Raw genomic sequence first — 112,141 nt, 5'->3', positions numbered from 1 at the left:
CGCCTTCGACACGGTGGTGCTTGCGAGGCCGAGCTCCTCCGCGGCGTGGCTGAACGAGCCGAGCTCCGCGACCTTGGCGAAGATCGCCCAGGCTTCGAAGTCAGGCATGTGGGGCATATCGGCTATCCTCTTGGTACGTCGGGTCGCGTCGTCTGTCTTGCCCAGTCAGCGATGCCCAGACGTGTCGGCAGGTCCCGCAGGACCTGATCCAGGTCATGCCCTGCCCCGCTCGGGCACCTCCGGCGGTGTGTCGCCACGGTCGTACGGCCGCCAGCGTCGATCCAGCTGATGGTGTAGGTGCCCGTATCCGAGATCGCGACCTCGCATTCGATCGGAGCCGTGGTGCCGCTCGCGGGTCGGAAGGGCGCGAGCTCCCGCACGAGAGCCGCGTAGTCGCGAGGCTTCAGCATCCGCTCGCGGCGTCCGATTACCTGGGTATGCCGCTGGCCGTCGAACACGACCTTACCTTTCGGGTCGATCGTCACGTCGTAGACGGGGCAGAAGCCGAAGCACGGACCCAGAGACACCATTATCCTTTCGGCGGCTGCAGATGGTGCCATCGGGGTTCCAGCTGGACCGTAGGACGAGCACGACGAAACCAGCACGGCCGCAGTTGTCGCGCCCCATCGTGTCAAAGCAGACTTCATCGCCGATCGCTCCTTGTCGCATGCTCAGGCGCCGCGCCTACGACATGCCGAGCAGGCGTTTGATCGCGCGCTTTGGGAAGATCGCTTTCTCCCGGACGGCATCTCCTACTCAACCGGTCGGCCGTCATCGCCTATACCAAGGTCGAGAAGGGCATGCTCGCTCGTCCTGACCTACCCTCTCGTATGATCGCGGCTACCACAGCATGCGATCGTGACGCGTCCCCGTCGGCGCTAGTGATCTGTCGAGGCCGCCCGACGGAGAACGACGCCGCCCGTGGAGATCGCGGCCCTTGAGCGAGGGGCAGGATCATGTTCGACGGTCTGGATGCGGTACTACTTGCGCGAATGCAGTTTGCGTTCACGATCACGATCCACTTCCTCTTCCCCGGCTTCACGATCGGTCTCGCGAGCTTTCTCGCGGTTCTGAACGCGCTGTGGCTGCGCACCGGAAAGATCGAGTACCTCAACCTCTTCAACTACTGGGTGAAGATCTTCGCGCTCGCGTTCGGCATGGGCGTCGTCTCGGGCATTGTCATGTCCTACGAGATCGGCACCAACTGGGCGACCTTCGCCGACAGGGCTGGTACCGTGATCGGCCCGCCTATGGCGTACGAGGTGCTGTCGGCCTTCTTTCTGGAGGCAGGCTTCCTCGGGATCATGCTCTTTGGTCGCGAGCGGGTAGGGCCCACCCTCCACATGGCCGCCTGCGCCGCGGTGGCGATCGGCACCTGCACCTCGGCGTTCTGGATTCTATCGGTGAACAGCTGGATGCAGACGCCGACCGGCTTCACGGTGGAACCCGGTACCGGGCGCTTCATACCGGAAAGCTTCTGGCTCACCGTCTTCAATCCCTCGTTCCCCTACCGCCTGATGCACACCGTTTGTGCCGCCTATCTCGGTACCGGCTTCGTGGTCGGCGGCGTCGGGGCTTGGCATCTTCTAAAGGGACAGCAGGGCTCGCCCGCCGCTACGCGCCGGATGTTCTCCATGGCCATGTGGATGGCCGCCATCGTGGTGCCCATCCAGATCTTCCTGGGGGATCAGCACGGCCTCAACACGCTCGAGCACCAGCCGACGAAGATCATGGCGATGGAGGGCCACTTCCGCGGGCACCCGGACGGAGCGCCCCTGTACCTGTTCGGCGTGCCCAACGAGCGCACCCAGCGTGTCGACTACCCGGTCGCCATACCGAAGCTCGGCAGCCTTCTGCTCAAGCATGATCCCGATGCTCCCATGCCCGGCCTCGACAGCGTTCCCGCAGCGGACCGCCCGCCGGTCGGCATCGTCTTCTGGTCCTTTCGCGTCATGGTCGGCCTGGGTCTGCTGATGCTGGCGCTCGGCATGGCAGGCCTGTGGTGTCGCTGGCGCGGGACCCTCTACTCGAACCGGCTTCTGCTCTGGTCCGCCGTCGCGCTCAGTCCCGCCGGTCTGTCGGCTATCGTCGCCGGGTGGATCACCACGGAAGTGGGCCGACAGCCGTTCACGATCTACGGCGTCCTGAGGACGTCCGAGAGCGTGGCGCCGGTGGCGGCGAGCGCCGTCGGGGCCACGCTGGTCGCCTTCGTCATCGTGTACTTCGCCGTTTTCGGAGCCGGAACGCTCTACATCCTCCGTTTGATGGCGCACGCCCCCTCCGCCGGCGAGTCGAGCCTGGAGGACGCGCCGGGCGCTCCGGTTCGCGCGGCCGGGACGACGCCAGCGCCTGCGATCGAGCCGCACATCATCCCTCAGACTTGACAGGCAGGACGCCACCATGGACCTCACGCTCATCTGGGCCGCCATCATCGCCCTCGCGATCGCCGCCTACGTCGTTCTCGACGGCTTCGATCTCGGGCTCGGCATCCTATTTCCTCTCTTTCCCAGGAAGGCGGATCGCGACGTCATCATGAACAGCGTGGCGCCGGTCTGGGACGGAAACGAGACCTGGCTGGTGCTCGGCGGAGGCGGCCTCTTCGCCGCCTTCCCCCTAGCCTTCGCGATCCTGATGCCGGCTCTGTATCTGCCGATCTTCGCGATGCTGCTGGCACTCATTTTTCGAGGCGTGGCGTTCGAGTTCCGCTGGCGGTCGAATGGCGACCGGAGCCGATGGGACGATTCCTTCATCTGGGGATCGGTCGTCGCCACCTTCTTCCAGGGCGTAGTTCTGGGAGCCGTGCTGCAGGGCGTGGAGGTAGAGGGCCGCAGCTATTCCGGCGGTCCACTCGACTGGTGCACCGCATTCTCGATCCTAACAGGTCTGGCGCTCGTCGCCGGCTATGGCCTTCTCGGCGCCACCTGGCTTGTCATGAGAACGAATGGTTCGCTTCAGGACCATGCCCGTCGCCTCGCATGGCCGCTCGCCGTCGCCACGATCTTCTTCATCGGCGCGCTGAGCCTCGCCACGCCGGCACTAAAGCCCGCCTACTTCGAGCGGTGGCTTTCCATGCCGAACCTTCTGCTGACCGCGCCCGTGCCGCTGGCTGTCGGGCTCATCGCGTTCCTGCTCTTCCGATCGCTGACCGTCCATCGGCACGAGTACCGGCCCTTCGTGCTCGCGCTATCGCTCTTCGGTATCTCCTTCCTCGGGCTCGGCATCAGCGTATATCCTTACGTCGTCCCTGCCCGCATCACGATCTGGCAGGCCGCGACCCCGCACATAAGTCAGTCTTTCCTTCTCGTCGGAACGATGATCCTTCTACCGTGCATCATCGCCTATACCGCCTACGCGTACTGGGTCTTCCGCGGGAAGGTCGACCCTGGCCAGGGCTACCACTCGTGACCCGCGGCGGCTCCTCCGGGCCGACCGCCGTCGGCCGGCTCGGCTGGTTCGTCGGGCTGTGGCTCGCGAGCATCACGAGCCTTGGTCTCGTCGCCGCGGTGATCAGGTCGGTTCTGAAGTCATGACCATGGCTGTGTGGGCGAAGCCGACCTGAAATCGGAGAGGGCAGCACCTCCCGGTCGTCGCCACGGCCGACAACGGTCAAGAGAAGAGCCCACCTATGGTCATGAAGGTGTAAGCATCCCGACGGCATCCGGAAGCGCGCAATAAACACGGTCATCTTTCGTCATTGTAGCCGCAAAGCAGGCAGCCTTGCGATCGGACGACAGGCTGTAAAATCCTTCTGGCGCAGATTGCGCGCCGTGGACGGGGGCATGCGTTCAACAACGGCGACCACGAGAGCGGGTTCGGTTTCCTCGCCTCCTTGGATGTCGTAGATGTCACCGCTCAGCTCGGGTCGGCAGCTGGGGCAATTGCATTCCGCTCAGTCCAGCACCTATGCATCCACGCGGTTGACTAGCGACGTCAGTTCCTAGCCAAAGAGGAGCCTTCCGTGAATTGGCCATCGGTCTCGCTTCTATCACGAGCCCGACCCTTTTTCCGGCGCCACCTTCCCTATTGTGTGCAGCGCAAGGTAGCATCCGGACCTGTCACCTTTGAGGTATTCAGGCATGCGCATCCTCACCACCTTCGTCCGATCTTGCTGTATGGTCCTGGGCGTAACTGCCGCAGATGATGCATTTGGCCGAGAAAGCGTCGACGGCCGCTTCGACGTGGGTGGCCGTGCCGTCCGATTGCAGTGCCGTGGAACAGGCACTCCCGTTGTCGTGATCGACGCGGGGATGGGCACGGCGCCGGTCGAGGATGCCGGCTGGGGCACGATCGCCGACCAGGTCGCGCAGGTCACGCGCGTGTGCCTGCACGATCGGGCGGGCCTCGGGACCAGCGATCCGGCGCCGCCCGGCACTCGATCGAGCGCCGACGCGGCGAGCGATCTGCATGCAGCGCTGTCCGCGGCGCGCGTCTCAGGGCCCTTTCTTCTCGTGGGGCACTCGGTGGGTGGGCTACACGCCCAAGTCTTCGCCGCCCGATATCCCGCCGACACCGCTGGGCTGGTGCTCGTTTCCACGACCCACCCGGATCAGTTCACGACATGGCTGGGGATCCTCCCCAGGCCCGCTCCAGGCGAGGACAAGGTCGTCTCCGACGCGAGAGCCTTCATCGTGACCATGCAGAACGATCCCACGAAGAACGAGGAGCGGCTCGACATGCGGGAGAGCGCCCTGCAGGCGCATCAGCTCAACTCGCTAGGGGCGAAGCCGCTGATCGTGCTGACGCACAGCCCCAGGTTCCGCATGGTGCCGGGGCTCGCGGAGCCCATGGCCGCAAGGCTCGAAAACGCGACGCAGAGCATGCAGCGGGGCTACCTGAAGCTGTCGACGAACTCGCGACAGCTTGTCGCCGAACGTGCGGGACACGGTCTGCCGCATGAAGCACCTTCGTTCGTCGTAGATGGCATACTTCGCGGCGTGACCGCGGTTCGTAAGCAACGCCGCAGGTAGGTCATGTGGCTTCCGCTTGGGCGAGCAGCACGGGGCGAGATCAGAAGTCGTCTCCCTTACGGCGGCAGAAGCGCATCTTTCGCCAAAGCCACATGATTATCCCATTCCGGTGTGATCACGCGCGAGCTCGCCGCGGAGCCAGTCATCGAAACGTTGCTCCGTGGTCCGGCCTTCGGAAGGACAGAGCCGCTCGTTGCCGATCGCCGCGCCCAAGTACGGCGCGTCCACCGATACCTGGATGCTACGTCTATCCTCATTCGCGGTAAGGATGGTGGTGATGAGTTCCGGCAGAGTGTCGACGCAGGGTCAACCCACTTCGATCACGCCGTTCAGTGCATCGGACGTCACCGCCTCGAAGACGACCTGTGCTACGTCCGCGGCGGCAGCGGGACGCATCTCGAAGGGTGGCACGCTGATCACGCAGTCTTCCCCGGTCTCCTCGTCGACGATGCGGTAGAGCGTCTCGTACAACGGTGCAGTCCGCACGATCGTGAAGGGCAGCTTTGAGGTCCGCAGGACGCTCTCCTGGCATAGCTTGGCGAGGAAGAAGTCCGACAGGACCAGTCGGTCGGCGCCGACCGCCGAGAGAATAACGACGTGTCGAACGCCCGCCTCGAGTGCCGCCAGGCACACCTGGCGCATGGATCGCACGTGGAAGCGCAGCGCGTCCGCGTCCCGGGCGCGGGGAGCCGTGACGTCGACGACCACGTCCGCCCCCTCGAGCGCACGTGCGACATGTTCGGCGCACATGACGTCCACGCCCGTGCTCATGGACGCGGAGAGCGCCTCATGCCCGCCTTCTCGAAGCAGTCGCACTAGTTCAGCGCCGATCCTGCCCGTGCCGCCGAATACCGTGATCTTCATTCGTTCGTACCTTTGGCGCCTTCACGCGCGTTGCGAGAACTCGACTTCGTCAGCGCAGGACCAGCGGGGCGGCGCGATCGAGCACGAACCTTGTGCCGGGAGCGAGCTGCTCCCAGCGGTAGGATGCGCCCAGTCGCGTGGCGGTAGCCGCGACCAGCCGGCTACCCAGCCCCGCACCGGACTCGTCGAACGCTCCGATGCCCTTCCCGTCGTCCTCGACGACGAGCTGCCAGCTCCCGTCCGATGCGGCGCTCTGGACGATGCGCACGTCCCCGCCCTCGTCGCTGGCGTAAGCGTGTTTGCAGGCGTTGCTCACAAGCTCTGCCACGAGGATTCCGACTGCCACCGCCTCCTCAGCGGTCATCGCCACCTTCTGCGTTCTCAGCAGCAGGCGGCGCTCTCGTCCAACGCTCTGGCAGACGCCCCGGAGGTCAGGCGCGAGCTCCTCAAGAAAGATCCCGAGGTCGATCAGGTCGGTACGGTCGGAAAGGTGCAGGCGACGGTGCACGCCGGCTATCGCATGAACGCGACGTCGAGCGGCCTCGAGAACCCCGACTGCGACCGGATCCCGCACGTCACGACCATCCAGCTCCATGAGCGTCGCCAGAAGCGCCAGATTGTTGGCGATACGATGGTTCATCTCGGCGGCGACCTGAGGCTCTGACATCAACGCTTCCTCCCCCGCTGCTGGTCATGTCATGCGACTTGCGCTGCCTGGCTCGCGCCGAGCGGCGGAAGCGCATCAGTGATGGTCTGGGACGGTCAGCGGGCCGTCGCTGTCGTCGACGACGAAGATCGCAAGCAGCCTGGCCGGCTTCGTCTTGCTCGCGTTTGCGCTCACGCCGTGCTTGTCGCCGGGACTTTCGGTCCAGTACTCGCCAGCGCGGAAGGTCCGAGGCGCGCCGCCGTTCACGCCGCTCAGGATCGCTCCCTCGAGGACGTAAGCTACGATGAAGGCCGACTTCGCATGTGTATGGGCCGGCGAGCTGTCGCCAGGCGCGTAGGTGACCAGCACCGTCTTCACTGACTTGCCGGGTATGTTCGTGATGACATGCGAGAAGTCAGGCTTGATGGACGAGAGCGTGATCGTCTTGGGCGCTTCCGTCGTCTGCGGACTGGCCGCCGTCGGGGCACCCGCGAGCGCAAGCGCCGCAAGGACTTGAACGTAGCTCATTAGCCTCTTCCTCTATCTTGATATCGAACCTGATCATGCTCCGGAACGCGGGCGTTCTCAGGCGTGGAGGACGGACTTCCGCCGCTCGAGCCATCGCGCAAAGCTGGTAGGCCTCACGTCGACGTCGTCACCCGGAAGAAGCGTGTCGTCCATAAGAGGCGCGCCGAAGTAGGTACCGTCGGGATCCGGCTCGATCCTGACCTGCTGGCCGGAGGCGGCAACGATGCGCGCGGCGAGCTCGTCGATCCGGAAGACGTCCGGCCCGGCGATCTCGTGCACGCCGCCGCGCGGCGCCGCGAGCGCCACTTCCACCAGCACGTCCGCCACGTCGGCGGCCGCGATCGGCTGGAAGCGCACATGCGGAAGCCGGGCGACGCCCTCCTTTTCGCTCATCTGGATCATCATCGGCAGAAGCTCGAAGAACTGGGCGGCACGGACCAGCGTGTACGGTACGCTGCCCTGCTGCACCTGTCGCTCCTGCGCGACCTTGCCCGCGATGTACCCGCTTTGCGTCAGCCGCTCGCTAGCGAGCACCGAGAGAGCGACGTGATGACGCACCCCGGCGGCGATCTCGGCCGCCATGATGTTGCGCGCTGCCGTCTCGAAGAACCCGATGGAGGCGTCCCGGTCCATGGTGATCACGTTGGTGACATCGACCACGACTTCGGCGCCATCGACGGCTTCGTTCAGCCCGTTGCCCGAGATGATGTCCACGCCGGTGTCGGGGGAGGCGGCGAGTGCGGAGTGGCCGCGCTCCTGGAGCCCCGACACCACCTTGGAGCCGATCTGACCGGTGCCTCCAATGACCACGATCCGCATGAGCCGCTTCCTTCGTTCGATTGAGGGCTCATGATATCGCCGGCGCGCGGCGCTCGGCATCACCGCTTGGTCACGACCTGCTCATACGAAGGTCGTGTGATCCTCTTCCTCAAGGGGCATCCGCCGGAAGAGCTGTCGCGCAAGTCGGCACCGCCGTACTCGCCTGTCCGCAGATCGAGCGGCCGCGATCAACCTGTCTAGTCGGGCCCTGGCGTCGCTCGAGCTAGGCGGCGGCCGGCAAAACGATCCTGAACGACGCGCCGCCGCCCTCGACGTTCTCGACCTCTATCTCCCCGTCGAACGACCGAACGATGCTCTCGCAGATGGTCAGACCCAGTCCCATTCCGGTCGACTTGGTCGTGAAGAAACCCTCGAAGAGGCGGCCGATGTGCTCCAGCGGTATTCCGGGACCGGTGTCCTGCACCGTCAGCTGGACACGCCCATCCTCACGCAGCACGGTCGAGACCAGCACCTCGCGTCGTCGGGATCGGCCGTGGTCAATCGCCTGCATCGCGTTGACGACCAGGTTCACCGCCACCTGCTGGAGCTGGACCCGATCACCCATGACGTGCGGCAGGTCCGGATCGAGTGCAGGTCTGATGGCTACGCCCTTCTCCAGAGCGTCGTGACCGACGAAGCGCAGCGAGGTCTCCACGATCTCGTTGATCGACAGCGCGGCGGGTTGCGGTACGTGCTTCGATGCCATGACCCGTATGCGGTTGATGATGTCGGTCGCCTGCGTGGCGCTCTCCATCATGCGCTCGATGAGCATGCGCGCCTTCGGGATGTTCGGGGTCTCGCCGGCGAGCCATCGCAGGCTCGTGCCGCCGTTCATGACGATCGCGCCCAGGGGCTGCTTGATCTCGTGAGCCATCGAGGTCGCAAGCTCGCCCAGCGTCGCGACGCGCGACGCATGCGCGAGATCGGCCTGCAGCCGGCGCAGGTTGGCCTCGGCTGCGAGACGATCAGTGATGTCGAGCATGGCGATGAAGGTCACGTCCATCGGTTCCGGCGACTGCGGAAACGTGACCAGGAAGAGGACGTCGATCGAGCGATCGTCGAAGGAGTCGATTCTCAGTTCCTCGACATGGTTGCGGCGCCCCTCAAAGTGCGCCGTCATGACGCGAATCGCGGCGTCGGGTGTGGCCTGGAAGATGTGACGGACGGAGCGCGGATACTCGGACGCGTCCTCCTCCCCGAGCATCTGCATCGCCGCACGATTGAGCCTGGTGACCATCACGGTGTCGAGCGCGAACTCGACCAGCTGGGGCTCGTTTCGAAGATAGCCCGCAATATCGGTGACTCCGTCGGCCTTCAGTCGTTCGAAGACTGTCGCCGGACTTCTCGCGTCCACCTCCCAGAGAGCTATCGGCATATGCTCCAGAAGCCGGCTGATGCCGCGGCTCTCGGCCGCCGCTTCGGCGATCAGCGGTGCGGCTGACTCGATGTCCATGTCGTCAATCCCACCTGGCCCACGGTAATGACGGAGTCGTAACGGAATACCCTTGCCTGTGCGCCCCGATCCGGTGCGCAGCGCGATGGTACGTGCGGTCGGAGCAATCCGCCAGTCAGCCTCAAATAGCGTCGCGGCCGACGATAAGCTTTCGAACCGTCGACGTCGCTCCCGGGCAGCGGTCATGCGGCGCCAGCGTTTAGGCGTTGTTGGCGGTCCTTCTGCCTCGCGCCTGAGCGCGCACCTGCGGCATGCGGCGCCGCGAGGCTCGACCGGCACGTTCGAGCAGGTAGCATATACCCTGGCGAGCACTCCATGACCTGAGCCGTCCGCTTGCGAGGCGCTCGTCAGCCTTCCGGCCATCTGGAGCGACAACCGGGCGAGCCGAAGCTCGCCCGGAGCCGGGTAGCGGCGAGCCTCGACCCTTCAGCCGAGCTCCGGGGTGAACTGCCCCCGCATGAGCGCCATGTAGGCCTCCTCGCCCTGCTCCCGCCTCGCGGAGACCAGCGGACGGATGTCATCCGTCGCGACCCAGCGAAGCCGATCCGACTCGTCCGTGGTGGCCGCGTAGATCACTTCGGCGACCTCCTCCGACGTGGCTCGGCCGCGGCTTGCACGAAGACCGTCGAACACCTTGGCGGCGCCCGTGAGGAAAGGTGCATAGTCGGGAATCGCGTTCGTCTTGGATGCTTCCGCACCGCTGCGCTCTCCGAAGCGGGTGCTGGTGACACCGCCGGGCTCCACCAGGCGGACATGGATCCCCAAGCCGGCAAGCTCGTAGCTGAGCGACTCCGAGAACCCCTCCACCGCGAACTTGGAGGCCGTATAGAGCGAGATGAGAGGAAGACCGAACACGCCGGCGCCGGAAGTGACGTTCACGATCGTGCCGCTTCGCTGCTCGCGAAAGATCGGCAGGACGGCCCGGGTGACGTCCATGAGGCCGAAGACGTTTACCTCGAACTGCTCGACGACCTTGGCACGCGGCGTCTCCTCGAAGACGCCCGACAAGCCGAAGCCTGCATTGTTGACGAGGGCGTCGATCCGCCCGAAGCGCGCGAGCGACGCTGCGACGGCATCGGCGATGCTGGGCCGGTCCTGCACGTCGAGCCTGACAACCGCGACGTTCGCCCTCGCCGCGAGCCTCTCGCCCGCGGTCACATCCCTCATCGTGGCGACGACATTCCAGCCGCGATCCGCGAAAAGATGAGCGGTGGTTTCCCCGAAGCCGCTCGAGCAACCGGTGATCAGAACCGTTTTCGTCATGACGTTCTCCTTCGATGAACGATCTAGGCTTAGACGTCCCTTTCGATTAGCCGCAGGATCCTGGACTGATTAAACGGTAAGATTGCATGATCCCGGATCTTTCCACGTTCGAGCTGAGAGCCATCCGGGCCGTGGAGGCACATCGCAGCTTCCGCGCCGCCGCCGAGTTCCTCGAGCTGCCGCCTTCTTCGCTCAGCTACGTCGTGCGCAGCATCGAACAGCGACTTGGCATCAGGATCTTCAATCGTACGACGAGGAGCGTCTCGGCGACCGATGCGGGCAGACGCTTCCTCCTGCGCGTCTCGCCGGCGCTGGACGCGATCGACGCAGCCGTCGACGAGGCGCGCGACCTGCGCGATCAGCCCGCGGGGCTCCTCCGGATCAACGCGGCCGAGCCCGGTGCCGAACAGATCATGCCGAGCGTCGTCTCCTACATGGCCGCCTTCCCCGACGTGCAGATCGACATCAGGCTGGATGGCGGCCTCGTCGATATCGTCCGGGATGGCTTCGATGCCGGCATCAGGCTCGCCGAGGCGGTGCCGCAGGACATGGTCGCGGTTCCGATTTCCGGAGACGAGGCGATGATCGTGGTAGCCGCGCCCTGCTACGTCGTAAGGCGCGGCGCGCCAGGATCTCCATCCGATCTTTCCTCGCATACCTGCATCCGAGCCCGCTTCCCGAGCGGCACGCTCATGCGCTGGGAGTTCGAGCGGGATGGCCAGGAGCTGCGGCTCGACGTCGACGGAGGTCTCTCGGTGGGCAGTCCCTGGTTGGCAGCAGTCGCCGCCTCGAACGGAGCGGGGATCGCCTTCGTACATCAGAGAAGCGTTGCGGCCATGATCCGAGCGGGTACGCTGGTGCAGCTTCTTGAAGAGTGGACGCCCCCTTTCCCCGGCCTGTGCCTCTACTACCCTCGCCAGCGGCTCCCGTCCGCCGCGCTCAGGACCTTCATCGATCATGTCCGGGCGAACAGGGCGCCCGCCGGCGGCCAAGCGGATTTCGAAGACGGCCTGCCCGCTGGATCATAGACGGTAGCAGCCTGGCGCAGCGGACCGGAATCCCCCATCAGCGGGCTGCCGGAGCGCTCGTGGAGGAGCGTCGGTTGCAGGTCGACCAGCCGGTCGATCGACCCGACTTCCGCCGCGAAGCCGAGAAGGTCCATCATGACGTCGGCTCCGGGCGCCTGTCGTAGAAGTCGATCTGCAGGGTGACGGGCCCGACCACCTCGACGTGGTGCGGCCGCTCGGGTTCGATCAGCCCCCGACGGTCGGGAGTCAGCAGGATCGCCTCGCCGGACGCCTCCCGGTAGATCAGCTGCCCGTCCAGGACGCGGATCACGGCCCAGACACCGGCCTTGATCCGGTGGTCGCGGCAGAGTGCAAGCGGAAGCGTCGTCTCGTCGAACACCGGCGACGAGCGGTATGGAAGCGGACCGGCTCTTGCTGCCCGACCCCTGACAGGAACGGTGACCTTTTCTGAAGCGCTCTCGTTCATCATCAACGTCCTCCCATCTGGATTGCAGCCGCCGGACGAGCTCTCCCGAGCCGGCGACAAGGAACGACCTGTCGTCGATCCCCTTCAGCTTCTCTCCCGAGGAGAGCCGCCAGCCACGAGCGCCGAGCGCCCGCCGGACTCCAACTAGGGTTTGCAGATGCCCGACGAGGCGGAACTCGATCGCGATCAGCCAGCGGCCGTCGTCGCCGGCGCCACGGGCGCGATCCAGCTCCTCCTCGACGACCATGCAGGTCAGGCCGCCATGAGCTCGTCGGCCGGACCGAAGAACTCGTAGTGGATGCGGCCGGCCGGAACGCCGGCCAGCGCCAGTCCGCTCACGAAGGAGCGCAGGAAGGGCTTGGGTCCGCAGAGATACACGTCGGCGTCGTGCAGCGGCGTGGTCGCGGCAAGCCACTCCACCGACACGTAGCCCTCCCCCTCGTGCGTGACGCCAAGGCAGTCGCCAGCACACGGGTCGCTGTAGAAGGTGGCCACGCGGATGTTGTCCCGGCCCTGCGCCAGCGCACGAACGTGGGCGTCCATGGCATGGGTCTCGCTGCTGGCCGTCCCGTGCACGTAGTGAGCCTCGAGCTCCCGGTGCTCGGCCGCGATGGTCTCCACCATGCTGACCATCGGCGTCAGACCTACGCCTCCGGAGAGAAGGATCACCGGTCGCGAGGGCATGTCCGGCAGGAAGAAGTCGCCTGCGGGCGGCGTCGTCTCCAGCACGTCGCCGACCTCGACCGTATCGTGCAAGAACCGCGATCCGCCCTGACCATCGGCCTCGCGCTTTACGGATATGCGGTAGTACTCGCCGTTGGGGGCGCAGCTGATCGAGTAGTTGCGCTTCAGCTCTGGCCTGCCGGATGGCTGCAGCCGGAAGGTGAGATATTGTCCGGGACGATGGCGCAGGACCGGGCCGCCATCCCTGGGTCGCAGCACGAAGGAGCTGATGAGGCTGCTCTCTCGGTTCTTCTCCGCGACGACGAACTCCCGCCAGCCGTTCCAGCCGCCCTCGGCCGCCATGATGTCGCCCCGCAGGACCACCTCCCGGGCGATGAGGATGTTGGCCAGGAACCAGTAGGCCTCGCCCCAGGCCGCGAGGATCTCGTCCGTGGCGGCGTCGCCGAGTACCTCCTTGATCGCCGCCAGGAGCGCGTTGGCCACGAACGGATAGTGTTCGGGGAGGATGTGGTAGCCCACGTGCTTGTAGGCGATGCGCTCGACGACGGGAGCCAGCGCCGCCAGGTTCTCGATGTTCTGGGCGTAGGCGAGGATGGCCGCGGCGAGGGCATGCACCTGCGCCCCGCTCTCGCCCTGGTTCGCCTGGTTGAAGAGCGCGCGGATGTGCTCGTCCTGGAAGAGGCGAGCGTACATCGCCGTGGTTATGGCGGTTCCATGCTGCGCGAGCGCAGGTACCGTCGCCTTGACCAGGGCGATCGTGGCGGGGCTGAGCGGCTGGTTCATCTCTTGTCTCCTCGTGAAAACGGGCGTCAGGCGGCGACCGGGCGCCGGTAGCGGATGGCAAGCTGGAAGCTCTCGGCAATGCGGGCGGCCTTCGCCTGCATGGCTCGCGCAACATGCGGCGGAACCATCTCGTCCGTGGTGGTGCGCCAGAGCGCGAGCCAGCGCTCGAAGGTCTCGGGCGTGAGAACGTCGGCGAGGCGGAGGTGCAGAGCGAGCGGATTGCCCTTGTAGCGCCCTGAGGTGAGCATCACCGACGACCAGAAGTCCGCCAGCCGCCGGTGGTGGTCTCCCCAGTCTGACACCGCCTCAGCGAAGACCGGGGCGAGCAGCTTGTCGTTGCGCACCCGCTCGTAGAATCGCTCGACGAGAGGGCGGAGGGTGGCTTCCTCGAGATCCGCATCGTCCATTTTCTGCCTCCGAATCGAATGATGCATCCGCCGTGCATCTATTCTGCCGTCTTTTGATGCATTGCAAGAGCATCTTTTAGCTTGCCGCGACGGTCTGAAATGAGCATCAGAGATGCACCTTAAGCGACTCGCCTTACCGACGCGCCGCGCTTCAGGGAGAAAAGAGATGATCGAACACGTACCCGTCGCCATCGAGCACCGCCGCCCCGAGGACCTGGGTGACCGGATCGCCTTGGGGTTCACCAAGACAATGCGCTTCTTCGCGGACACGTTCTTCGGCGAGCGCCACGGACACCGCGCCATCGTCATCGAGACCGTCGCGGCGGTCCCGGGGATGGTGGGAGCGACGCTCACTCACCTGCGCTGTCTCCGTCGCATGTGCGACGACGACGGCTGGATCCGGACCTTGATGGAGGAGGCCGAAAACGAGCGCATGCACCTGATGACCTTCATCAAGGTGGCTCAGCCGAACATGCTCGAGCGATTGCTCATCCTGCTGGTGCAGTGGGGCTTCTACTGTGCATTCTTCGGCCTCTACCTTGTGGCGCGTCGGATCGCGCACCGCGTCGTCGGCTATTTCGAGGAGGAGGCGGTGATCAGCTACACCCACTTCCTCCAGGCGATCGATGAGGGGCAAATGCCGAACGGCCCTGCGCCGGCGATCGCATGCCACTACTGGCGCATGCCGGTGGAGGCGACGCTTCGTGACGTGGTCCTGAAGGTACGCGCGGACGAGGCGCATCACCGCGACGTCAACCACGGCTTCGCCGACGAGCTCGCCGGCAGGACGACGCAGCCCGTAGCGCCCTATCCCGAACATTCGGCCGAGCTCGACGCCGCCGCATGAAGGCGACCGGGAACGTGCCCCCGAGACGGTCCGGCTTCGGCCGGGCCTTCTATGGCGCCCCTTTGCACCGGTTCGTGCTAGGGTGAGCGCATGCAGCTGACCCGCTATACCGACTATGCCGTACGCGTACTTCTGCACGTGGGCGCGCGCGACGAGGGAAGTCTGTCGTCCATCTCCGAGATCGCTGACGTCTACGACATATCGCGCAACCACCTGATGAAGGTCGTACAGGATCTCGGCCAGGCCGGTTTCCTTACGACGGTCCGAGGCCGCGGTGGCGGGCTGAAGCTCGGGCGCGCTGCCGACGAGATCACGATCGGTCAGATCGTCCGTCACACCGAAGCAGGCTTCGACCTCGTCGACTGCAGCTCGTGCATCATCGCTCCCGCCTGCAGCCTGCCTAAAATTCTCAACGAGGCCACAGCCGCCTTCCTCCAGGTGCTCGACTGCTACACGCTTGCGGACGTACTCAGCCGACGGGCCGACCTTCGTGGTCTGTTCGGAGGTTTCCAGCCGTTGAAGAAGACGATCAGGAAGGTCACCGAGGACGTCGTCGGCGAAGACGTAGGCTGACGTTTCTGGGATGTCGCTCCGCCGCACTCCGGCCGCTGGCGTGAGACCGGCCCGCTCCCATACTCGGCGGAATGAGCTTGTGCCTGAGGACGCAAAGGTGATCGCGTCCAATTCGATCGACGCGGTCAGACCTCTCTTCTCGTTGCTGACATGAGCCGCTTGCACATGGACGATCCCCAACGCGGCTGACCGCACGGAGAAGGGCCGAGGTCTAAGCGTCAAGTCGAGCACCGGTCATTTCCGCTCCTGCAGTGCGGAAAGCCTGACCGCGCTGCTACGAGCGACCTGGCGCCTCGTAAGGCGGCATGTCGATCATACCTTCAGCCATCCTGCACCCTCCTGGAGAGCAGGTCGGGCCTGATGGTCCAGGTCAGCGCTCTGCCGCGTGGGCCGTCGCTCTTGACCGCTCGACGGCTTGGAACGTCGCCGGCCAGATCGCCTACGGAACATGCGATCGCGACTCCTCGAACGCAGCTCGCCGCCACGTGCCGGACGGCACGATGTGCTCGGGCGTGCGGGGTAGATGAGCTACGACGATCATGATCGGGAGGACTACAGCCCGTGCAACCGCGGGCAGAGTACGGACCGTGGCATTGTCTTCGCGGTCTTCGGCTCCGGATCCACACCGCTTTCGCCGGCACGACGCGTGCGGAGGATCTGCCATCGCTGGTTTCTAGCTTTCGACGGCGTGCGACGATTGGGCTAGGCCCCGCGCCGGTCACACCTCGGATCGCGTGCGCCTTCGCCCCTTCACCCCGGCAAGCCGGGCCGCTTCGCGCCCGCTCCTTCGCTGCAGGAACCAAGCAGAAACCTCCTGATCGAACTCCGCCGGTCGGCGGACTCCGGCTGTCAGATCGGCTAGAGTCGTGCGGGCGAGCTCGGCCCGCATCTGCTTTTCCGCGCGCAGCATGACGGCGTGGATTGTACATGTGCCTGCGATCGACCACCGCGGGGGCGTTCCGTTGAAGAGGACGCAGCCGCGCCGGACCTCCCTGCAGTCGCCGATCGCCTTCGACTGCGTTGACTACGTCGAGAACCGAGATGTCCGCGGCCGAACGCTCCAGTGCATAGCCGCCCGAGATCCCGCCCCGCGAGCTGACTATCTGCGCCCTTTCCAGCTTGGGCATCACCTTGGCAAGCATGGCCGCAGGCACCCCCTGGAGCTCCGCCAGCTCTCTGCTGCTCGCCCGGTGGGGGCGCTCCTTGACGAGCCAGAGCAAGCAGTGAAGCGCGTACTCGACGGCTACGCCATAGAGGCTTGCGCCGATGCCCCGGCCTGCCGCGTCGACGTCCGTCGAAGACTCAAGGTGGGCTGATCCTTCGTCCACCGCCTCCTGCTATTGGTTCGCCGAACCGCGGGAAAGGGCCAAGAACATGATGACGGGCCGAACCAAAGCGGCGCTGCGTCCTGAAGATCGGTGCTGAGTGCTCCGGGGGTAGAGAACGTGTCCTCTTAAGCAAGAGGTACTGCCCGATGCCGTCTTCGACTCCGTCCGCCCGTCGTTGTCCAATCGACGACATGGCCATCGGTATGATCGACGCCCTCTACCGCCCCGGCTAGCTTCGGACGATCTCGCCGGATGCCCGCTTTGGTTCAGCGCGTCAGGTACTTCTTGGGCCTGTGTCCCTCTAATGCGGACCGGTATCGGCAGCGTTAGCCGGCAAGACGAAGTCGAGGAACGATGCCCGATGAAGAAGTCCGACAGTGGCCGTCCCGCAAGCGCGACGCAGCTCTGCCTTCACCAAAGGTGCTTCAATCCCGCTATGATCTTGCGTTCTGGCAGAACGCGAGACGCGGACATCAGTCCCGGCCGACATCACTTGCCCGACATCGTTTCGCATAACTCGTCAGCAGGAAAGGAAATGACATGGACCGGCTTAACTGGTATACGGTAGCTCCCGAAGGCGCCAAGGCGCTCGGAGCCGTTCACCACTACGTGACGAAGAATACCTCGCTGCCCGAGGAGCTGATCCACCTCGTTTTCCTGCGCGTCTCGCAGATCAACGGATGCGCCCACTGCATCGACATGCACACGCGTGACCTTCTTAAGACCATGTCGGTCGACAAGGTCGCCCTGGTACCGGTCTGGGAGGAGGTACCGCACCTGTTTTCCGACCAGTACCGCGCCGCGCTCGCCTGGGCGGAAGAGGTTACTCTCGTCAGCGAGACCCACGCGTCGGACGAGGCCTACGCGGCAGCTGCGGCGGCATTCGAACCGAAGGATCTGGTGGACCTGACGATCACGATCGCGGCTATGAACGCGTTCAATCGTCTGGGCGCTCCCTTCCGTCTCCCCGTGGCGGCCAAGGCCTGACATCAGGACGCGATCGGGGCGGCGGCGACCCGCCCCGATCTACCCCGGCCGACGCGCAGGCGCCTCGGGGTCGTTGCGCTTGGCCGCAGGCTCGGCCGAGAAGAGGTCGGGTTGGAACATGCCGTGATCAGAAAGCACAAGAACGCCTTCTCGAGAATCCCCTTTCGACATCGAAGCGTGCTTGGTCGCTGGTGGCACTTTGCCTCGGGCAAAGTGCCACGGACGGCCGTGCTGCGAAACGCCGCAATCTTGTCTCTGCTGAGCGACGGGCAGCAGCTGGCGGGAGATCATGGATGCGACCGGATGCAGTCGCACCTTACTGGCAAAAATTGCTCGCGATCGCCAGCTGCTCAAAGCCGAGCCGGGCGCCACGACAGCTAGCTAAGTTTCGACGGGCACCTCGCCCTACCCGCCACGCAATCATCCGTTTGCGACAAGCCAGTACACGCCTGATCACCGCGGTCGCGCTGACGCGTGGATCTGTAAGACTGTCGCGCAAGGCATCGCTCCGACAACACAGGTGTCCGCAACGTACTTGCCTCGCCTGCGTGAGCCGCATCGTTCGCGTACGTCCAGCATTGGTCGCCAACGACCAAGCTAAAAGTGGGCATTTAAGTGGGCAAAACGGCCAGCTTGAGAGCTAAACAACGGTGAAACAGCGATTTTTGGCGGAGACGGAGGGATTCGAACCCTCGATACGGTTTCCCGTATGACGCTTTAGCAAAGCGTTGGTTTCAGCCACTCACCCACGTCTCCGGGCCGGCGTGAGGCGCGGCTATAGCGAGCGTGTCGGGCGCGATCAACTGGGGACGCGCGGATTCGACGCGCCGCGTCACGGAGTCGGGTCGTCGACGCGTTCATTGCCCCGACAGCCATGCTGTCGCTATGCTGCGGCACCGGTGTGGGGATGTGACGATGCGGAAGATGTGGCGCGGCGCGCGAGGCGCGATGATCCTGACGGCGCTGGCCGTGCTGCCGACGGCAGGCCCCGTCGGCGCGCAGGTGCGCACGATCGACCCCAATGCCGCGATCGACAATGACGTCGGCGGCCAGCCCGCGGTGCGCACGCCCAGCGCGCCGCGCCCGGTCGAGCCGCCGCGCGACGACGAGCCGCTGCCCCCGGCCGAGGCGCCGCCGCTGCCCGCCACCCCGCCCGCCGCGACGGTCCAGGGCCAGGCGCCGGGCGACACGCGCGCCAACGCCACCACCGCCGCGGCGGAAACCTACAAGCGCGACGATCTGATCGCCGCGGGCGAGGGCGTGTTCGGCAAGGGCGCCGAGGGCTTCGCGCAGATCATCGAGAAGATCCTCAAGGACCAGGGCGAGCCCAACGCCTATATCGCCGGGCGCGAGGCCTCGGGCGCCTTCGTCGTCGGGCTGCGCTACGGCTCGGGGGTCATGACGCACAAGGTCGAGGGACAGCGGCCGGTCTATTGGACCGGGCCGTCGGTCGGCTTCGACGTCGGCGGCGACGCCAACAAGGTGTTCGTGCTGGTCTACAACCTCTACGACACCCACGATTTGTACAAGCGCTTCCCCGGCGCGGAGGGGCGGCTGTATTTCGTCGGCGGTTTCGCCGCGACCTATCTGCGCAGCGGCAACGTCGTGCTGATCCCGGTGCGGCTCGGGGTCGGCTGGCGCGCCGGCGTCAACGTCGGCTATATGAAGTTCAGCGAGACCTCGAAGTGGCTGCCCTTCTGACCGGGCGCTGAGCCGGCGCGCGCGGCCTCACCGCCCGCGCGCGCGGTCCAGCAGCATCGACGCGGCCAGCACGCCCAGCCCGCACAGCGCCAGCGCCGCGCCGACCCAGCCGGTCGAGGTCCAGCCATAGCCCGCCGCGATCACCAGCCCGCCGAGCCACGGCCCGAGCGCGTTGGCGGTGTTGAAGGCCGAATGGTTGAGCGCCGCCGCCAGCGCCTGCGCGTCGCCCGCCACGTCCATCAGCCGCGTCTGCAGCACGCTGCCCAGCGCGCCGCCGACCCCGATCGCGAGCATCGCCACGAGCACCGACCAGAGCTGCGGCGCCGCGAGCGGCCAGAGCAACAGCGCGACCAGGCTCCACACCAGCACCCCCGCCGCGGTCGGCAGCAGCGCGCGGTCGGCGAAGCGTGGCACCACGATATTGCCCAATGTCATGCCGATGCCGAACGCCATCAGCGCGAAGGGCACCATCCGCGGGCCGACCTGGGTCACCGCCACCATCGTGTCGGCGAGATAGGTATAGACCGCGAACATCCCGCCGAAGCCGATCGCGCCCACCCCCAGCGTCAGCCACACCTGCGCGCGGCGCAGCGCGCCCAGCTCGCGCAACGGGCTCGCCGCCGGGTCGCCGCGGTCGCGCGGCGCGAAGGCGGCGACCAGCGCCGCGGTCAGGCCCGCCAGCCCCGCGACCAGCAGGAAGCACGAGCGCCAGCCGATCAATTGCCCCATCAGATTGGCCAGCGGCACGCCGACGATCGTCGCCACCGTCAGCCCCAGCATCACGCGCGCCACCGCCTGGGTGCGCCGCCCCTGATCGACCAGCGAGGCGGCGACCAGCATCGCGATGCCGAAATAGGCGCCGTGCGGCAGCCCCGCGACGAAGCGCGCGAGCATCATCGTCGCATAGCTCGGCGCCACCGCCGACAGCGCGTTGCCGATCGCGAACAGCGTCATCAGCGCGATCAGCAGCGTGCGCCGCGCCATGCGCGCGCCGAGCACCGCGAGCGTCGGCGCGCCCACCACCACGCCCATCGCATAGGCGCTGATGACATGCCCCGCGGTGGGCGCGTCGACACCGAGGCTGCGCGCCATGTCGGGCAGCAGGCTCATCGTCGCGAACTCGGTGGTGCCGATCGCGAACCCGCCCACCGCAAGCGACAGATGGATCAGGCCGACAGGCGCGTGGCGCGCGTCGGCGATAGCGGTCGCCATGGCATGTCCCCGGTTGGAAGAGACAGCAGAGCTGGCGATGTTGCGGTGCAGCGTCAAGGGGCGCGCGCGGCTCGGCCGCTCTTCCCCGGCATCGACGGCGTCCAGCCCATGCGCTCGCCGGGCGCGTGGCGGAACGGGGCGACGCCGCGCTGAGGTTGGCCGTCACCTGCCCCGACGTGCCGCGGCCGCCTTCGATGCGCCAGGGGCTGATCCGCCGGTTTTGAACCAGCGGCCTGCTCCTGCAGACGCAGGAGCAGGGGTTCGGACTCAAAAGCGTCATTGTCGCGAAGGCGGCTGGCTCCACCCGTCATCCCGGGCTCGACCCGGGATCCATGGTGCCGCGAGAGCCGCGGGGGTTGCTCTCGCGGAGGAATGGATCCCGGCGCGAGGCCGGGATGACGATGATGAAGAGCAAGCCGCCTTTTGGGTCCGCACCACCGGTTCAACTGGGGTGAACCAGGCTCCAGCGTATGATCGATCCGGTGTGAAACCGCGGCGCGCTCCTGCGGATGCAGGAGCCCAGTGCCACGCACGTCACGCCAGCCGCACTGGGCTCCGGAGCACGTTTCGTGGCGATGGATCAGACGCGAGCTGCCGTCGCCCCGCCCGCGCGCCACGGCTGCGCCGAAGCTCCCCGCACGCGGCGAGCGGCAGCAGCGCCGCCGGCCGCCCGCGCCTCACGGGAAGACCAGCGACTGCGCGAAGAAGGGGATCACCTCGTCCTGGACGCGCGTCGCCACCCCACTGACATGGTCGCCGGGATAGACCGCCCAGCGGTGCGCGATGCCGTAGCGGTCGAGCGCGTCGTGCAGCGCGCGCGCGTCGTCCTTCAGCCCGTCGCGATCGCCGACGTCGAGCCCGATCGCGCGGTAGCGGCGGAGATTGCCGACATATTGGTCGAGCATCGCGAGCGGGGCGTTGGCCGCCCAGCGCGCCACCACCTCGGGGCGCGCGCGGCCGTTCTCGGTCGGCAGGTCGAGGAAGAGCGGCGGTTTGCGCGGGTTGGGCGACCAGGCCGCGGCGGCGGCGAGCTGCGCGCGCTGGCCCCAGCCCAGCGTCGCCGAATCGCCGGGCGTGCGCAGCGCCGCGACGGCGCGCTCGTCCGCGGCGGCATCGCCCCCCGGCGTACGCGCCGAGAGACAGCACGGGCTCATCATATAGAGCGCACCGAAGACCTCGGGATGCTTCATGCCGATGCGCGCGGTGCCATAGCCCCCCATCGAATGGCCCGCGAGCCCGCGGCTCGCGCGGTCGGCGACGGTGCGATACCGCGCGTCGACGAAGGCGACGAGGTCGCGCGACACGAAGGTCTCATAGTCGCCCGTCGTCACCGAGGCGGAATACATCGAGCCGTTGTGCGCGGTCTTGCTGTCGGGCAGCACCACGATCATCTCGCGCGCGCCCTTGGCGAAGGCGCCCTCGATCGTCTGGGGCACGTGGATCTCGCGGGTCCATTGCTCGGCGCCGATCGAGTAACCGTGGAGCGCATAGACCACCGGGTAGCGCCGCCGCGGGCTCGTGCGATAGCTCGGCGGCAGCACGACGATCACCGCGCGATCCGCGCTGTCGCCCTCCAGGCTGTGCTCGAGCGCGGGGGAATGGACGGTGATCCGCTCCACCGTCGCGGCGCGCGCGCCCGGCACGGCGGGGGGCGCGGGGGTCGCCACCTGCGCCGCGGCGGGTGCCGCGATCATGGCCAGCGCGATCGCCGCGCCGCGTGCGAGCCTCATCCACCCTCTCCCTGTTATCGCTATCGTCCGCGACGACGCCGGTTCGCCGGCGAGAGTAAGCGCGGGCGCGTCCGGGTCAACCGGCGCGGCGCGGGTGGTAGCGCTATGCGCCCGGGCGGAGGTTCAGACGTTCGCGGGCGCCGCGCCGCGGACGGGCGCGCGGCGCCGCGCGCCGATCAGCGCGGCGGTGGCGAGCAGCGGGACCAGCCAGATCACGCGGCTCTGATAGCGGTCGTGCGGCTTGGAGAAGGCGCCGCACACCGCCGCGTTGAGCAGGATCCCCGCCACCACCACCGCGACATAGCCGCGCCGCGCCGCGGGCATCCCCGCGCGCCGCGGCAGCGCCAGCGCGAGCAGCACCGCCGCCGCCAGCAGCGTCACCGGCAGCGCGAGCGCGTCATAATAACCGCTCGGGAAGTCACCGTGCGCGGCGCGGGTCCGGTCATAGGCGGCGCGCACCTCGGGGGGCAGTTTGGCGCGATTGACCCCGCCGCGGCGTGCGTCGGCGATATCGTCGACCTGCCAGCGGAGCAGCTGCCCGCCGATGTTGCGCAGCGAGGTGCCGATCACCGCCAGCGGCGCGTCCGCCAGCACCGCGAGGGCGAAGCCGCGCTCCTCCGCGGCGACGCGGCGGCGGTCCTCCGCGGGCATCGCCATGAAGCTGCCGGGCGTGCTCGCCCAGAGGAAGGCGTCGCTGTCGTCGGGGATGCGGGTGCGATAGCGGCAGAGCGTCAGCGTCGAACCCTCGGCGCAGGCGTGCGCCAGATAGCGGCGGCCGGGTCCGTCCGCGATCAGCCGCGCCGCGACGAAGGGCGGGCGGACCGGTCCGGCGCCGGTCGCGGCGCGCACCGCCGCGCCGAACGCCGCCTCGCCCGCGACCCCGGTGAGCAGCGCGAGCAGGATCGGCAGCAGCGTCAGCCGCGCGCGCCCGACGACCCGCCACGCCACCAGGCCCGCCGCGAGCAGCCCGATCACGAGGATGTTGCCGCTGTGGAACAGCGCCGCCGCGGCGAGCAGCAGCGGCCAGAAGAGTCGCTCGCCCGTGCCGAGCCGCGGCCAGAACAGCGCGATCTGCGCGGTCGCCAGGATCGCCAGCGGCGCGAAGATGTCGGGCATCAGCAGCGCCACCTGCATCCCGACGCTGGTCACCAGCGCGATCGCGAGCACCGGCCAGAGCCGCTCCGCGGGCGCCTCGGCCCCGATCAGGCGTCGCGCCGCGAGCAGGATCGCGGTGGCGGTGAGCGCGGCCTGCGCCAGCGCGACCCACCACAGGCTGCCGAGCCAGTGCGCGACATAGAGCAGCGCGCCGTAATAGATTGACCGGCCCGAGAGCACGACGGTGAAGGCGCCGGTGCGGCGCGCGGGCGCGGCCGCCTCGCTCGCCCCCGCCTCGCTCGCCCCTGTCTGGCTCGCGCCCGCCTCGCCCGTCCCCGCCTCCTCCGCCGTGGCGGGCGCGCGCGGCGCGGCGGCGCGCGCCTCGGCCAGTGCGCGGCGCGCGTCCTCCGACCAGGACGAGCCATGGCCCGTCGCCGCGACCACCGCGGCGTCGAACCCGCGGACATAAGTGGTGGTGTCGGGGAACTGGATCACGCCGCGGTTGACCGCCGCCGGCACCAGCAGCAGCAGCGTCAGCAGCGCGATGAGGCCGGCCAGAACGCCGCGACCCGCCATGAAACCCCCTGTTGCCCGCGGCCCGCTTAGCTCGGCGGGGGCGCCGCGGTCCAGCGGAGTCGCGCGCCGCCGCGGGACAGTCAGTCGCGCGCGAACAGGTGCATGCTCTTGGGCACCGCGACCTCGCGCTCGCCCTGCGCGATGCGATAGGCCGCCTCCACCGCGCGGCTCAGCGCCGCGGTGGCGAAGGGCTTGCCGACGCAGCCGACGATCAGCGGATGGTCCGCCTCGGTCGGGCAATTGCCGCTGACGTACAGGCACGGGATGCCGCGCGCCGACAGCGCGCGCGCCACCGCGATGCCGCTGTCGTTCTCGGCCAGCCGCACGTCGCACAGCGCCAGGTCGATCGGCTCGCGCGCGGCCAGGTCGAGCGCCTCGCCCGCGCTCTCGGCGACGCCGACGACGACATGCCCCGCCATGGTCAGCGCGTCCTCCACCAGCATGGCGATGATCGCCTCGTCCTCGACGACGAGGAGCCGCAGCGCGCGCGTATCGGTGTCAGCCTGCATGGATCAGCGGGAACCTCAGATGGATCGAGCCGCCCTCCTCGTACAGGCTGGCGTTGAGCTGGCGCAGCAGCGAGCTCGCCAGCCGGTCGAGCGGCGGCGCGCCCGCGGCGGGGTCGACCGCGGTGATGAGCGTCTCCAGCACGTCGCCGCGGCGGGTGAGCGCGACGCGCGGGCCGGCACCGCGCCCGGTGAGCAGCGCGTGGACCAACAGCGAGAAGGCCACCGCCTGTTCGATCGGGATCATCACCCGCTCGCGCGCCGCGACGCTGCCCTCGCCCGCGGTGGTCAGCTCGATCGCGCCGTCGAGGATCTCGACCGCGTCGACCGCGAGCGTGCTGCCGTCGCCCGCCTGGTAGAGCGGGCGGTGCGCCAGCGCGATCAGCTCGAGCCGCGCCGCCACGGTGGCGAGCGCGGGCGACGGCGGCTCGTCGGCGCCGCGCAGCTCGTTGCGCACCACCCCCACCGCCATCTGGAGGTTGTTGCGGACGCGATGGTTGAGCTCGGCGAGCAGCCGGTCGCGCTCCTCGATGTTGCGGCGGAGCTGTTCCTCCTGGCGCAGCCGCAGCTTGGCCAGCGCGACATAATGGCAGAGCGTGTGGAGCAACTGCAGCTCCTCCGCGGTGAAACAGGCGCGGCCACGGCGCCCGAAGCCGAGCGTGCCCAGCAGCGTGTCGCCGTGGAGCAACGGCGTGCAGGCGTAGCAGTCCAGCCCGACCGCGCGGACGAAGGCGAGCTGCGGGTCGACCGACCCCTGCACGTGCTCGGCGTGGATGCGGCGACGGTCGCGCGCGGCGCAGCCGCACACCGCCTCCCCCATGCCGAGCACCGCGCCCGCCCGCGCCTGCGCCTCGGTCAGCCCGGCATAGGCCTCGAGCCGCAGCACCCCCGCGTCGAGGCGATAGTTGAAGAAGACGTCGAGCCCGAGTTCGTCGCGGATCAGCGCGAACAGCTCGTCGACCATCCGCGCCGGGTCGGTCGCGGCGAGCAGCCGGTCGGCCGCCTCCGCCGCGAGCGCGAGATAGCGCCGCGACAGATCGAGCGCGGCATCGTTCGCCGCGTCCGGGGCGTCCAGCTGTCGTGCGCGCTCACCCTCCGACATGCCGCGCTGGTAGCGCGCACCCGCCGAATTTTACAGCGCGAATGTCCTTGTCCATGTGAATCGCGGCTCACAGCGGCGCGGCATAGAGCGCGTGATGGGTCAGGATGAACAGGGTGCGCCGGTCGGCGCCGCCGATCAGCAGCTGGAGCGGCCGCTCGGGCACGTCGATCCGCTTGGTCTCGCGCCCGTCGGGGGCGTAGACGAAGACCTGGCCGTTGGCGACGTAGAGGTTGCCGGCCTCGTCGCGCGCGACGCTCTCGCCGCCGCGCTCGGCCACCACCTTGAGGTCGGTGACCCGCCCGCTCTCGCCGACCAGCCCGCTGTAGGTACGGTTCTCCGACGAATTGGTCAGCGTCACCCGGCTGCCCGGAGCGGCGCCGACCAGCCCGTAGGAATCGAGCGTGTCGGACCAGCGCCAGCCGATATGATCGTCCGGCCCCTGGTTCCACACGCGGAAGGCGGGCAGCACCAGCGACCCGTCGGGCGAGACATATTCCTGCGGCTTGGCCTCCTCCATCTTGCTCGTGAAAAAGGCGGCGATCGGCGGATAGTCGTAGGTCTTGGGATCGATCCGGTCGGCGAACTCGCCGTTGGCCCAGACGTTCACGGGCAGCAGCGTCGTCGCGCCGGGGCGCGCGCGCGCCGCGGTGGGCGCGATCACGCGCACCGCCTCGGGCCTGGCGGGATCGATGCTGTAGACCGTGCCGTCGCGCCCCGCCGACGACTGGACCAGCAGGTCGCCCGACCGGTCCACCGCGAGATTGACCGGGTCGAGCGGCGCCTGCGCGACGATCGACAGCCCCTCGCCGCGCGACCAGCCGTGGATGCGGTGGAAGAAGCGGTCGATGAAATAGAGCTTGCCCGCCTTGTCCACCGCGCCGCCCGCGATCGAGTAGAAGCCGTCGGCCAGCTTCTCCACGCCGGGCGACACCGGCACCGCCGAGGTGGTCGCCGCGCTGGCGGGGGCGGCGGGCACGTCGAGCCGCGCGAACTCGCGCTCGCGCACCTCCTGCTGCCGGGTCATGTCCTTGATCGCGTTCTCGAACGGGAATTTGCTCGCGCGCAGATAGGTGCCGCAGCCCTTGGTGTCGCAGCTCGCGAAGCCGCTCTCCGCGTTGACGTGGACGTTGCGGAAGCGGATGTCGCCCGAATCGTACAGCTTCACCGCCGCGTCCATCGGCTTGATCGTCCGCGTCACGCGATAGCCGTGGTAATTGGCGAACAGGATGTTGCGCGAATGGTGGATCTCGGTCGAGACCGCGTTGACGCCGTCGCGCACCTCCTGTTCGGTCTGCGGCGCGAGGAACTCCCAATTCTCGACATGGTCGAGCACGATCTCGGCGCGATAGTGATGCTCCGCCGACAATTCGTAGACATAGCCCGGCGTCTTGGTGTTCGACACGTGGAAGCCCGCCGAGGCCAGGGTGTTGGGCGACCAGATCGCGGCGAAGGTGCCGCCGCCGCCGTCGGTGACCCAGATGCTGGGATATTGGCCGTCCTGGCGCGCGCGCGGGTCGTTGGGCTTGATCGCGCTGCCCGCGGTCAGCACCGTGCCGCCGCCGCCCTGGATCTTGACGTCGTTGACCATCGACGCCGCGCCCGCGCGCCACAGCAGCGCGGTGGCGCGCGGGTTGACGCTGCCGGTCCACAGCCCGACGCCGTGGACGATCGCCTTGCCGCCGCGCGCGCTCTCCAGCAGCGCGCGCGCGCTGCCCACCCCGGCGAAGGCGGGGGTCTCGTCGGGCAGATACAGATGCGTCAGGCTCGGGTGGAGCGCGATCAGCACGGTGTCGGGGCGCAGCTTGAGCGTGTCGGTGACGCGATAGCGTCCCATCGGCAGGTACAGCACGCGATGCGTGTCGATCGCGCGCTGGAGCGCGGCGGTGTCGTCGGTGGCGTCGTCGCCCTTCACCCCCAGGGTGCGGACGTTCACCCAGTCGCGCACCGGCGGCAGCGCCGCGATCGCGGGCGGGGTGGCGCGCGGCGCGCGCGCGAGCGGCGCGATGTCGGCGGTGGTCGCGGTCTTGCCGATCGCGCCCAGCCCCGCCAGCGCGAGCCCGTGCGAGAAATCGGCGACGCGGTAGCGCTGTCCCTTGCCCGCGATCGTCCGCCCGCTGTCGCGGAAGCGCGCGAACACCGGGGTGTTGCTCGCCACCGCCTGGTCGAAGCCGATCTGGGTGAAGACGCTGCTCTCCTCCGAGATCACCACCGCGGCCTGGCTGACATTGTCGAAGCGGACGTTCTTGCCCCACAGCGAGTCGGACCAGCCGCGATCGATGTCGATCCCGATCGGCGTGTCGCGGATCGCGACGTTGACGAGGGTGAGGTCGACCTCATGCTCGCGGATCGCGGCGTCGCGCTGGCCCTGGAACTCGGAATCGATCAGCGTGAACTGCCAGGCCGGCGAGGTCTTCTCGGTCAGGATGCCGTAGCGGCCGCCGTAGAAGCGCAGGTTCTCGAACTCGTTGCCCGCCTGATACACCCCCGCCAGCGCCGAGCCGAGGTGGAAATCGGCGTGGCGGACATAGCCGTGCTGCGCGACGCGGAAGCGCACCGCGACCGCGCCGTCATTGCCCGCGCCGACGCGGAAATCGACGTTGCTGATCGCCGAATAGAAGGTGCTGGAGGTCGCGTCGAAGACGCTGGCGTCGAACGGCACCGTGGTGGGCGGGGGCACCGCCGCCTTGCCCGCGCGATACTGGTCCTCCCCGGTGAAGGCGAGCATCGCCGCGACCCCGCTGCCGAAGCCGGGGGTCGCATCGCCCAGCACCAGCTCGGGCCGGGTCGCGCCGACGCCGAAGATCCGCACCGCCGGGCGCACCAGGATCGTGCGCGTGATGCGATACCGGCCCGAGGGGAGGAAGACGACGCCGCCCTTGCCCTCGCTCGCGGCCGCGGCGGCGTCGATCGCCTGCTGGATCGCGGCGCTGTCGTCGGCGCGGCCGTCGCCGACGCCGCGCACCGTGATCGCGCGCGGGTCGTCGGGCGCGGTGAGATAGACCGAGCTGGACCGCGCCGCCGCGGGGGTCGCCGCCGCCGCCGCCAGCGCCACCACCGCGGCGCCGAGCATCACCTTCGCACCCATCGCGCGTCTCCCCCTAAATTTATCGTCTTCTAAGGTACTTATCCGCGATGTGCGGCGCCGCGCCAGCGCTTCAGCCGGCGTGCGCCACCAGCGCCTCGGCGGCCACCGCCACCTGGGTGCGGTTGCGGACGTTGAGCTTGCGCATCAGCGCGGTCATGTGCGCCTTCACGGTCGCCTCGGCGATGCCGAGGTCGAAGGCGATCTCCTTGTTGAGCCGCCCCGAGCGGACGCCGCGCAATACCTTGACCTGCGTCGGCGTCAGCTGCGCCAGCGTCGCCACGCCCGCGGGGGCCTCGTCGGTGATCGCGCGAATCGTCATCCTGCTCCTCCTCGTGTCCGGTCGCTGCCGCACGGCGCCGGCATCGTCGCGCCGGTCGCTTTGTCCCCCGCGAAGCGGTTGGACAGCTTCATGCGGTATGAGCCGGCACCGACTGAATGATCAAGTCTTTTTGTACCAATCCCGCCATATCTGTCCGACAGGTTGCGGAGCCCGTCGCCACGCGTCGCGCGCTCGGCTATGCCGCTCGCGTCACCAGGAGGGGGTTCAGGTGAGCGAAGGACGACTGACGGACCGCGCTTATTCCGCGATCGTCCGGATCATCAACGACGACGCGCTGGGAGTGGGCGACCGGCTGCCGTCCGAGGCGCGGCTGGCCGAGACCTTCGGCATGTCGCGCACGATCGTGCGCGAGGCGCTGGCGCGGCTGGCGTCGGACGGCATCACCGAGGCGCGGCGCGGCGCGGGCTCCTATGTGAAGCGGCGCCCGTCAGAACGGCTCGGCACGCACATGCCGATGGACACGCTGGCGACCGCGATGGGCACCTATGAGGTGCGCTTCGTGCTCGAGGCGGAGGCGGCGCGGCTGGCGGCGCAGCGCCGCTCGCCCGAGCAGATGGAGACGATCGAGCGCGCGCTCGCCGCGCTGCGCGCCGCTTTGCTGTCCAACGCGCCGGCGCATGACGAGGACTGGCGGCTGCACCGCGCCATCGTCGAGGCCACCGCCAACGCCTCCTTCCCGCTGGTGTACGACCAACTGCTCGACGGGGTGATGCGGGTGTTGCGCGCGGGGGTCGACATCTCGCGCTCGCGCCCGCCCGCGGTGATCGACGCGATGATGGAGGAGCATGACGCCATCGTCGACGCGATCCGCGCGCAGGACGCCGAGGGCGCGGCGCTGGCGATGCGCTGGCATCTGTCGCAGGGCCGCCGCCGCCTCATGCCGTGACGGACTCACGATCCGCCCCGCTCGCGGGGTGGATCGGGCGTCCTCACCTCATAGCATCGCGGCTCTCAGCCCAGCCCCAGCCACGCGCGCACCGCCGCCACCAGCGCCTCGGGCGGGCGGGTCGAGTCGAGCGTCAGCGCGCGCTCGTCGGCGCCGGGTCGCTCCAGCGTGGCGAGCTGGCTGTCGAGCAGCGTGACCGGCATGTAATGGCCAGCGCGCGTCGACATGCGCCGCGCGATCGCGTCATGGTCGAGCTCGAGCAGCACGAAGGCGGGGCGCAGCCCCGACGCCTGCGCCAGCCGCTCGCGATACACGCGCCGCAGCGCCGAGCAGGCCGCCACCGCGCGCCCGCGGGTGCGCGCGGTGTCGCCCAGCGCCGCGCCGAGATGATCGAGCCACGGCCAGCGATCCGCGTCGGTCAGCGGCTCGCCCGCGCGCATCTTCGCGACGTTGGCGGCGGAATGATAGGTGTCGCCCTCGAGCATCGGGCAGCCGAGCGCCTGCGACAGCGCGGTCGCGAGCGTCGTCTTGCCGGTGCCGCTGACCCCCATCACCACGATCGCCAGCGCGTCGCCGTCCGCGGGGACCGCCCCCGCCGGCGCGCCGCCCGACCGCTCGCCGTCCCCTTGCCCGTTCACCCGCACCCCGTGCCCCGTTCCGGCGCGACCCGAACGGGGTCGCCTCGCCGCCCCCGCTATCACGCCTCGCCCGCGGCTTGGCCAGCGCGACCTTGGTCGGCGATCGTCCCGTGCCGCGACTTTGGTCGTAGATGCTGCGCGCGGGCATTGGCGGTATAGCGCCGCGCAAGACCAGCGGTACCGCGGCGACAGCGCGGGCGCTTCCAAAGGGATGGATGGATGATGATCAAGGCCACGCGCGCACGACTGACCAGCCTGTCTGGTAACGCTACCAGCCTCGCCGCGCTCGCGCTCGTCCTCGCGGCGGCACCCGCGGCGGCGCAGACCGTGGCCGGACCGCCCGCCCCGGCACCGGCGCAGCCCGCGCCCGCCGACGTGCCCGTCACCACCGCCGCAGCCGACCCCGCCGCCCCCGATTCGCTGACTGGCACCGCCGTTCAGGGGGCCGACCAGGGCGCTGATCCGGCGCAGGCCGCGGCATCGGACATCATCGTCACGGGCACGCGCATCACCGCGAGCGGCTTCAACGCGCCGACCCCCACCACCGTGGTCGGCGAGGAGCAGATCGCGCGCAACGCGCAGCCCAACATCTTCAACACGATCGCGCAATTGCCCTCGCTCCAGGGCTCGACCGGCGCGGCGACGGGCACGTTCAGCACGTCGAGCGGCACGCAGGGGCTCAGCTCCTTCTCGCTGCGCGGCCTCGGCACGATCCGCACGCTGACGTTGCTCGACGGCCAGCGCGTCGTCGGCGCCAACGTCACCGGCGTGCCCGACATCAGCCAGTTCCCGCAGCTGCTCATCAAGCGCGTCGACATCGTCACCGGCGGCGCCTCGGCGTCCTACGGCTCGGACGCGGTCGGCGGCGTCATCAACTTCGTCACCGACACGCGCTTCGAGGGGTTCAAGGCCAACGCGCAGACCGGCGTCACCACCTATGGCGACGGCGGTCAGGTGCTGCTCCAGGCCGCGGCGGGGCATGCCTTCGCCGACGACCGGCTCCACCTCGTCGTCAGCACCGAATATGCCAAGGACCAGGGCGTCGGCCCGGGCGACTTCGGCGAGGATCTCGCCGGCAGCCGCGACTGGTACCGCGCCACCACATTGGTCGACACCGGCATCCGCAACAACGGCAACCCGCAGTTCCTCTACCGCGACCATGGCCAGGCCTATCAATACACCAAATACGGGCTGATCTCGGCGGGGCCGCTGCAGGGCACCGCGTTCGATGCCAGCGGCAACCCGGTGCCGTTCAACTATGGCTCCAACGGCGTGCCGTCGCGCACCGCCGGGGGCAGCGTGATCGGCTGCTACGTCGGCTTCTGCGTCGGCGGCGACCAGTCCGGCCATGTCGGCTCGGGCACCTCGCTCCAGTCGGGGCTGGAGCGGATCAACGCCTACACGCGCGTCGGCTTCGACGTGACGCCCGACATGGAATTCTACGTCACCGCCAATATCGCGCAGGTCAAGAGCAACAACCAGCCCAATCCCGGCGCCGCGCGCACCGGGCTGACCATCCAGTGCGCCAACCCCTATCTGCCCGCCTCGATCGTCGCGCAGTGCGCGAGCAACAACATCACGCAATTCTCCTACGGCCTCAGCAACGCGATCCTGCCGAACATCAAGGTCAACACCGACCGTCGCCAGTATCGCTTCGTCGGCGGGCTGAAGGGCAAGGCCAATCTGTTCGGGGACGATTGGACCTACGATCTCTATTATCAGCACGGGATCAACATCACCGACATCAACGTCGACAACATCAGCATCAACCGCCGCTACGACCAGGCGATCAACGCGGTGCGGCTGAACGGCGAGATCATCTGCGCCAACCCGGTGGCGCGCGCGCAGGGCTGTCGCCCGATCAACATCTTCGGCAACTTTCAGCCCTCGGCCGAGGCGCTGGCCTATATCGTCCCCGAGAACGGCCCGTTCCAGCACACAAGGCAGACGCAGGACGCCGCGGGCGCGAGCATCTCGGGCACGCCGGTGGACCTGTGGGCGGGGCCGCTCGCGGTCGCGATGGGCGTCGAGTATCGCCGCGAATTCTACCGCGTCCGCGCCGACCCTTATGGCGCGGGCGTGTCCGACCTGAGCCCCAATTCGGCGCTCTACCCGGCCGACCCGATCCTCAACGCCACCGACGGCAGCAACTGGTACGCGGGCAATTACAAGAACGGCCGCGGCAAATATGACGTGGTGGAGAGCTTCCTCGAGCTCAACCTGCCGATCCTCGACTCGGCCGCGCTGGGCAAGGCCAATGTCAACGTCGCGGGCCGCTCGACGCGCTATTCCACCTCGGGCGTGATCTACGCCTGGAAGGTCGGCGGCACCTGGGAGACACCGATCGACGGCTTCCGCCTGCGCGCGGTGACGTCGCGCGACGTGCGTGCGCCCAACCTCTCCGAGCTGTTCGCCGCGCCGGTGACCACCACGGTGCCCAATTTCACCGACCCGCGCCCGACTCCGGCCAATCCCAACGGCCAGCAGGTGCTGATCATCCAGAACACGATCGGTAATTCGGCGCTGCGCCCGGAGACGGCGCGCAGCACCGAGCTGGGCGCGGTGCTGTCGCAGCCGAGCTGGGCGCCGGGGCTGAGCCTGTCGTTCGACTATTACAAGATCAAGCTGAAGGACGTCGTCTCCAGCCTGTCGGCGCAGCAGATCGTCAACCTCTGCGTCGTCGCCAACATCCCGGACACGTGCGGCGCGTTCAACCTCGACGGCGATTCCAAGTTCGTCAACGTCCAGTCGTTCAACCTGGCGTCGATCGACACCGACGGCTTCGACATCGAGGCGAGCTATCAGTGGCGCAACCCGCTGTCGCTGGGCGGCAGCTTCACGATGCGCGCGCTGGCGACGCATGTGATGAAGTTCGTCACCGATCCGGGCCTGCCGGGCACGGTGCCGGTCGACACCGCGGGCGCCAATTCGGGCGCCACCCCCGACTGGAAGCTGCTCGCGATCCAGACCTATGAGAATGACAAGTTCAACCTGCTGCTGCAGCAGCGCTGGTTCAGCAACGGCGTGATCGGCAATCAATATGTCGTCTGCGCGCCGGGCACCTGCCCCGAATCCACCGCGGCCAACCCGACGATCGACCGCAACCGGATGAAGGGCGCCTTCTATCTCGACATCGGCGGTGGGGTGAACATCACCAAGGAAGTGAACATGTACTTCAAGGTCGACAATCTGCTCGACCACGACCCCGAGCCCTCGCCGCAGACCAACACCGGGCTGGACGTTAACCCGGCGCTGTACGACACGCTGGGGCGGATCTACCGGGTCGGCGTCCGCGCGCGGTTCTGACCCGAGGGCTGGGATTGTCTGACGGGTGGCGCCATCCAACGGGTGGCGTCATCCAACCGCCCGCGCCATCCAACGGCTGGCCATCCAGCCGCTGGCGCGATTTAACCGCCAGCGAGGGAGGGGTGGCGGCGGTCGCTGCAACATGCGACCGGAGCCCCCTATTCCGCCCGCGCCCAGCCCGGCGCGGCCGGCGCCAGCGTCGCCAGGAAGGCGCGCGCGCTGTCGCGATAGTTCGCGCGGCGCGCGTCGTCGAACCGCCGCCATGTCGCATAGACGTTGCGCATCCGCGGGTTGCGCGCGAAGCGCTGCTCGTGGCGCGCGACGAAGTCCCAGTAGAGCGCGTTGAACGGGCACGCCCCCTCGCCCGTCTTCTTCTTCACGTCGTAGCGGCACCGCCCGCAATAATCGGACATGCGGTCGATATAGGCACCGCTCGCGACATAGGGCTTGGACGCGATCACCCCGCCGTCGGCGAACTGGCTCATTCCGACCACGTTGGGCAGCTCGACCCACTCATAAGCGTCGAAATAGACCACCAGGAACCAGTCCGAGATCGCCGCCGGTGCCACCCCGGCGAGCAGCGCGAAATTGCCGAGCACCATCAGCCGCTGGATGTGGTGCGCATAGGCCTCGCGCCGGGTCTGGTCGACCGCCTCGGCGAGGCAGCGCATGTCGGTCTCGCCGGTCCAGTAGAAATCGGGCAGCGGGCGCGTCGCGTCCAGCGCGTTGCGCTCGGCCAAGGCGGGCATGTCCCACCAGTACATGCCGCGCATATATTCGCGCCAGCCGATGATCTGGCGGACGAAGCCCTCGACCGAGTTGATCGGCGCGCCCCCGCGCTGATAGGCGCGCACCGCCGCCTCGCACACCTCCACCGGCCCAAGCAGCCCGAGGTTGAGGCACAGCGACAGGCTGGAGTGGAACAGATAGTCCTGCCCCGCCACCATCGCGTCCTGATAGCGGCCGAAGTCGGGCAGCGCCTCGTCGACGAAAAGGTCGAGCGCCTGGAGCGCCTGCGCGCGCGTCACCGGCAGCGCGAACGGCTCCAGCGCGCCGAAATGGTCGCCGAACCGCTCAGCCACCAGCGCGAGCACCTCGCGCGTCGTCTCGTCGGGCGCGAAACGCAGCGGGGCGGGATAGTTGCGCCCGGCGGTCGGGCCGGCGCGATTGTCATGGTCGAAGTTCCACTGGCCGCCCTCGGGCGTGCCGTCGGCGGTCATCAGCAGCCCGGTGCGGCGGCGCATGTCGCGATAGAAGAACTCCATCCGCTTCTCGCGCGTGCGCTGCGCCCAGGCGAAGAAGTCGGGCAGCGGGCAGACGAAGCGGTCGTCCTGGAGGATCTCGACCGGCAGACCGGTGCGCGCGGCCCATTCGTCCTGCGCCTGACGGACGCGATACTCGCCGCCCGCGACGGTGCGGATCGCGCTGGCGCGGTGGCGTTGGGCGGCGCGCTCGACCTCGCCGGTGAAGCTCTGCGTGTTGCCGCGCGCGTCGAGCGCGACATAGTCGACCGTCCAGCCGTCGTCGCGCAGCGCCGCGGCGAAGTGGCGCATCGCCGAGAAGATCAGCGCGATCTTCTTCTGGTGGTGGCGCACGTAGCTGGCCTCGTCCCACACCTCCATCATCAGCACGACCGCGTCGCCGCGATCGACGTCGCGCAGGCTGGCGAGCGTGGGGGTGAGCTGGTCGCCCAGCAGCGGGATCAGCAGCGTCATGCCGGCGCCAACGCGCGGGAGGCGGGAAGGCAACGCGCGGCGGTGCCCCGGCCGCGGCGAGGTGGCGGTTCGCCGACCTCCCTCAGCCCTTACGTGAACCTATTTGTCATCCCGGGCTAGACTAGGGATCGATGGCGCCACGAGGATCACCGGCGTTGCGCTCGCGGAGGGATGGATCCCGGCCCGAGGCCGGGATGACGTTGAGGAGGACGCGCGCCGCACCCCCGCGAGAACATCCTGCGCGCGAGCCGGCGACGGAGCGGCGATGCCCCTCGCCGCCGCCCTCACCAGATCTTCACGCGATCCTTGGGCGCGAGGTACAAGGCGTCGCCCGGCTTCACCCCGAAGGCGGCGTACCAGGCGTCGACGTTCCGCACGATGCCGTTGACCCGGTAGAAGGCGGGCGAGTGCGGGTCGGTCAGCAGCCGCGCGCGCTGCGCGCCCTCGCGCACCTTGGTCCGCCACGCCTGCGCATAAGCGAGGAAGAAGCGCTGGTCCCCGGTCAGCCCGTCGATCACCGGCGCCTTGCCATGCTCGGCCTGGTAGCGCTGATAGGCCGAATAGGCCGCCTCGATCCCGCCGAGGTCGCCGATATTCTCGCCCAGCGTCAGCGCGCCCTTCACCTTCACGCCCGGGATCGGCTCATATTGGTCGAACTGGCCGACCAGCACGCCGGTGCGCTTGGTGAAGGCCTCGCGCGTCGCGGGGGTCCACCAATTCTCGAACTTGCCCGAGGCGGCGAACTGGCTGCCCTGGTCGTCGAAGCCATGCCCCATCTCATGCCCGATCACCGCGCCGATCGCGCCGTAATTGACCGCGGCATCGGCCTTGGGATCGAAGAACGGCGGCTGGAGGATCGCGGCGGGGAAGGTGATCTGGTTCACCAGCGGGTTGTAATAAGCGTTCACGGTCTGCGGCGTCATCTCCCACAGGCTGCGGTCGACCGGCTTGGGGAAGCGGCTGAGGTCGAGCCGGTGCGCGAACTCGGCGGCGCGCAGGTTGTTGCCCAGCGGATCGCCGCTGACGACCTTGAGCGAGGCGTAATCGACATAGGTGGCGGGGTGGCCGGTGCGCGGCTCGAACGCCGCCAGCTTGGCGAGCGCGGCCTGTTTGGTCGCGGCGTCCATCCAGTCGTTGCCCGCGATCCGCTCGCGATAGGCGCCGCGCAGGTTCTTGATCAGCTCGGCCATCTGCGCCTCGCTCTCGGGCGGGTAGAAGCGCGCGACATAGACCTTGCCGACCGCCTCGCCCATCGCGCCGTTGACCAGCGCCACGCCGCGCTTCCAGCGCGCGCGCTGCTCGGGCTGGTCGGCCAGCGTCTTGCCGTAGAAAGCGAAGCTCGCGTCGTCGAACGCCTTGGGCAGCACCGCGGCCTGGGCGGAGGCGAAGCGGAACTTCATCCAGTCCTGCCACGTGCCCACCGGGGTCGCCGCGAAGATCGTGCCCAGCGCGGTCAGCGCGGTGTCGGTGCTCATGATCAGCACCGGCTGGTCGCCATAGCCCGCGGTCCGCTCCATCGCGGCGAAGTCGAACTGGGGCGCGAGCGCGCGGCGCTGCGCCACCGTCATCGGCTTGAGCATCTTGGTGAGGTCGCGCTGCTCGACCGGGGACCAATGCACCTTGGCCATCGCGGTCTCCAGCGCGATGATGCGACCGGCGCGCGCCGCCGCGTCGCCGATCCCGGCGAGCGTCAGCACCTGCTCGACATAGCCGCGATAGGCCGCGCGATAGGCGTCATATTTGGCGCCGGGCAGGAGATAATAATCGCGCCCGCCCATGCCGAGCTCGCCCTGGCTCCAGCCCGCGACATAGCGCGTCGGGTCGGACGGGTCGGGCAGCTGGCCGATCTCGACCGGGGAGGCATAGCCGACCGTGGCGAACAGCTGCTGGAGCTGCGCGCGGTCGCGCGCGGCGTCGATCTTGGCGAAATAGGGCTTGAGCGGGGCGATGGCGGCGCGCTCGATCGCGGCCTGGTCCATGAAGCTGGCGTAGAGCGCGCCGATCTGCGGCGCGGACGGGCCGATCGCGGCGGGGTCGCTGCTCGCGTCCTCGAGGATGCGGCGGACCTGGAGCTCGGCGGTGTCGCTCAGCACCACCGCGGGGCCGGCGGTCTGGCGGTCGGCGGCGATCGGCGTGGTCTTGTCCCACTGGCCGTTGGCATAGGTCCAGAAATCGTCGCCCGGCTTCACCGCGGTGTCGCGCGCGGTCAGGTCGACGCCGAAATCGCCGTAGCGCGCACCGGTCGCGGCGGCCGCCGCGGCCGGCGCCGGCGCGGTCTGCGCCGCGAGCGGCGCCGCGGCGAGCGAGGTAACGAGCGTGAGTCCCAGCAGGATCTTCGAAGTCATCGGGGCAGGCGTCCTCATCGAGTCACTGTGTGACTCGATTAAGGCACCCCGACGCCGCGCGCAATCGCGCGGCGTCGGGGCGGGCCGGCGTTCGCCCCCATCGTCATCCCCGCGTCAGGCGGGACCGTTGCAAGGTTCCTCCGTCATCCCGGCCTCGCGCCGGGATGACGATGGTCGGTGTCGGAAGGGGTATGGCGCCGTCGCTCAGAAATCGGCCCGCAGCGTGGTCGACACCGTGCGCCCGTTGAGCGGCCGCGCGCGCAGGATGCCGCTGGCGGGGATCGTCGCCTCGTCGAACGAGGTGATCGCGCGGGTGTCGAACAGGTTGCTCGCGTTCAGGCTGAGCAGCAGCCGCGCCGCCGGGCGCACCTGCACGAACGCGTTGGTCGTCACATAGCCCGGTGTCCTGAGCAGGTTGCTGTCCTGCGCGTAGCTGTCGGTGGTGCCGAGGAACACCGCGCCCAGGCTGAACCGCTCGGTGACGAGCTGCGGAGTCGCCTGGAAGATCAGCTTGGCCTGGTGACGCGGCCGGTTGCCCACCACCGCGGGATCGACCGCGTCGCGCGTGATCTCGGCGTCGGTATAGGTCGCGCCCGCGGTCAGCGCGAACGGGCCGCGGCGCAGCCCGCCCTCGAACTCCAGCCCGGTGGCGCGATAGGCGCGCTCGATGATCTGGCTGGTCACCACGTCGACGTTGGTGTCCTGCGCCTTGGCCCAGAAGCCGGTGAGATTGAGCGTCAGCCCGTCGCGGCGATATTTGACGCCGATCTCGGCCTGCTTGACCGGATCATAGGCGGCGTCGCGCACCGCCAGGCTTCCGTCGCCGGTGTCGACGATCGGGCTGAACAGGATGCGGTCGGCGTTGGCGCGCGCGCCGCGGCTGTAGCGCGCGAACACCGCGAGCGGCTCGGCGATGCGGAAGTTGATCCCGGTCGAATAGGACAGGTAGCGATAGTCATAGTCGACCGGCGCGGGCGCGGTGAGCGGGGTGACCCCGACCCTGGTCTCGGGCACGGAGATCACGCCGTCGCCGTCGATGTCGCGCGTCACGGTGCCGATGCGCCCGCCGCCCAGATCCGCGCCGAACACGCGGCCGTTGGCCGAGCCGATGTCGTAGCGCAGGCTGCCGCCGATCGCGACGCGGCCGATATGGTAATTGGCCGAGGCGAACGGCGCGTTGATCGCATAATCGACGTCGACGCGGCGGCGCCGCGTGCCGCCCGCCAGCGCGAGATTATAGGCGTAGACGCCGTCCTGCGTCAGCGCGCGCCCGCTCGCGGTGGTGACGTCGACCAGCGCCGCGGCGCCGTCGCCGCGCACGTCGGAGACCAGCGTCGCCCAGAGCGCGTCGCGGTCGATCGTCTGCCGCGCGGCGTAGAGGCCCGCGGTGGTGGTCAGCTCACCGCCGCCGACGCCCCAGACGCGGCTCGCGCGCACGTCGTTGGTGACGTTGCGGAGCGAGTTGAGCCGCAGGTCCAGCACGTTGATCGCGGCGAGCAGGCCGTTGCCGTTGAGCGACGACGGGTCCGCGATCGCCTCGCCCGCGCGCGGCCCGTTGGCGTAGGACAGCCGCGCTCCCGCGCCGCCGAGCAGCGCCGCCGCCTGGCCGGCGGGCAGATAGGCCGAGGTGAAGGGCGTGGTCAGCGCGCCCGAGACATGCGCGACGCGGAACCGCTCGGTCACGGTCCAGCCGGCGAGCGCGAGCTGCGCCTCGAGGCCGATCGAGGCGACCTTGGTGCGCTGGCCGTCGGCGAGATCGTGCCGCACCGGGTTGTTGTTGCCGTCGAGCAGCAGCACGTCGCGGATGTGGCGCGACAGCAGGATGTCGCGCGTCGAGTCGAGCCCGGCGATGTCGCGCACCCTGGGGTCGGCGTCCGTGCCGGTCGCGCGCACCGGGATGGTGTCGTAGAAGGGCGTGCGGTCGTCGAGATACTTGCCGTACAGGCGCACATAGCCGCCGTCGACGCGCTTGGTGACGTTCAGCTTGATCTGGCCGCCGCGCTGCGCGTCATAGCCGGTGCGGCGCGGCCCCTCGCCCTGGCGGAAGAAACCGCCGACGTGATAGCGCAACGTGTCGCTGATCGCGCCGCCCTGGTCGACGTCGACGCGATATTGGTCATAGTCGAGCCCCGCGGTCAGCGCCACCGCGCCGCCCGCGACGTCGCCCGTCTTCGACAGGAAGTTGATGAGACCGCCCGGCGAGTTGGACGCGAAGGTGGAGGCCGAGCCGCCGCGGATCACCTCGACCTGCGCGAGGTTGAGGTCGGCGCGGATCAGCGCGTCCGGCCCGATCCCCTGGATGTCGCCGAACTCGAGCACGGGCAGGCCGTCCTCCTGGAGCTGGACGAACTTCACCCCCGACGAGGCGATCGGCAGACCGCGGATCGAGATGCTCGCCAGCCCCTCGCCGGTCGAGGCCTCGGCGCGGATGCCGGGGATGTCGCGCAGCAGGTCGCCGATCGAGCGCGGCGCCAGCTTCTCGATATCGGCTTCCTTGAGGCTGCTGGTCGAGGTGGCGCTGTCGAGCCGGTCGCGCCCCTTGGCGACGCCGGTGGTGACCTTGTCGTCGCTCGCCGGGGACACAGCGGCAGGCGCGACGAGAGCGGTCGACGACAGCGTCGCCGCGAGAAAGAGCGAGATCAAATTACCCCCGAATTGATAGGCTTTATGTCAGGCCACCCGGGTAGCCGTGGGAGGTTAATCGTTTGCAAAGCCTGTCGCGGAATCGTGTGGCGGCGCAGCATCACCGCGCACTGAACCGCGCGGCGGCTCGCTCGTTCGACGTCGGTGGCGCCTGCCCCCGCTCCGTCCGACCGTGCGCCGTGGCGCCCGAGCCGCCTGCTCATCACGCGCGCGGCGCGCGGGTTCGCGCATGGCCGTGCGATCGCCGCGCGCGCGGCGGCACAGGGCGTGCCCGTGGTGGAACTGCCCGGCGACCGGCTGACGCTCGACCTGCCCGACGATCCGCGCCGCGCCTATGCCGCGGCCAAGGCGACGCTGGCGGTGACGGTCGCGCCGCCGTCGAAACGCCGGCTCCAGCCGATCGCGCCCAGCGCGGACTGGCGCGTCGACCTCGCCGAGGGCTGTCCGGCGCATTGCAGTTACTGCTATCTGGCGGGCTCGCTCGCCGGGCCGCCGATCACGCGGGTCTATGCCAATCTGGAGGAGATACTGGCGGCGCTGCCCGATCATCTCGGCCGCGGCACGGTCACCTCGCGCCAGCGCGCGCGGGCGAGCGAGGGCACCACCTTCGAGGCGTCCTGCTACACCGACCCGCTCGCGCTGGAGCCGCTGACCGGCTCGCTGTCCGCCGCGATCGCCTGGTTCGGGCGTTGGGAGGCGGCGGCGCAGCTGCGCTTCACCACCAAGTTCGCCGATGTCGCGGCGCTGCTCGCGCTCGACCATGGCGGGCGGACGCGGATGCGCGCCTCGATCAACCCCGCGGCGTTCGCGCGGTTCGAGGGCGGCACCGCCCCGGTCGCGGCGCGGCTGGCGGGGCTGCGGCGCATGGCCGACGCGGGCTATCCGGTCGGGCTGACGATCGCGCCGATCATCGCCGCGCCCGGCTGGCAGGACGCCTATGGCGCGCTGATCGACGACGCCGCGGCGGCGCTGGCGGGCGCGCGCGGCCTCGACCTCACCGTCGAGCTGATCACCCACCGCTACACCACGACCTCGCGCGCCGTGCTGGAGCGCTGGTACCCCGGCTCGTCGCTCGACATGAGCGGGCAGGATCGCGCCACCAAGCGGACCAGGTTCGGCGGCGAGAAACAGGTCTATGACGAAGCGACGATGCGCGCGCTGCGCGGCTTCTTCGCGACGCGGATCGCGGCGGCGCTGCCCGCGGCGCGGCTGCTCTACTGGACATGACGGTCTGGTTCACCGCCGACACGCATCTCGGCGACCATCGCACCATCAACCTGTGGCGCCGCCCCTTCCCCGACGTGGCGACGATGGACGCGCTGCTGGTCGAGCGCTGGAACGCGACGGTCGCACCCGGCGACACCGTCTGGCATCTCGGCGACGTCGCGCGCCGCGCCGCCGACGTGGCCCCGCTGCTGGCGCGGCTCCACGGCACCAAGCACCTGCTGCGCGGCAACAACGATCCCGCCGCCACGCTCGCCGCCGCGGGCTGGGCGAGCGTGGGCGATTATGCGGAGCTGGCGCTGGACGGGCACCGGGTCGTGCTCGGCCATTATCCTTTCCGCAGCTGGAACGGCCAGCATCGCGGCGCGCTCAACCTCCACGGCCACAGCCACGGCCGGCTCGCGCCGATGACGCGGCAGTATGACGTCGGCGTCGACGTCCACGACTTCGCCCCCGTCACGCTGGCGCAGCTGCTCGCAGCGCCACCTCGCAACACCCGCCCGCGCGCCTTATCTAGGCGCGGAACGGAGGTAGCATGACGGACTATCGCAAGACCGACGAGGCGATCGCGCGGCTCACGCCCGAGCAATATCGCGTCACCCAGCAGAGCGGCACTGAGCGGCCCGGCACCGGCGCGCTGCTCTACAACAAGGAGCCGGGGATCTACGTCGATGTGGTCTCGGGCGAGCCGCTGTTCGCCAGCGCGGACAAATATGAATCGGGCTGCGGCTGGCCCAGCTTCACCAAGCCGATCGAGCCCGCCAACGTCGCCGAACTGGTCGACCGCTCGCACTTCATGACCCGCACCGAGGTGCGCTCGACGCATGGCGACAGCCATCTCGGCCATGTCTTCGACGACGGCCCGCGCGAGCGCGGCGGGCTGCGCTATTGCATCAACTCGGCCTCGCTCCGCTTCGTCCACCGCGACGACATGGAGGCGGAGGGCTATGGCGCCTATCTGACCCAGGTCGAGGACGTCGGCTGAGCCCGGCTGGCGGCAGGCGGCGCGCGCATGCTAGCGTCGCCGCCATGCCGCTGCCCGATCTGTACCTCGCCTCGCCCCAGTCGCCGACGCTCGAGGCCGCGCTCGCCGAGCGGTTCACGCTCCACCGCGACGTCGCCCCGCCGACCACCCGGGCGGTGGTGGGCGGCGGGTCGCTGCGCTGGGGCGCGGCCGAGAGCGAATCGCTGCCCGAACTCGGCATCGTCGCGATCCACGGCGTCGGCCACGACGGGGTCGATCTCGCCGCGGCGCGCGCGCGCGGCGTGCGTGTCACGATCACGCCCGACGTGCTGACCGCCGACGTCGCCGATCTCGCGATCGCGCTGTGGCTCGCGGTGGAGCGCGGCATCGTCGCCAACGACCGCGCGGTGCGTGACGGCGGCTGGTCGGTGCCGCTGGCGCGGCGCGCGAGCGGGCGCGCGGTGGGCGTGTTCGGGCTCGGCCAGATCGGCCAGGCGATCGCCGCGCGCGCGGCGCCGTTCGCGCGCTCGATCGCTTATTGCGCGCGCTCGGCCAAGGACGTGCCCTATCGCCGCTGCGACGACATCCGCGCGCTCGCCGCGGCCAGCGACGTGCTGTTCCTCGCCGCGCCGGGCGGGGGCGCGACCGAGCGGCTGGTCGATCGCGCGGTGCTGGAGGCGCTCGGCGCCGCGGGCGTGCTGGTCAATGTCGCGCGCGGCAGCCTGGTGGACGAGCCGGCGCTGATCGCGGCGCTCGACGCGGGCGTGATCGCGGGCGCGGGGCTCGACGTCTTCGCCGACGAGCCGCGCGTCCCCGCGGCGCTGCGCGTTTCGCCGCGGGTGGTGCTCGCCCCGCATCAGGGCAGCGCGACGCGCGAGGCACGCGGCGCGATGGAGGCGCTGGTGCTCGCCAACCTCGACGCCTTTCTGGCGGGCACGCCGCTGCCGAGCGCGATCGCTTAGCCGCGTCGGAGAAGGCCGTTCACTTGCTCCTGAACAGATAATTTCCGACGAGCAGCCAGAAGCCGAACACCGATGCCGTGGTGGTGGTGAAAACCGCGATGAACGTCGCATCGGACAGCCCGACACCGATCGGCTTCAAGGAGAATTGCGCCAAGGTCAGCACCATCAGGAAACCGATCCAGGCCTGTGTGATGCCGTATGCGTGGGACGCATAGCGAACGCGCTCGCCGATGTCCTGCTCGTCCGAGTCGTTCCTGAGCTTCCTGCCGCGAACGCTCTCCAGCGCCTCTTGCTCTTCGGCACTGGAGGGATGGCGCGCGACCTCGAAGGTCGCCTCGCCCTCCACTTCAAGAGAGATCGGCAGCGAGACCTTTGAAGTAGCGCTGGGTGGTTCCGTCGGGGATGGGGTGGCGGTTGGGGACCCGGTAGTTGCGCGCCTGCGCTTCCAACTGCCAGGGAGTCCCCACCTCATGCGTCATGTCCGATAGTTGCAGCGCGTTGAGATGGCCGTACCGACTCCAGATCCAGTCGACCCAATCCAGCACCGCGGTGTCGCTGTCGGGTATCATCGGCGGGTCGCTGTGGGGCGCGCCGACCGGCCGCACGATCGCGGCGCTGCCGAAGGGACGAAGCGCCGTGTAGAGCGAGGAAAATACCGGGCCGTGCCGCCAGACTTGCGGCTGCTCCGCCAGCAAGGGTCTATCGTTGTAAGCAAGCCACCAGCCATAAGCGTAGAAGTCGAGCTTCTGCAGCTTCATATGGTCGAAATGACATCTCGGGCCGTAGCGCGACACGAATGTGTTCGCCAAAGCGAGCGGAGTATAGGCCATGGCGTTCGATATACGCTTGCTCCCGGCAACGGTCCAGTTTGTCGCGACCCGGTAAGGTCACCATCGCCTAGCCGTCGATGCGGCGGCGGAAGGTCTCGGGCAGGAACAGCAGCCCCAGCACCAGCGTCACCGCCGCCAGCACCACCGGATACCACAGGCCGTAATAGATGTTCCCGGTCGCCGCGACCATCGCGAAGGCGGTGGTCGGCAGGAAGCCGCCGAACCAGCCGTTGCCGATATGATAGGGCAGCGACATCGCGGTGTAGCGGATCCGCGCGGGGAACAGCTCCACCAGCAGCGCCGCGATCGGGCCGTAGACCATCGTCACCAGCAGCACCATGAACCACAGGATCGCCACCACCAGCGGCGCGTTCATCCCCTCGGCGCGCGCGGGATAGCCCGCCGCCGCGAGCGCGGTGGCGAGCCGCGCCTGATAGTCGGACACCGCCGCCGCGCGCAGCGGCTCGGCCAGCCGCGCCGGATCGGGCACCGGCAGCACGGTCGCGCCGACGCGCACCTGCGCGACCGTCCCCGCGGGGGCGGCGCGGTTGGCGTAGCTGACGCCGTTGCGCGCGAGGAAGGACTTGGCGATGTCGCAGCTATGCGCGTCGAAGCGCGTGCGCCCGATCGGGTCGAACTGGAACGAACAGTCCGCCGGATCGGCCACCACCGTCACCGGCGCCACCGCCTGCGCGCGCGCCAGCGCGGGATTGGCCGCGGCGGTCAGCGCGGCGAAGAGCGGGAAATAGCTGACGCAGGCGAGCGCGCAGCCCGCGAGCAGGATCGGCTTGCGCCCGATCCGATCCGACAGCCAGCCGAAGAACACGAAGAAGGGCGTGCCCAGCGCCAGCGCCACCGCCATCAGCACATTCGCGGTCGCGCCGTCGACCTTGAGCATCTTCTCCAGGAAGAACAAGGCGTAGAACTGGCCGGTGTACCAGACCACGGCCTGCCCCATCGCGGCGCCGAACAGCGCGATCAGCACCAGCCGCACATTGCCCCAGCGCGCGAACGCCTCGGTCAGCGGCGCCTTGGAGGTGGTGCCCTCCGCCTTCATCCGCAGGAACACCGGGCTCTCGGCGAGCTGGAGCCGGATCCACACCGACACGCCGAGCAGCAGCAGCGACAGCAGGAAGGGCACGCGCCAGCCGATCGCGGCGAAGCTCTGCTCGCCGACGATCGCGCGCACCCCGATCACCACCAGCAGCGCGGCGAACAGGCCGAGCGTCGCGGTGGTCTGGATGAAGCTGGTGTACAGGCCGCGGCGATGATCGGGCGCATGTTCCGCGACATAGGTCGCCGCACCGCCATATTCGCCGCCCAGCGCCAGCCCCTGGAGCAGCCGCAGCGCGACCAGGATCACCGGCGCCGCCACCCCGATCGTCGCGTAGGACGGCAGCAGCCCGACCGCGAAGGTGGACAGGCCCATGATCGCCATCGTCACGAGGAAGGTGTTCTTGCGTCCGACCAGATCGCCGATCCGCCCGAACACCAGCGCGCCGAACGGCCGCACCGCGAAGCCCGCGGCGAAGGCGCCGAGCGCGAGGATGAAGCCGGTGGTCTCGTTCACCCCCGAGAAGAAATGCCGCGAGATGTGCGTCGCGAGCAGGCCGTAGAGATAGAAGTCATACCATTCGAACACGGTGCCGAGCGAGGAGGCGCCGATCACCAGCGCCTCGCGGCGACGCTGCGCCGCGGGCGCGGCCGCGTGATCCTGGGTGGCCATCGCGCTCTTCTCCTCATCCCCCGCGCGCGATCGGGCGCCGCGCCGCGCGGCAGGATAGCGACGCGCGCGCGTCGCGATACCGGCAAAAGAGAATCGTTGCGCAACAGTAAGAAAGCGCTCTTTCCCGCGGCACCCGCGCGCGGCTAGGCGCCGCCATCATCTCCGGGGGGAGTTATCGACGATGCGCGCGTTCCTGCTGCCGGCCGCGGCCGCCCTGCTCGCCACGCTGGCGGTGCCCGCCACGGGCCAGTTCGGCATGCTCAAGAAACTGGTGCCGGGCGGGATCACGCTGCCCAGCCTGCGCAAGGCGCCGATCTCGACCAGCCTCGCCGACGCGCGCTGGGCCGACCCGAGCCAGGACGATTTCACCCCGCCCGTGCCCAAGCGCGCGCTGACCGAGCTGCAGCGCACCGCCACCGGCGGGTTCGTGCTCCAGCCGGGCTATTACAGCTTCCACGACCAGAGTTACTGCCTCCATGCCGGCACCCATGGCCCGGGCGGCGGCGACGGCTATCTCTACGCGCCGCCGCTCGGCGCGGCCAAGGACGCGGTCATCACCATCGTGCGCAACTCGGTCCAGCATCCCGAGATCGCGCAGCACGACATCCAGACGCTGTTGTGGGCGATCGTCGCGCGCGCGCGGCTGGAGGACCTGTCGACCGAGCACAAGGCGATCGCGGCGCGGCTGCTGCCCGCGCGCCAGCTCGCCGCGCTCAACCGCTCGCTGCTCGACATGGTGGCGGAGGGGCCGGTCGCGGACAATCTGCCGCGCGAGCTGCGCCAGGCAATGCAGGCCGAGGCCGATCTGCGCCGGATGCTCGTCACGCCGGGGACCAGCTTCGGCGAGCTGGAGCGTGTCGCGGTGCTCGCCGGCGCCGCGCCGCGCGGCGCGGGCAGCCTCGACGTCCCCGCGCGGCGCTGGAGCCACCATCCCGACGGCTATTGGGTCCGCTATCTGCCCGCGAGCTACACCAACACATTGGTGGAACTATGGGTGCCCGAGGGGGCGCCCGGCGTCGGCCGCGAATATGATCCCGCGACGCATATCGCGGTGCCCGGCAACACCGCGCGCCAGCGGCTGATCCAGTCGGGCCGCGCCTATCGCGGCGGCTGAGCGCGGCTCACAGCGCCCAGGTCAGCTCCAGCCAGATCTTGCGCGTGTCGGTGGCGAAACGGTCGGCGTGATAGGTGGCGTAGCGCGCCGACACGCCGTAGCGCGCCAGCTTGGCCGAGGCGAGCAGGTCGACCTCGTTGCCGTAATGCGAGTCGATCCGCTCGGCGTCGAAGCGATGATACACCGCCTGGATCGAGGCGGCCTTGAACGCGCCGAGCTTGGGCCAGCTCCACCCCAGGCTGCCGTACAGGTCGCGCACGCCGTTGGGCGGGGTGGTGGTGAGCTTGTCGGCCCAGCCCTGGAACTTGAAGATCGAGGCCAGCGGCGTCTGGAACGAGGTGAGCGCGGTGCCGTTGCCCGACCCCAGCACCTCATAACCCGCGCCGACGTGCAGCGCGCGCCAGTCGATCGCGCCGTCGACGATGTAATAATCGGCGCGATAGTCGTTGGGGTTGCGGTGATAGTCCGACTGGGTGGCGTAGCTGAGCTGCCACGACGCCTTCAGCCTGGGCGCGAGCGGGCGCGTGCCCACCAGCCGCGCGCCATAGCTCTGGCTCGACAGGCGATAACCCTGCACCGCGGGCTCGTCCTGATCGACCAGATAGGCGAAGCCGGTGAGCGTCCCCAGCGGCGTGTCCTGCGCCAGCAGCGCGAAGACATTGTCGCCGCCGATCGCGGTCGGCTTGGCGCCGGTGCCGTTGATCCCGCTCGGCGTGCGCACGCTCCACGCATAGGTCACGTCGGCGCGCAGGTGCGGGGTCAGCGCGAGCTGCCCGCGCACCGCGTCGAACGAGCGTGAATTCTGCCGGATCGCGGCCGAGCCGACGAAGCGATCGTCCTCCAGCCCGATGCGCTGGCGCCCGCCGATCAGCGTGACGGCGCGGCTCTTGTACTGGAGCTGCGCGCGATAGATCGCGATGTTCTGCGGATCGCCGACGGTGGGATAGCCGACACCGTTGCCGACCGTGTCGTCATAATGGTCGAGCAGCGCGAGATTGCCCTGCGCCTCGATCATCGCGGAGAAGCGCCCGCTGGTGGCGGTGACGCCGCTGCGCACGCGGATCGTCACCGCGTCGGCGCTGCGCGCGATCCCGTCCTGCTCGACATGCTCGTAGCGCAGCCGCGCCTCCTGCATCGGGGTGAGCGTGATCGGATCGGCCAGCGCGGGGCTCGCCGTCAGCGCGAGGACGGACACCGCGGCGAGGCGGCGAATCGGCGTGAAACAGGAAGGCATGACCACCCGCTAGCCGCACCTTTTTGCCAAGTGGTTAACGACCGAATGCGGCGCGCATCATAATTCCGCCAGCGATCCCGTACTTTGGTCGTAGCCTTAGCACCGCCTTAACTCCTCGCGGCTACCAAGGAACGATTGCCGGGGGACTCATGACCATTCGCCACATCGCCATTCCACGGAAGCTCGCACTTGCCTTCGCGGTGCTGATCGCGACCTTCTCGATCGTCAGCCTGGTCGTGTTCGCCAATGTGCGCACGCTCCACCATGTCGCGATCGCGCGCGACGAGGCCAAGCTCGCCTCGGACGACGCCGACGACATGCTCAACGGCGTGGTCGAGGGGCAGAGCGCGGTGCGCGGCTATGTGCTGCTCGGCAAGCCCGCTTTCCTCGACACCTATCGCGAGAATGTCGCCGAGATCGACACCGCCGCGGCGGCCTTCGCGCGCCACGCCGCGCGCCCCGACCAGGGTGCGCGGGTGCGCCGCTTCCTCGCCGCGGTGGAGGCGTGGAAGAGCAGCAAGGTCGCGCCCACGCTCGCCGCTTTCGCCGATCCGGCGACGCGCGAGCAGGCGCGCGAGCTGGCGGGCTCCAAGCAGCTCGGCGCGATGCGCGACGTCATCAAGGAGATCCAGGGCGCGCAACAGGCCTGGGTGGCGGAGCAGGACGCCGCGCAGCGCCACGCCGAGACGATGGTGACGCTCGCGCTCGCGCTCGGCGGCGCGCTCGCGGTGGCGCTGGCGGCGGCGATGGGGTGGCTGCTGTCGCGCTCGATCGCGCGCCCGACAGTGGAGATCGCGACCGTGATGGGCGAGCTGGCGGCGGGGCGGCACGACGTCGCGCTGCCCAGCGCCGACCGCCGCGACGAGATCGGCACGATCGCGCAGGCGGTGGCGGTGTTCCGCGACGCCGCGGTGGAGAAGGCGCGCGCCGACGCCGAGCGCGAGGCGGTGTTCGCGGAGGTCGGCGGCGGGCTCGCCCGGCTCGCCGACGCCGATCTGGCCGCGCGGTTCAGCGGCTTCCCGCCCGCCTATGCGCAGCTCGAGCGCGACTTCAACGCGGCGATGGACGCGATGGCGCAGGTGATGAGCGCGGTGACCCAGGCGACCAACGGCATCAACGACGGCGCCGCCGACATCCGCGCCGCCTCGGACGACCTGTCGCAGCGCACCGAGCAGCAGGCCGCCAGCCTGGAAGAGACCGCCGCCGCGATGGAGCAGATCACCAGCACGGTGCGCGAGACCGCCGCCAGTGCGGCACAGGCCAATCAGACGGTGGAGGCGGCGCGCACCGAGGCCGAACAGTCGGCGCAGGTGGTGGAGCGCGCGGTCTCCGCGATGGGCGGGATCGAGCGCGCCTCGGGCGAGATCGGCGAGATCATCGGCGTGATCGACGCGATCGCCTTCCAGACCAATCTGCTCGCGCTCAACGCGGGGGTCGAGGCGGCGCGCGCGGGCGACGCGGGCAAGGGCTTCGCGGTGGTCGCCTCCGAGGTGCGCGCGCTGGCGCAGCGCTCCGCCGATGCGGCGCGCGACGTGAAGAGCAAGATCACCGCCGCGACCGAGCAGGTCGACGCCGGTGTCGCGCTGGTCAACGAGGCCGGCGGCGCGCTGGCGCGGATCAACGCGCGCGTCGGCGAGGTCAGCGGCCTCGTGCGCCAGATCGCCACCGCGGCCGAGCAGCAGGCCACCGGGCTGCAGCAGGTCAACACCGCGGTGAGCGAGATGGACAATGTCACGCAGCAGAATGCCGCGATGGTGGAGGAAGCCACCGCGGCGGCACGCAGCCTGGCGGTGGAGGCCGATTCGCTCGCGCAGCAGGTGGCGCGCTTCAAGGTCGGCGCGGCGCCGCGCGCGGCGGCCAGCCCGGTCCACCAGCTCCAGCAGCGCGCCGCCGCGGGCGTGCGCCGCGGCGCCGCGGGGCCGCGCGCGGTGGCGGTGAGCGACGACTGGTCGGGGTTCTGACGACCGACTCCTCCTCGCGCGGCGAGGAGGAGTGAGGCCGCTCACCCCATGCGCGCGCGGAACAGCTGGCCGCCCTCGATCACCCACACCAGCGCGAGCACCGCGAGCCCGATCGCGAGATAGCCGAGCGCGAGCGGCAGCGTCGTGCCCGCATAGGATTGGCCGATCGCGCTGCCCACCAGCACCGCGCCGATGCTGGTGATGAAGCCCTGCACCGACGAGGCGGTGCCCGCGATATGCCCCACCGGCTCCATCGCCATCGCGCCGAAGTTCGACCCGCACAGGCCGATGCAGGTCATGCTCAGCGCCTGGAAGACGATATAGCTCTCCAGCGATTCCCACCCCGCGACGATCACCAGCAGATGCACCAGCGACAGCGCGATCAGCGCGAGCACCGCGCTCTGCGAGATCAGCCGCGTGCCGAGCCGCTCGACCAGCCGGCTGTTGGCGAAGGAGGCGCAGGCCATCGCCCCGGCGCAGAGCGCGAACAGCAGGGTGAAGCGCTCGCCCGCGCCGAACTCGTCGACGAAGATCTGCTGCGCCGAGGAGACGAAGGCGATGATCCCGCCGAAGGTAAGCGACGCCGCCACGGCATAGCCCGCGGAATAGCGGTTGGTCAGCGTCTGGCGGTAATTGGCGCGCAGGTTGGCGAGCGAGATCGCGACGCGGCGCTCGACCGCGAGCGTCTCGGGCACGCGCAGCAAGGTCCAGGCCAGCACGAAGGCGGCGAACCCGCCGAGCGCGTAGAAGATGAAGCGCCACGGCCCGAAGGCGAGCAGCCCCTGCCCCAGCGTCGGCGCCATGATCGGCACGATGAAGAAGATCATCTGCGCGATCGACATGGTGCGCGCCATCTGCCGCCCCGAGGCGCCGTCGCGCACGATCGCCACCGCCAGCACGCGCGTCGAGGCCGACATCAGCCCCTGGAGCAGCCGCGCGCCGAGCAGCGCGGGGAAGGTCGCGGCGCTGGCGGCGAACACGCTCGCGCCGACGAAGCCGGCGAGCGTGACGATCAGCACCGGGCGCCGCCCGAACCGGTCCGCGAGCGGGCCGTAGACGAGCTGGCCGAGCCCGAAGCCCATCATATAGACGGTGACGATCCACTGGCGGTGGTTGGCGGCGCTGACCGCGAGCTCGTGCCCGATGTCGGCGAGCGCGGGGAGCATCAGGTCGACGCCGAGCGCGTTGACCCCCATCAGCGCGGCGATGAAGGCGACGAACTCGCGCGGGTGCATGCCGCGCGGCGCCGGGTGCGGGGCGGTGGGGGAAGTCATCCGCGCCCTATCGGCCCCGTCGCCGCGCGGCACAAGCCGCTGGCGGCAGGGCAAAGTCTGGGCGGATGGCGCGCGGCCCCGGGGCGCCGGCGTCCGCTGGAGCACGGTTCGACCGGGCTGAATCGCGGAGTGCCCCTCCCCCCACCCTGCGGCGAGCACCAGGACGGTATCGGCGGCGCGCGCCGCCGCGGGATCTAGCGCCGCGCCGCGAAGAAGCCGCGCAACAGCTCGGCCGATTCGCGCGCGCCCAGTCCGGCGAACACCTCGGGCCGGTGGTGGCAGGTCGGCTGCGCGAAGAAGCGCGCGCCATGCTCCACCGCGCCGCCCTTGGGATCGTCCGCGCCATAATAGAGCCGCGCCACCCGCGCGTGCGCGATCGCCCCCGCGCACATCGCGCAGGGCTCCAGCGTCACATACAGGTCGCATTCCTCCAGCCGGTCGCGCCCGAGCGCGCGCGCGGCGGCGCGAATCACCAGCATCTCGGCATGCGCGGTGGGGTCACAGAGCGCACGCGGCGCATTGGCGGCGACGGCCAGCACCGCGCCGCGATGCACCAGCGCCGCACCGACCGGCACCTCGCCCGCCGCCGCGGCGTCGCGCGCGGCGTCGAGCGCCTGGCGCATCGCGGAAGGCAGCGGGAACATGCCCGCCGCCTAGCCAAAGGCGGCGCGGCCGGCCAGCCCCGGCCCGGCCTCGGCCAGCCCCAGCCTCAGCCAGCCCCAGCCTCGGCCAACCCCAGCCCCAGCCTCAGCTCGAACCCCAGCCCGAGCCTCAGCTCAGCCCGGCCTCAGCGACCCTCGCCGGGCTTCTCCACCTCGACCTTGGGCACCTCCACCGTCTTGTTCTCGGTGCCGAGGCGCACCTTGGCGACGTCCGCCTCGAACTTGGGCGCCTGTCCGCCTTCCAGCCGCGGCAGCTGCGCGGTCTGCGTCTGGTCGAACTTGACGAAGCCCAGCATCATCGCGGCGAGCAGCACCAGAGCGGCGATCCCCACCAGGGCCAGCAACATGCGCATCTTGGTTCCTCCCGATCGGTACGTTAGCGCAACAACGCCATGGTCGCTACAACGCGCCGCGCGGGGCGAGGTTGCTGCTGGCCCGATGTGGCCGACTCCGCGGTGCTTGACCGATCGCGCCGCACGGGCTATCGCGCCCCACTTTCCGGGCAACCGATATTCAGGATCGATCACATGTCGCGCATCTGCGAGCTGACCGGCAAGGGCCGGCAGGTGGGGAACAACGTCTCCCACGCGAACAACAAGACCAAGCGCACCTTCCTGCCCAACCTGCAGAACGTGACGCTGCTGTCGGACGCGCTGGAGCGTTCGGTGACGCTGCGCGTCTCGACCCACGGGCTGCGCTCGGTCGAGCATAACGGCGGTCTCGACAATTGGCTGGTCAAGACCTCGGACGAGAAGCTGTCGCTCAAGGCGCGCCGCCTCAAGCGCGACATCGTGAAGAAGCGCGCCGCCGCCATCGCGGCCTGATTCGCGCCCACCGATCGGTCGATCGCGGCCCGCCGTCCCGGTGACGGCGGGCCGCTTCGCGTCCGCGCCTGGCCGCCGGCCGATCGCATCGACGCTCAGCCGAGCCAGCGGAACTTGGCGAGCACGGTCGGGCGACGGCGCGACGTGTCATTGTCGGTGACGACCCACAGCATCGTCGCGCCGCGCTCCACCGTCACCGCCAGCCCCTCCGCATTCTCCTGCGCCATCGCCGCGCTGAGATCGGCGACGATCGGGCCGGACAGTGTCGCCCCCGCGCGAATCGAGTCGCGCGCGATCCGCACCAGCACCGAATCGAAGCGCAGCGGCGGGAAATGCCAGCGCCGGTTGAGCACCAGCAGATCGCCGTCGGGCAGCAGCGCCGCGTCGCTCGGCGCGAACCCCGCGGGCGGGCGATAGCGCAACGCCACCCCCACCGCGCCGGGCGCGGTCGGGTCGCGATCGTACAGCAGCGCCGCGCGCGGCTCGCGCATGTTGCGCCAGCCCTCCTGGATCGTGAGGAAGCGCCCGTCGGGGAAGCGCACCAGCGATTCGGGGCCGGTATTGTCGCCCCAGCGCCGCATCGCGGCGGGGCGCACCCGCGCGCGCGCGTGGCGCAGGTCGGGATCGTAGCGCCAGATCGCATTGACCCGCTCATAGCCGATCCAGGCCGCGCCGCTGGCGCGATCGAGCGCGAGCGACTCCGAGTCGCGGTCCTGCTTCATCCAGCCGGTCCCCGGCCCGTCGACGATCGTGACGATCGCGTGCCGCGTCAGCCGCCGCCCCGCGATGCCGAGCCGCAGGAACTGGCCGCCATCGGTGAGCAGCACCGCCTCGCCGCCGCGCAGCGCCAGCGCGGAGAAGCCGCCGAACGCCGGGTCGCGCGACTCGAGCGACAGCGCCCCGACGGGTGCGAGCGGGCCGATCCGCGCGGGCCAGCCCCCGGGGGGCGCGATCGCGCGCGCGGTGACGGTGGCGTCCGCCGCGATCAGCGGCAGCCGCGCCTCGCCCGACCAGCCCGGCACCAGCAACAGCACCGCGAGCAGGGACCAGAACCAGCGCATCACCGGCCTCTACGGGAGCCGTGCCGCGGGGGAAAGCAGGATGAACCTTCGATAACGGGCGCATTCAGGGTCGGCTCAACGCGACTCGAGCATAACCGCATCATCGACGGGATGACCCGCCGACCGGAACAAGCAAACGGGAGATGACAGATGTTCAAGAATCTCGCTCTGGCTGGCGCCGCGCTCGCGATGGGTACCGCCGCGATCGTCCCTGCCACCGCCGACGCGCAGCGTTATTACGGCAGCCGCTATGACCGCGACTATCGCGACGGCCGCTACGACCGTGGGTATCGCGACTATGACCGCCGCGGCGACTATCGTCGCTACAATTACAACCGTCGCTGCTCGAACGGCACCACCGGCACGGTGGTCGGCGCGATCGCGGGTGGCCTGCTCGGCCGGACGATCGACTCGCGCGGTGACCGCACGCTCGGCACGGTGCTCGGCGGCGTCGGCGGCGCGGTCGCGGGCAACGCGATCGAGAAGTCGAACAACCCGCGGTACTGCCGTTAACTTCTTGCGGGTACAGGGGTCAGCGCGGGCGAGCGGCCTGCGCCGCCCCGGCCGCCACGAGTTCCCTCGCGTAGTGTGAGAGGGCGCGGGTCCGGTACCTCCTCGGGGTGCCGGACCCGTAGTCGTGGCGGTCGCCCGCGCACGATCAATACATATGCTGGCCGCCGTTGATGCTCAGCGTCGAGCCGGTGACGAACCCGGCCTCCTCCGAGCACAGGAAGGCGACGCCGCGCGCGATCTCCTGCGCCTGGCCGAGCCGCCCGACCGGGATCTTGGCGACGATCTTCTCCAGCACGTCGGCGGGCACCGCGGCGACCATGTCGGTATCGATATAGCCCGGCGCGATCGCGTTCACCGTCACCCCGGCGCGCGCGCCCTCCTGCGACAGCGCCTTGGTGAAGCCGTGGATGCCGCTCTTCGCCGCGGCGTAATTGACCTGGCCGTACTGGCCGGCCTGGCCGTTGATCGAGCCGATGTTGACGATCCGCCCCCATTTGCGCTCGCGCATCCCGGGGAACACCGCCTTGGCCATGTTGAAGCAACCGCCGAGGTTGGTGTCCATGACCTCCTTCCACATCTGGTAGGTCATCTTCAGGATCGTGCCGTCGCGCGTGATCCCTGCGTTGTTCACCAGCACATCCACCGCGCCGAGCTCGGCGGCGACGCGCGCGCAGCCGTCCTGGCAGGCGTCGTAGTCGGCGACGTCCCATTTGAACGCGGCGATGCCGGTGCGCGCGGTGAAGTCGCGCGCGCGCTCGTCATTGCCCGCGTAATTGGCGGCGACGGTCATGCCGCCGTCGCGCAGCGCGACGCTGATCGCCTCGCCGATGCCCCGTGTACCGCCGGTGACGATCGCGACCCTTGCCATAGCTGCTCTCCCTTGATCTCGCGCAGGCTAGCCGCGGGGCACCCAGCCTTCAAGCTCGCGGGACAGGATCGTGCGCAGCATGTCAACGCCCTGCGGCGAGTCGTTGAGACACGGCAGATAAGCGAAATGCGTGCCGCCCGCGGCGATGAAGCTCTCGCGCCCGCGGATCGCCAGCTCTTCCAGCGTCTCGAGGCAGTCGGCCGAGAAGCCCGGCGCCACCACCGCGACCTTGCGCACGCCGCGCGCGGGCATCGCCTCCAGCGTCGCGTCGGTGGCGGGGCCGAGCCATTTGGCGCTGCCGAAGCGCGACTGGAAGGCGATCGTCAGCGGCCGCCCCGCCAGCCGCTCCGCCAGCGCCTCGCCGAGCAGCCGCGCGGTCTTCTGGCAGTGGCAATGATAGGGATCGCCGCGCTCCAGCGTGCGCTGCGGCATACCGTGGAAGCTGGCGATCAGCGCGTCGGGCGCGAAGTCGAGCGCGTCGAGCGCCTCGCCGACCCGCGCCGCCAGCGCCGCGATATAAGCGGGATCGTCGTGATAGGGCGGCAGCGTCCGCACCGCGGGCTGCCAGCGCCATTGCGCCAGCGCGGCGAAGGCCTTGTCGTTGGCGGTGGCGGTCGTCGCGGCGCAATATTGCGGGTAGAGCGGCGCGAGCAGGATGCGCTCGCACCCCGCCGCCTTCATCGCCGCCAGCCGGTCCGCGATCGCGGGGTTACCGTAGCGCATCGCCCAGTCGACCAGCACGCCGTCGCCGAACGCGTCCTTGAGCGCCTCGGCCTGCGCGCGCGTCACCGCGGCGAGCGGCGATCCCGCCGCGCTCCACACCTGGCGATAGGCGTGCGCCGACTTCTTCGGCCGCGTCGTCAGCACGATGCCGCGCAGGATCGGCTGCCACGCGATCCTGGGCAGCTCCACCACGCGCGGGTCGGACAGGAATTCGGCGAGATAGCGCCGCACCGCGCGCACGTCCGCCGAATCGGGCGTGCCGAGGTTGACGAGCAGGACGCCGACGCGCGGCGGCGGGACGGTGGGATGGTCGGCGGGCAGCATGGGCTCAATTCCTCAGCGGCAGCGCGCGCGATCGCGCGCCCGTGGCGGCGAACAGCGCGTTGGCGACGGCGGGCGCGACCGCGGGCACGCCCAGGTCGCTGACGCCGCCGCTGTCGGCGCTGCTCGGGATCAGTTCGACGCTCAGCTCGGGCGCGGTCGCCAGCGTCGGCAGGCCGACCGCGCCGAGCTGGCGCACCGTGGCGAGATCGTCGCGGTACTGCGCCGCCGCGCCGGTCGCGGCGGCGACCCCGAAGATCAGGCCGCCCTCGATCTGCTGGCGGACGATATCGGGGTTGATCGCGCGCCCGCAATCCACCGCGGCGACCAGCCGGGTGACGCGCGCCGCCCCGGCCGCGCCGCGCTCGGCCTCGGCCAGCACCGCGATCGCGCTGCCGGCGAGGCGGTGGCAGGCGATCCCCTGGCCGCTGCCCGGTACCCCGCCGCTCCACCCGCCCAGCTCGGCCGCGGTGGTGAGACAGCGCGCCAGCCGCGCGTCGCCGCCGAGCAGCGCGACGCGATAGGACATCGGCTCGCTCCCCGCGGCGCGCGCGAGCTCGTCGATGAAGCTCTCGGTGAAGAAGGCGGTGTAACCATCGGCGCCGCCGCGCAGATGCCCGGTCGGCAGGTCGAGCGCGACGGGATGATGGTCCACCGCCCACGCGGGCAGCCGATAGGGCGGGATCGCGCCCGCGGTGGCGTAGCGGTCCGCCGTCGCGGGCAGCGCGGCGGCGAGGCGGCGCAGCGGATCGTCCGCGAGCAGCCGCCGCGCCAGCTCGCGGCCGGTAGCGGGCGCCGCGATCGCGGCATGCCACGCCAGGATCGCGCCATTGGCGCCGAGCCACGCGCGCATCCGCGCCTTGGCGGGCGCGCGCACGCGATCGTGCAGCAGCGCCTCGCCGCGCGACCAGCAGAGCTGCACCGGGCGGCGCAACCCGCGCGCCAGCACCGCCGCCTGCGCCGCGACGTCATGTTCGAGCGCGGCGCCGAACGCGCCGCCGACCTGCATCGGATGGACGATCACGTCATGCTCGGCGACGTCGATCGCGCGGGCCGCGGCGGCGCGCGCCAGCGTCGGCGCCTGGGTGGCGAGCCACAGCTCGAGCCGCCCGTCGCGCCACTGCGCGGTCGCGGCGGGGGTCTCCAGCGCGGCGTGGAGCGCGGGCGCGACATCGTAGACCGCCTCGACCAGCCGCGCGCCGCGCGGCACCGCGGCGACGTCGCCCAGCCCCGCCACGCGCGCGCCGGGCCGCGCCAGCGCCGCGTCGAGCGCGCGCGCGATCGCGGCGTCGTCGACGCGCGTGCCGTGGCGCGCGAACCGCGGCGCGAGCGCGGCGACGCCGCGATTGGCCGACCACCAGTCGCTCGCCACCGCCGCGACCCAATGGTCCGTGGTCACCACCGACAGCACGCCACGCACCCGCTCCGCCGCGGCGCGGTCGCAGCCGACCAGCCGCGCGCCGGGCTGCGGCCCCTGGCGCACGCTGGCGAACACCATGTCGGGGAGGCGCACGTCGGCGACGAAATTGGCCGAGCCGTCGACCTTGGCGGGCGAGTCGAGCCGGGGCAGCGGCTCGCCGCTCAGCCGTGCCTCGTCGCCGACGCGCAGCGTCAGCTCGTCGGGCACGCGCCCGCGCGCCGCCGCCTCGGCCAGCTCGGCGAAGCGCAGCCGCCGCTCGCCGAGCAGCACGAAGCCGCCGCGCGTCTCGCACGCGCGCCAGTCGGCGTCCCAGCGCGCCGCGGCGGCCTGGCACAGCAGCGCGCGCGCCGCCGCGCCTGCCGCGCGCAGCGGCGCCTCGAACTGGCGCACCGAGCTCGACCCGGCGGTGACGAGCAGGGCGTCGCGCGTCCAATGTTCGTCGCGCACCGCCGCCGGGACGCGCGCCAGCGCGTCGCCGAACAGCAGCTCGGCGCCGAGCGGATTGGCGTAGGGCGGGGCGAGCGGGGCGCTCTCCACCCCGACGGTGCGCCAGTCGGCGCCGAGCTCGTCCGCGACGATCTGCGCCAGCACGGTGTAGCTGCCCTGGCCGTGCTCGCATTGCGGCACCGCGACGATCACCTGCCCGTCGCGCGCGATCTTGAGGAAGGCGCCGAACGCGGCCTCGCCCGGCGCGACCGGCAGGCCGGCGCGATACTGGCGCGGCCAGGCCGCCCAGGCGACCACCAGCCCGACGCCGGCGCCCCCGGAGATCAGCAGCTTGCGTCGGGTCAGCGCGGCCATCACCCGGCGGTAGCGGGGTGCGCCGCGTCAAGGAAGCGCGAAAGCTCGGTCAGGCTGATCGAGCGCGCGATCGCGCGGCGCGGCGCGGCGCGGCCGCTCAGGCCGCCGCCACCTCATCCGCCACCAGCGCGCGATAGCGGCGGCGCAGCGCGATCTTGTCGATCTTCTCGGTGCCGAGCCGCGGCAGCGGCGCCTCCTCGATCCACAGCCGCACGGGCACCTTGAAGGCGGCGACATGCTGCGCGAGGAACAGCAGCAGGTCCTCGGCCGCCACCCCGCCGGGCTCGCCGAGATGGACCACCGCGCCCGGCACCTCGCCGTAGCGCGCGTCGGCCAGACCGAACACCGCCGCCTCCGCCACCAGCGGGTGCGCGTAGAGCGCGGCCTCCACCTCCTGGCAGCTGATATTCTCGCCGCCGCGGATGATGATGTCCTTCTTGCGGTCGACGATGAAGAGATAGCCGTCCGCGTCGAGATAGCCGAGGTCGCCGGTGCGGAAGAAACCGTCCGCGGTGAAGGCCGCTTCGGTGTCCGCCGGGCGGCCCCAATATTCCTGGAAATTGGCGGCGGAGCGGATGCCGATCTCGCCGGTCTCGCCCTGCGCCAGCGCGCTGCCGGCGTCGTCGAGGATCGCCAGCTCGACCAGCGGCGGCGAGGCGCGCCCCGCCGAGGCGGGCTTGGCGGTATAGTTGCTGCGCCAGTTGCCGGTGCCGATCGCGTTGGTCTCGGTCAGCCCGTAGCCGATCAGCGGCGCGCCGGTCAGCTCGGCGTCGAGCCGACGGACGTGGTCCACCGGGCGCGGCGCGCCGCCCGCGGCGAAATCGGTGACGGTGGACAGGTCGTAGCGCGCGCGCTCCGGGTGGTTGACCATCTCGTAGCTCATCAGCGGCACGCCGACGAAATAGGTCACCTTCTCGCGCTCGATCAGCTGCATCGCCTGTTCGGCGTCCCATTTGGGCATCAGCACCAGCTTGCGCCCCATCGCGAAGCTCTGGAGCAAGGTGGGCACCATCGCGGTGACGTGGAACAGCGGCAGGTTGAGCAGGGTCGCGGGCTGCAGGCCGGTGAGCGCGCCGTCCTGCGCCGCGATCCCCATCATCATCAGCGCCGAGGCGAGGAAGTTGAACGTGCCCTGCAGCACCTGGAAATGCGTCGACAAGGCGCCCTTGGACTGGCCGGTCGAGCCCGAGGTGAACAGGATCGTCGCGTGATCGTCGCCACCGAGCGCGGGGAGGGTCGCCGCGGCGTCATCGTCGGCGAAGGCCAGCACCTCGGCCAGCGCGACCTCGACCGGCTGGAGATCGTCGAAGATCTCGACCCGCACCGCCGCCCCGCCAGGGATGGCGGCGAGCCGGCGCGCGCGCGGCGCGTCGGCGAACACCAGCACGACGTCGACCTCGTCGAGCGCGGCGGCCATCTCCTCGGCCTGCCACCAGCCGTTGAGCAGCGTCGCCACGCCGCCGGCCATGATGATCGCCATGTAGAGCACGATCCACGACGGCGAGTTGCGCGCCGCGATCGCCACCCGGTCGCCGCGGCGCACGCCATAGCCCGCGACCAGCGCGCGCGCGGCGCGACTCGCCAGCGCGTGGACCGTGGCGAAGCTCAGCCGCTCGTCGCCAGCGACCAGCAATTCGGCGGCGCCATGCTGGTGGCAGAAATGCGCGAAATAGGCGGGCAGCGTCGGCGGCGCGGCGGCGATCATCGGCAGCGTCCGGCCGAAACGCTCGACCTGTCCGAGGGGTAGCTGGCCACCGTCGCCGGTCAGCGCCGCCATCACCGCGTCCATCCGCCGGTCGAGCTCGGAAGCCATCACTCTCTCCGCTTGGTTCTATGCTTTCCTCCCCTTATGCAGGCGCCATTGAGAAGGGGAAAGCCTTGATCCTGTCCGCCCTCGCCGCCGCCGTCCCGGCTGCCGGCGCCGCCACCGGCCACGTCCGTTTCGCCGACCTCGGGCTGCATCCCGACGTCTTCTCGATCGGCGTGTTCACGCTGCGCTGGTACAGCCTGGCTTATATCGCGGGCATCGTCGTCGGCTGGTGGTATCTGCTCAAACTGCTGGCCCAGCCCGGCGCACCGATGGCGCGGCGCCACGCCGATGACCTGGTGTTCTACGCCACGCTGGGGATCATCCTGGGCGGGCGGGTCGGCTATGTCCTGTTCTACGGCCCCGAGATGTTCGCCAAGCCGCTGTCGATCCTGCGGCTGTGGGACGGCGGCATGTCGTTCCACGGCGGGGTGATCGGCACCTCGCTGGGGATCATCTGGTTCGCGCGGAAGAACAAGCTCAACTGGCTGCGCGTCCACGATTACGTCGCCTGCGCGGTGCCCTTCGGCCTGTTCTTCGGGCGGCTCGCCAATTTCGTCAACGGCGAGTTGTGGGGCAAGCCCGCCAGCGTGCCCTGGGCGATCGTGTTCGAGCGCACCGTGCCTTACGGCGTGCCCGAGCCGGCGCGCCACCCGAGCCAGCTCTACGAGGCGGGGCTGGAGGGCATCGCCTTGTTCGTGCTGCTGTGGTTCTTCTTCTGGCGCACCGACGCGCGCTACCAGCCGGGCAAGTTGGTCGGGCTGTTCCTCGCCGGCTATGGCGTGGCGCGCTTCACCGTCGAGTTCTTCCGCGAGCCCGACGCGCAGCTGCGCGCCTTCGCCGAATATACCGGCCTGCACATGGGCCAGTGGCTGTGCGTGCCGATGATCCTGGCGGGTGCGGTGCTGATCGTCACCGCGCCGCGCCGGCGCCAGCGCGTCGAGGCCACGGTCGGGCTGGACAGCGTGGCGTGAGCGACGCGCTGCTCGCCGAGCGGCTGGCACGCGCGATCACGCTGGGCGGGCCGATCCCGGTCAGCCAGTTCATGGCCGCCGCCAACGCGCATTATTACGCGACGCGCGACCCGCTCGGCGCCGCGGGCGACTTCACCACCGCGCCCGAGATCAGCCAGATGTTCGGCGAGCTGATCGGCGCCTGGGCCGCCGACCTGTGGGACCGCGCCGGTCGCCCCGCGGTGGTCTGGGTCGAGCTCGGCCCAGGTCGCGGCACGCTCAGCGCCGACGCGCTGCGCGTGATGGCGCGCGCCGGGCTGACGCCGCCGGTCCACCTGGTCGAGACCAGCGCGACGCTGCGCGCGGCGCAGGCCGAGCGGCTGCCCGGCGCGACCTGGCACGATTCGCTCAACACGCTGCCCGAGGACGTGCCGCTGCTCGCCGTGGCCAACGAGTTCTTCGACGCGCTGCCGATCCGCCAGCTCGTCCGCCGCGCCGACGCGTGGCACGAGCGGCTGGTGGCGTGCCAGGACACGCTGTTCGTGCCGATCGCGGGCGCCGCGGTGCCCGACACGATCGTGCCGCCGGCGTTGCGCGACGCCGCGCCGGGCGCGGTGATCGAGACCTCGCCCGCCAGCGTCGCGGTGATGGCCGACCTCGCCGCGCGGATCGTCGCGCAGGGCGGCGCCGCGCTGGTGATCGACTATGGCTATGAGGGGCCGGCGATCGGCGACACGCTCCAGGCGGTACGCGCGCACGCCTTCGCCAACCCGTTCGAGGCGCCGGGCGAGCAGGACCTCACCGCGCACGTCGACCTGGCGACCTTGGGGCTGGTCGCCACCGCCTCGGGCGCGCGCTGCGACGGGCCGGTCGGCCAGGGCGCCTTCCTGCGCGCGCTCGGGATCGACCAGCGCGCCGCGGCGCTCGGCGAACGGGTGACACAGGATCGCGACCGGCTGGTCGAGCAGATGGGGGAGTTGTTCAAGGTGATCGCCGTGACTCACGAAACATGGCCGCGCCCGGCGGGCCTCGCATGATGCCGCGTCCCAGGCTGCGGCGCGCGACGGTGGACGATGCCGCCAGCCTCGCGGGCGTGGCGCGCGCGACCTTCACCGAGACGTTCGGCACGCTCTACTCCGCCGCCGACCTCGCCACCTTCCTCGAGCAGCATACGCCCGAGGACTGGGCGCGCGAGGTCGCCGACCCGGGCTATGCGGTGCAGATCGTCGAGATGGGGCATGTCGCGGTCGGCTATATCAAGCTGGGGCCGCCCAAATTGCCCTTCACCCCGCCCGAGGGCGCGATCGAGCTGCGGCAATTCTACCTGCTCAAGCCGTGGCAGGGCTCGGGGCTCGGGCCGGAGATGATGGAATGGGCGCTGGCCGAGGCGCGGCGGCGCGGGCACCAGGCGATCTATCTCTCGGTGTTCACCGACAATCTGCGCGCGCGGCGGTTCTACGCCAAATATGGCTTCGAGGACGTCGGCCCGTATCAGTTCATGGTCGGCGACCATGCCGACGAGGACATCGTGATGCGTCGCGCGCTGTGACGGCGCCCGAGCCCTTTCGCGCGCGGCTGCTCGGCGCGGTGCCGCACGGCTTTCTCGGGCGCGCGGGGGGCGTGTCGGAGGGGCTCTACGCCGGGCTCAACTGCGGGATCGGCTCGGACGACGATGCCGCCGCGGTCGCCGCCAATCGCGACGCCGCGCTGGCGGCGGTGGCGCCGGGGGCGTGCCTGCTGACACCCTATCAGGTCCACTCCGCCGACTGCGTCACGGTCGACGCCCCCTTCGCCAAGCGGCCGCGCGCCGACGCGCTCGCCACCGCGACGCCGGGGCTGGCGCTGGGGGTGGTCACCGCCGACTGCGCGCCGGTGCTGCTCGCCGACCCGGTCGCGGGCGTGGTCGGCGCGGCGCACGCGGGATGGAAGGGCGCGCTGGCGGGGGTGACCGACGCCACCGTCGCGGCGATGGAGGCGCTGGGCGCGGCGCGCGAGCGGATCGTCGCCGCGGTCGGGCCGTGCATCGCGCGCGCCAGCTACGAGGTGGACGCGGGCTTCCGCGCGCGCTTCCTCGACGATGATTCCGCCAACGAGCGCTTCTTCGCCGACGGCCGCGCGGGGCACGCGCGCTTCGATCTGGAGGGGTATGTCGCGCACCGGCTCGCCGCGGCGGGGGTGGTGCGGGTCGAGATGCTGGGGCTCGACACCTATGCCGACGCGCGGCGCTTCTTCAGCTACCGCCGCTCGACGCATCGCGGCGAGCCGGGCTACGGCCGCCAGATCGCGATCATCGCGGTGGGCTGAGGCGCCGGCGGCGTCGGGACCCAGTCTCAAGCGCTACCCCGGTGGACGCGAGACCGTCGCGAGAGGCACGGGACCCTCTTCTTTCCGTCATCCCGGACTTGTTCCGGGATCCACCCCACCGCGAGAGCAACGCGCACCGAGTTCGCGGGACGGTGGATCTGGACCCAAAAAGGCTCATTGTCGCGGAAGCTGCTTGCCCCCGTCATCCCGGGCTTGACCCGGGATCCATCGCGCCGCGAGAACGGCTCGCGTTGCTCTCGCGGCACCATGGATCCCGGCGCGAGGCCGGGATGACGGTGATGAAGAGCAATCCGCCTTTTGGGTCCGGACCCGTGGATCCCGGAACAAGTCCGGGATGACGGGATCGGTGGTGACAAAGGTCCCGCGTTTGCCGGAGTGGGGGAGGAGCTCCCCCCCACCGCCGCTCACAGCACGAAGCGGCTGAGGTCCGAGTTGCGCGCCACGCTCGCCAGCTGCCTGTCGACATAGGCCGCGTCGACCACCAGCGCCTCGCCCGCGCGGTCCTCGGCGTCGAAGCTCACCTCCTCGAGCAGTTTCTCCATCACGGTCTGGAGCCGGCGCGCACCGATATTCTCGATCTCGCCGTTCACCTCGGCCGCGATCCGCGCCACCGCGCGGATGCCGTCCTCGGTGAAGCTCACGTCCACCCCCTCGGTCGCGATCAGCGCGCGATATTGCGCCGGCAGCGACGCCTTGGTGTCGGACAGGATCGCGACGAAATCGTCCTCCGTCAGCCCCTTGAGCTCGACGCGGATCGGCAGGCGGCCCTGCAGCTCGGGCAGCAGGTCGCTCGGCTTGGCGACGTGGAACGCGCCCGAGGCGATGAAGAGAATATGATCGGTCTTCATCGGGCCGTACTTCGTCGACACCGTCGTGCCCTCGATCAGCGGCAGCAGGTCGCGCTGCACGCCCTCGCGGCTGACCGAGCCGCCGCGCACGTCGCTCACCGCGATCTTGTCGATCTCGTCGAGGAAGACGATGCCATTGGCTTCGGCGTCGGCCAGCGCGACGCGGCTGACCTCGTCCTGGTCGAGGCGCTTGTCCGCCTCCTCCTCGACGAGCTTCTCCCATGCCGCGGGCACCAGCAGCTTGCGCCGCTGCTTCGGCCCGCCGCCGAACGCCTTGCCCATCATCTCGGACAGGTTGATCATGCCGACCGAGCCCTGCCCGCCGGGCAGCTCGAACGGCATCTGCGGCGCCTGCTGGAGCTCCAGCTCGATCTCGGTCTCGGCGAGATGCCCGTCGCGGAAGCGCTGCTTGAAGCTCTCGCGCGTCGCCTGGCTCGAGTCCTTGCCCACCAAAGCGTCGAGCAGCCGGTCCATCGCCGCGGCCTCGGCCTTGTCCTTCACCGCGAGCCGGCGGCGCTCCTTCTCGAGCCGCACCGCCTCCTCGACCAGGTCGCGCGCGATCTGCTCGACGTCGCGGCCGACATAGCCGACCTCGGTGAACTTGGTCGCCTCCACCTTGACGAAGGGCGCGTCGGCCAGCTTGGCGAGGCGGCGGCTGATCTCGGTCTTGCCGCAGCCGGTCGGCCCGATCATCAGGATGTTCTTGGGCGTTACCTCGTCGCGCAGGTCGGGCGACAGTTTCTGCCGCCGCCAGCGGTTGCGCAGCGCCACCGCGACCGCGCGCTTGGCCTCCTTCTGGCCGATGATGTGCGCGTCGAGCGCGGCGACGATCGCCTTGGGGGTGAGATTATCGTTCATGCGGAATCAGAGCCTTCGTCGGCGAATGTTGAGTAAGTTGAGCCGCTGCGCGGGATCGCGCGCGGTTCAGTTCGCGCTGTCGAGCGTCTCGATCGTCAGCCGGTCGTTGGTGTAGACGCACACCTCCGCGGCGATCGCCATCGCGCGGCGGCAGATCGTCTCGGCGTCCTGCTCGTAATCGACCAGCGCGCGTGCCGCGGCGAGCGCGTAATTGCCGCCCGAGCCGATCGCGGCGATCCCGGCCTCGGGCTCGAGCACGTCGCCGTTGCCCGTGAGGATCAGCGTCACGTCCCTGTCGGCGACGATCATCATCGCCTCCAGGTTGCGGAGATATTTGTCGGTGCGCCAGTCCTTGGCCAGCTCGACCGCGGCGCGCATCAGATGGCCGCCGTGGCGCTCCAATTTGGCCTCGAGCCGCTCGAACAAGGTGAAGGCGTCGGCGGTGGCGCCGGCGAAGCCGCCGATCACCTTGCCGTCGCCTAAGGTGCGCACCTTGCGCGCGTTGGGCTTCATCACGGTCTGGCCCATCGAGACCTGACCGTCGCCGACCACGACGACCTTGCCGCCGCGTCGAACCGATAGGATGGTGGTGCCGTGCCAGACCGGCGCGGCGTGTGGATCGTTCCCGCTCATGCCGCGCGATATGGGGACCATAGCGGGGGGTCGGCAAGTGTGCCCGGAAAGGACGAATTCGGTAACCCAGGCTGTGGCACTGCGGCGCCGCCCGCGGCATAGCGGCGGGTGGAGAGTGAGTAGCGATGATTACCGACAGGGACCGGCTGTATTTCCAGAGCCGCGCCGAAGCCGAACTCAAGCTGGCCGCCGAAGCGAAGGATCACGCGGTCTGCCAGGCGCATTACGAGATGGCGACACAGTATCTCGAGGCGGCGCACGGCGCGCACATGCGCCTGCCGCCCGACCCGCAGCGGATGGCGCGCCACGGCTGAGGTGGGGCACATCCCCTCCCCGGCTCCCTGCGGGCGGACCCGGAAGATCCATGGTTGAGGACGTGGCGCGGCCGTTCCGTCATCCCGGGCTCGACCCGGGATCCATGGCGCCGCGAGCGCACCGGCGTCGCTCTCGCGGAAGGATGGATCCCGGGTCGAGCCCGGGATGACGGACGGGCCGGGATGACGGCGCTGGCCCCGGAGGGACGAACAAACGGCCCTTCTCGTCGCAGCCTGTCACGCGCGTGAGGGATTAGCGGCAGATCGGACCGCGGAAGGGGCAGCCCCCTTCCCGATCCGACCCCGTCGGCGCCTAGACCGCGGCGGTGATCGCCTTGAGGTCGACGATCGGGCGCGCGCCGAAATGCTGGATCACCTCGGCGGCGCAGATCGCGCCGAGCGTCAGCGACGCTTCCAGCGACTTGCCGCGCGCCTGGCCGAACAGGAAGCCCGCCGCGAACAGGTCGCCCGCGCCGGTGGTGTCGACCACCTGGTCGATCGGCTGCGCCGGCATGGTGACGCGCGCGTCGCCCGCGATCGCGGTGGCGCCGCGCTCGCTCAGCGTGACCACCACCAGCGGCACCTTGGCCTTCACCGCCGCGATCGCCGCCTCGACGTCGCCCGTCTCGGTCAGCGACATGATTTCCGCCTCGTTGGCGAACAGCAGGTCGATCAGCCCGGCGTCGATCAGCTCGTGGAAGGCGGCGCGGTGGCGGTCGATCACGAACTCGGCGGAGAGCGTGAAGGCCACCTTGCGCCCGGCCGCGCGCGCGACGTCGATCGCGGCGCGCATCGCCGCGCGCGGCTCCTCCGGATCCCACAGATAGCCCTCGAGATAGAGGTAGCGCGCGTCCGCGATCAGCGCGCGGTCCAGCGCCGCCTCGGGCAGATAGTGCGAGGCGCCGAGGAAGGTGTTCATCGTGCGCTGCCCGTCGGGCGTGACGAAGATCAGGCAGCGGCCGGTGGTCGGCGCGCCGGCGCGCGCGGGCGTGTCGAAGCGGATGCCCGCGGCGCGGATGTCGTGCGCGAAGACGTCGCCGAGCTGGTCGTCGGCGACCTGGCCGATGAAGGCGCAGGACGCGCCCAGCGCCGCCATGCCCGCGATCGTGTTCGCCGCCGAACCGCCCGACACTTCCTGCCCCGGCCCCATCTTGGCGTAGAGCGTGTCCGCCTCCTCGGGCGAGAAGACCAAGGCCATCGCTCCCTTGGTCATGCCGTTCTCGGCGACGAAGGCGTCGCTCGCGGGCGAGAGGATGTCGACGATGGCGTTGCCGATCGCGACGACGTCGTAACGGGGTTCGGTCAAGGGGATGGTCCTGCTGTCCGGGAAAGCGCCCGCCTATCCGCCGCCCGCGGCTTGCGCAACCGCGGCGCAGGGCGCAACGCTGGCGCGATCATGGTGCGTGCGCTGCTGCTCTCGATCGGTCAGCTCGGTGATCCGCCGGTGCTGCGCGTGCTGCTGCAGTCGCTGGCGGTGACGCTGGCGCTGTTCGCCGCGCTGGCGCTCGGCCTGTGGTGGCTGGTCGACGCCGCGCTGGCGGGCTGGGCGTGGCACGGCACGCTGGCGGGGGCGGCGGCGGTGGTGGTCACCGCGCTGGCCTTCTGGCTGCTGTTCCGCGCGATCGCGATCCTGGTGGTGGGCCTGTTCGCCGACCAGGTCGTCGCCGCGGTGGAGCGCCGCCATTATCCCGCCGCCGCGGCCGCCGCGCGCGCGGTGCCGCTGGCGCGCGGGCTGGCGATGGGGCTGGGATCGGCGGCGCGCTTCGTCGCGGTGAACCTGCTGCTGCTGCCGCTCTACCTCGCGCTGCTCGTCACGGGGGTGGGCACCGCGGCGCTGTTCTTCCTGGTCAACGCCTGGCTGCTCGGGCGCGACCTCGGCGACATGGTGGCGGCGCGCCACCTGCCGCGCGCGGCGATGCGAGACTGGCACGCGGCGACCGCCGGGCGCCGGTTCGTGCTGGGGCTTGCCGGCACTGCGCTGTTCGTGGTTCCGCTGCTCAACATCCTCGCCCCCGTGCTCGGCGCGGCGATGGCGACCCATCTCTATCACGGAGCCCGTCGATGATCCCGCCCCGCCGTGTCGCCGCGCTGCTCCCCGCGCTCGCGATCGCCGGCTGCACCGCCACCGCGCCGACCAGCGCGCCGCGCCCGCGCCCGGTCGCGGTGGCGATGCCGAGCATGGGGCTGGAGAGCGTGATGGGGAAGAACGAGGCGGCGCTGGTGCGCGGCTTCGGCCAGCCCGACGCGGACATCCGCGAGGGCCAGGCGCGCAAGCTGCAATTCTCGAGCGCGATCTGCATCCTCGACGCCTATCTCTACCCGCCCGAGGGCGGCGGCGAGGCGGTGGTGACCTGGGTCGATTCGCGCCAGCGCGACGGGCGCGCGATCGATCGGGCGAGCTGCGTCGCGGCGCTGGCGCGGCGCGACGGCGGCAAATAGCCGGGCGGGAGCCTTTCCCCCGCCCGGCATCGCGCTCAGCCGCCCCCCGCCAGCGCGGCGAGCAGCAGCAAAGCGACGATATTGGTGATCTTGATCATCGGGTTCACCGCCGGGCCGGCGGTGTCCTTGTAGGGGTCGCCGACGGTGTCGCCGGTCACCGCGGCCTTGTGCGCCTCCGAGCCCTTGCCGCCATGGTTGCCGTCCTCGATGAACTTCTTGGCATTGTCCCAGGCGCCGCCGCCCGAGGTCATCGACAGCGCCACGAACAGCCCCGAGACGATCACGCCGAGCAGCATCGCGCCCAGCGCGGCAAATCCGCTCGCCTGCCCGTCCACCGCGGTGACGATGAAGTAGAGCGCGATCGGTGACAGCACCGGCAGCAGCGAGGGCACGATCATCTCGCGGATCGCGGCGCGGGTGACGAGATCGACGGTACGGCCGTAATTGGGCCGGCTGGTCCCCTGCATGATGCCGGGATTGTCGCGGAACTGCTGGCGCACCTCCTCGACCACCGCGCCCGCCGCGCGCCCCACCGCGGTCATCCCGAAGGCGCCGAACAGATACGGCAGCAGCGCGCCGAGCAGCAGCCCGACGATCACGTACGGGTTGCTGAGCGAGAAGTTGACCGACAAATCGGGGAAATAGGTCTGCAGGTCGGTGGTGTACGCGCCGAACAGCACGAGCGCGGCGAGCCCGGCCGAGCCGATCGCATAGCCCTTGGTCACCGCCTTGGTGGTGTTGCCGACCGCGTCGAGCGCGTCGGTGCGCTCGCGCACCTCGTCCTCCAGCCCCGCCATCTCGGCGATGCCGCCGGCATTGTCGGTCACCGGGCCGTAGGCGTCGAGCGCCACCACCATCCCCGCCTGCGCCAGCATCGCGGTCGCGGCGAAGGCGATGCCGATGATCCCGGCGAGCTTGTACGCCGCGACCACCGCGACCACGATCACCAGGGTCGGCAGCGCGGTCGCCTCGAGGCTGATCGCGAGGCCCTGGATCACGTTGGTGCCGTGGCCGGTCTCGCTCGCCTTGGCGATCGACTTGACCGGACGGTAGTTGGTGCCGGTATAATATTCGGTGATCCACACGATCAGCCCGGTCACCGCCAGCCCGATCAGCATCGAGAAGAACAGGTCGTAGCCGGTGAAGGCGCTCGCCGCGGGCACACCCGCGACGCCGCTCGCCGCCGGCGAGGCGGCGCCCGCGTCGGGCACCGCGCCGCTGCCGGCGTCGAGGAAGCCCGCCCCGCCGATCACGCGGTGCAGGTCGCCGAGCGTCCACTGCGTCACCGCCCAGATCGCCGGGATCGACAGCAGCGCCGAGGTCCAGAAGCCCTTGTACAAGGCGCCCATGATCGAGCCACCGCCGAGCCGCACCATATAGGTGCCGATGATCGAGGTGACGATGCACACGCCGCCGACCGCGAGCGGCAGGCTCATCAGCCGCATCAGCTCGCCCGCGTCGGCCTGGATCAGCAGCGCGATCGACACCATGGTGACGCCGAGCGTGACGACATAGGTCTCGAACAGGTCGGCCGCCATGCCGGCGCAGTCGCCGACGTTGTCGCCGACATTGTCCGCGATCACCGCGGGGTTGCGCGGATCGTCCTCGGGGATGCCGGCCTCGACCTTGCCGACCAGGTCGGCGCCGACGTCGGCCGCCTTGGTGAAGATGCCGCCGCCCAGCCGCGCGAAGATCGAGATCAGCGAGGCGCCGAACGCCAGCGCGGTGAGCGCCTCGACGATCGCGCGGTCGTTGGGCAACAGCCCCGCCGGCCCGGTGAGATACCAGAAGAACAGGGCGATGGAGAGCAGGCCCAGCCCGGCGACGAGCATCCCCGTCACCGCGCCCGAGCGGAACGCCATCGTCAACCCGCGCTGGAGCGTCGAGCGCGCCGCCTCGGCGGTGCGGACGTTGGCGCGCACCGAGATCGTCATGCCGACGAAACCCGCGACGCCCGAGAGCACAGCGCCGATGACGAAGCCGACCGTGGAGAGCAGCCCGAGCGTGACCGCGAGCACAATCGCGACGATCGCGCCGACCACGGCGATGGTGGTGTATTGGCGCCCGAGATAGGCCTTGGCGCCCTCCTGGATCGCGCTGGCGATATCCTGCATCCGCTCATTGCCCGGCGACGCGGCGAGCACCTGGCGGCTGGTGACGAAGCCATAGAGTACGGCGATGACGCCGCAGACGATGGCAAGGTAGACGATCGTCATGCCTCACATCCCTCCTGTTGCGCGCCCGGTCTGTCGCCGGGAGGTGTCGCGCGGGAGGCGGAGGCTAACATGCGGGAACGTCAGCGCAACCCGTGCTCATACCCGAGCCGGCGCGGGGTCGGCAGCGGCTCGCCGGCGCGGGTCAGCCGCAGCCCGGCGCCGGGCTCGAACCGCCCGACGCGGGTCGCCGGCACCGGTGGGACGACGTCGGGCGCGGCGGCGAACAGCAATTCGTAATCGTCGCCAGCGGTCGCCGCGGCGAGCGCGTCGGTGCCCCCCGCCGCCAGCGGCACGTCGGCGAGCTCGACCGTCACCGCGACGCCGCTCGCCGCCGCCATCCGCGCGGCGTCGATCAGCAGCCCGTCGGAGACGTCCATCATCGCGGCGACCAGCGGCGCCAGCGCGCGTCCCTCGGCCAGTCGCGGCACCGGGCGGCGGTAGCGCGCCAGCAGCGCCGCGTCGCCGTGACCCGCGCGCGCGATCGCCAGGCCCGCGCCAGCGTCGCCGATCGTGCCGGTGACCCAGAGCGTGTCGCCCGCGCGCGCGCCCGACCGCGGCGGGGCGGCGGCGTCGCGCCCGATCGCGGCGAGCGTCAGCACGCGCGGCGCGCCCGCGGGCAGCGTCACCGTGTCGCCGCCGAGCAGCGCGCCGCCGAGGGCGCGCAGCGCGGCGTCGAGCCCGTCCATGAAGGCGGCGTCCCACGCGGCGTCGCGCAGCGGGTAGTTGAGCAGCACGCCCTCGACCAGCGCCCCCTTGGCGGCGAGATCGGAGTAATTGGTCGCGAGCAGCTTCCACGCCACGTCGCCGGCGGGGTCGTCGGGGAGGAAGTGGACGCCCTCGACCAGCGTGTCGGTGGTGAGCGTATAGCCGCCCAGCGACGCGGAATCGTCGGTGAGCCCATGCGCGCCGGGGTGGAGCGGCAGGCGGCGCAGGCGCGCGAGGAGATCGGCCTCGGTCATGCGCGCGGCATAGCCGCGGCCGGCAGGGTTGTCGTGCGTGGCGAACCGCTCGTTAACGCCCGCTGGTTATGGCCGATCGCTTGACAGGAGCTGACGATGTCGGGCGTACCGGCCGAACATGATGACCTGCGCCGGCGGATGGCGCGTTTCCTCCCCCTGATGGACTCCACCGGCCACGCCAGCGGCGTGCTGCTGCGCGAGCGGCTCGAGTTCTCGCGCCTCTTCCAGACGCACAGCCAGGAGGAGCAGCGCGCCGTCGTCGCGCGTGCCGCCGCCGAGCCGGGCTTTGCGCCCACCGCGGCGGCGTATCGCGACCAGCTCGACCGGCTGCGCGCGGACTATAGCGCGCATATCGCGCACTGGCCGCCCGCCGCGATCGGCACCGACCCCGCCGGCTATCGCGCCGCGGTGGTGACCTTGCAGCGCCGCTTCCACGACCTGCTCGCCTGGGAGGAACGCCACCTGCTGTGACCGGCGCGGCCCCGCTATAATAAGAGCGTTGCGTCATCGTGACCGCGCGCCCGATCGTCATGGCTCCGCAGGAGCAGCGGCTCGAGCGCTCGCGGCACGATGGATCCCGGATCGAGGCCGGGATGACGGGAGGTGCGCGACGATCCCTGTGAGGGAGCGGGAGGTGCGCGATGACCGAGCGGCGGGCGGAACTGGAGGCAGCGGAGCGGCGCGCGCTCGATCTGCTCGCGGCGATCGAGGCGCGCGGGCTGATCGCGCCGGGGCGCAGCGAGCGCGAGGTCGAGCGCGACATCTACGCGCTGGCCGAGCGCGACTTCGGCGTCGAGAAACACTGGCACAAGCGGATCGTGCGCGCCGGCGCCAACACGCTGGCGATCGCGGCGGACAACCCGCCGGTGCGCGACATCGCCGCCAATGACATCGTCTTCCTCGATCTCGGCCCGGTGTTCGGCACCTGGGAGGCCGATGTCGGCGCGAGCTACGCGCTGGGCGACGACCCGGTGAAGCACGCTCTGTGCCGCGAGCTGGAGGCGCAGTTCGCCGCGGTCTGCGCGCGCTTCCGCGACGCGCCCGACATTACGGGCGCGGCGCTGTACGCCTTCGCGTGCGAGTCGGCCGCGGCGGCGGGATGGCGCTTCGGCGGGCGGATCGCGGGGCATATCGTCGCGGAATTCCCGCACGCGCGGCTGCCCGGTGCGAAGCAGGTCCACCAGATCAGCGCGGAGAACCCGACGCGGCTGCGCGACCCCGACGCTCATGGCGAGGAGCGCCACTGGATCTGCGAGATCCATCTGGTCGAGCCCGAGGGGCGATTCGCCGGCTTCTACGAACGGCTGATCCCGCTGGGGTGAGCGGCTGGAAGGGGGCGAGACCTCTCACCCCCTATGCCGTCATCCCGGACTCGGTCCGGGATCCACCGGGCCGCACACCCAGCGGTTGCGGCGCATGCGGCACGGTGGATCCTGAAACGAGTTCAGGATGACGGCAGTTCTTGGGGAGAGCATGACGCGCGCACGCCTCGCTCGCCGCATCCCGTCCTGGCCCTCGCTCCAGCACCGCACCGACGGGCGGCGGTGCCTCTCGCCTCTCCCGCTCCGTCATCCCGGGCTCGACCCGGGATCCATTTTTCCTCCAAAGCAACGCCTTTGGCTCTCGCGGCGTCATGGATCCCGGGTCGAGCCCGGGATGACGGGGGCGAGTCGCTTCCGCGACGATGAACCTTTTGGGTCCGGATCCATGGTGCCGCGAGAGCCGAAGGTGTTGCGCTCGCGGAAGGATGGATCTTGGCGCGGCTTGTGCTGCGCGACCGCGCAGGCGGCGTCGAAGGGGCCGGGATGACGGGGCATCTGTAGCGACGCGACCGCCGCTACGCCCCGCTCATTCCTCGTGCTTCGCCCCGTCGAGCACCGCCTCCTGCCGCGCGCGCTCCTGTCGCTCGGCCTGCTTCTCCGCCTTGGTGCGGCCGTAGGCGGCGCGGTTGGCCGCGGCCTGTGCCGCTTCCTCCGCGCGCCGCTTGGCCTTGCGCGCGCGGTTCAGCGAGACCAGCTCGCCCATCTCAGCCGCGCACGTCCTTGGCGATATTGTCGAGCAGGCCGTTGACGAACCCCGCCTCGCGCTTCTGGTAGAAGGCATGCGCGACATCGACATAGGAGCTGATCGCCGCGCCCACCGGCACGTCCTCGCGCGCGAGCAGCTCGTAGCAGCCGGCGCGAAGGATCGCCTTCATCGGCTTGTCGAGCCGTTCCAGCGTCCAGCCGGTGCTCAGCTTGGCCTCGATCAGCCGGTCGATCTCGCCCTGGCGCGCGTTCGTGCCGGTGACGAGGTCGTCGAAGAAGTCGACGTCGGCCTCGGCGTACTGCGCCTCCTCGATCTCGGCGCCGAGTCGGTGGTGGTGGAACTCGTGGAGCAGCGCGGGCAGCGCGGTGCCTTCCATCTCATGCTGGTACAAGGCCTGGACGGCGGCGAGGCGGGCGGCGGCGCGGGCCTTGGTGCGGGCAGCGGTGCGGGACATAAGCGGCGCCCTGTACGCCGGTGCGCGCGCCGCGTCACCCCTCCCGCGCCGTTGATCTCGATCAGCCTGTTCGCGCGGCGATCGGGCGCAACGTCCCCGGCCGTTCGTCGTTCGTGCTGCATCCCTTCGCACATTGCCAGAGGAGCATCACCATGGGCCTGTTCACCAAGGACATCGCGACGCTGCACGACCTGTTCCTGCACACGCTGCAGGACATCTATTATGCCGAGCACCAGATCACCAAGGCGCTGCCCAAGATGATCGAGAAGGCGACCGCGCCCGAGCTCAAACAGGGCTTCGAGACCCATCTGCGCGAGACCGAGGGCCAGATCGCGCGGCTCGAGCAGGCGTTCGACGCGCTGGGCGAGAAGGCCAAGGCGGTCACCTGCCCCGCGATCGACGGCATCATCAAGGAGGCCAACGAGGTCGCCGGCGACATCGCCGACAAATCGGTGCTCGACGCCGCGCTGATCGCCTCGGCGCAGGCGGTCGAACATTATGAGATCACGCGCTACGGCACGCTGATCGCCTGGGCCAAGCAGATGGGCCACGACCAGGTCGTGACGCTGCTCCAGGCGACGCTCGACGAGGAGAAGTCGACCGACGACAAGCTGACCACGCTGGCCGAGAGCAAGGCCAATGCGAAGGCGGAGCTGGCGACGGCGTGAGGCGGAAGGGGGCCGCCCGGAAATGAGGCGGCTCGTTCGACGTGAGGTGGCAGGGCGTCCGGTCGGAGAGCGGCCGGGCGCCCTTCCTTCTTGTTCCCCGGCGTAAGCGGGACCTTCGCGAACGCTCTCGTCATCCCGGACTTGTTCCGGGATCCACCGTCCCGCGAACGCATCGCGCGTTGCTTTCGCGGTGAAGTGGATCCCGGAACAAGTCCGGGATGACGAAGAATAAGGAACCTACCGCAATTTTCGCAAAGATCCTGCGATGCCAAGATCCAGTCGGGGGGACGCTGCTGAGGCAGGTGACGGGGGTCACGCTGACGTCTCCGCTTGAGCCGACGTTGGCATGTGACGACCGTCGCGCTCCACCACGACGGCTTTCCCAACTGGGCCCCGGCTTCCGCCGGGGCACAAGCGGTGGGTGTCGAGTGACATGACGGACGCCGCGATACCAGCGGCCTCGCCACCACCCCTCTTCATCCCGCCCGCGCCGCCCGCTAGGGCGAGCCGCGTGACCTCCACGCTGCCGATCCACGCCGTCCTCCCGGAACTGCTCGCCGCGCTGCGCGACACCGGCGCCGCGGTGCTGGTCGCGCCGCCCGGCGCGGGCAAGACCACCGCGGTCGCCCCCGCGCTGCTCGCCGAGCCATGGTGCGACGGCGAGATCATCGTCACCTCGCCGCGCCGCCTCGCCGCGCGCGCCGCGGCCGAGCGGATGGCGCAGCTCGCCGGCGAGCCGGTCGGCCACACCTTCGGCTATGCCACGCGGCTCGACACCCAGCGCTCCGCCGCGACGCGAGTCACCGTCGTCACCGAGGGCATCCTCACCGCCCGGCTCCAGAGCGACCCCGAGCTGACCGGCGTCGCCGCGCTCCTCTTCGACGAGGTGCACGAGCGCAGCCTCGACGGCGACTTCGGGCTCGCGCTCGCGCTCGACGCGCGCGCCGCGCTGCGGCCCGACCTGCGCGTCGTCGCGATGTCGGCGACGCTCGACGGCGCGCGCTTCGCCGCGCTGCTCGACGGCGCGCCGGTGGTGGAGAGCGAGGGGCGCAGCTACCCGCTCGAGCTGCGCCACCTCGGTCGCGCCGCCGAGGCGCGGATCGAGGACTCGATGGTGGCCGCGATCCGCCAGGCGTTGCGCGAGGAGGCGGGCGGGGTGCTCGCCTTCCTCCCCGGCGTCGCCGAGATCGAGCGCACCGCCGAGCGAGTCGGCGACGTGCCCGGGGTGCGGCTCCACCGCCTCCACGGCAGCCTCGACCCCGCCGCGCAGCGTGCCGCGATCCGCGCCGAGCCCGATGGCGCGCGCAAGCTGGTGCTCGCGACCAGCATCGCCGAGACCAGCCTGACGCTCGACGGCATCCGCGTGGTGGTCGACAGCGGACTGGCGCGGCGCCCGCGCTACGACCGCGCCGCGGGCATGACCCGGCTGGTCACCGAGCGCGCCAGCCAGGCCGCGGCGACGCAGCGCGCCGGCCGCGCCGCGCGGCAGGGACCGGGGGTGGCCTATCGCCTGTGGGAGGCGGCGGCGACCGCGGGCATGCCGCGCTTCGACCCGCCCGAGATCCTCGAGGCCGACCTGTCGGCGCTGGTGCTCGCCTGCGCGCTGTGGGGGGTGGGCGATCCGCGCGAGCTGCGCTGGCTCGACGCGCCGCCGGAGGCCGCGGTGGCGGAGGCGCGCGCGCGGCTCGCCGCGCTCGGCGCGCTCGACGCGGACTCGCGGCCCACCGCGCACGGCCGCGCCGTGGCGGCGCTGCCGATGCCGCCGCGGCTCGCGCATATGCTGCTCGCCGCGCCCGACCCGCGCCGCGCCGCCGAGGTGGCGGTGCTGCTCCAGGAGCGCGGGCTCGGCGGCGCGGACGCCGACCTCGAGCTGCGCTGGCGGCGCTGGCGCGGCGACCGCTCGCCCAAGGCGGAGAGCGCGCGCGGGCTGGCGAGGCGCTGGGCCGGGCTGGTGAAGCGCGGGCAGCGCGAGGGCGCGCCCGATTCGATCGGCGCCTGTGTCGCGCTCGGCTTCCCCGATCGCGTGGCGCGGCGGCGCGACGCGAGCGGCGAGCGCTGGGCCTCGGTCGGCGGGCGCGGCTTCAAGCTCGACCCGACCTCGCCGCTCGCCTCCGCCGAGTGGCTCGCGGTGGCGGAGACGCAGGGCATGGCGGCGGGCGCGCGCATCCTCGCCGCCGCGCCGATCGCGGCGGAGGAGGTGGAGGCGCTGTTCGCCGACCGGATCGAGGCGCGCCGCACCGCCGACTTCGATCCCGCCACCGGCGCGGTGCAGCCGCTGCGCGAGCGCCGGCTCGGCGCGATCCGGCTGTCGAGCGGGCCGGACGGCACGGCCGACCCCGCGGTGATCGCGGCGGCGCTGGTCGAGGGCGTGCGTGCGCACGGCCTGGTGCTGCTGCCCTGGTCACGCGCGGCCGAGGCGCTGCGCACGCGCGCGGCCTATGCCGGCGTGCCGCTCGACGACGCCACGCTGATCGAGCGGCTCGACGACTGGCTGCCCGCGCTGGTCGAGGGCAAGCGCCGGCTCGACGCGATCGCGCCGGGCGCGCTGGTGGAGGCGCTGCGCGGCCTGCTCGGCTGGGACTCGCTGCGCGCGATCGACCGCGTCGCGCCGGCGGACTTCACCAGCCCGGCGGGCTCGACCCACGCGATCGACTATGGCGCGGAGGCGGGGCCGACGGTGGAGCTGCGCGTCCAGGCCTTGTTCGGGCTCGACCAGCATCCGGTCGTGGGGGCCGAGCGCGTGCCGCTGGTGCTGTCGCTGACCTCGCCGGCGGGCCGCCCGATCCAGACGACGCGCGACCTGCCCGGCTTCTGGCGCGGCAGCTGGCACGCCGTCGCCAAGGAGATGCGCGGCCGCTACCCGCGCCACCCCTGGCCCGACGATCCGGCCAGCGCGGCGGCGACGCTGCGAACCAAGAACGCCGACGCGCGACGCCACGGCTGACAGGCAGGCGGCGCGTCCGGTGCGGCGGGACGGCGACGGCACGCGCCGCGCGCGGTCCGCTCCCTCGTCGTCGACCCGGCGCGCCCCCGGGGCGTGCGCCTCAGCGCCGCCGCTTGGTCCGCGCGGCCGGCTGCGCCGACAGCGCCGCGAGCAGCGCCTTGGCCGCGGCGGTCTCGGCCTCCTGCTTGCTGGTCCCCTCGGCGAGCATCTCGTCCTTGCCCACGGTCGCGCGCACGGTGAAGCGCGGCGCGTGGCCCGGCCCGGCGCGCTCGACGATCGCGTAGGCGGGCACCGCACGGCGGTTGGCCGCGGCCCATTCCTGCAACGCCGACTTGGGATGCTGCGGCGCGCGCGCCTCGACATGGACCTTGTCCTGCCACAGCCGCCGCACCGCCGCGCGCGCGGGCGCCAGCCCGGCGGTGAGATACACCGCGCCGAGCAACGCCTCGACCACGTCGCCCAGCACGTTGTCGCTATGCTGCGCGCCGTCGTCGCGCGCCTGCTTGCCGAGCCGCACGCGCGCGTCGGCGCCGATCTCGCGCGCCACCTCGGCGCACACCGAGCCGGTGACGAGCGCGTTGAACCGCTTCGAGAGCTGCCCCTCGGGCTCGCTCGGGAACAGCTCCACCAGCCATTCCGCCATCGACAGCCCCAGCACGCGGTCGCCGAGGAACTCGAGCCGCTCGTAGCTGCCGCCCGCCTGCCCCTCGGCGTGGCTGCTGTGGGTCAGCGCGCGGACGAAGGGGGCGAGATCGTCGGGACGAACCTCGAACTGCGCCTCGATCCAGCCGGCGAGGTCGTCGCCGGCGTCGCTCAAAAGCCCTCCCCGATGCGGCTGAAGCGCGCCGCCGAGACCCAGGTCCACGGCTTGATCCACTCGGCCGAGCCGTCGGTCGACCAGAAGGTGACCACCGCCTTGCCCTCGATCCGCTCCATCGGAATATAGCCCATGCCCTCGGGCGGGGCGAAGCGGCTGTCGGCCGAATCGTCGCGATTGTCGCCCATCAGGAAGACGTTGCCCGCGGGCACCGTGTAGACGTCGGTGTCGTCGGCGACCGGGATATTCTCCTGGTCGAGCACGTCGTAGCTCCGCCCGCCCGGCAGCGTCTCGCGGAAGCGCGGGTAGCGGCACACCGGCCGCCCCTGCGCGTCATTGTCCTGGAAGCGCGCGCCGCATTTCTCCGCGGGGAAATTGGGCGAGAGCGGGACGATGAAGTCGGCGACGCGCTGCTTCGGGATCGCGCGGCCGTTGAGGAACAGCTGGCCGTTGCGCATCTGCACCGTGTCGCCGGGCAGGCCGATCACGCGCTTGATCACGTCATGGTCGTCCGGCCCCATCGAGCGGAACACCACCGTGTCGCCGCGGGTCGGGTCGCGTCCCAGGATCCGTCCCGGGATCAGCGGCACGCCCCATGGCAGCGACCAGCGCGAGTAGCCGTAGTTCCACTTGGAGACGAACAGATAGTCGCCGATCAGCAGCCGCGGCAGCATCGACTCGCTCGGGATCGAGAAGGGCGAGAAGATGAAGCTGCGCAGCACGAAGACGAACAGCGCCAGCTTCAGCAGGAAGCGGATCGTCTCGGCGGTTTCCGAACGCGCGGGCTTGCCGGCGGCAGTGGGGGTGGCCATGAAGCACCGCGTCGCGCAACCGTCGCGTCGCGTCAAGCGGAGCCTTGGCGCCGGCGGCCCGTTGTGCGCCGCGACACGAGACAGCCGGAAGGACAGATGACATGGCGGACTGGTCGACGATCGAGGCGCTGCCGCAGGAGCGGCTCGAGGCGCTCTTCGCCAACGACCCGGATCGGTTGAAGCGGCTCTCGCTCGACGTCGCCGGCATCCACTTCGACTGGTCCAAGACCCACCTCACCGCCGAGGCGCTCACCGCCTTCGAGGCGCTGGCCAAGTCGGTCGATCTCGCGGGCAAGCGCGAGGCGATGTTCGCGGGCGCCAACGTCAACGTCACCGAGGATCGCCCGGTCGAGCACACCGCCGAGCGCGGCGAGGGCAAGGCCGAGAGCGTCGCGCGCGCGGCCTCGTACCACGCGCGGATGCGCGGGCTGATCGATGCGATCGAGGCCGAGGCGTTCGGCCCGGTGCGCTCGATCCTCCACGTCGGCATCGGCGGCTCGGCGCTGGGGCCGCACCTGCTGGTCGACGCGCTCGGCCGCGGCAGCGACCGCTACGACGTCGCGATCGTCTCCAACGTCGACGGCATGGCGCTGGACGACGTGTTCGACGATTTCGATCCCGAGACGACGTTGCTGGTGGTCGCCTCCAAGACCTTCACCACCACCGAGACGATGATGAACGCCGAGAGCGTCATCCAGTGGATGACCGGCGCCGGCGTCGAGGATCCGTACGGCCGCGTGATCGCGCTGACCGCCTCGCCCGAGAAGGCGATCGAATGGGGCGTCGACGAGACCCGCATCCTGCCCTTCTCCGAGGGTGTGGGCGGGCGCTACTCGCTGTGGTCGTCGATCGGCTTCCCCGCCGCGATCGCGCTCGGCTGGGACCAGTTCGAGGAGCTGCTCGAGGGCGCGGCCGAGATGGACCGCCACTTCCGCCTCGCCGCGCTGCACGAGAACGCGCCCGCGCTCGCCGCCTTCGCCGACCTCTATTACACCCAGGTGCGCCACGCCGAGACGCGCGCGCCCTTCGCCTATGACGAGCGGCTGCGGCTGCTGCCGAGCTATCTCCAGCAGCTCGAGATGGAGTCGAACGGCAAGGGCGTGACGGTCGACGGCCAGCCGGTCGGCCGCCCGACCGCGCCGATCACCTGGGGCGGGGTGGGCACCGACGCGCAGCACGCGGTGTTCCAGCTGCTCCACCAGGGCACGCACCTCGTGCCGGTCGAGTTCCTCGCGGTGATCGAGGCGGGCGACACGCTGCCGCCCGAGCACCACCGCCAGCTGCTGCTCAACGCCTTCGCGCAGGGCGCGGCGCTGATGACGGGCAAGCAGGTCGACGATCCGGCGCGCAGCTATCCCGGCGACCGTCCGTCGTCGACCTTGCTGCTCGACCGGCTCGACGCGCGCACGCTCGGCGCGCTGATCGCCTTCTACGAGCATCGCGTGTTCGTGAACGGCGTGCTGCTGGGGATCAACTCGTTCGACCAGTTCGGCGTCGAGCTGGGCAAGGAGATGGCCAAGGCGGCGGCGAAGGGCGGCGGCGACTTCGACGCCTCCACCGCGGACCTGATCAAGCGCGCCTTCGGGGAGGGCTGAACCGCGCGCGGTCGCACCGGCCGCCACGCCGGCGACGCGACGGCGGCAGGGGCGCGACGGGCACCCACGCGAGCAGGCGATGGCGTCGATCCGCGGTCGCGGCGCGCGCCGCCCTGTCCTAAATCGGCGCGCGCTGCTAGCAGGCGCGGATCGGGGCGCGGCGCGGATCGCCGCGGTCGCGCGCGCGTCTCGACATTGACAACCTTCGCCGCTGCCGGAGCCCGCCGCCATGTCCGATTACGATTATGATCTCTTCGTCATCGGCGCGGGCTCGGGCGGCACGCGCGCGGCGCGGGTCGCCGCCGCGCACGGCGCCCGCGTCGCGGTGGCGGAGGAATATCGCGTCGGCGGCACCTGCGTGATCCGCGGCTGCGTGCCCAAGAAGCTGCTCGTCTACGGCGCGCATTTCGCCGAGGACCTGCGCGACGCGCGCCACTTCGGCTGGGACGTGCCCAAGGATTGCGCGTTCAGCTGGGAGCGGCTGCGCGACAATGTCATGCGCGAGGTCGACCGCATCAACGGCGCCTACACCCACACGCTGGAGAATGCCGGCGCCGAGATCATCCACCAGCGCGCCACCGTGTCCGGCCCCAACGAGGTGACGCTCGGCGACGGCACCACCCGCAGCGCCAGGACGATCCTGATCGCGGTGGGCGCGCATCCCGCGATCCCGTCCTGCCCCGGGCACGAGCACGGCATCACCTCGAACGAGGCGTTCCACCTCGATTCGGTGCCCAAGCGCGTGCTGATCGCGGGCGCCGGCTATATCGCCAACGAGTTCGCGGGCATCTTCCACCAGCTCGGCGCGCACGTCATCCTGATGAACCGCACCAAGGAGATCTTGCGCGGCTACGACCTGCAGATCCGCGACCGGCTGCTGCAGATCAGCATGATGAAGGGGCTGGAGTTCCGCTTCGACGCCACGTTCGAGGGCATCGAGAAGATGGACGACGGCTGCCTCAAGGTCAGCATGAGCGGGCACGAGCCCGCGATCGTCGACATGGTGATGTTCGCCACCGGACGCCGCCCCAACACCCACGGCCTGGGGCTGGAGACCGCGGGGGTCGAGCTGGACGAGCAGGGTGCGGTGACGGTCGACGACGAGGGCCGCTCCACCTGCGCGTCGATCTACGCGGTGGGCGACGTGACCAACCGGATCCAGCTCACCCCGATCGCGATCCGCGAGGGGCAGGCCTTCGCCGACCGGATGTTCGGCGGCAAGGACACGCGCGTCGACTATGATTGCGTCCCCTCCGCGGTGTTCAGCCACCCGCCGATCGCGGGGGTGGGGCTGACCGAGAGCCAGGCGCGCCAGAAGCTCGGCTCGGTGAAGGTCTATTCGTCGGACTTCCGCCCGATGAAGAACGTGCTGGCGGGGCGCGACGAGCGTGCGCTCTATAAGATGGTGTGCGACGGCGAGACCGACCGGGTGGTCGGCATCCACATGATCGGCCCCGACGTGCCCGAGATCATCCAGGCCGCCGCGGTGGCGGTGAAGGCCGGGCTGACCAAGGCGCAGTTCGACGCCACGGTCGCGCTGCACCCGACCATGGCGGAGGAGCTGGTGCTGCTGCGCTGAGGCGCCGCCACCCCGCCGCCGGTTCAGGCCGTTGACGCCGCGGGATCGCTGTTGTACCGATCGGTACAACATAGCGAGGAGGTGCCTGATGTCCCGTCCCCCCGTCCCGCCATACACGCCTGAGTCGGCGGCGCAGAAAGCCCGTCTGGCCGAGGATGCCTGGAACAGCCGCGACCCCGTGACGGTATCGCTGGCCTATACGCCCGACAGTGTCTGGCGGAATCGCAGCGAGTTCCTGGTCGGGCGCGAGGCCATCGTCGCCTTTCTCGCGCGCAAATGGGCGCGGGAACTCGACTATCGCCTCATCAAGGAAGTGTGGGCGCATGACGGCGACCGGATCGCCGTCCGCTTCGCCTACGAGTGGCACGACGCGGCCGGGCAATGGTACCGCGCCTATGGCAACGAGAATTGGGAGTTCGACCGCGACGGCCTGATGAAGCGCCGCATCGCCTCGATCAACGACCGGCCGATCGCGGCGGCGGAGCGCAAGTTCCACTGGCCGCTCGGGCGCCGCCCGGACGATCATCCCTCGCTCAGCGAGCTCGACCTCTGACCGCCAGGCGCCCCCTCAGCGATCGTGCCGGCGCGATCCCCGCGCTGGCCGAGGCGTTCCGCGAACACGGCTTCGACGGGGCGAGCCTGGCGATCCTCTCGCACGCCACCGGCCTGGGCAAAGGCAGCCTCTACAACTTCTTCCCCGGGGGCAAGGAGGAGATGATGGCGGCGGTGCTCGCCGACATCGACCGCTGGTTCGAGACGAAGCTCTTCGCCCCGCTCGAGCGCTCCGAGGATCCGCCGGGGGCGATCCGGGCGATGATCGAGCAGGTGACCGAATATTTCCGTTCGGGCCAGCGCGTGTGCCTCGTCGGCCGGATCAGCCTCGACGCCTCGGGAGACGCATTCGCGCATCAGGTGCGCGGCTATTTCGCGCGGTGGATCACGGTCCTGGCGGCCTGTCTCGGACGCGGTGGGATGACGCCGACGGCGGCGCACGCGCTCGCGGAGGAGACCGTCTGCGCGATCCAGGGCGCGATCATCCTGTCGCGCGCGCTCGGCGACCCGACGGTCTTCACCGCGATCGTCGGTCGTCACGAGAAGCTGCTGCTCGACGCCGTGGCGATGCGACGACCCTGAGGTGTGGTTCATCCCGGTTGAACCGTGCTCCTGCGGAAGCAGGAGCCCAGTGCCGCAGACGTGACGCTCGTGGCTCTGGGCTCCTGCTTCCGCAGGAGCACGGCTCAACCAAGGTGAGGCAGACCCTAGCCCCCGCCGCCTGAGCCCCGCCGCGTCCGACCGTCGGCGCAGGAAGCGATCCGCCGCCACCGGTGAGCCACGAACAGCGGCAGCGTCGCGAGGCCGACCGCCCAATGCGCCAGCGCCACCGCCGCGCGCGCGTCCTCGTCGGCGAGATAATAGAGCAGGTCGCCGCTCAGCGCGAGCGCGACCCCGGCCGCGAACACCGCCCCGCCCGACCAGCGCCGCCGCCGCGCGCGCCACCCTGGCGCGACGTGGAGGCCGTAGAGCAGCCCGAGCAGCGCCACCGTCGCGGTCGCGGCCACGCCGTGGAGCCGCAGCGCCCAGGGCTCGGCCGGGCTCGGCTCGGGGCCGAGGTCGCCGGCGCGCTGGCCGCAATGGTGGAGCAGCAGCCACGCCGCCCCGCTCGTCCATATCGTCGCCAGCACCGCCAGCACGACGCGTCGCAGCCCGCGCGTCACGCGGCGATCTCCTGCCAGTCTCCGCCCGGCCGGTGGAGGAAGCCGCGCGCGCCCAGCCGCGCGAGCAGCGGCGCCGCCGCGGCACCGCGCGCCAGCACGATCTTGGTCAGCGCGTCCGCCACCGCGCAGCGCGACGCCGCGACGCTGGCGAAACCGGGCGCGAGCGCGGTGCCGGTCGCGGGGTGCCGGTGCTGCGGGGCGCCGCGGTCGGCCGTCGCGGCGGCGACGTCGCTGCTGGCCAGCGCGCCGTCGCCGAGCCGGATCGCCGCGGGCGGCGCGGCATGGCTCGGCGCGAGCGCGACCCAGTCGTCCGCGCCGAACAGCCGCAGGTCGCCCCCCGCGTCGACCGCCCCGCTCGCCACCCCGGCGCGGCGCAACGCGGCGACCGCGCGGTCCACCGCGAACCCCTTGGCCACCCCGCCGAGGTCGAGCCGGAGCGCACGGCGGACCGTCACCCCGCCGCGCCCGAGCGCGACGTCGCGCCAGCACGGCCCCGCCTGACCGCCCGCCCCGCCCCCGCGCCGCGCCGTCGCCACCACCGGGTCGAACACCCCTTCACTCGCCCGCGCCAGCGCCAGCGCGAGCCACAGGCAGCGCGCGGTGAGCGGGTCCACCGCCGCGCGCTCGCCCGCGCGCAGCCGCGCCACCGCGGCGAGGTCGCCGTCCTCGCGGTACGCGCTCATCCGTCGCTCGACCCGCGCCACGGCAGCGAAGGCCGCCTCGACCGCGCTCGCCGGATCGCCGTGCCCCTCGGCGCGCACCGCGACGATCGTCCCCAGCAGCGGGCGCGCGCGCTCAATGCTGCGCAAAGACGATCCGCTCGGTGGCGAGCAAGCGCCGCACCCCGTCGGCGACGTGGCGCGCGGAGAGCGTGCCGCCCGAATTGTTGCGGATGTCGCGCCCCAGCTCCAGCGGCGCGCCGTCGCGCTTGCCGGTGAATTGCGCGCGCCACGCGGGATCGCGGACCTGCCCGCCGTAGCTCTCGCGATAGTCGAGGATCTCGAGCCCCCGCACCGCCCCCGCCGGATCGAGTGCGAGCGCGAGCGTGATCGTCTCGTGCGTGCCCAGCACCTGGTCGACGATCAGCCGCGCGCCGTCGGGGGCACGCCAGCTATGCACGTCGCGGGAATGGACGCTCACCCCCGAGCGCGAACGGATCGCCGCCGCCTGCGCATCGCTGAGCGTGCGATCGTCGCGCACCAGCGCGACTCCGGGGAAGAGAGCGGTCTTGGCCTGGTCGACCGTCAGATAGACGGTCGACCAGGCGGGGCTCGCCAGCGCCGGTGCGGCGGCGAGCAGGACGAAGCGGCAGCGCATCCTCGGCGGTCCTCAGAAGGGGATGCCGTATTTCAGCGTCACCTCGTCGCGCTCGTGGCTGCGCAGGAAGAGGTGACGCCCGATGTCGCGCCCGTCTTCGTCATAGCCTGGGTTGCCCGCGACCTGGTGGAGCCAGCCGAGCGTCGCCCAGCCGTGCTGTCCCGCGACGTGGAGCGTCGGCCCGACCCAATAGACCGAATGTTCGTGGTGGATGAAATTGCCGTATTCGTTGTGGTTGCGGAACTCGGCGCCGAGGAAGAGCTGGGGCGCGACGCGCGCGGTGACGCCCAGCTCGTTGTTCCAGTCGAGCTCGCTGTTGGTCTCGTCGCGCCCGGCGAAGCGGATCGACTCGGCCTCCAGCACGAGGTTGTACGCGACGATCACGCGATCCTCGGCGAAGTTCTTCTGCACGATCGCGCGCGTCTCCAGCTCGAACGTCCCCGGCGCGTAGCGCAGGCCGTTGTGAAGGTCGCGGAAGTCGTATTCGGGCTCGATGTAGAGGGCGAGACCCCAGCCGCCCTTGTTCTTGTACGGGCTGAGCGCGCGATAGACGAACTCGGCCGACACGCTCTGCGGCGAGAAGCGGTGCCGGGTGAAGCCGGTGTCGGCGTGCGGGTCGTCGTCGTCGGGGGCGGCGGTGGCGTGCATCCGGTTCGAGCTGACGTACAGCGAGGCCTGGAGATCGTCGGTCACGCCGACCTCCAGCTCGCTGCGCAGGTCGGTGGCGTCATAATGGCCGAAGCGGCGGCCGACGCGCTCGCGGATCACCTGCTCCACCTCGACATGGCCCTTGGGGGTGAGATCGGTGGTGTAGAGGCGCGAGAACATGCCCTCGCCCGCGCGCGCCGGCGCGGCCGCGAGGCACGCGCCGGCCAGCAGCGCGGCGCCGAGCGCGCGCGCATGTGATGTCATTCGGACGTCCCCCATGTCGGTTATTGCGATCGGCTCGCATGTAGGCGGGGGACGGTGAGGGTCACAAGCGACGGCTGACCCGCGGTGGGGAGCGGGCGGGGTGGAGGTACAGCGGGGCGGGCGAGCGGCGCGACGTCCGCTCAACCTCCCTGCCGTCATCCTGAACTGGTTTCAGGATCCACCGGCCCGCGGGCGCCGCCGCGTATGAGTGCGCGGCACCGTGGATCCTGAAACGAGTTCAGGATGACGGCAGGGTAACGCCGGGCCGACACGACCGCGGCCGCCCCCTCACCCCGTGCCGAACGGCAGGATCGACTCGTAGCGCGCGAGTTCGGGCGCACCGGCGACGGGGGCGCCGCGGCGCAGCAGGAAGGCGTGGCGCACGATCTCCGCCTGCTGCTCCAGCCCGTAGCGCTCGAGCGGCCAGCCCGGGTGGATGGTATAATGGTACCGGCAGAACGGATGGCGCGCGAGCGGCAGGCACACGCCGCGCTGGTGCTGCCAGACGTGGCACAGCTCGTGGATCAGCAGACCCTGCAGCCCGAGCGGCGCGTCGGCGAAATCCTCCCGCCACAGCGCGCCACGCGGGTGGAAGTGGATCGTGCCGCGCGGCGCCATGACGACGTGTCGCGGCTGGAAGAAGGCCCAGGTGCGCCGGGCGAGCCGCACCGCGGCGTAATCGATCGAATCGCCGTAGACCGAGCGCGCCAGCGCCGTCTCACCGGGGGTGAGCGGGCGGGAGGACGCCGCCGTCACTCCGGGGCGGCATCGCCCGCCGCGATCACACGCGCGGCGACCAGCGTCGCGCTGCCATCGGCGAAGCGCAGCGTCAGCGGCAGCGTCGACCCCGGCGCGACGCTGGCGGGCAGGCCGAACAGCATGACGTGCTGTCCCCCCGGCGCGAAGGCGACGCGGCCGCGCGCGGGGACGGCGACGCGCGCGATCGAGTCCATCGACGCCATGCCGTTGCCGGTCCGCCGGCTGGTGTGGAGTTCGGCGCGCGCCGCGCCGGGCGCCTCCGCCCCGACCAGCACCGCGTCCTTGGCGCCGCCGTGGAGCAGGAAATAGCCCGCCGCGGGGCGGCCGGGGATGGCGGCGAGCCGGACATAGGCCTCGCTCGCGTCGGGCACCGCGGGCTGGGTCGAGCAGGCCGCCAGCAGCATCGGTGCGGCGAGAGTCCAGCGGAAGGTCACGGGCGGCATCTCCTCGCCCGCTGTGTAGGTGCGCCGCACGGGCGGAGCAAGCGCGGCGATGGCGCGTGCCGGGCGCTCGTCCGCGGGCGCGCGCGGGCGCCGCGATCACCGTGATCGCCGCAATTCGGCTTGTTGCGAGTCCTTAGCGCTTTTCGCAACAAGCCGGACGCACTACATAGGGCGGCATGGCTCGCAAGATCGATCTCGAAGCGCTCTGTCAGGAGAAGGGCCTCCGCATCACCGAACAGCGCCGCATCATCGCGCGCGTGCTGTCGGAGGCGGAGGATCATCCCGACGTGGAGAAAGTCTACGCCCGCGCCTCGGCGATCGACCCGGGCATCTCGATCGCCACCGTCTATCGCACGGTGCGGCTGTTCGAGGAGGCGGGGATCCTCGACCGCCACGATTTCGGCGACGGCCGCGCGCGCTACGAACCCTCGCCCGAGGCGCATCACGACCATCTGATCGACGTCGAGACCGGCAAGGTGATCGAGTTCGTCGATCCCGAGCTGGAGCTGCTGCAGAAGGCGATCGCCGAGCGGCTCGGCTTCCGCCTGGTCGACCACCGCATGGAATTGTACGGCGTCTCGCTCGCCAAAAAGTGAGGCGGGTTCTTCCCTACTGTTCCCCGGCGAAGGCCGGGGCCCAGTTGGGGAAGGCCGAGGTTGTCGACGCTGAGCTCCGCTCGACTGGAGCCCAACCTCCGCTGGACCTTTGCGACGCCGTCATCCCGGGCTTGACCCGGGATCCATCGCGCCGCGAGAGCCACCGGCGTCGCTTTCGCGGCGCCATGGATCCCGGCGCGAGGCCGGGATGACGATGGTCGCGTGACGTTCGCGACGGTCCCGCCTTCGCCGGGGAACATCAGAGCCATGGAACCGCCCGTCTCCCTCCCGCCCCCCGCGTGATCGCCTCTCTCCGCCTTGCCGCGCTGGTCGCCTGGCTGCTGCTCGCGCTGCTGCTCCACGGCCTGTGGCGGCTGGTGCGCGCGCGCTCGCCCTGGCCGCGGCGGTTCCTCGGCGTCTCGGCGTGGCTGTTCGGCGCGCGCGTGCGCGTCCTCGGCACGCCGCGGCGACGCGACGCGGTGCTGCTCGCCAACCATCTCAGCTGGCTCGACATCCTTCTGCTCGCCGGCGCCAGCGGCTGCGCCTTCGTGGCCAAGGCCGAGCTGCGCGCGGCGCCGCTGGTCGGCTGGCTGAGCACGCTCAACCGCACCGTCTTCGTCCGCCGCGGCGACCGGCTCGGCGTCGCCGACCAGGTCGCCGCGCTGCGCACCGCGCTCGCCCGCGGCCAGCCAGTCGCGATCTTCCCCGAGGGCACCACCGGCGACGGTGCGACCTTGCTGCCGTTCAAGGCCGCGCTGCTCGCCGCGCTCGACCCGCCGCCGCCCCGCCTGATGGTGCAGCCGGTGCGGATCGACTATGAGCCCGCCGCGCGCGCGCTCGCCTGGGTCGGCGACGAACCCGGCACCGCGCACGCGCGCCGCGTGCTCACCCGGCGCGGCACGTTCGTGGCGACGCTGCACTTCCTCGAACCCTTCGCGCCCAGCGGCGACCGCAAGGCGATCGCCGCCGAGGCACGCCGCCGCATCCTGGCCGCGGGTAGCGAGGCGACCGCGTTTCCGATAGAGCGCGCGCCATGTCCGTGACTGCCAAGACCCCGCCCCAGACCTTCCACGTCAAGTCGTTCGGCTGCCAGATGAACGTCTATGACGGCGAGCGCATGGCCGAGCTGATGGCGGCCGAGGGGCTGGTCAGCACCGCGGACGCCGACGCCGCCGACCTGGTGGTGCTCAACACCTGCCACATCCGCGAGAAGGCGACCGAGAAGGTCTATTCGGACATCGGCCGGCTGCGCAAGCGCGCGCGCGAGCGCGGCAGCGACGCGCCGATGATCGCGGTGGCGGGCTGCGTCGCGCAGGCCGAGGGCGAGGAGATCGTGCGCCGCGCCAAGGTCGACGTGGTGGTCGGCCCGCAGTCGTACCACAACCTGCCCGGCCTGGTCGCGCGCGCCGCCTCCGGCGAGGCCGCGCTCGACACCGACATGCCGCTCGCGTCCAAGTTCGCGCATCTGCCGGCGCGGCGCCGCGTCGGCGCGAGCGCCTTCCTCACCGTGCAGGAGGGCTGCGACAAATTCTGCACCTATTGCGTCGTGCCCTACACGCGCGGCGCCGAGGTAAGCCGGCCCTATGCGGCGATCCTCGACGAGGCGCGCGCGCTGGTCGACGCCGGCGCGCGCGAGATCACGTTGCTGGGGCAGAACGTCAACGCCTGGAGTGACGACGGGCGCGGGCTGCACGACCTGATCCTCGCGCTCGACCGCCTGCCAGGGCTGGCACGGATCCGCTACACCACCAGCCATCCCAACGACATGGCGCAGGGGTTGATCGAGGCGCACCGCGACGTCGAGTCGCTGATGCCGTTCCTCCATTTGCCGGTGCAGGCGGGCAGCGACCGCGTGCTGCGGGCGATGAACCGCGCGCACACGGTGGACGGCTATCTCCACCTGCTCGACCGCGTCCGCGCGGTGCGGCCCGATATCGCGCTGTCGGGCGACTTCATCGTCGGCTTCCCGGGCGAGACCGAGGCCGAGTTCGCCGAGACGCTGCGGCTGGTCGACCGGGTCGGCTATGCGCAGGCGTTCAGCTTCAAATATTCGCCGCGCCCGGGCACGCCCGCCGCCGACCTCGCCGCGGCGGTGCCGGCGGAGGTGATGGACGAGCGGCTGCAGCGGCTGCAGGCGGCGCTCAACCGCGACCAGGCCGCCTTCAACGCCGCCTCGGTCGGGCGGCGCTGCGCGGTGCTGATCGAGCGCCGCGGCAAATTGCCCGGCCAGTGGCTCGGCAAGTCGCCGTGGCTCCAGTCGGTCCATCTCGTCGGCGACCATAAGATCGGCGATCTGGTCGAGGTGACGCTGGCGGCGGCGGGACCGAACTCGCTCACCGGCGTGGCGACGCTGCGCGACGCCGCCTGAGGCGATCGCACCGCGACGGTTCCAATCACCGTGGCGGGGACGATCGCGGCGTCCTATCTCACTGACATCGCGATGCATCGCCCCGGCAGGACGGTCGCCTCGCGTCGACGGGAGAGTGGAACATGATCGTGACTCTGCTGGCGCTGGCCGCCGTGACCGGCGTGGAGATCGACCAGGCCGACGCACCGCGCCGTGCGCCCGGGGGCAAGGTGACCTGCCGGCAGGTGCCCGGTTCGGACAGCTTGCTCAAGCGGCGGTGTATGAACGAGGCCGAGTGGGCGGCGTGGCAGCGCGCGCGGGACGGGGCACCAGGCCGCCGCCCGACGATGTCGACGAACATGAACGGCCGCACCGGCGCGGCGCCGATGCTGGTGCGCGGCGGCCGGCGCTGACCGCGCGCGCCGGCCCTCACCCGGGGATGCGCGCGATCACCTTGATCTCGAAGTCGAACCCCGCGAGCCAATTGACCCCCACCGCGGTCCAGGTGGGATAGGGTTTGGCGTCGAACACGTCGCGCTTGACCGCGAGCACCGTGTCGAACTGGCGCTCCGGATCGGTGTGGAAGGTGGTGACGTCGATCACGTCGTCCCAGCCGCAGCCCGCGGCGCCGAGCACCGCCTCCAGATTGGCGAAGGCGCGGCGCACCTGCGCGTCGAACGCGGGCTCGGGCGCGCCATCGTCGCGGCTGCCCACCTGCCCCGAGACGAACAGCAGCTCGCCGGATCGCACCGCCGGCGAATAGCCGTGCGTGTCGTAGAGCGCGTGGCGCTCGGGCGGATAGACGGTGTCGCGCTTGGCCATGATCTTTCTCCTGTCGCGCGCGCCAGCGACGGGGCAAGCCGCCGTCAGCGCATTGCATGTGAGCGCGAAGATGGTCACATACGCTCTGTATGTCAACTCACATACGCGACGTATATGGAGGGCGAGCGATGGCGGCGGGTCGGCGGGCGGAGACGATGGAGGCCAATCGCGCGCGCCTGCTCGCGGCGGCGCGTACCGCGTTCGCGCGCGACGGCTTCGCCGCGGCGTCGATGGACGAGCTGACCGCGGCAGCGGGGCTGACGCGCGGCGCGCTCTACCATAATTTCGGCGACAAGCGCGGGCTGCTCGCCGCCGTCGTCGCGCAGGTCGACGGCGAGATGGCGGCGCGCGCGCGCTCCGCCGCGGCGGCCGCGCCGGATCGCTGGACGGCGCTGCTCGCCGAGGCCGCCGCCTATATCGCGATGGCGCTGGATCCCGAGGTCCGCCGCATCGTCCTGCTCGACGGTCCCGCCTTCCTCGGCGACCCGTCGCGCTGGCCGAGCCAGAACGCGTGCCTCGCCGACACGCGCACCGCGATCGCGGCGCTGATCGCCGAGGGCGTGATGCGCCCCGTCGATGTCGAGGCGGCGGCGCGGCTGCTCAATGGGGCGGCGCTCAACGCCGCGCTATGGGTCGCCGCCAGCGACTCGCCCGACGCGACGCTGCCGCGCGCGGTCGCGGCGTTCGAGCTGATGGCGGGCGGGCTGCGCGCGCCGCGCTGACCCACCCCGGCGCGCTGCGCTGGACGCGCGCGCGGCGGCGCGCGACGCTGCGCGCGTGATCGTTCCCCCCAACCCGGCGCGCGCGGTGCGCTACCTGCTCGCGGCGCTGCTCGCCGCGGTCGTCGCGGCGCTTGCCCCGGTGCTCGGTGGGCGGGTGGAGCGCGCCTTGCTGTACCTGCTGCTGCTGCGACGCACGCTCGACGGCGCGCGCCCCACCCCGGTGCTGGGGCTGAGCGAGGCGCTGGGGATGCCGTTCGAGACCGCGCGCCGCCACGTCGCCGCGCTCGGCACGGCGGGCTGGTGCCGGCGCGTCGGTGGCGGGATCGTCGTCGCGGGCTCGCCGCTCGACCATCCGGTGCTCGCCGCGGCGCTGACGCGCGCGCATGACCTGATGGTCGCCACGGTGGAGCGCGCGGCGGCGCTGGTCGAGCTCCCCGCGGCGCCACCCCCTGCGGCGCGCGACTATGACTGGGCGACCGGGCTGTGCGTCGTCGCCGACCTGACGCTCGCCGCGGCGGTGGCGGACCTGCCGCGACTGGCGCGCCCGCTCGACCGCGTGCTGGTCGCGGCGCTGTTGGGGGGCAATGCCGCTTTGCTGCTCGCCGATGCGGCGCTGGCGCGGCGCAGCGCCGCACTGGACACGCCGCCCGCCGCGGCGCTGCTGCGGCCGGTGCGCGCCCGCGCGGTCGCGGCGGCGCTGCATCTGCCCGAGGCGACGGTGCGACGCCGGCTGGTGCGCGTCGGCGCGGCGCTGGTCATCACCCCGACCGGGCTGATCGTCGCCGAGCCCTGGCTGGTCGATGCCGCGGGGCGCGCCGCCGCGGAGTCGCTCCATGTCGAGCTGCGCCGCCAGCTCGCCGCGCTGGCGCGCCACAATTTCCCCTTCGCCGCGCCCGCGCTGGCGTACCGCGCTGGCACGCCGGCGCCCCTCGCGCTCGGCTAGAACGGCGTGCGATTCCGCTTGTTCGCCGGGCGTTGCCGCTGCCACACTCGCCCCATGCCATTGCGCCGCGACCGACCGCGCCTATCTCGAGCCAACAGCGGCATGTTCCGTGCCGTGCAAGGAGCCGCATGAGCCGAAAGCCCGTTCCCGCCCAATCCGGCGAGCGTTCCCGCGTCGAGCTGTTGTTCGACAAGCCCCAGCTGCTCAGCCAGCTGTTCGGCCAATATGACCAGCATCTGGTGGCGCTCGAGAACCGGCTCGGCGTCTATATCACCGCGCGCGGCAACCGCGTCGGGCTGGAGGGCACCGCCGAGCAGGTGGCGCTCGCGCGCGACACGCTCAACGATCTGTATCACCGCATCCAGCGCGGCGAGGAGGTCGACACGGGGCTAGTCGACGCCGCGATCGCGATGGCGGCCGAGCCGGTGCTCGACGGCATCATCCGCGCCGATTCGGGCAGCGGCGCGCCCTCGGTGATGATCCGCACGCGCAAGAAGACGATCGTGCCGCGCACCCCCGCGCAGGCGCATTACATGCGCGAGCTCACCTCGCACGAGATGATCTTCGCGCTCGGCCCGGCGGGAACGGGCAAGACCTATATCGCGGTGGCACAGGCGGTGTCGCAGCTGATCTCGGGCAGCGTGCAGCGGCTGATCCTGTCGCGCCCGGCGGTGGAGGCGGGCGAGAAGCTCGGCTTCCTGCCCGGCGACATGAAGGAGAAGGTCGATCCCTATCTCCGCCCGCTGTACGACGCGCTGCACGACTGCCTCCCCGCCGAGCAGGTCGAGCGCCGCATCGCCAGCGGCGAGATCGAGATCGCGCCGATCGCCTTCATGCGCGGCCGCACGCTGGCCGACGCCTTCGTGATCCTCGACGAGGCGCAGAACACCACGCCGGCGCAGATGAAGATGTTCCTCACCCGCTTCGGCCAGAACAGCCGGATGGTGATCTGCGGCGATCCCAACCAGACCGACCTGCCCGGCGGCGTCGCCGCGAGCGGGCTGGCCGACGCGACCTTCCGGCTGGAGGGCGTGGAGGGCATCTCCTTGTGCCGCTTCACCGCGGGCGACGTGGTGCGCCATCCGATCGTCGGGCGGATCGTGGAGGCCTATGAGGGCCGCGAGGCTTGATGCGGCAGGATATCCTTCTTATCTAGATGGGATATACGGAGGCATCATGGGTGCGTTGTATATCAAGAACGACGAGACCGCTGACCTGGCACGCGAGGTGGCGGAGCTGCTGCACGTCACCAAGACCGCGGCGGTACATGACGCACTGCTGCACCGACGCGACGCGCTGAGGGCGGAGCGAGGGCGCAGCATCCACGAACGGCTGGATGCGTGGCGGGCCGCGCATCCGCTCGGAGAGCCGACCGGGCGCGAGGCGGACAAGGCGTTCTACGACTCGCTCAACGACGAGGACGACGGTTGACCGTCTTCATCGACGCCTCCGCGCTGGTGGCGATCGCGACGGGGGAGCCGGACGCGCGCGACCTGGAGGCCGACTTCGGCGCGGCCGAGCGACGGCTCTCCTCGCCGATCGCGCTCTGGGAGACGGCGCGTGCGGTGGCGCACAAGCGCCGCGTGCCGATCGACGTCGCCTATGCGGAACTGTCGACGCTGTTGCACGACTTCGCGGTCGATCTCGTCACGATCGGCGAGGCGGAGACGGTCGCGGCGATCGCGGCCCACGCCCGTTACGGCAAGGGCACCGGCCACCCCGCCCAACTCAACATGGGCGATTGTTTCGCTTATGCCTGCGCCGCGACACACCATGCCGCCCTGCTCTACAGGGGCGACGATTTCTCGCACACGGACCTCGCCTGACATGATCCACGTCGAACTCACCCGCGAGGAACCCTGGCCCGACGAGGCGTGGGAGCAACGCGCGCTCGCCGCCGCCCGCGCCGCGGTGGCACACACCCCGCACGGCGAGCTGCTCACCACCCGCGCCGCGGTGGAGGTGAGCGTGCGGCTCACCGACGACGCCGAGGTCCACGCGCTCAACCGCCAGTATCGCGGCAAGGACAAGCCTACCAACGTGCTGTCCTTCCCGATGGTGCAGCCCGACCTGCTCGCCACCGTGAGCCAGAACTCGGACGACGGCGAACTGCTGCTCGGCGACATCGTGCTCGCGCACGGCGTCTGCGCGCGCGAGGCGGCGGAGCGCGGGATCGCGGTCGGCGATCATTTCACCCACCTTGTGGTGCACGGCACTTTGCATCTGCTAGGCTATGACCACATGACCGACGAAGAGGGGGACGCGATGGAGGAGATCGAGCGCGCCGCGCTCGCCGACCTCGGCGTCGCCGACCCCTATCTCATACGCGAGGACTGACGAACGGCGATGGCCGACGACCGAAGTAGCGCCGGTAGCGGCGACCACCATCACGAACCCGGCATCTGGTCGGGCCTGCGCAACCTCATCTTCGGCGAACCGCACGAGGCGACGCTGCGCGAGGTGCTCGAGAAGGCGATCGACCGCTACGAGGAAGACCCGGCGCCCGATCTGAAGGGCGATCTCACCCCGCTCGAGCGCCAGATGGTGCGCAACCTGCTCCACTTCAGCGAGCGCGACGCCGGCGGGATCGGCGTGCCGCGCGCCGACGTGGTCGCCGTCGAGGAGGCCACCAGCTTCGCGCATCTGGTGGAGGTGTTCGCCGAGGCGGGGGTGAGTCGCCTGCCGGTGTACCGCGAGAACCTCGACCACATCATCGGCATGGTCCATATCAAGGACGTATTCGCGATCCTCGCGCGCGGCGGCGAGCCGCCCGCGACGATCGCGGCGCTGATCCGCCAGCCTTTGTACGTGCCGATGAGCCGCGGCGCGCTCGACCTGCTCGCCGACATGCGCCAGTCGCGCATCCACCTCGCGGTGGTGCTCGACGAATATTCCGGCACCGAGGGGCTGGTGACGATCGAGGACCTGATCGAGGAAATCGTCGGCGAGATCGAGGACGAGCATGACGACGCGCCCGAGGTGCTGCTCGTCCCGCTCGACGGCGGCGCCTGGGAGGCCGACGCGCGCGTCGAGCTGGAGGACGTCGGCGAGACCGTCGACGCGCGGCTCGCCGAGGCGGAGAGCGACGTCGACACGATCGGCGGCCTCGCCGCGGTGCTCGCCGGGCGTGTGCCCGAGGCGGGCGAGTGCGTCGATCACCCGAGCGGGTGGCGGATCGAGGTGGTCGACGCCGACTCGCGCCGGATCAATCGGCTGCGGTTGCATCCCCCCGTGCCGGAACCGGAGGACGTCGAGGCCTGAGGCCGGCGCGACGAAGCGTGCGGCGGGCGGTGCCGCCAGGCTTGCCCCGCGCGGGCGCGATGGCCTAGCGTCGCGGTCGACGGTTCGGGAGTGGCGCGCCGCTCCCCATGCTACCGACCGAGTGAGCCCTTCGGGTCGCCCGATGGCAGCTGGGTCGGGGGTCGTCGGCGTGCCCCCCACGTCGACGGCCCACCTCGGATATGATCCGCCACCTTTGAAGCACGCGCGTGCTCCTGCGCCGGCAGGCGCCCAGTGCGGCGAACGTGATCCTCGCGGCACTGGGCTCCGGCGTTCGCCGGAGCACGTCCCCGCTTCGATCGATCACACGCCAGAGATCGCAAACGAGCACGGCCCGCGATCGGCTCGCGCCGCCGGTCAGCGCCGCGATCGAAGCGCGCCGTGCCGCGGTCATTCCTCCCTGCCGCTGGCCGAGATCGGGATGGCGATGGTGCAATGGACGCCGTCGCGCTCGAGCGCATGGTGCGTGCGCGCGCCGAGCTGATAGGGCAGCGCCTGCTCGATCAGCTCGCGCCCCTGCCCGCCGCCGCGCGCGGCCGCGCCGCCGTCCGGTTCCGCCGCGGGCATCACCACCCCGCGCTCGCGCCAGTCGATATGGAGCCAGGGACGCGCCGCGGCGCTCGCCGGCTCGATCCGCCAGCTCACCGTCAACTGCCCCGCGGGCTGGCCCAACGCGCCATATTTGACCGCGTTGGTCGCCAGTTCGTGCAGCGCCAGCGCCAGCGTCTGCACCGTCGACGAGCGCAGGCGCACCCCCGCCGGTCCGTCCAGCACCGCCTTCTCCGCGCCGCCCATCGCCGACAATTCGGTGCGCAGCAGATCGTCGAACGTCACCCGATCGACGTCGCTGAGCCGCGACAGCAGCGCCTGGACGCGGGCCAGCGCGTCGAGCCGATCGGCGAAGCGCGCGCGGAAGTCGGCGAAATTGACGCTGGTCCGCGCCATCGAGTCGGCGATCGAGCGCACCACGCCCATGAGATTGCGCGTGCGATGCTGGAGCTCGGCGATCAGCACCGCCTGCCGCTCCTCCCATTCGCGCCGATCGGTGACGTCGACCATCGCGCCGACCATCCGATCCGCCCGGCCGTCGCGATCGTAGAAGAAGCGCCCGCGCGCGGACAGCCAGCGCAGCTCGCCGTCCGGATGGATCATCCGGAACTCCCGCGCATATTCGGTGCGATCCCGCTCCGCCGCGCTGAGCGCGGCCTCGACGCCGGCGCGATCGTCGGGGTGCAGCCGCTCGCGCCAGACGTCGTAGCTCGGCACCACCGCGCCGACGGCATAGCCCGCCATGCGATAATGTTCGTCGGACCAATGCACCTCGCCGCTGCGCAGGTTCCAGTCCCACAGCCCGAGCCGGCCGACCTCGACCGCGTTGCGCAGCCGCTCCTCGCTGCGCCGTACCGTCTCCGCCGCGGCGTGCGCGTCGGTGATGTCCTCGCCGATGCCGCCGATCATCGTCACCGCGCCCGCGCCGTCGCGGATCGGGAAGCCGGTGTCGCGGATCCAGCGGATCGCGCCGTCGACCGGGCGGCGGATGCGATAGTCGAAGCTGACGTGTTCGCCGCCGCGCACACGCGCCATCATCGCCTCGGCCAGCGCGCGGTCGGCCGGGTCGACCAGATCGAGCCAGCTGCGCGCCTCGTCGCCCGCGATCGCGCGGTCGCGGCTCAGGCCGTAGACCGTCTCGAACGCGGGGGTGAGATAGTGCCAGCGCAGCGTCGCCGCCTCGCGGATCCACAGCACGTCGTGCGACGCCTCGCCGAACTGGCGCAGCCGCTCCTCGCTCTGCCGCACCTGCTCCTGCGCCGCGGCGTCGCGCAGGCGCAGCACCTCCTCCTGCGCGCTCTTCCACGCGCCGATGTCCTTGGTGGTGGTGGCGACGCCGTCGTTGAGCTTGACGACGGTCTGGAGGAACCAGCTGTCGAACTGTTCGTGGACGTAATGGCGCTCATCCTGGCGCGGCTCGCCCGTCTCGGTGACGTGGCGGAAGGTGTCGAAGATCCCCTCCTCCACCACGCCGGGGTTGCGCTCCAACAGGCTCTGCCCCCGCACCTCGCCGTAGCGGCTCTCCGACGTGTGGTTGTTGAGCAGCCAATGGAAGTCGACGATCGCGCCGCTCTCGTCGCGCACCGCCTCGAACACCTGGATCATGTCGGTGGAGGCGTCCATCGTCGCCTGGAGCAGATCGCGGCTGCGCGCCAGCTCGGCGGTGCGCTGGCGCACCACCAGCGCGCTGGCGGCGAATTGCGCGAGGCTGCGCAACAGCCGCGCGTCCTCCTGGTCGAACCGCCGCGCGCGATCGTGTGAGAGCAGCCACAGGGTCCCCGCCGCCTCGCCCGCGACATGGAAGGGGACCAGCAGGATCTCGCAGATGGCGGGCGTGATCGCGCCACCCGGGAACAGCCGCTCGGGTCGCTCGATCAGCAGCGCCGAGTCGCGCGCGATCGCCAGCCCGCACGGGCTCGCGTCGAGCGGCATGCCGCCGCCGCGCTGGTGCGCCCAGGCGCCCGCGACCGCATCCCAGCGGAAGCGGTCGGCCTCGCGCAGGCTGACCCCGGCGGAGCCCGCGACGCCGTGCGCCACGATCAGGTCGGTCAGCCGCTGGAGCAGCTCGCCGGGCCGATCGGCGAGGTCGCGCGCGAGCACCGAGAGGATCGCGGCCTCGGTCTCGTGATCGGGTGCGCGCGCGGGCCGGTCGCCCAGCGAATCGATCGGCGCGACCCCGTCGACCCCATCCGCCTGCTCCGCCATCGCGCCGCCCCTCCCCGTCACCGCCACCCTACATGCGCGGCGTGGCGGGGCAACGCACACGCGCCAGTGGCGCCGCCGTGCGCTTGCCCCTACAGTTCGGCGCATGCGCAGACACATTCTCGCCGTGCTCGGCCTCCTCGTCCTCGTCGGCATCGCCGCCTTCGCCTGGCTGGCCTGGCCCGACGCGGCGCGCCTCGACGTCGCCGCGGTGAGCGGCGCGCGCCCCACCATCTCGCCGCCGCGCGAGCAGACGCTGCCCACGGTGAAGACCGCCGACCCGATCGGCTGGAAGGCGGGCGAGGCGCCCACCCCCGCCGCGGGGCTGCGCGTCGCCGCCTTCGCCACCGGGCTCGACCATCCGCGCTGGCTGTATCGCCTGCCCAACGGCGACGTGCTGGTGGCGGAGACCAACTCGCCGCCGCGCGAAGGCGGCGGGATCAAGGGTTGGGTGATGCGCCACCTGCTCGGCAAGGCGGGCGCGGGCGTGCCCTCGGCCGACCGCCTGACGTTGCTGCGCGACGCCGACGGCGACGGCCGCGCCGAGACGCGCACCGCCTTCCTCACCGGGCTCCACTCGCCCTTCGGCATGGCGCTGCTCGACGGCCAGCTCTATGTCGCCAACACCGACGCGCTGGTGCGCGTGCCCTATACCGAGGGGGCGACCAGCATCACCGCCAAGCCCGAGCTGGTGGTGAAGCTGCCCGGCGGCGCCAACCACTGGGCGCGCAACGTCATCCCCGCCGAGGACGGGCGCACCTTGTACGTCTCGGTCGGCTCGGCCTCGAACGTCGCCGAGGGCGGGCTGGCGCGCGAGAAGTTCCGCGCCGCGATCCTCCAGGTCTATCCCAGGGAGAAGACCTTCCGCGTCTTCGCCACCGGGCTGCGCAACCCCAATGGCATGGCGCTGGTCCCCGGCACCAACCGGCTGTGGACCGTGGTCAACGAGCGCGACATGCTCGGCTCCGACCTCGTCCCCGACTATCTCACCGCGGTGGAGCTGGGCGACCAGTTCGGCTGGCCGTGGTATTATTGGGGCGGCTATATCGACCCGCGCGTCGAGCCCCGGAACCCCGAGCTGCAGCAGTATGTGAAGCGTCCCGATTATGCGCTGGGGCCGCACGTCGCGGCGCTGGGGCTCAGCTTCGCCGACGCGACCCGTCTGGGCGACCGCTTCGCGCGCGGCGCCTTCGTCGGCGAGCACGGATCGTGGAACCGCAAGCCGCTGTCGGGCTACAAGGTGGTGTTCGTGCCGTTCGACGCGGCGGGCTGGCCGGTGAAGGGGGCCAAGCCGGTCGACGTACTGACCGGCTTCGTCACCCCGGACGGCGACGCGCACGGCCGCCCGGTCGGCGTGATCGCGGACCGCACGGGGGCGCTGCTGGTGGCGGACGACGTCGGCAACGCGATCTGGCGGGTGACCGCGGCGCGCTGACCCGGGCTCCGCCCCGTTCGCGCTATAATGAGCGCGGGCGGAGCGCGGAGTGAGCGATGCTGTGGACGATCGTCGTCATCCTGGTGGTGCTGTGGCTGCTCGGCTTCAGCCTTCAACTGTCGCACTCGCTGATCCATCTGCTGCTGCTGATCGCGATCGTGGTGGGTCTGGTACAGCTGTTCACCGGACGCCGCTGATCCCCGTGTAACGAAAGATTGCCGGGGCGGGGAACGGCGCCAGACCACAGGTGTTTTCCTGACCTACCTCAGGAGGATATCTCGATGCTCTGGACGATAGCGGTCATTCTTCTGGTGCTCTGGCTGCTCGGGTTCAGCCTCCATGTCGCCGGCGGCCTGATCCACATCCTGCTGGTGATCGCGCTCATCGTCGGGCTGGTGCAGCTGTTCAGCGGCCGCCGGGTGTAGGCGGCATCACCGACCAGCGATGGCCGGTGAGGCGGGATGCCGTGACCGAGGTATGGTCGCGCCAAGAAGAGAGAGCCGGCGCCTTCACCGCTAATGCCGTCATCCCGGACTTGGTCCGGGATCCACCGTTCCGCGCGTTCTACGCGTGTAGCTCATGCGGATGAGTGGATCCCGGACCAAGTCCGGGATGACGGAGGTTAGGGAGAGAGGGTGCGTGCCCCGCCAGACGGATCATGGATGACGGTGTCAGCCGATCCGACATCATCCCCGCGAACCCGGCCCCACCCGCACCCATAGCGCAGTGGCATCGTCGCTGCGCTTGAAGCGGGGAAAGCGCCGGCAGTCGGCGTCGTCGCGCTCAATCGCGCGCAACTCTTCGGCCAGCGCCGCCACGCCGCGCGCGCGCAGCGCCGCCATCAGCCCCGCCGCGTCATAGGCGTCGTAGCTGTCGACCAGCGCGGCGAAGCCGTCGCTCATCAGTAATAGCGTGTCGCCCGGCGCGACCGACACGCTGGCGTGATCGGTCGCGACGGACGACGCCGCCGCGTCGACGCCGAGCACGCGCCGCCCCGGTCGCTCGCGCGCGGCGCGACGATCGGCGATCACCGCGGGCGTCCGCGCGCCGCCGAGCGCCTCCCCCAGCGCCGCCGCCTCGCGGCTCTCCGCCGCGCGGTCGGGCGCAGGGGTGAGCCAGTCGACCGTCCCGTCGGCGCGCGCGCGCAGGATCGCGCAGTCGCCCGCCCAGGCCAGCTCAAGCGAGTCGCCGACGAGCTGGACCGCCGCGAACGACGCGCTCGGCAACTCCCACGCGCCCGCGGGCTCACGCCGCCGCTCGGCCGCGTAGCGCGCCGCCACCGTCTCATACACCGCCGCACAGGTGGCGCGCAGGTCGGCGGCCTCGCCGAGCCCGAAGGCGGCGTCGGCGGTCGCCGCCAGCCAGGCCGCGCCGCCACGATCGCCGAGCAAGCCGGGCGGGGCGAGATCGGTGGCGCCGTCGATCACCCAGGCGCAGCGCGCGCTCGCGCCGGCGCGGTCGTCGTTGGGCGTGGCGAGGTCGCCGCACAGGCTGAGCGACTGGAGCAGGTCGAGGTGCATGGCCCCGCCCCTAGCCGCCCCAGGCGGTTCAGTCGACGAAGAGCAGCGCCGGCGCCTCGATCAGCCCCTTCAGCGCCTGCACGAAGCTGGCCGCGTCATGCCCGTCGACCACGCGGTGATCGCAGCTGATCGACAGATTCATCAGCTTGGCCCGACGGATGGCATCGCCGCGCCCGGCCTCCTCGGGGGCGACGAAGACGGGGCGCTCGACGATCTTGTTGGGACCGATGATCGCCACTTCGGGTCGGTTGATCACCGGCGTCGTCGCGATCCCGCCGAGCGGGCCGAGCGAGGTGAGCGTGATCGTGCCATTGCCGAGCTCGTCGGGGCGCAGCTTGCCCGCGCGCGCCGCGGCGGCGAGTCGCGCGATCTCGGTGGCGAGCTGCCAGACGTTGCGGTCCTGCGCGTCGCGGATCACCGGCACGGTCAGCCCCGCGTCGGTCTGCACCGCCATGCCGAGATGGACGCGGCCGTGGCGGGTCACCACGCCGGTCTCGTCGTCGTAGCGCGCGTTGAGCATCGGGAAGTCGGGCAGCGTCCGGCACAGCGCGACGATGAGGAGCGGCAGCAGGGTCAGCTTGGGCCGCTCGCCGCGGCGCGCGTTGAGCTGCGCGCGCAGGACCTCCAGCGCGGTGACCTCGATCTCCTCGACATAGGTGAAATGCGGGATGTGGCGCTTCGCCGCGGCCATGTTCTCGGCGATGCGGCGGCGCATGCCGATGACGCGGACCTGCTCGTCGTCGCGGGCGCGGCTGGCGTGGGGGGCATGATAGCCGTCGCCGGCACCGTAGCGGAGGAAGGCGTCGAGGTCGGCGTGGCGGACGCGGTCGCCCTCGGCGACGCGGACCTGCGCGAGGTCGACGCCGAGGTCGCGCGCGCGCGCGCGGACCGCGGGTGAGGCGAGGACCCTCGACTCCTCCCCGGTACGGAGAACGCTCGCCGCAGGCGAGGGGTGGAGGGGGCTCTCCGCGGGCGGAGCGGTCGTTGCAGTGGCTTCTGCCGAGGTCGGCACTTGCGGCGCACCCCCTCCACCACCGGCCGCGCCGGGGAGGATCGGGACTTCCTCCACTCCCGGATTTTCCGCCTCGAGCGTGTCCTCCTCCACCGCGGGCGGCACGTCAGCGTCAGCGGCGGCCACCCCCTCCCCTTCGGTCTCGATCACCACCAGCGGCGCGCCGATCGAGACCTGGTCGCCGACCTCGCCAGCGCGCTCGACCACCACGCCCGCGACCGGACTCTCCATCTCGACCGTGGCCTTGTCGGTCATCATGTCGGCGAGCTGCTGGTCCTCCTCGACGCGGTCGCCGACCTGGACGTGCCAGGCGACGATCTCGGCCTCGGAAATGCCCTCGCCGATGTCGGGGAGCTTGAAGGTGAAGCGCGCCATGTGCGTTTAGTCCTTGAGAATCTTCTTGAGCGCCTGGCCGATCCGCACCGGGCCGGGGAAATAGGCCCATTCCAGGCTGTGCGGATACGGCGTGTCGAAGCCGGTGACGCGCTCGACCGGCGCCTCGAGGTGGTAGAAGCAGCGCTCCTGCACCAAGGCGGCGAGCTCGGCGCCGAAGCCGCCGGTGCGGGTCGCCTCGTGCACCACCATGCAGCGCCCGGTCTTCTTCACCGAGCGCTCGATCGCTTCGATATCGAGCGGGACGAGCGTGCGCAGGTCGATGATCTCGGCGTCGACGCCGGTGTCCGCCACCACCTGCGCGCAGACGTGGACCATCGTGCCGTAGGCGAGCATCGTCACCGCCTCGCCCGCGCGCACCACATTGGCCTGGCCGAGCGGCACGGTGTAGTATCCGGTCGGCACCTCGCCGCCGGGATGCTTCGACCAGTTCTCGGCGGGTCGGTCCCAATGACCGTTGAACGGGCCGTTGTAGATCCGCTTGGGCTCGAGGAAGAGCACCGGGTCATTGTCCTCGATCGCGGCGATCAGCAGCCCCTTGGCGTCGTAGGGGGTGGAGGGGATCACCGTCTTGATCCCCGAGACGTGCGTGAAGATGCCCTCGGGCGACTGCGAGTGGGTCTGCCCGCCGAAGATACCGCCGCCATAGGGCGAGCGCACCGTGATCGGCGCGGTGAAGTCGCCGGCCGAGCGGTAGCGCAGCCGCGCCGCCTCGGAGACGAGCTGGTCGAGCGCGGGATAGATGTAATCGGCGAACTGGATCTCGGGCACCGGGCGCAGGCCATAGGCGCCCATGCCGATCGCGACGCCGACGATGCCGATCTCGGTGATCGGCGTGTCGAACACGCGGGTCTTGCCGTATTTCTTCTGCAGCCCGGCGGTGGCACGGAAGACGCCGCCGAAATAGCCGACGTCTTCGCCCATCACGATCACGTCGGGGTCGCGCGCCATCATCTCGTCCATCGCCGCGTTGATCGCCTGGATCATGTTCATGCGCGTGGTGGGTGCCTCAACGGCGGTCTCTAGCGTGTCGTTCACCCAACCCACTCCGTCATTCCCGCGCAGGCGGGAATCCATAACCTTTGACGTGGCGACACTTGCGAGAACCTACGCGTCTGGATCCCCGCCTTCGCGGGGATGACGGCTGTGGGCGTGGCGCGGTGAGACACCATCGTCACTTCCGCGCCCACGGCCGGCCGCTCGCCGCTTCCTCGTCGATCATCATCTGGCGCTGCTCGCGCAGGTGCCAGGGCATCTCCTCGAACACGCCGTCGAACAGCGAGTCGAGCGGCTGCGCCAGGCCGTGGCCGAGGATGCCGTTGGCCTCCGCCGCCTTCTGCGCGGCGCGGACCTCCTCGGCGACCTCACGGTCCATCGCTTCCTGCCGCGCGTCGTCCCATTCGCCGATCGTGACGAGATGGTCCTTGAGCCGGCGGATCGGGTCGCCCAGCGGCCAGGCGGTCGGCTCGCCGGTGGAGCGATATTGCGACGGGTCGTCGGAGGTGGAGTGCCCCTCGGCGCGATAGGTGAAATGCTCGATCAGCGTCGGCCCAACGTTGGTGCGCGCGCGCTCCGCCGCCCAGAGCGTCGCGGCATAGACCGCGAGCGGGTCGTTGCCGTCGACGCGCAGCCCGGCGATGCCATAGCCGATCGCGCGCGCCGCGAAGGTGGTCGCCTCCGCCCCGGCGAAGCCCGAGAAGCTCGAGATCGCCCATTGATTGTTGACGACGTTGAAGATCACCGGCGCGCGATAGACGGTGGCGAAGGTCAGCGCGGAGTGGAAGTCGCCCTCCGCGGTGGAGCCCTCGCCGCACCAGGTCGCGGCGATGCGCGTGTCGCCCTTGGAGGCGGACGCCATCGCCCAGCCCACCGCCTGGGGATATTGCGTGGTGAGATTGCCCGAGATCGAGAAGAAGCCGAAGCGTTTCTCCGAATACATGATCGGCAGCTGCTTGCCCTGCAGCTTGTCGCCCGTGTTCGAGTAGATCTGGTTCATCATGTCGACCAGCGGACAGCCGCGCGCGATCAGCAGCCCCTGCTGACGATAGGACGGGAAGCACATGTCCTCGGCGTCGAGCGCGTGCGCCGCGGCGACAGCGACGGCCTCCTCGCCGAGCGACTTCATGTAGAAGCTGGTCTTGCCCTGGCGCTGCGCGCGGAACATGCGCTCGTCGAAGGCGCGCACCGTCGCCATGTGGCGCAGCATGCGGCGCAGCGTGTCGGGGCTGAGCCGCGGGTTCCACGCGCCGATCGCCTGGTGCTGCTCGTCGAGCACGCGCACCATCGTATAGGCCAGGTCGGTGAAGTCGCGCGGGTGCGCGGCGGTGTCGGGGCGCGGCGCGGCGCCGGCGGGGGGCACCTCCAGGTCGCCGAAATCGGCCGCGTCGCCGGGGCGGAAGCGCGGCTCGGGGACGTGCAGCGTCAGCGGCTTCAGGTTGCGGGCGTCGCCCAAGGTCACTCTCCTGGCCGCCCGATCGGGTCCGGGAGGCTTCGCGGCGGCTTGTAATTATATTTCAAGCGAAGCGGAAGCCCCCTGATGCGCCTCCGACCGCGCGCCAGCCCCTTTGTGCCGGCTCAGCGCCGCCCGCGTCACCATGCCGATCGCCAACATCGCGGCACTCACCGCACAGCCCGCGACGCCCACGTGCACCATGCTCGCGACGAAGATGGCACCGGCGGCGGCGGTGAAGACCAGTGACAGCAACGGAGCGAGCGGCGCGCGATACGGCCGCGGCACGTCGGCGCGGCGGAGGCGCAGAATCGGCAGCGCGGCGCCGCTCAGCGTCAGGAACAACCAATAGACCGGCGCCATATAGTCGACCATCGTCGCGAACCCCGCTGGCGTGGTGGCGCCCCACAGGATCAGCGGCAGCGTGAGCGCGACCTGGCACCGCACCGCCGCCGGCGCGACCCCGCGCGCCCTATCCCACCGCCCCAGCCGCGCGAGCGCCGGCGTGTCGCCCGCGAGCGCGGTGAGCGTGCGCCCGCCCACCAGGAACAGCGCGTTGAGGATCGCCGCGGTCGCCACCACCACGGCGGCGACCATCGCGATCTCGCCCGCCGGTCCGAGCGCGCGGCGCATCACCGCCGCCGCGGGCGCGGCGCTGGCGGCCAGCCCGGCCGGTCCGAGCGCGGTGAGATACGCCCAGTTGGCGATCAGGTAGAGTGCGGTCACCGCCGCCATGCCGCCGACGAGCGCATAGGTTATGTCGCGCGGGCGCCGCACCTCGGCCGAGAGCGTCGCCGCATCGTTGAAGCCGCCATAAGCCAGCATCACGTAGATCATCGCGGTGCCCATGCCCTCGTGGTTCGGCATTGTCGCGGGCGCGGGAGCCCCGCTGCCGCGCAGCCACGCCCCCGCACCGCCGAGCGCGAGCAGCGCGACGACGACGAGCGCGACGAGCACCACCTCGCCGCGCACGCTGATCGCCAATCCGCGCAGATTGAGCAGTCCCAGCAGCAGCACCGCTGCCACCGCGACCGCCGCCCGCGTGGCGGAGCCCATCGGCACCAGCGTGGCGAGGTAATCGGTGCCCACGAACGCGAGCATCGCCGCCGAGGCGGTGAAGATCACCGTGAAGCGCGACCAGCCGAACAGGAAGGCAATCGTGTCGCCATAGGCTTCCTTGAGGAAGCGATAGTCGCCGCCGGCGTGCGGGAAAGCGGTGCTGAGCTCGGCATAGCAGAGCGCGCCGGCGAGCGCGACCAGCCCACCCGCCAGCCACGCGGCATAGATCGCCGGCGCGCTGCCGAGCGCGGCACCGACCGCCGCCGCCGAGCGGAAGATGCCCGCGCCGACCACCATCCCGACCACCACCGCTCCGGATTGCCACGGCCCCGGCGCATGGGGTCCCCGGCCTTCATCGCCGACGACGTCGTCTCGCCCATATTTTTCCGGTGTTCCCGCCGCCTCGCTCATCATCCCCTAATAGGATGGGATATGACGAGAGCGCGCAGCACACCCCTGAAGACAGGGCGTTGGATCGGCGGCACGACGGCGTTCGCGCTGCTGGCGAGCAGCCCCGCCGCGGCGCAGACCGCGACCGACGTGAACAACGACGCGCCGGCGGACGTCACCGTGATCGCCGCGCGCGGTGCGCCGCGCAGCGTGGCGGAGAGTGCGGTGCCCGTGGACGTGATCGGCGGCGACACGATCCGGCAGGCGAGCCCGGCGGGGGATCTCGGGCAGGCGCTCGAGCAGCTGGTACCGAGCGTCAACTTCCCGCGCCAGTCGAACTCGGGGGTCGGCGACGCGGTGCGCGCGGCGCAGCTGCGCGGCCTGTCACCCGACCAGTTGCTCGTCCTCGTCAACGGCAAACGCTATCACACCACCTCGACGCTGGCGCTCGACTCCAAGATCGGTCGCGGCACCGCCCCGGTCGACCTCGCCACGCTGCCCACCGGCGCGATCGCGCGCGTCGACGTGCTGCGCGACGGGGCGGGCGCGCAATATGGCTCCGACGCGATCGCCGGCGTGATTGATGTGGGGCTCGACCGGCGAACGAGCGGCGCGGTCGCCGATCTGAGCTATGGCGGCAATCTCACCGCCCCCGGCACGATCGGCCGGCGGCTGCGTGACGGCGCGACGGTGCAGGCCGCGCTGGAACTCGGCACCGCGCTCGGCGACGGCTTCCTGACGGTGGGCGGCGACTGGTCGCACCAGCAGGGCACCGACCGCGCCGGGTACGATCGCGGCGGCTTCTATCTGTCGAACGGCAGCGCGACCGATCCGCGCAACACGCGCCTGCTGGGCCGGCGGCTGTTCAAGCTGGGCGACCCCGCCGCCTCGGGCCTCCACCTGTGGTACAATGCGGAGACGTCGGTCGCGCCGGGGCTGACGCTCTACGGCTTCGGCATCGCGCACGCGCGGCGCGCGCTGGGGAGCAATTTCTTCCGGTGGCCGGTCATCCTCGACGGCGATGGCAACGATTATCTGCCGGTCGCGCAGCCGGGCGGCACCACCGGCTTCCGCCCGGTTTCGGTGATACGCGACCGCGACGCCTCGGGCACGCTCGGGCTGCGCGGCACCGTCGCCGGGTGGCGGATGGACGGGAGCGTCACTTACGGCGCCAACGCGATCGATGATAACCTGCGCGGGAGCGTCAATTACTCGCTCGGTGCGGCGAGCCCGACGCGCTTCCATCTCACCTCGCTGCGCTCGGACCAGCTGGTCGGCAACCTCGATCTCACCCGCGATTATGAGATCGGGCTGATCGTACCGCTGACGGTGTCGGGCGGGATCGAGCTGCGCCACGAGCGCTGGCGCGCCGGGGCGGGTGACCCCGCCTCTTACGCGGTCGGGCCGCTCGCCGACCCGGCGGTGTTCGGGCTTCAGCCCGGCGCGCAGGCCGGCCCCGGCCTCACGCCCGAGGACGCGCGCCGCGTCGCGCGGTCGGTGGCGGCGGGCTATGTCGAGGCCAGCACCGAGCCGCTGGCGGGGATCACGGTCGACCTAGCGGCGCGCGCGGAACATTATAGCGACGCGGGCGCCGCGCTCGCCGGCAAAGCGGCGTGGCGCGCCGCGCTGGGGCATGGGATCGCGCTGCGCGGTTCGGTGTCGAACAGCTTCCGGGCGCCCGCGCTGGCGCAGCGCGGCCTGTCCTCCACCACGCTCGGCTTCGGCGCGGGCGGGCAGCTGCGCCGCATCGCGACGCTGGCGGTCGACAGTCCGGCGGCACAGGCGCTCGGCGCGACGCCGCTGCGGGCGGAGCGCAGCCTCAACCTGTCGGGCGGGATCGTCGCCGCCCCCGCGGCGGGGCTGCGGCTGACGCTCGACCTGTTCCAGATCCAGGTGCGGCGCCGGCTCACCTTGTCCGAGCGGTTCGATCTCACCGCACTGGACGAGCCCGCGCGCGCGACGCTCGGACTGGGTAGGTACGACGCGATCAACTTCTTCACCAACGCGGTGGATCTGCACACCCGCGGGATCGAGGCGGCGGGCGAGCAGCGGTTGGCGCTCGGCGCGGCGCGGCTCACTGTGTCTGCCGGCTACAGCTATGCCGCCAGTGCGATCCGACGCGTCGCCGCGGCGCCACCGCAGCTCGCCGCGCACGGGATCGGGGGTGCGCTGGTCGGGCTGGAGGAGGCGAACACGCTCGACGGCGCCGCGCCGCGCGACAAGCTGATCCTCGGTGCCGAGCTGGGCCGCGATCCGTGGTCGGCGATGCTCCGCGCGACGCGCTTCGGCGCGGTCACCCATCAGTTCGATTTCGGCGGGGGCGACACGCCGTCGCAGCGGTTCGCCGCACGCTGGTCGCTCGACGCGGAATGGTCCTTCGCGCTGTCGCCACGGTTGCGTCTCGCGGTCGGCGGGATCAATCTCGCCGACGCCTATCCCGCGCCGTCTGACGAAGCGATCAACGGCGCGGGCAATCTCGCCTACGATCCGCTCTCGCCGATCGGGGTCAACGGACGTTATCTGTACGCGCGCGGGCGAGTCACCTTCTGAGCATCACGGACTCGACTCAACCCGTTAGAACAAAGTAAGAACGACGCTCCACCAGCGAGTCGTCACCTGTGTCCGAGTCGAGCGTCCTCCAGTCCCTGCGCGATACGCTCAGCGCGATCGAGGGTGATGGCCATCGCCGTCGCCCGGTGCTGCCGTTCGGCGTGCCCGCGGTCGACGAGCGGCTCGCCAACGGCGGGCTGCGGCTCGACGCGCTGCACGAGGTCGCCGCCGCCACGCCGGCGATGGGGGACGACGCCTCGGCCACGCTCTTCCTCGCCGGCGTCGCCGCGCGCGCCTGGGGGCCGGTGCTGTGGGTGGTGCGGCGGCGCGACCTGTTCGCGCCCGGCCTCTACCAGTCGGGGCTCGCGCCCGATCGCGTGCTCTACGCCGAGGCGAGCGACGATGCCGAGGTGCTCGCGCTGATGGAGGAAGGCCTGCGTCACCGCGCACTCGGCGCGGTGATCGGCGAGACGCGCCGCGCGGCGATGGCCTCGACGCGCCGGCTCCAGCTCGCCGCCGAAGGTGGGCGCACCATCGCGCTGCTGCTCAAGCGCCACGCGCGCGAGGGCGCGGACCCGCTCGCGGTCCCCTCCGCGGCGGTGACGCGGTGGCGCGTCGGCTCCGCCCCCTCGGCGCCGCTGCCGGTCGCGGGCGTGGGGCGCGCGCGCTGGGATCTCGCGCTGGTGCGGCAACGCAACGGCGAACCTTTTCAAACCATCGTGGAGGCATGCGATGAAACGGGTCGCATCGCTCTACCTGCCCGACTGGTCGATCGACCGGCTGCGGCGGGCAGAGCCGGCGCTCGCGCCGCTGCCTGAGCGAGTCGCGCCCGATCCCGCGTCGCCGCGGGTCGCGCTCGACCTCGCCGCGCTGAAGGCGGCGGGCGACGCCGAGCAGGGCGGCAAACAGTGCGACGCGCCGCGCAACACGGGCTGGCGCCCGGGCGCGCGCTGGGCGCGCGACGACGGCGGCTATCTGCCCGGCCCGCTGCGCGGCGTCGACGAGACGACCGGCGGCGCGGGCGCGTGCTGGGCGGGCGAGACCCGCGCCGACGTCGCGCGCCGCGTCGCCGCGATCGCGCCGCACCAGCGCCCGCCGATGCGCGAGATGGGCCGCCGCAGCGAGGCGGCGGAGCAACCGTTCAAGCGGCTGCCCGGCGATGATGGGGGGAAGTCAAGCGGCTGGCCCGAGCCCGCCGTACCCCGGCGGACACACGAGGTCAGCGGTGACGATGATCGCGCCGGGCTATCCTGCCGGATGTCCGAGCCGAACCGTGCTCCGGCGCACGCCGGAGCCCCGTGCCGCGAGGATGACGCTCGTCGCTCTGGGCTCCTGCGTGCGCAGGAGCACGCGCGCGGTTCTAGCGCGGCGATGGCGCCGGTGCGCACGGGCGGCGAGGGTGTGCGGCCGACGTCGCGCCAGCGCGAGCGGGGCGTGCGTGGGGTGGAGCCGCTAGGCCGGGGGGAGGAGGCG

Annotated in this window: 106 protein-coding genes, 1 tRNA gene and 1 pseudogene (2 of these 108 cut by a window edge); 52 read left to right on the top strand and 56 right to left on the bottom strand. The window is 70.8% G+C overall.

The features are described 5' to 3' along the window. Positions 1-108 carry the 5' end (the start) of a LysR family transcriptional regulator gene (locus EV292_RS08670; RefSeq protein ID WP_243693666.1) on the bottom strand. 813 nt of this gene lie to the left of the window's left edge, so the window shows 108 of its 921 coding nt (coding positions 1-108); the start codon lies at positions 106-108; the stop codon falls past the left edge of the window. Positions 109-956: 848 nt separating this feature from the next. Between EV292_RS08670 and EV292_RS08665 the strand changes: the two genes are divergently transcribed. The 4 genes from EV292_RS08665 to EV292_RS08650 all read left to right on the top strand — a co-directional run bounded on the left by EV292_RS08665 (position 957) and on the right by EV292_RS08650 (position 4,967). Further along, on the top strand, positions 957-2,384 hold the full coding sequence (locus EV292_RS08665) for a cytochrome ubiquinol oxidase subunit I (protein ID WP_132908775.1): 1,428 nt from the start codon (positions 957-959) through the stop codon (positions 2,382-2,384). A 16-nt stretch (positions 2,385-2,400) separates the two neighbouring features. Next, on the top strand, positions 2,401-3,405 hold the full coding sequence (cydB, locus tag EV292_RS08660; RefSeq protein ID WP_132908774.1) for a cytochrome d ubiquinol oxidase subunit II: 1,005 nt from the start codon (positions 2,401-2,403) through the stop codon (positions 3,403-3,405). Continuing rightward, the gene (locus tag EV292_RS23435) at positions 3,327-3,530 is read left to right on the top strand and encodes a DUF2474 family protein (RefSeq protein ID WP_347812581.1); all 204 of its coding nucleotides are present in this window, start codon (positions 3,327-3,329) and stop codon (positions 3,528-3,530) included. Before cydB ends, EV292_RS23435 begins: the two co-directional genes overlap by 79 nt. 546 nt (positions 3,531-4,076) lie before the next feature. After that, positions 4,077-4,967 (top strand): alpha/beta hydrolase, encoded by an 891-nt coding sequence (locus tag EV292_RS08650; protein WP_132908772.1) that lies wholly within the window; start codon positions 4,077-4,079, stop codon positions 4,965-4,967. A gap of 306 nt (positions 4,968-5,273) precedes the next feature. Here the strand turns inward: EV292_RS08650 and EV292_RS08645 are convergent, their stop codons facing one another. From EV292_RS08645 to EV292_RS08620, 6 genes are all read right to left on the bottom strand, one after another. Then, positions 5,274-5,831: an NAD(P)-binding oxidoreductase gene (locus EV292_RS08645; protein ID WP_132908771.1), complete on the bottom strand. Its 558-nt coding sequence runs from the start codon at positions 5,829-5,831 to the stop codon at positions 5,274-5,276. Positions 5,832-5,880: 49 nt separating this feature from the next. After that, a complete protein-coding gene (locus EV292_RS08640) occupies positions 5,881-6,498 on the bottom strand; it encodes a sensor histidine kinase (protein WP_132908770.1) in 618 nt (205 codons plus the stop codon). Between the two features lie 75 nt (positions 6,499-6,573). Next, positions 6,574-7,005, bottom strand: coding sequence for a cupin domain-containing protein (locus EV292_RS08635; RefSeq protein ID WP_132908769.1), 432 nt, complete (start codon positions 7,003-7,005; stop codon positions 6,574-6,576). A 57-nt stretch (positions 7,006-7,062) separates the two neighbouring features. Next, positions 7,063-7,824: an SDR family oxidoreductase gene (locus EV292_RS08630; RefSeq protein ID WP_132908768.1), complete on the bottom strand. Its 762-nt coding sequence runs from the start codon at positions 7,822-7,824 to the stop codon at positions 7,063-7,065. A 223-nt stretch (positions 7,825-8,047) separates the two neighbouring features. Continuing rightward, positions 8,048-9,277, bottom strand: coding sequence for an ATP-binding protein (locus EV292_RS08625; protein ID WP_165927056.1), 1,230 nt, complete (start codon positions 9,275-9,277; stop codon positions 8,048-8,050). 426 nt (positions 9,278-9,703) lie between these two features. Then, positions 9,704-10,540 carry an SDR family oxidoreductase gene (locus EV292_RS08620; protein WP_132908766.1) on the bottom strand — a complete coding sequence of 279 codons (837 nt, stop codon included), beginning with the start codon at positions 10,538-10,540 and terminating at the stop codon, positions 9,704-9,706. An 86-nt stretch (positions 10,541-10,626) separates the two neighbouring features. Here EV292_RS08620 and EV292_RS08615 point away from each other — a divergent pair, with 86 nt between their 5' ends. Beyond that, positions 10,627-11,568 carry a LysR family transcriptional regulator gene (locus EV292_RS08615; protein ID WP_132908765.1) on the top strand — a complete coding sequence of 314 codons (942 nt, stop codon included), beginning with the start codon at positions 10,627-10,629 and terminating at the stop codon, positions 11,566-11,568. 133 nt (positions 11,569-11,701) lie between these two features. Here EV292_RS08615 and EV292_RS08610 read toward each other — a convergent pair whose 3' ends face one another. The 3 genes from EV292_RS08610 to EV292_RS08600 form a co-directional block, all read right to left on the bottom strand. Beyond that, the gene (locus tag EV292_RS08610) at positions 11,702-12,037 is read right to left on the bottom strand and encodes a DUF1971 domain-containing protein (RefSeq protein ID WP_347812580.1); all 336 of its coding nucleotides are present in this window, start codon (positions 12,035-12,037) and stop codon (positions 11,702-11,704) included. Between the two features lie 249 nt (positions 12,038-12,286). After that, the gene (gene hmpA / locus EV292_RS08605) at positions 12,287-13,501 is read right to left on the bottom strand and encodes an NO-inducible flavohemoprotein (RefSeq protein ID WP_132908764.1); all 1,215 of its coding nucleotides are present in this window, start codon (positions 13,499-13,501) and stop codon (positions 12,287-12,289) included. 26 nt (positions 13,502-13,527) lie between these two features. Further along, on the bottom strand, positions 13,528-13,908 hold the full coding sequence (locus EV292_RS08600) for a group III truncated hemoglobin (protein WP_132908763.1): 381 nt from the start codon (positions 13,906-13,908) through the stop codon (positions 13,528-13,530). 166 nt (positions 13,909-14,074) lie between these two features. Here EV292_RS08600 and EV292_RS08595 point away from each other — a divergent pair, with 166 nt between their 5' ends. The 3 genes from EV292_RS08595 to EV292_RS08580 all read left to right on the top strand — a co-directional run bounded on the left by EV292_RS08595 (position 14,075) and on the right by EV292_RS08580 (position 17,643). Next, a complete protein-coding gene (locus EV292_RS08595; RefSeq protein WP_132908886.1) occupies positions 14,075-14,755 on the top strand; it encodes an alternative oxidase in 681 nt (226 codons plus the stop codon). Positions 14,756-14,845: 90 nt separating this feature from the next. Next, the gene (locus EV292_RS08590; RefSeq protein WP_132908762.1) at positions 14,846-15,328 is read left to right on the top strand and encodes an Rrf2 family transcriptional regulator; all 483 of its coding nucleotides are present in this window, start codon (positions 14,846-14,848) and stop codon (positions 15,326-15,328) included. Between the two features lie 1,868 nt (positions 15,329-17,196). Further along, positions 17,197-17,643: a carboxymuconolactone decarboxylase family protein gene (locus EV292_RS08580; RefSeq protein ID WP_132908761.1), complete on the top strand. Its 447-nt coding sequence runs from the start codon at positions 17,197-17,199 to the stop codon at positions 17,641-17,643. A 666-nt stretch (positions 17,644-18,309) separates the two neighbouring features. Here the strand turns inward: EV292_RS08580 and EV292_RS08570 are convergent. Next, positions 18,310-18,399 (bottom strand) — tRNA-Ser (locus tag EV292_RS08570). 192 nt (positions 18,400-18,591) lie between these two features. Between EV292_RS08570 and EV292_RS08565 the strand changes: the two genes are divergently transcribed. Further along, entirely contained in the window at positions 18,592-19,344 is a 753-nt protein-coding gene (locus tag EV292_RS08565; protein WP_243693683.1) for a DUF1134 domain-containing protein, read from the top strand. Between the two features lie 27 nt (positions 19,345-19,371). On the opposite strand, the gene EV292_RS08560 is transcribed toward EV292_RS08565, so the two are convergent. The 7 genes from EV292_RS08560 to EV292_RS08530 form a co-directional block, all read right to left on the bottom strand. Beyond that, a complete protein-coding gene (locus EV292_RS08560) occupies positions 19,372-20,556 on the bottom strand; it encodes an MFS transporter (RefSeq protein WP_132908759.1) in 1,185 nt (394 codons plus the stop codon). Positions 20,557-21,233: 677 nt separating this feature from the next. Further along, positions 21,234-22,286, bottom strand: a complete 1,053-nt coding sequence (locus EV292_RS08555; protein ID WP_132908758.1) for an alpha/beta hydrolase-fold protein — start codon at positions 22,284-22,286, stop codon at positions 21,234-21,236. A 123-nt stretch (positions 22,287-22,409) separates the two neighbouring features. Then, positions 22,410-23,957, bottom strand: coding sequence for a hypothetical protein (locus EV292_RS08550; RefSeq protein ID WP_132908757.1), 1,548 nt, complete (start codon positions 23,955-23,957; stop codon positions 22,410-22,412). Positions 23,958-24,037: 80 nt separating this feature from the next. Further along, complete coding sequence (locus EV292_RS08545) at positions 24,038-24,466, bottom strand: response regulator (RefSeq protein ID WP_132908756.1); 429 nt, start codon at positions 24,464-24,466, stop codon at positions 24,038-24,040. After that, positions 24,456-25,565 (bottom strand): GAF domain-containing protein, encoded by a 1,110-nt coding sequence (locus EV292_RS08540; protein ID WP_132908755.1) that lies wholly within the window; start codon positions 25,563-25,565, stop codon positions 24,456-24,458. The genes EV292_RS08545 and EV292_RS08540 overlap by 11 nt, the downstream gene beginning before the upstream one ends. Positions 25,566-25,632: 67 nt before the next feature. Next, a complete protein-coding gene (locus tag EV292_RS08535) occupies positions 25,633-28,635 on the bottom strand; it encodes a glycosyl hydrolase family 28-related protein (protein ID WP_132908885.1) in 3,003 nt (1,000 codons plus the stop codon). A gap of 85 nt (positions 28,636-28,720) precedes the next feature. After that, positions 28,721-28,969 (bottom strand): LuxR C-terminal-related transcriptional regulator, encoded by a 249-nt coding sequence (locus tag EV292_RS08530; RefSeq protein ID WP_132908754.1) that lies wholly within the window; start codon positions 28,967-28,969, stop codon positions 28,721-28,723. A 229-nt stretch (positions 28,970-29,198) separates the two neighbouring features. Between EV292_RS08530 and EV292_RS08525 the strand changes: the two genes are divergently transcribed. Beyond that, positions 29,199-29,876 (top strand): FCD domain-containing protein, encoded by a 678-nt coding sequence (locus tag EV292_RS08525; protein WP_132908753.1) that lies wholly within the window; start codon positions 29,199-29,201, stop codon positions 29,874-29,876. A gap of 65 nt (positions 29,877-29,941) precedes the next feature. Here EV292_RS08525 and EV292_RS08520 read toward each other — a convergent pair whose 3' ends face one another. Beyond that, a complete protein-coding gene (locus EV292_RS08520; protein ID WP_347812579.1) occupies positions 29,942-30,514 on the bottom strand; it encodes a gluconokinase in 573 nt (190 codons plus the stop codon). 219 nt (positions 30,515-30,733) lie between these two features. On the opposite strand from EV292_RS08520, the gene EV292_RS08515 reads away from it, so the two are divergent. Continuing rightward, positions 30,734-33,820, top strand: a complete 3,087-nt coding sequence (locus tag EV292_RS08515) for a TonB-dependent receptor plug domain-containing protein (RefSeq protein ID WP_243693665.1) — start codon at positions 30,734-30,736, stop codon at positions 33,818-33,820. Between the two features lie 158 nt (positions 33,821-33,978). Here the strand turns inward: EV292_RS08515 and EV292_RS08510 are convergent, their stop codons facing one another. The 3 genes from EV292_RS08510 to EV292_RS08500 form a co-directional block, all read right to left on the bottom strand. Continuing rightward, positions 33,979-35,535: a cryptochrome/photolyase family protein gene (locus tag EV292_RS08510; RefSeq protein WP_132908752.1), complete on the bottom strand. Its 1,557-nt coding sequence runs from the start codon at positions 35,533-35,535 to the stop codon at positions 33,979-33,981. 284 nt (positions 35,536-35,819) lie between these two features. Further along, positions 35,820-37,880, bottom strand: a complete 2,061-nt coding sequence (locus tag EV292_RS08505) for a M13 family metallopeptidase (RefSeq protein ID WP_132908751.1) — start codon at positions 37,878-37,880, stop codon at positions 35,820-35,822. A gap of 204 nt (positions 37,881-38,084) precedes the next feature. Next, positions 38,085-40,523 (bottom strand): TonB-dependent receptor, encoded by a 2,439-nt coding sequence (locus tag EV292_RS08500; protein ID WP_243693664.1) that lies wholly within the window; start codon positions 40,521-40,523, stop codon positions 38,085-38,087. A 144-nt stretch (positions 40,524-40,667) separates the two neighbouring features. On the opposite strand from EV292_RS08500, the gene EV292_RS08495 reads away from it, so the two are divergent. Genes EV292_RS08495 through EV292_RS08480 form a run of 4 tightly spaced genes read left to right on the top strand, consistent with a single transcriptional unit; the run spans position 40,668 to position 43,673 of the window. Continuing rightward, positions 40,668-41,750 (top strand): spore photoproduct lyase family protein, encoded by a 1,083-nt coding sequence (locus tag EV292_RS08495; RefSeq protein ID WP_132908750.1) that lies wholly within the window; start codon positions 40,668-40,670, stop codon positions 41,748-41,750. After that, the gene (locus EV292_RS08490; protein ID WP_132908749.1) at positions 41,747-42,286 is read left to right on the top strand and encodes a metallophosphoesterase; all 540 of its coding nucleotides are present in this window, start codon (positions 41,747-41,749) and stop codon (positions 42,284-42,286) included. Before EV292_RS08495 ends, EV292_RS08490 begins: the two co-directional genes overlap by 4 nt. Beyond that, entirely contained in the window at positions 42,283-42,732 is a 450-nt protein-coding gene (gene msrB, locus EV292_RS08485; RefSeq protein ID WP_132908748.1) for a peptide-methionine (R)-S-oxide reductase MsrB, read from the top strand. The genes EV292_RS08490 and msrB overlap by 4 nt, the downstream gene beginning before the upstream one ends. A 44-nt stretch (positions 42,733-42,776) precedes the next feature. Next, a complete protein-coding gene (locus EV292_RS08480) occupies positions 42,777-43,673 on the top strand; it encodes a 2-hydroxyacid dehydrogenase (RefSeq protein WP_132908747.1) in 897 nt (298 codons plus the stop codon). 19 nt (positions 43,674-43,692) lie between these two features. Here EV292_RS08480 and EV292_RS08475 read toward each other — a convergent pair whose 3' ends face one another. From EV292_RS08475 to EV292_RS08465, 3 genes are all read right to left on the bottom strand, one after another. Continuing rightward, the gene (locus tag EV292_RS08475; protein ID WP_132908746.1) at positions 43,693-44,019 is read right to left on the bottom strand and encodes a hypothetical protein; all 327 of its coding nucleotides are present in this window, start codon (positions 44,017-44,019) and stop codon (positions 43,693-43,695) included. A 1-nt stretch (position 44,020) separates the two neighbouring features. Further along, positions 44,021-44,503: a type II toxin-antitoxin system antitoxin SocA domain-containing protein gene (locus tag EV292_RS08470; RefSeq protein ID WP_132908745.1), complete on the bottom strand. Its 483-nt coding sequence runs from the start codon at positions 44,501-44,503 to the stop codon at positions 44,021-44,023. Between the two features lie 67 nt (positions 44,504-44,570). Next, a complete protein-coding gene (locus tag EV292_RS08465; RefSeq protein ID WP_132908744.1) occupies positions 44,571-46,229 on the bottom strand; it encodes an MFS transporter in 1,659 nt (552 codons plus the stop codon). 181 nt (positions 46,230-46,410) lie between these two features. Here EV292_RS08465 and EV292_RS08460 point away from each other — a divergent pair, with 181 nt between their 5' ends. Continuing rightward, on the top strand, positions 46,411-47,343 hold the full coding sequence (locus EV292_RS08460; protein ID WP_132908743.1) for a hypothetical protein: 933 nt from the start codon (positions 46,411-46,413) through the stop codon (positions 47,341-47,343). 7 nt (positions 47,344-47,350) lie between these two features. Here the strand turns inward: EV292_RS08460 and EV292_RS08455 are convergent, their stop codons facing one another. After that, a complete protein-coding gene (locus EV292_RS08455) occupies positions 47,351-48,577 on the bottom strand; it encodes a hypothetical protein (RefSeq protein ID WP_132908742.1) in 1,227 nt (408 codons plus the stop codon). A 149-nt stretch (positions 48,578-48,726) separates the two neighbouring features. Between EV292_RS08455 and EV292_RS08450 the strand changes: the two genes are divergently transcribed. Next, complete coding sequence (locus EV292_RS08450) at positions 48,727-50,538, top strand: methyl-accepting chemotaxis protein (RefSeq protein WP_132908741.1); 1,812 nt, start codon at positions 48,727-48,729, stop codon at positions 50,536-50,538. 41 nt (positions 50,539-50,579) lie between these two features. Here the strand turns inward: EV292_RS08450 and EV292_RS08445 are convergent, their stop codons facing one another. The 3 genes from EV292_RS08445 to EV292_RS08435 all read right to left on the bottom strand — a co-directional run bounded on the left by EV292_RS08445 (position 50,580) and on the right by EV292_RS08435 (position 52,827). Then, complete coding sequence (locus EV292_RS08445) at positions 50,580-51,773, bottom strand: multidrug effflux MFS transporter (RefSeq protein WP_132908881.1); 1,194 nt, start codon at positions 51,771-51,773, stop codon at positions 50,580-50,582. A 233-nt stretch (positions 51,774-52,006) separates the two neighbouring features. After that, complete coding sequence (locus EV292_RS08440; RefSeq protein WP_132908880.1) at positions 52,007-52,435, bottom strand: nucleoside deaminase; 429 nt, start codon at positions 52,433-52,435, stop codon at positions 52,007-52,009. Positions 52,436-52,599: 164 nt separating this feature from the next. Beyond that, on the bottom strand, positions 52,600-52,827 hold the full coding sequence (locus tag EV292_RS08435) for a hypothetical protein (RefSeq protein ID WP_132908740.1): 228 nt from the start codon (positions 52,825-52,827) through the stop codon (positions 52,600-52,602). Positions 52,828-53,001: 174 nt separating this feature from the next. On the opposite strand from EV292_RS08435, the gene rpmB reads away from it, so the two are divergent. Beyond that, the gene (gene rpmB, locus EV292_RS08430) at positions 53,002-53,298 is read left to right on the top strand and encodes a 50S ribosomal protein L28 (RefSeq protein ID WP_132908739.1); all 297 of its coding nucleotides are present in this window, start codon (positions 53,002-53,004) and stop codon (positions 53,296-53,298) included. A 95-nt stretch (positions 53,299-53,393) separates the two neighbouring features. Here rpmB and EV292_RS08425 read toward each other — a convergent pair whose 3' ends face one another. Continuing rightward, positions 53,394-54,359, bottom strand: a complete 966-nt coding sequence (locus tag EV292_RS08425) for an esterase-like activity of phytase family protein (RefSeq protein ID WP_132908738.1) — start codon at positions 54,357-54,359, stop codon at positions 53,394-53,396. 150 nt (positions 54,360-54,509) lie between these two features. Between EV292_RS08425 and EV292_RS08420 the strand changes: the two genes are divergently transcribed. Beyond that, positions 54,510-54,872 carry a glycine zipper 2TM domain-containing protein gene (locus tag EV292_RS08420; protein WP_132908737.1) on the top strand — a complete coding sequence of 121 codons (363 nt, stop codon included), beginning with the start codon at positions 54,510-54,512 and terminating at the stop codon, positions 54,870-54,872. Positions 54,873-55,017: 145 nt separating this feature from the next. Here EV292_RS08420 and phbB read toward each other — a convergent pair whose 3' ends face one another. The 4 genes from phbB to EV292_RS08400 form a co-directional block, all read right to left on the bottom strand. After that, complete coding sequence (gene phbB / locus EV292_RS08415) at positions 55,018-55,740, bottom strand: acetoacetyl-CoA reductase (RefSeq protein ID WP_132908736.1); 723 nt, start codon at positions 55,738-55,740, stop codon at positions 55,018-55,020. A 27-nt stretch (positions 55,741-55,767) separates the two neighbouring features. After that, positions 55,768-56,787 carry a ferrochelatase gene (gene hemH / locus EV292_RS08410; protein ID WP_132908735.1) on the bottom strand — a complete coding sequence of 340 codons (1,020 nt, stop codon included), beginning with the start codon at positions 56,785-56,787 and terminating at the stop codon, positions 55,768-55,770. A gap of 4 nt (positions 56,788-56,791) precedes the next feature. After that, on the bottom strand, positions 56,792-59,005 hold the full coding sequence (locus EV292_RS08405) for a molybdopterin cofactor-binding domain-containing protein (protein ID WP_132908734.1): 2,214 nt from the start codon (positions 59,003-59,005) through the stop codon (positions 56,792-56,794). A gap of 97 nt (positions 59,006-59,102) precedes the next feature. Beyond that, positions 59,103-60,818, bottom strand: coding sequence for a class I adenylate-forming enzyme family protein (locus EV292_RS08400; RefSeq protein WP_207913370.1), 1,716 nt, complete (start codon positions 60,816-60,818; stop codon positions 59,103-59,105). Between the two features lie 65 nt (positions 60,819-60,883). On the opposite strand from EV292_RS08400, the gene lgt reads away from it, so the two are divergent. From lgt to pgeF, 4 genes are all read left to right on the top strand, one after another. Continuing rightward, positions 60,884-61,786, top strand: coding sequence for a prolipoprotein diacylglyceryl transferase (gene lgt, locus EV292_RS08395; RefSeq protein WP_132908733.1), 903 nt, complete (start codon positions 60,884-60,886; stop codon positions 61,784-61,786). Positions 61,787-61,857: 71 nt separating this feature from the next. Further along, positions 61,858-62,802, top strand: a complete 945-nt coding sequence (locus EV292_RS08390) for an SAM-dependent methyltransferase (RefSeq protein WP_132908878.1) — start codon at positions 61,858-61,860, stop codon at positions 62,800-62,802. Next, positions 62,802-63,314 carry a GNAT family N-acetyltransferase gene (locus EV292_RS08385; RefSeq protein WP_132908732.1) on the top strand — a complete coding sequence of 171 codons (513 nt, stop codon included), beginning with the start codon at positions 62,802-62,804 and terminating at the stop codon, positions 63,312-63,314. Before EV292_RS08390 ends, EV292_RS08385 begins: the two co-directional genes overlap by 1 nt. Further along, on the top strand, positions 63,311-64,069 hold the full coding sequence (gene pgeF, locus EV292_RS08380) for a peptidoglycan editing factor PgeF (RefSeq protein WP_132908731.1): 759 nt from the start codon (positions 63,311-63,313) through the stop codon (positions 64,067-64,069). The genes EV292_RS08385 and pgeF overlap by 4 nt, the downstream gene beginning before the upstream one ends. A gap of 425 nt (positions 64,070-64,494) precedes the next feature. Here the strand turns inward: pgeF and hslU are convergent, their stop codons facing one another. Continuing rightward, positions 64,495-65,796: an ATP-dependent protease ATPase subunit HslU gene (hslU, locus tag EV292_RS08375; RefSeq protein ID WP_132908730.1), complete on the bottom strand. Its 1,302-nt coding sequence runs from the start codon at positions 65,794-65,796 to the stop codon at positions 64,495-64,497. 66 nt (positions 65,797-65,862) lie between these two features. Then, positions 65,863-66,429: an ATP-dependent protease subunit HslV gene (gene hslV, locus EV292_RS08370; protein WP_132908729.1), complete on the bottom strand. Its 567-nt coding sequence runs from the start codon at positions 66,427-66,429 to the stop codon at positions 65,863-65,865. A 125-nt stretch (positions 66,430-66,554) separates the two neighbouring features. On the opposite strand from hslV, the gene EV292_RS08365 reads away from it, so the two are divergent. Then, entirely contained in the window at positions 66,555-66,743 is a 189-nt protein-coding gene (locus tag EV292_RS08365; RefSeq protein ID WP_132908728.1) for a hypothetical protein, read from the top strand. A gap of 313 nt (positions 66,744-67,056) precedes the next feature. Here EV292_RS08365 and EV292_RS08360 read toward each other — a convergent pair whose 3' ends face one another. Next, a complete protein-coding gene (locus EV292_RS08360; RefSeq protein ID WP_132908727.1) occupies positions 67,057-68,049 on the bottom strand; it encodes an adenosine kinase in 993 nt (330 codons plus the stop codon). 90 nt (positions 68,050-68,139) lie between these two features. Between EV292_RS08360 and EV292_RS08355 the strand changes: the two genes are divergently transcribed. Next, positions 68,140-68,808, top strand: coding sequence for an EI24 domain-containing protein (locus EV292_RS08355; RefSeq protein ID WP_132908726.1), 669 nt, complete (start codon positions 68,140-68,142; stop codon positions 68,806-68,808). Then, positions 68,805-69,182 carry a hypothetical protein gene (locus EV292_RS08350; RefSeq protein ID WP_132908725.1) on the top strand — a complete coding sequence of 126 codons (378 nt, stop codon included), beginning with the start codon at positions 68,805-68,807 and terminating at the stop codon, positions 69,180-69,182. The genes EV292_RS08355 and EV292_RS08350 overlap by 4 nt, the downstream gene beginning before the upstream one ends. Positions 69,183-69,217: 35 nt before the next feature. Here the strand turns inward: EV292_RS08350 and EV292_RS08345 are convergent, their stop codons facing one another. Next, positions 69,218-71,398 carry a sodium-translocating pyrophosphatase gene (locus EV292_RS08345; RefSeq protein WP_132908724.1) on the bottom strand — a complete coding sequence of 727 codons (2,181 nt, stop codon included), beginning with the start codon at positions 71,396-71,398 and terminating at the stop codon, positions 69,218-69,220. 80 nt (positions 71,399-71,478) lie between these two features. After that, positions 71,479-72,357 carry a thiamine-phosphate kinase gene (gene thiL / locus EV292_RS08340; protein WP_132908723.1) on the bottom strand — a complete coding sequence of 293 codons (879 nt, stop codon included), beginning with the start codon at positions 72,355-72,357 and terminating at the stop codon, positions 71,479-71,481. A 96-nt stretch (positions 72,358-72,453) separates the two neighbouring features. Between thiL and EV292_RS08335 the strand changes: the two genes are divergently transcribed. Together EV292_RS08335 and EV292_RS08330 are read left to right on the top strand one after the other, a co-directional pair. Beyond that, on the top strand, positions 72,454-72,828 hold the full coding sequence (locus tag EV292_RS08335; RefSeq protein WP_132908722.1) for a hypothetical protein: 375 nt from the start codon (positions 72,454-72,456) through the stop codon (positions 72,826-72,828). A 170-nt stretch (positions 72,829-72,998) separates the two neighbouring features. Continuing rightward, positions 72,999-73,679 (top strand): M24 family metallopeptidase, encoded by a 681-nt coding sequence (locus tag EV292_RS08330; RefSeq protein ID WP_132908721.1) that lies wholly within the window; start codon positions 72,999-73,001, stop codon positions 73,677-73,679. A gap of 526 nt (positions 73,680-74,205) precedes the next feature. Here EV292_RS08330 and EV292_RS08325 read toward each other — a convergent pair. Then, a complete protein-coding gene (locus tag EV292_RS08325) occupies positions 74,206-74,382 on the bottom strand; it encodes a DUF4169 family protein (protein WP_132908720.1) in 177 nt (58 codons plus the stop codon). A gap of 1 nt (position 74,383) precedes the next feature. Next, positions 74,384-74,839, bottom strand: coding sequence for a transcription antitermination factor NusB (nusB, locus tag EV292_RS08320; RefSeq protein WP_132908719.1), 456 nt, complete (start codon positions 74,837-74,839; stop codon positions 74,384-74,386). A gap of 152 nt (positions 74,840-74,991) precedes the next feature. Here nusB and EV292_RS08315 point away from each other — a divergent pair, with 152 nt between their 5' ends. Together EV292_RS08315 and hrpB are read left to right on the top strand one after the other, a co-directional pair. Beyond that, positions 74,992-75,507, top strand: a complete 516-nt coding sequence (locus EV292_RS08315) for a ferritin-like domain-containing protein (RefSeq protein WP_132908718.1) — start codon at positions 74,992-74,994, stop codon at positions 75,505-75,507. 511 nt (positions 75,508-76,018) lie between these two features. Further along, the gene (gene hrpB / locus EV292_RS08310) at positions 76,019-78,451 is read left to right on the top strand and encodes an ATP-dependent helicase HrpB (protein ID WP_243693663.1); all 2,433 of its coding nucleotides are present in this window, start codon (positions 76,019-76,021) and stop codon (positions 78,449-78,451) included. A gap of 100 nt (positions 78,452-78,551) precedes the next feature. On the opposite strand, the gene rnc is transcribed toward hrpB, so the two are convergent. After that, positions 78,552-79,268, bottom strand: coding sequence for a ribonuclease III (gene rnc / locus EV292_RS08305; protein WP_243693662.1), 717 nt, complete (start codon positions 79,266-79,268; stop codon positions 78,552-78,554). Further along, complete coding sequence (lepB, locus tag EV292_RS08300) at positions 79,265-80,080, bottom strand: signal peptidase I (RefSeq protein ID WP_132908715.1); 816 nt, start codon at positions 80,078-80,080, stop codon at positions 79,265-79,267. Before lepB ends, rnc begins: the two co-directional genes overlap by 4 nt. 101 nt (positions 80,081-80,181) lie before the next feature. Here lepB and pgi point away from each other — a divergent pair, with 101 nt between their 5' ends. The 5 genes and pseudogenes from pgi (at position 80,182) to EV292_RS08280 (ending at position 84,388) form a co-directional block, all read left to right on the top strand. Continuing rightward, complete coding sequence (pgi, locus tag EV292_RS08295) at positions 80,182-81,675, top strand: glucose-6-phosphate isomerase (RefSeq protein ID WP_132908714.1); 1,494 nt, start codon at positions 80,182-80,184, stop codon at positions 81,673-81,675. A gap of 229 nt (positions 81,676-81,904) precedes the next feature. Then, positions 81,905-83,254, top strand: a complete 1,350-nt coding sequence (gene gorA, locus EV292_RS08290) for a glutathione-disulfide reductase (protein WP_132908713.1) — start codon at positions 81,905-81,907, stop codon at positions 83,252-83,254. 88 nt (positions 83,255-83,342) lie between these two features. Then, complete coding sequence (locus EV292_RS08285; protein ID WP_132908712.1) at positions 83,343-83,807, top strand: nuclear transport factor 2 family protein; 465 nt, start codon at positions 83,343-83,345, stop codon at positions 83,805-83,807. Next, a pseudogene (locus EV292_RS23080) lies at positions 83,750-83,971 on the top strand (TetR family transcriptional regulator); the annotation flags it as partial. The gene EV292_RS08285 and the pseudogene EV292_RS23080, both read left to right, overlap by 58 nt. Beyond that, on the top strand, positions 83,972-84,388 hold the full coding sequence (locus EV292_RS08280) for a TetR/AcrR family transcriptional regulator (RefSeq protein ID WP_243693684.1): 417 nt from the start codon (positions 83,972-83,974) through the stop codon (positions 84,386-84,388). 125 nt (positions 84,389-84,513) lie between these two features. Here the strand turns inward: EV292_RS08280 and EV292_RS08275 are convergent, their stop codons facing one another. From EV292_RS08275 to EV292_RS08250, 6 genes are all read right to left on the bottom strand, one after another. Beyond that, positions 84,514-84,969: a hypothetical protein gene (locus tag EV292_RS08275; RefSeq protein ID WP_132908711.1), complete on the bottom strand. Its 456-nt coding sequence runs from the start codon at positions 84,967-84,969 to the stop codon at positions 84,514-84,516. Then, complete coding sequence (locus EV292_RS08270) at positions 84,966-85,778, bottom strand: FAD:protein FMN transferase (protein ID WP_165927055.1); 813 nt, start codon at positions 85,776-85,778, stop codon at positions 84,966-84,968. Before EV292_RS08270 ends, EV292_RS08275 begins: the two co-directional genes overlap by 4 nt. Further along, positions 85,765-86,286 (bottom strand): FMN-binding protein, encoded by a 522-nt coding sequence (locus EV292_RS08265; RefSeq protein ID WP_132908709.1) that lies wholly within the window; start codon positions 86,284-86,286, stop codon positions 85,765-85,767. Before EV292_RS08265 ends, EV292_RS08270 begins: the two co-directional genes overlap by 14 nt. Before the next feature lie 12 nt (positions 86,287-86,298). Next, positions 86,299-87,198 carry a DUF6662 family protein gene (locus tag EV292_RS08260; RefSeq protein ID WP_132908708.1) on the bottom strand — a complete coding sequence of 300 codons (900 nt, stop codon included), beginning with the start codon at positions 87,196-87,198 and terminating at the stop codon, positions 86,299-86,301. 288 nt (positions 87,199-87,486) lie between these two features. Beyond that, entirely contained in the window at positions 87,487-87,954 is a 468-nt protein-coding gene (locus tag EV292_RS08255) for a vgr related protein (RefSeq protein ID WP_132908707.1), read from the bottom strand. Beyond that, positions 87,951-88,391 (bottom strand): copper chaperone PCu(A)C, encoded by a 441-nt coding sequence (locus tag EV292_RS08250; RefSeq protein ID WP_243693661.1) that lies wholly within the window; start codon positions 88,389-88,391, stop codon positions 87,951-87,953. Before EV292_RS08250 ends, EV292_RS08255 begins: the two co-directional genes overlap by 4 nt. A 185-nt stretch (positions 88,392-88,576) precedes the next feature. Here EV292_RS08250 and EV292_RS08245 point away from each other — a divergent pair, with 185 nt between their 5' ends. The 4 genes from EV292_RS08245 to EV292_RS08230 all read left to right on the top strand — a co-directional run bounded on the left by EV292_RS08245 (position 88,577) and on the right by EV292_RS08230 (position 91,756). Further along, complete coding sequence (locus EV292_RS08245; RefSeq protein ID WP_132908705.1) at positions 88,577-88,996, top strand: Fur family transcriptional regulator; 420 nt, start codon at positions 88,577-88,579, stop codon at positions 88,994-88,996. A 299-nt stretch (positions 88,997-89,295) separates the two neighbouring features. Further along, the gene (locus EV292_RS08240; protein WP_132908704.1) at positions 89,296-90,039 is read left to right on the top strand and encodes a lysophospholipid acyltransferase family protein; all 744 of its coding nucleotides are present in this window, start codon (positions 89,296-89,298) and stop codon (positions 90,037-90,039) included. Beyond that, positions 90,030-91,364 carry a tRNA (N6-isopentenyl adenosine(37)-C2)-methylthiotransferase MiaB gene (gene miaB / locus EV292_RS08235; RefSeq protein ID WP_132908703.1) on the top strand — a complete coding sequence of 445 codons (1,335 nt, stop codon included), beginning with the start codon at positions 90,030-90,032 and terminating at the stop codon, positions 91,362-91,364. Before EV292_RS08240 ends, miaB begins: the two co-directional genes overlap by 10 nt. A gap of 122 nt (positions 91,365-91,486) precedes the next feature. Further along, on the top strand, positions 91,487-91,756 hold the full coding sequence (locus tag EV292_RS08230; protein ID WP_132908702.1) for a hypothetical protein: 270 nt from the start codon (positions 91,487-91,489) through the stop codon (positions 91,754-91,756). 16 nt (positions 91,757-91,772) lie between these two features. On the opposite strand, the gene EV292_RS08225 is transcribed toward EV292_RS08230, so the two are convergent. Continuing rightward, positions 91,773-92,165, bottom strand: a complete 393-nt coding sequence (locus EV292_RS08225; protein ID WP_132908701.1) for a RidA family protein — start codon at positions 92,163-92,165, stop codon at positions 91,773-91,775. Between the two features lie 128 nt (positions 92,166-92,293). Here EV292_RS08225 and EV292_RS08220 point away from each other — a divergent pair, with 128 nt between their 5' ends. The 7 genes from EV292_RS08220 to EV292_RS08190 all read left to right on the top strand — a co-directional run bounded on the left by EV292_RS08220 (position 92,294) and on the right by EV292_RS08190 (position 97,091). Then, positions 92,294-92,887, top strand: a complete 594-nt coding sequence (locus EV292_RS08220; RefSeq protein ID WP_132908700.1) for a TetR/AcrR family transcriptional regulator — start codon at positions 92,294-92,296, stop codon at positions 92,885-92,887. Positions 92,888-92,942: 55 nt separating this feature from the next. After that, entirely contained in the window at positions 92,943-93,830 is an 888-nt protein-coding gene (locus EV292_RS08215; protein ID WP_132908699.1) for a hypothetical protein, read from the top strand. Positions 93,831-93,958: 128 nt separating this feature from the next. Beyond that, complete coding sequence (locus tag EV292_RS08210; RefSeq protein WP_132908698.1) at positions 93,959-94,960, top strand: PhoH family protein; 1,002 nt, start codon at positions 93,959-93,961, stop codon at positions 94,958-94,960. A 46-nt stretch (positions 94,961-95,006) separates the two neighbouring features. Continuing rightward, a complete protein-coding gene (locus EV292_RS08205; RefSeq protein ID WP_132908697.1) occupies positions 95,007-95,261 on the top strand; it encodes a type II toxin-antitoxin system VapB family antitoxin in 255 nt (84 codons plus the stop codon). Continuing rightward, positions 95,258-95,656: a type II toxin-antitoxin system VapC family toxin gene (locus tag EV292_RS08200; protein WP_132908696.1), complete on the top strand. Its 399-nt coding sequence runs from the start codon at positions 95,258-95,260 to the stop codon at positions 95,654-95,656. The genes EV292_RS08205 and EV292_RS08200 overlap by 4 nt, the downstream gene beginning before the upstream one ends. A 1-nt stretch (position 95,657) precedes the next feature. Further along, positions 95,658-96,167: an rRNA maturation RNase YbeY gene (gene ybeY / locus EV292_RS08195; RefSeq protein WP_132908695.1), complete on the top strand. Its 510-nt coding sequence runs from the start codon at positions 95,658-95,660 to the stop codon at positions 96,165-96,167. 9 nt (positions 96,168-96,176) lie between these two features. Beyond that, entirely contained in the window at positions 96,177-97,091 is a 915-nt protein-coding gene (locus tag EV292_RS08190) for a hemolysin family protein (protein ID WP_132908694.1), read from the top strand. 408 nt (positions 97,092-97,499) lie between these two features. On the opposite strand, the gene EV292_RS08185 is transcribed toward EV292_RS08190, so the two are convergent. Further along, entirely contained in the window at positions 97,500-99,884 is a 2,385-nt protein-coding gene (locus tag EV292_RS08185) for a PAS domain-containing protein (protein WP_165927054.1), read from the bottom strand. A gap of 82 nt (positions 99,885-99,966) precedes the next feature. On the opposite strand from EV292_RS08185, the gene EV292_RS08180 reads away from it, so the two are divergent. The 3 genes from EV292_RS08180 to EV292_RS08170 all read left to right on the top strand — a co-directional run bounded on the left by EV292_RS08180 (position 99,967) and on the right by EV292_RS08170 (position 101,720). Beyond that, the gene (locus EV292_RS08180) at positions 99,967-101,295 is read left to right on the top strand and encodes a sorbosone dehydrogenase family protein (protein WP_132908692.1); all 1,329 of its coding nucleotides are present in this window, start codon (positions 99,967-99,969) and stop codon (positions 101,293-101,295) included. 56 nt (positions 101,296-101,351) lie between these two features. Beyond that, complete coding sequence (locus EV292_RS08175; protein WP_132908691.1) at positions 101,352-101,492, top strand: lmo0937 family membrane protein; 141 nt, start codon at positions 101,352-101,354, stop codon at positions 101,490-101,492. 84 nt (positions 101,493-101,576) lie between these two features. Next, entirely contained in the window at positions 101,577-101,720 is a 144-nt protein-coding gene (locus tag EV292_RS08170) for a lmo0937 family membrane protein (protein ID WP_132908690.1), read from the top strand. A 261-nt stretch (positions 101,721-101,981) separates the two neighbouring features. Here the strand turns inward: EV292_RS08170 and EV292_RS08165 are convergent, their stop codons facing one another. From EV292_RS08165 to EV292_RS08145, 5 genes are all read right to left on the bottom strand, one after another. Beyond that, positions 101,982-102,815: a SpoIIE family protein phosphatase gene (locus EV292_RS08165; protein WP_132908689.1), complete on the bottom strand. Its 834-nt coding sequence runs from the start codon at positions 102,813-102,815 to the stop codon at positions 101,982-101,984. A 28-nt stretch (positions 102,816-102,843) separates the two neighbouring features. Next, positions 102,844-104,202 (bottom strand): dihydrolipoamide acetyltransferase family protein, encoded by a 1,359-nt coding sequence (locus EV292_RS08160; protein ID WP_132908688.1) that lies wholly within the window; start codon positions 104,200-104,202, stop codon positions 102,844-102,846. 6 nt (positions 104,203-104,208) lie between these two features. Then, the gene (locus EV292_RS08155; RefSeq protein ID WP_132908876.1) at positions 104,209-105,213 is read right to left on the bottom strand and encodes an alpha-ketoacid dehydrogenase subunit beta; all 1,005 of its coding nucleotides are present in this window, start codon (positions 105,211-105,213) and stop codon (positions 104,209-104,211) included. 181 nt (positions 105,214-105,394) lie between these two features. Further along, the gene (locus EV292_RS08150) at positions 105,395-106,678 is read right to left on the bottom strand and encodes a 3-methyl-2-oxobutanoate dehydrogenase (2-methylpropanoyl-transferring) subunit alpha (protein WP_132908687.1); all 1,284 of its coding nucleotides are present in this window, start codon (positions 106,676-106,678) and stop codon (positions 105,395-105,397) included. Between the two features lie 48 nt (positions 106,679-106,726). After that, positions 106,727-108,139 (bottom strand): APC family permease, encoded by a 1,413-nt coding sequence (locus EV292_RS08145; RefSeq protein WP_279432409.1) that lies wholly within the window; start codon positions 108,137-108,139, stop codon positions 106,727-106,729. Positions 108,140-108,160: 21 nt separating this feature from the next. On the opposite strand from EV292_RS08145, the gene EV292_RS08140 reads away from it, so the two are divergent. The 3 genes from EV292_RS08140 to EV292_RS23075 form a co-directional block, all read left to right on the top strand. Next, on the top strand, positions 108,161-110,668 hold the full coding sequence (locus EV292_RS08140) for a TonB-dependent receptor plug domain-containing protein (RefSeq protein ID WP_165927052.1): 2,508 nt from the start codon (positions 108,161-108,163) through the stop codon (positions 110,666-110,668). Between the two features lie 68 nt (positions 110,669-110,736). Further along, positions 110,737-111,486 carry a protein ImuA gene (locus EV292_RS08135; protein WP_165927051.1) on the top strand — a complete coding sequence of 250 codons (750 nt, stop codon included), beginning with the start codon at positions 110,737-110,739 and terminating at the stop codon, positions 111,484-111,486. Next, positions 111,401-112,141: the start of a DNA polymerase Y family protein gene (locus tag EV292_RS23075; RefSeq protein WP_243693660.1), read on the top strand. The gene runs 2,247 nt beyond the window's last position; the window shows 741 of its 2,988 coding nt (coding positions 1-741); its start codon is at positions 111,401-111,403; the stop codon falls past the right edge of the window. The genes EV292_RS08135 and EV292_RS23075 overlap by 86 nt, the downstream gene beginning before the upstream one ends.

The organism is Sphingomonas sp. BK235 (genome assembly GCF_004345855.1).
Classification (GTDB): domain Bacteria; phylum Pseudomonadota; class Alphaproteobacteria; order Sphingomonadales; family Sphingomonadaceae; genus Sphingomonas.
Note: the sequence above shows the minus strand (reverse complement) of the source record. Positions and strands in the feature narration are given on the sequence as shown.

What these genes read in the sequence shown, in the direction of transcription:
- EV292_RS08665 (WP_132908775.1), top strand. Translation starts at nt 957, where the DNA reads ATGTTCGACGGTCTGGATGCGGTACTACTTGCGCGAATGCAGTTTGCG.
- cydB (WP_132908774.1), top strand. Translation starts at nt 2,401, where the DNA reads ATGGACCTCACGCTCATCTGGGCCGCCATCATCGCCCTCGCGATCGCC.
- EV292_RS08650 (WP_132908772.1), top strand. Translation starts at nt 4,077, where the DNA reads ATGCGCATCCTCACCACCTTCGTCCGATCTTGCTGTATGGTCCTGGGC.
- EV292_RS08645 (WP_132908771.1), bottom strand. Translation starts at nt 5,831, where the DNA reads ATGAAGATCACGGTATTCGGCGGCACGGGCAGGATCGGCGCTGAACTA.
- EV292_RS08640 (WP_132908770.1), bottom strand. Translation starts at nt 6,498, where the DNA reads ATGTCAGAGCCTCAGGTCGCCGCCGAGATGAACCATCGTATCGCCAAC.
- EV292_RS08635 (WP_132908769.1), bottom strand. Translation starts at nt 7,005, where the DNA reads ATGAGCTACGTTCAAGTCCTTGCGGCGCTTGCGCTCGCGGGTGCCCCG.
- EV292_RS08630 (WP_132908768.1), bottom strand. Translation starts at nt 7,824, where the DNA reads ATGCGGATCGTGGTCATTGGAGGCACCGGTCAGATCGGCTCCAAGGTG.
- EV292_RS08625 (WP_165927056.1), bottom strand. Translation starts at nt 9,277, where the DNA reads ATGGACATCGAGTCAGCCGCACCGCTGATCGCCGAAGCGGCGGCCGAG.
- EV292_RS08620 (WP_132908766.1), bottom strand. Translation starts at nt 10,540, where the DNA reads ATGACGAAAACGGTTCTGATCACCGGTTGCTCGAGCGGCTTCGGGGAA.
- EV292_RS08615 (WP_132908765.1), top strand. Translation starts at nt 10,627, where the DNA reads ATGATCCCGGATCTTTCCACGTTCGAGCTGAGAGCCATCCGGGCCGTG.
- EV292_RS08610 (WP_347812580.1), bottom strand. Translation starts at nt 12,037, where the DNA reads ATGATGAACGAGAGCGCTTCAGAAAAGGTCACCGTTCCTGTCAGGGGT.
- hmpA (WP_132908764.1), bottom strand. Translation starts at nt 13,501, where the DNA reads ATGAACCAGCCGCTCAGCCCCGCCACGATCGCCCTGGTCAAGGCGACG.
- EV292_RS08600 (WP_132908763.1), bottom strand. Translation starts at nt 13,908, where the DNA reads ATGGACGATGCGGATCTCGAGGAAGCCACCCTCCGCCCTCTCGTCGAG.
- EV292_RS08595 (WP_132908886.1), top strand. Translation starts at nt 14,075, where the DNA reads ATGATCGAACACGTACCCGTCGCCATCGAGCACCGCCGCCCCGAGGAC.
- EV292_RS08590 (WP_132908762.1), top strand. Translation starts at nt 14,846, where the DNA reads ATGCAGCTGACCCGCTATACCGACTATGCCGTACGCGTACTTCTGCAC.
- EV292_RS08580 (WP_132908761.1), top strand. Translation starts at nt 17,197, where the DNA reads ATGGACCGGCTTAACTGGTATACGGTAGCTCCCGAAGGCGCCAAGGCG.
- EV292_RS08565 (WP_243693683.1), top strand. Translation starts at nt 18,592, where the DNA reads ATGATCCTGACGGCGCTGGCCGTGCTGCCGACGGCAGGCCCCGTCGGC.
- EV292_RS08560 (WP_132908759.1), bottom strand. Translation starts at nt 20,556, where the DNA reads ATGGCGACCGCTATCGCCGACGCGCGCCACGCGCCTGTCGGCCTGATC.
- EV292_RS08555 (WP_132908758.1), bottom strand. Translation starts at nt 22,286, where the DNA reads ATGAGGCTCGCACGCGGCGCGGCGATCGCGCTGGCCATGATCGCGGCA.
- EV292_RS08550 (WP_132908757.1), bottom strand. Translation starts at nt 23,957, where the DNA reads ATGGCGGGTCGCGGCGTTCTGGCCGGCCTCATCGCGCTGCTGACGCTG.
- EV292_RS08545 (WP_132908756.1), bottom strand. Translation starts at nt 24,466, where the DNA reads ATGCAGGCTGACACCGATACGCGCGCGCTGCGGCTCCTCGTCGTCGAG.
- EV292_RS08540 (WP_132908755.1), bottom strand. Translation starts at nt 25,565, where the DNA reads ATGTCGGAGGGTGAGCGCGCACGACAGCTGGACGCCCCGGACGCGGCG.
- EV292_RS08535 (WP_132908885.1), bottom strand. Translation starts at nt 28,635, where the DNA reads ATGCTCGGCGCCGCGGTGGTGGCGCTGGCGGCGGCGGCGGCGACCCCC.
- EV292_RS08530 (WP_132908754.1), bottom strand. Translation starts at nt 28,969, where the DNA reads ATGACGATTCGCGCGATCACCGACGAGGCCCCCGCGGGCGTGGCGACG.
- EV292_RS08515 (WP_243693665.1), top strand. Translation starts at nt 30,734, where the DNA reads ATGATGATCAAGGCCACGCGCGCACGACTGACCAGCCTGTCTGGTAAC.
- EV292_RS08510 (WP_132908752.1), bottom strand. Translation starts at nt 35,535, where the DNA reads ATGACGCTGCTGATCCCGCTGCTGGGCGACCAGCTCACCCCCACGCTC.
- EV292_RS08505 (WP_132908751.1), bottom strand. Translation starts at nt 37,880, where the DNA reads ATGACTTCGAAGATCCTGCTGGGACTCACGCTCGTTACCTCGCTCGCC.
- EV292_RS08490 (WP_132908749.1), top strand. Translation starts at nt 41,747, where the DNA reads ATGACGGTCTGGTTCACCGCCGACACGCATCTCGGCGACCATCGCACC.
- msrB (WP_132908748.1), top strand. Translation starts at nt 42,283, where the DNA reads ATGACGGACTATCGCAAGACCGACGAGGCGATCGCGCGGCTCACGCCC.
- EV292_RS08480 (WP_132908747.1), top strand. Translation starts at nt 42,777, where the DNA reads ATGCCGCTGCCCGATCTGTACCTCGCCTCGCCCCAGTCGCCGACGCTC.
- EV292_RS08470 (WP_132908745.1), bottom strand. Translation starts at nt 44,503, where the DNA reads ATGGCCTATACTCCGCTCGCTTTGGCGAACACATTCGTGTCGCGCTAC.
- EV292_RS08465 (WP_132908744.1), bottom strand. Translation starts at nt 46,229, where the DNA reads ATGGCCACCCAGGATCACGCGGCCGCGCCCGCGGCGCAGCGTCGCCGC.
- EV292_RS08460 (WP_132908743.1), top strand. Translation starts at nt 46,411, where the DNA reads ATGCGCGCGTTCCTGCTGCCGGCCGCGGCCGCCCTGCTCGCCACGCTG.
- EV292_RS08455 (WP_132908742.1), bottom strand. Translation starts at nt 48,577, where the DNA reads ATGCCTTCCTGTTTCACGCCGATTCGCCGCCTCGCCGCGGTGTCCGTC.
- EV292_RS08450 (WP_132908741.1), top strand. Translation starts at nt 48,727, where the DNA reads ATGACCATTCGCCACATCGCCATTCCACGGAAGCTCGCACTTGCCTTC.
- EV292_RS08445 (WP_132908881.1), bottom strand. Translation starts at nt 51,773, where the DNA reads ATGCACCCGCGCGAGTTCGTCGCCTTCATCGCCGCGCTGATGGGGGTC.
- EV292_RS08440 (WP_132908880.1), bottom strand. Translation starts at nt 52,435, where the DNA reads ATGCGCCAGGCGCTCGACGCCGCGCGCGACGCCGCGGCGGCGGGCGAG.
- EV292_RS08435 (WP_132908740.1), bottom strand. Translation starts at nt 52,827, where the DNA reads ATGCGCATGTTGCTGGCCCTGGTGGGGATCGCCGCTCTGGTGCTGCTC.
- rpmB (WP_132908739.1), top strand. Translation starts at nt 53,002, where the DNA reads ATGTCGCGCATCTGCGAGCTGACCGGCAAGGGCCGGCAGGTGGGGAAC.
- EV292_RS08425 (WP_132908738.1), bottom strand. Translation starts at nt 54,359, where the DNA reads ATGCGCTGGTTCTGGTCCCTGCTCGCGGTGCTGTTGCTGGTGCCGGGC.
- EV292_RS08420 (WP_132908737.1), top strand. Translation starts at nt 54,510, where the DNA reads ATGTTCAAGAATCTCGCTCTGGCTGGCGCCGCGCTCGCGATGGGTACC.
- phbB (WP_132908736.1), bottom strand. Translation starts at nt 55,740, where the DNA reads ATGGCAAGGGTCGCGATCGTCACCGGCGGTACACGGGGCATCGGCGAG.
- hemH (WP_132908735.1), bottom strand. Translation starts at nt 56,787, where the DNA reads ATGCTGCCCGCCGACCATCCCACCGTCCCGCCGCCGCGCGTCGGCGTC.
- EV292_RS08405 (WP_132908734.1), bottom strand. Translation starts at nt 59,005, where the DNA reads ATGGCCGCGCTGACCCGACGCAAGCTGCTGATCTCCGGGGGCGCCGGC.
- EV292_RS08400 (WP_207913370.1), bottom strand. Translation starts at nt 60,818, where the DNA reads ATGGCTTCCGAGCTCGACCGGCGGATGGACGCGGTGATGGCGGCGCTG.
- EV292_RS08390 (WP_132908878.1), top strand. Translation starts at nt 61,858, where the DNA reads ATGGCCGCCGCCAACGCGCATTATTACGCGACGCGCGACCCGCTCGGC.
- EV292_RS08385 (WP_132908732.1), top strand. Translation starts at nt 62,802, where the DNA reads ATGCCGCGTCCCAGGCTGCGGCGCGCGACGGTGGACGATGCCGCCAGC.
- hslU (WP_132908730.1), bottom strand. Translation starts at nt 65,796, where the DNA reads ATGAACGATAATCTCACCCCCAAGGCGATCGTCGCCGCGCTCGACGCG.
- hslV (WP_132908729.1), bottom strand. Translation starts at nt 66,429, where the DNA reads ATGAGCGGGAACGATCCACACGCCGCGCCGGTCTGGCACGGCACCACC.
- EV292_RS08365 (WP_132908728.1), top strand. Translation starts at nt 66,555, where the DNA reads ATGATTACCGACAGGGACCGGCTGTATTTCCAGAGCCGCGCCGAAGCC.
- EV292_RS08355 (WP_132908726.1), top strand. Translation starts at nt 68,140, where the DNA reads ATGGTGCGTGCGCTGCTGCTCTCGATCGGTCAGCTCGGTGATCCGCCG.
- EV292_RS08350 (WP_132908725.1), top strand. Translation starts at nt 68,805, where the DNA reads ATGATCCCGCCCCGCCGTGTCGCCGCGCTGCTCCCCGCGCTCGCGATC.
- EV292_RS08345 (WP_132908724.1), bottom strand. Translation starts at nt 71,398, where the DNA reads ATGACGATCGTCTACCTTGCCATCGTCTGCGGCGTCATCGCCGTACTC.
- thiL (WP_132908723.1), bottom strand. Translation starts at nt 72,357, where the DNA reads ATGACCGAGGCCGATCTCCTCGCGCGCCTGCGCCGCCTGCCGCTCCAC.
- EV292_RS08335 (WP_132908722.1), top strand. Translation starts at nt 72,454, where the DNA reads ATGTCGGGCGTACCGGCCGAACATGATGACCTGCGCCGGCGGATGGCG.
- EV292_RS08330 (WP_132908721.1), top strand. Translation starts at nt 72,999, where the DNA reads ATGACCGAGCGGCGGGCGGAACTGGAGGCAGCGGAGCGGCGCGCGCTC.
- EV292_RS08325 (WP_132908720.1), bottom strand. Translation starts at nt 74,382, where the DNA reads ATGGGCGAGCTGGTCTCGCTGAACCGCGCGCGCAAGGCCAAGCGGCGC.
- nusB (WP_132908719.1), bottom strand. Translation starts at nt 74,839, where the DNA reads ATGTCCCGCACCGCTGCCCGCACCAAGGCCCGCGCCGCCGCCCGCCTC.
- EV292_RS08315 (WP_132908718.1), top strand. Translation starts at nt 74,992, where the DNA reads ATGGGCCTGTTCACCAAGGACATCGCGACGCTGCACGACCTGTTCCTG.
- lepB (WP_132908715.1), bottom strand. Translation starts at nt 80,080, where the DNA reads ATGGCCACCCCCACTGCCGCCGGCAAGCCCGCGCGTTCGGAAACCGCC.
- pgi (WP_132908714.1), top strand. Translation starts at nt 80,182, where the DNA reads ATGGCGGACTGGTCGACGATCGAGGCGCTGCCGCAGGAGCGGCTCGAG.
- gorA (WP_132908713.1), top strand. Translation starts at nt 81,905, where the DNA reads ATGTCCGATTACGATTATGATCTCTTCGTCATCGGCGCGGGCTCGGGC.
- EV292_RS08285 (WP_132908712.1), top strand. Translation starts at nt 83,343, where the DNA reads ATGTCCCGTCCCCCCGTCCCGCCATACACGCCTGAGTCGGCGGCGCAG.
- EV292_RS08280 (WP_243693684.1), top strand. Translation starts at nt 83,972, where the DNA reads ATGGCGGCGGTGCTCGCCGACATCGACCGCTGGTTCGAGACGAAGCTC.
- EV292_RS08265 (WP_132908709.1), bottom strand. Translation starts at nt 86,286, where the DNA reads ATGCGCTGCCGCTTCGTCCTGCTCGCCGCCGCACCGGCGCTGGCGAGC.
- EV292_RS08260 (WP_132908708.1), bottom strand. Translation starts at nt 87,198, where the DNA reads ATGACATCACATGCGCGCGCGCTCGGCGCCGCGCTGCTGGCCGGCGCG.
- EV292_RS08245 (WP_132908705.1), top strand. Translation starts at nt 88,577, where the DNA reads ATGGCTCGCAAGATCGATCTCGAAGCGCTCTGTCAGGAGAAGGGCCTC.
- miaB (WP_132908703.1), top strand. Translation starts at nt 90,030, where the DNA reads ATGTCCGTGACTGCCAAGACCCCGCCCCAGACCTTCCACGTCAAGTCG.
- EV292_RS08230 (WP_132908702.1), top strand. Translation starts at nt 91,487, where the DNA reads ATGATCGTGACTCTGCTGGCGCTGGCCGCCGTGACCGGCGTGGAGATC.
- EV292_RS08225 (WP_132908701.1), bottom strand. Translation starts at nt 92,165, where the DNA reads ATGGCCAAGCGCGACACCGTCTATCCGCCCGAGCGCCACGCGCTCTAC.
- EV292_RS08220 (WP_132908700.1), top strand. Translation starts at nt 92,294, where the DNA reads ATGGCGGCGGGTCGGCGGGCGGAGACGATGGAGGCCAATCGCGCGCGC.
- EV292_RS08210 (WP_132908698.1), top strand. Translation starts at nt 93,959, where the DNA reads ATGAGCCGAAAGCCCGTTCCCGCCCAATCCGGCGAGCGTTCCCGCGTC.
- EV292_RS08205 (WP_132908697.1), top strand. Translation starts at nt 95,007, where the DNA reads ATGGGTGCGTTGTATATCAAGAACGACGAGACCGCTGACCTGGCACGC.
- ybeY (WP_132908695.1), top strand. Translation starts at nt 95,658, where the DNA reads ATGATCCACGTCGAACTCACCCGCGAGGAACCCTGGCCCGACGAGGCG.
- EV292_RS08190 (WP_132908694.1), top strand. Translation starts at nt 96,177, where the DNA reads ATGGCCGACGACCGAAGTAGCGCCGGTAGCGGCGACCACCATCACGAA.
- EV292_RS08180 (WP_132908692.1), top strand. Translation starts at nt 99,967, where the DNA reads ATGCGCAGACACATTCTCGCCGTGCTCGGCCTCCTCGTCCTCGTCGGC.
- EV292_RS08175 (WP_132908691.1), top strand. Translation starts at nt 101,352, where the DNA reads ATGCTGTGGACGATCGTCGTCATCCTGGTGGTGCTGTGGCTGCTCGGC.
- EV292_RS08170 (WP_132908690.1), top strand. Translation starts at nt 101,577, where the DNA reads ATGCTCTGGACGATAGCGGTCATTCTTCTGGTGCTCTGGCTGCTCGGG.
- EV292_RS08165 (WP_132908689.1), bottom strand. Translation starts at nt 102,815, where the DNA reads ATGCACCTCGACCTGCTCCAGTCGCTCAGCCTGTGCGGCGACCTCGCC.
- EV292_RS08160 (WP_132908688.1), bottom strand. Translation starts at nt 104,202, where the DNA reads ATGGCGCGCTTCACCTTCAAGCTCCCCGACATCGGCGAGGGCATTTCC.
- EV292_RS08155 (WP_132908876.1), bottom strand. Translation starts at nt 105,213, where the DNA reads ATGAACATGATCCAGGCGATCAACGCGGCGATGGACGAGATGATGGCG.
- EV292_RS08145 (WP_279432409.1), bottom strand. Translation starts at nt 108,139, where the DNA reads ATGAGCGAGGCGGCGGGAACACCGGAAAAATATGGGCGAGACGACGTC.
- EV292_RS08140 (WP_165927052.1), top strand. Translation starts at nt 108,161, where the DNA reads ATGACGAGAGCGCGCAGCACACCCCTGAAGACAGGGCGTTGGATCGGC.